This window comes from Janthinobacterium sp. OK676, from assembly GCF_900103595.1.
Lineage (GTDB): Bacteria > Pseudomonadota > Gammaproteobacteria > Burkholderiales > Burkholderiaceae_D > Janthinobacterium.
Genome location: NZ_FNHA01000001.1, coordinates 503,442 through 618,784, shown reverse-complemented (window position 1 = coordinate 618,784; position 115,343 = coordinate 503,442). Strand labels below are relative to the sequence as shown.

The window sequence follows — 115,343 nt, the reverse complement described above, 5'->3', positions numbered from 1 at the left end:
GCGGCGGCAGGTGTGCTTGCGGCGTAGTCGGCACGATCATAGTCCCCCGCGGCGCGCATCGAGCAGCTTGCGCACCGTCTGCATGGCCAGCAAGCCGCCGGCCAGCATTTGCGACAGCGGCGTGCGCCCGCCAAAGATCGGATTCTTGTTGGGCAAACCGACCCATTCGTCGGCCAGCTTGTCGCCATACAGGATGTGCAGGGCTTTATAAATGCCCAGCAAATAGGAAATACGCGTGATGCGGTCCACTTCCAGCACGCGGTCCGGGTGCTTCTTCCACTCGTAATAAGCGCTGCTGGACAGGCCGCCCAGCAATTCGCGCGCATCGTCGTCGCGCAGTTTCCAGGCGGCGGCCAGCTTGAAAAACCCCTTCAGGGCCGCCTGCGACAATCGTTCGCGCTCGGCTTTGGCATTCAGGTCGACGAGCACGGCCGGCTCGAAGCGGCTCTTGGGATAGGCGTAAGCGAGATTCATGATGATATGTCCTTCAATAAAACTCTGTTTAAGGACTATTTATACTCCTTTTCAGGACTTGTTGCAATGGACGCGCACATGAAAAAGGGGCGCACCAGGACATCGTCCCCGTGCGCCCCGTCGGCCGGCTGGCCGGGTCGGCTTATCGTGCCGTGACGGTGACCGGCAGGTTCAGTTGCGCCGTCAAGCCGTTATTGTCCAGTGCCACGACCTTCAGCGCATAGTTGCCAGCCACCGGCTGCGGCCAGGTGGCCGTGATGGTCATGCCGCTCATGGAGAACTGCATGCCCAGCGGCGCGCCGGTGATCGAGATCCACAAACTGTTCGCGCCGGCTGCCGTCAGCACGATGCTGCCGCTCAGGGTCTTGCCCGCCACACCCGTCATGGCCGCGGCAGTGATCGTGGGACCGGCGGCGGCGATCTTCACCGCGGCCACGGCCTGGCCCGTCAAGCCCGTCTTGCTATCTTTGGCGATGACGGTCACGTTGTAGCTGCCCAGCACGGGGCTGGCCCAGCTGACGACGCCGGCGGCATTGACGGCCATGCCCGACGGCGCGCCCGACAGGCTGTAGGCGACGGGATTGGGCGCCACCGTCGTGGCCGTGAACGACAGGGCCACGCCCGGCTTGCCGCTGACGCTGGCGACTGTCACCACGGGCGGCAGCGGGGCGGCGATGGCGACAGTGTAGAGACCCTTGCCGCTGAGGCCAGTCTTGCTGTCCGTGGCCGTCACGGTGACGGCATAGGTGCCGGCCACGGGCGCTGCCCAGCTCACGAGGCCGGCGCTGCTGATGGCCATGCCGGCCGGCGCGCCGGCGAGCGCGTAGCTGACCGGGTTGGCGGCCGTGACGCTGACATTGAACGCCAGGGCCGTGCCAACCTTGCCCGTGATGGCGCCGGCGGCGACGACGGGCGGCGCGACGGGGGCGATGACGATGCTGTACACGCCCTGGCCGCTGAGACCGCTGACGGTGTCCCTGGCCACCATGGTCACGGCATACGTGCCCGCGACGGGGGCGGTCCAGCTGACCACGCCCGTGGCGGCGATGCTCATGCCGGCCGGCGCGCCCAGCATGGTGTAGCCGAGAGGATTGGCTGCGCTGGCCGCCACGGTGAACGACAGCGGCTTGCCGGCCGTGCCGCTGATGCTGGCCGGCGCCACCACGGGAGCGGCCGGTGCGATCTGCGTGCCCGACAGGCTGGCCAGCAGGCTCTTCACGTTCGGCGTGCCCAGGCCGCCCAGCGGGTCATAGCCGATCCTGGCCGTGCACACGCTGCAAGTGCCGTTGCTGCCCCGCGTGACGTCGGCAAAGCTGCTGGCAAAGGTGCCGGGCACGGTGGCGATCTGGCCGTACAGCATGCTGTGCGGCAAGCCGAGCGCCGTCTTGGCCTGCAGCGCGCGGCTGGCGTTGGCGATGGCGACGAGGCCGGCCCATTGCGGCGTGGACAGGCTGGTGCCGCCGATGCTGAGCCAGCTGGCGGTGCTGCTGCCTTGCGCCATCACGGCCGTGTACTGGCCCGTGGCGGGGTCGGCATTGAAGGCCACGTCGGCCACGTTGCGCCGCAGCAGGTTGGTCAGGCCGGGCACGCTCACCGTCTGGTAGCTGGGCAATGCCGTGTAGGCGCTGATGCCGCCGCCCGTGCCGGACCAGGCCGCTTCGCTGCGCACGCCGCTGCCGCTGTAGCTGAGCGTGGTGCCGCCCACGGCCAGCACGTTGGGCGACACGGAGGGCCAGGAAACGCCGCTGCCCGAGTCGCCCGTGGCGGCCAGGTAACTCATGTTCTTGCCCGTGAAGGCGCTGTCGACGGAAGCCGTCCAGTTGCCTTCGGCGGCGCCAAAACTCATCGAGACGACGCCAGGGCCCATCAGGTTGGCCAGGCGCACGGCGCCCAGCAGGCTGTTGATGGAAGCGTCGGGCGCCTCGATCAGCACGATGCGCGCCAGCGGGGCCGTGGCATGCGCCCATTGCACGTCGAGCGCGATTTCCATGGCCCAGCCCGAGTTATAGGCAGGCGCGGTGGCCGTCATCGTGCTCGATGGCGTGTTGTACACGACGGAAAATTCGCAACCGCTGGCCGGTGCCGGCGGCAAGGGCAGGGCGGCATTCGTGGCGATGGCCTTGGTGGTGCAGCCGGGCAAGCCGAATTTCTGGTTGAAGATGGCCAGTTCGGCGGCCGCGTTCGGGTTGTGCATGGCGTCGACGATGTAGATCGTCTGTCCTGCACCCAGTTGTGCCGCCTGGGCCGCCGTCAGCGCCGTGCCCGCCGTCGGCAGGGCCGGCAGGTCGTAGGCGGCGCGGATTTGCGCGGGAGAGTAGGTGGCGACCACGCTGCTGCCGGCCATGGGCGCGGCGCTGTCGCTCGCGCCGCCATCGAGCAGCGGCGAGAGGTCTTGTGCCGCCTGTTCCGCCGCGGCGATTCTCTGCGCCGTCAGGCGCCGCGTGGCCATGTTCGCCATGGCACGGGGCACGCGCTGCATGTGCGGGCGCCAATGGGCCGAGCCGCTGCTGTTGGCGTTGTCGCGCCCGTCAGGCGCATCGAGCAGGGTGGGGGCCGCATGGAACATCGGTTGCGCCACCAGCGCCCCAACGGCGACGGGGATGACGGGCACCTCGACACTGAACTGTGTCGCGGCCGTGGCGATGGCGGCGGGCGGCGCCGAAGTTTCCTGGCCGGGACCGCAAGCGGCCAGCAGGAGGGCGGCGGAGGCGCCCAGCAGCAGGCGCCCATGACGGGGATGCGGGGGAATGAATTTTTTCATGGCGAAACTCTCCGAGTTGGGCGAGGGCCACATCTCGACAATGCATCCAGGCTCGGTCCCGCGCGCCGGCGGTCCCGGTCCTGCACATTGGCAGCCCCGCTACCGTGGCGCTTGCGCGCGGTAGGCCGGTGGCTTTGCGTCCCCGCCTTTCGACGGGTTTGCCCTCAAAACTGATCATGCATCATCGGAACTTCCTGATGCGTTATCAATTCTAGTGAATTTGCCAAATAAGTGTTAACTATTTTAAATTAATATTTTTATTTTTGCAATAAAATGTGGTGAGTTCGCCTATTGCTGAATGGAATCTTGTCAGCTTCATTAAGTCTTAAAAGCAAGGTTATCAGGGGTGTATCGATGCATGACAGTGTTTTTTCACAGCCACGGTGCTTGTTTTTTTGAGATATAATGAATTTGACGAATTTATTGAATATGCGCTGTTGCCAGCTTCAATCCTCGAACACCATGCCCTGATACGGCGCTGCGCGGCAGGCTGCCAGCCGCTGCGCCAGGCTGCCCGCATGGGCTTCCAGCTGGTGGCCGTCCGGATCGAGAAAATACAGGGAATCGCCGGCGCTGCGGTTTTGCTGCCATTCGGGCACGCCGGCGGCGCGCAGGCGGGCGGCAAAGGCGGGGAAGTCTTGCTGGGAAATGGAAAACGCGTAATGCGTGTACGCGGGGCTGGCCAGCGCAGCCGTTCCTTGCCCGTCCAGCGACAGGCATAGCCACAGCTCCCCTGCAGACAGATACGCGCCCCTGTCCCAGCGCGCATGCAGGCGTAGACCCAGCGTGTCGCGGTAAAAGACGATGCTGCGCGCGAGGTCGCGCACGGACAGGGTGAGGTGGTTCAGGCCGGTCAGCATGGGCTGGAAGGTGTCAGGAAGGTGAGCGATGGGTTTGGGCAGCTACCATCAGACAGGTTCGGCGTGCTCCACCATCAACTGCACTTTCGTCGTGCCATTGTATTCATTCGCATCGAGCCGGAAGGCCACGCGCGTGCGTTCGCCCAAGGCGTCCGTGTGGCCGAACCAGATGGCGTCGAAGCGCACGCCGTTCTTTTCCAGCAGCAGTTTCAAGTGGCGCTCTTTCAAGATGCGCTGGCTGACGACGCGGAATTCGTCGCAGAAGACGGGCGGGGCGAAGCCCTGGCCCCACACCTGGCCATCCATCAGCTCGATGAAAGCCGTCGTGTAATACGCGTCTTCCAGCGGGCCGTCCGTTTCCACGACCCGTTCCAGCTGTTGCTGGCTGAGCCAGGCCTGGCCCACGGCTTCGAAGGCCTTCGAGAACGCGTCGAAAGCGTCGGCGCGGATGGTCAAGCCCGCCGCCATGGCGTGGCCGCCGAACTTGTCGATCAGGCTAGGCGCCCGTTTCGACACGAGGTCGAGCGCGTCGCGCATGTGGAAGCCGGGAATCGAGCGGCCCGAACCCTTGATCCAGCCGTCCGCGCCGGGCGCGAACGTGATGGTCGGGCGGTAGAATTTTTCTTTCAGGCGCGAGGCCACGATGCCGATCACGCCCTGGTGCCACGATGCATCAAACACGCTGATGGTGCTGCTGTTGGCCGGCTCGAACGTGTCCAGGTGCAGCAGGGCCGTATCCTGCATTTCCGCCTCGATTTCGCGGCGCTTCAAATTGATGTCGTTCAGTTGCTGCGCCAGCGCCCAGGCGCGGCCTTCGTCGTCCGTGACCAGGCATTCGATGCCCAGGGACATGTCTTGCAGGCGCCCGGCCGCATTCAGGCGCGGACCCAGCGCGAAGCCCAGGTCGAACGGCGTGGCGCTGCGCGCTTCGCGGCCCGCCACGCGGAACAGGGCGGCCACGCCCGCGTGCATATTGCCCTTGCGCATGCGTTTGAGACCTTGCGCGACGAGGATGCGGTTGTTCGTATCGAGACGCACGACGTCGGCCACCGTGCCCAGGGCCACCAGGTCGAGCAGATTGTCGAGCTTGGGTTGCGTTTGCGCATCGAACGCGCCGCGCCGGCGCAGTTCCGCGCGCAGGGCCAGCAGCACGTAGAACACGACGCCCACGCCCGCCAGATGCTTCGACGGAAAACCGCAGGCGGGCTGGTTCGGGTTGACGATGACGGCCGCGTCGGGCAGGGTGTCGGCCGGCAAATGGTGGTCGGTGACGACCACCTGGATGCCGCGCCGGTTCGCTTCGGCCACGCCGTCGATGCTGGCGATGCCATTGTCGACGGTGATGATGATGTCGGGCGATTTTTCGCGGGCAGTGAGCTCGACGATTTCCGGCGTCAGGCCATAGCCGTATTCAAAACGGTTGGGCACGATGAAATCGACGTCGGCGCCCATGGCGCGCAAGCCGCGTATGGCCACGGCGCAGGCGGTGGCGCCGTCGCAATCGTAGTCGGCCACGATGACCATGCGTTTCTTGGCGGCAATCGCGTCGGCCAGGAAGACGCCGGCCGCACCGATGTGCAGCAATCCCGATGGCGGTATCAAGTCTTTCGGCTCGATCGAAAGTTCTTTCGCGTCGGACAGGCCGCGCGACGCGTACAAGCGGGCCAGCACGGGGTGGATGCCGCCCTGGCGCAGCAATTCGGATTCGCGGTAGGGGCAGGGACGGGTGGCGATGCGGGTACGGGTCATGATGCTTTCAACTTGTTCAGGGTAATCGCGCGCCAGAATTTGCGCTGCGCGTGCTTGCTGGTGGTGCAATCGAGCCAGGCGTCGCGGTGGCTCAGCACCAGGCGCAACTGGCCCAGGCGGCCATCCTTGAGGGCCGCCAGCAGGGGCGCGAACCAGTCCGCTTCCAGCGCTTGCAACTGTTGCAGCCACATGCCCCATTCCTGCGCCTGCGCCGCTTCGGTCAAGCCGTCCAGCACGACGATCGCGTCCTGCGTGCTGGCCAGCACACTGTTTGGATTGGCATCGCGCTGCGCCGGTTCCGCCAGCGCGGCAAGCCAGCCGGGCGCATTCGCCACATGCAGGCTGGCCGCGCAGCGCACAGCTTCCGCCTTGGCCAGGCTCCCGCCCCAGATCCAGAAGGTGTTGATGGCTTTCAAGCCCCGTTCTTCGCGCGCCATATTGACGGGATGCTCGTGCCACAGCATCTGCACTTCGTTCTGCAGGCGTCGCGCGGCGCGCGCGTGCTCGCCTTCCGGCATCCACACGGACAGGTCTTGCGTGGTGGCGCCATCGGGCGTGGCGCACTGCAAGTCGGACCAGGCATCGGCGCGCATGAACCAGGTGCCCGCGTCGCCATACGACAGGGGCTGGCCGATCTCGTCGAAATACGGACGCGCCGTCTCGAACAGGGTGCGGCCATCCGCTTCGCTCAGCTGGAGCTGGCGCAGCTCTTCCATGCTGATGTGCGTGCGGGCAACGGCCAAATGGGCCGGATGCAGCAGGAAATAGCGTGCGCCCGGTTCCGGCGCGAGACCGTAGCCGCGCATGGCCTGGGCGGCGAAGGCCGCTCGCGCCGCCTCGCCGTTGGGCGCGGGCGACAGGCCCAAGGCGTGCGCCAGCCACGCTTCATGCGGCAGCAGGCGGTTGGCATTGTCAAAAGTTTCCAAATTGCAAGTGGAGCTGCGCGACAGCAGCGCCGCCAGGGCGGGCGCCTGCAAGACCTTGAGCAGGTCGGCAGCCAGTTCGGCATTGGGCAAGGCGAAGGGCAGGACGAGGGTAAGTTGATTCATCCCGAGATTGTAGGCGATTGTGGTGCGGGCCGAAAAGGCGTATCGCTTTTCAGGCCTGCGATGGCGACAGATGCGCGCCGGACATGCGCAAAGAATTATAAAAATTTTATCGATATTAATGGAAAATAATTTGCTTTTGAAAAGATAGTGGATATAATTGCGACAACTTAAATATCAGAAATACAATCACCCCCCCTGCTGCGTGGTTGCGTCGTCTGGCTCCTGTGTCCCTCGAAACCGTATACAAGATCTGCCGGCTTCATTTTTTAAACAAGTCCCTTCTTGGAAGCCCACCCATGTATACATTCGCCGCTTTGCGCGGCCAGGCTGATCGCGCCCTGGCCCACCGTATTTCCGCTCCTGCAGCCGCCGTGGCATGCCGTCAGGAGGTCGCATGACTACCTATAACCTGTCGACCACGGTCCACGTCTGCGAAGACATCAACAAGGATTTCGATATCCGCGACCTGCTGATACAGGCCGGCTACTCGGTGCAAGGCGAACTCAATATCAAGAATTTCACGGTTTTGTTGCCGGACGATACCGAATCGACCGTCAACACGCCCCTGTTCGGCATGCTCGACGCGGACACCGTGTACGTGCGTCCCGGCGACTGGGCCGCCAACTACAATGGCAGCTTCTCGACCATCGAGGTGACGATCGACAAGGGCAATGGCGACATCGTCCAGCTGAGCTTGCAAGTCATCATCGACCCCGTCAATGACGCGCCCGATGCTGCCGACAAGACCTTCACTCTGGTTGACGGTGCCAGCGTCGTGCTGAGCGAAAGCGATTTCGGTTTCCACGACGATGTCGAGCACGACGGCTTCAAGTCCATCGTCATCACCAATACCACCACGGCGGGCCAGGTCTTGTTGAACGGCGTGGCCGTCGCGGTGGGGACGGAAGTCTCCATCGACGACATCCGCGCGGGCCATCTGGTCTTCGTGCCGAGCCAAACCGTCGCCGGCGACTTCGACCTCGGTTTCAAGGTGCGCGATGACGGCGGCACGGCCGGCTGCAATGCGCAAGACCTGAGCCTGGCGCCCCATTACCTGACCTTCAAGGTGCCGATGGCCCACCTCGGCGATTTCGTGTGGGAAGACAAGAACGCCAACGGCGTGCAGGACGCGGGCGAGGCAGGCATCGCCAATGTCGTCGTGCAATTGAAGGATACGGCTGGCAACGTGGTCGCTTCCACCACGACGGACGCCAGCGGCGGCTACCACTTCGACGTCAATCCGGGCACCTATTCGGTGACCGTGGTGGCGCCCGCCGGCTACGTGCCGACGGCAGCGAACCAGGGCGGCGACACGGCCAAGGACAGCAATATCGATGCGGCCGGCAAGATGGCGCCCGTCACCCTGGCGCCGGGCGAAACCAACCTGACCCTCGATGCGGGCCTGTACCGCACGGCCGAGCTGGGCGACCGGGTCTGGTTCGATACGAACAAGAACGGCGTGCAGGACGCCGGTGAAGCGGGCGCCGCAGGCGTGAAAGTGACCTTGCTCGATGCATCGGGCAACGCCGTCGGCAGCCCGCTCATCACGGATGCGAACGGCAACTACCTGTTCACGAACCTGAAACCGGGCGCCTACAGCGTACAGTTCGATAAAACCACCTTGCCAGCCGGCTACGCCTTCACGGGCCAGGACCAGGGCGGCGACGATCAGCGTGACTCGGACGCGAATGCCGACGGCCGCACGGCCCAAGTGCTGCTGGCCTCGGGCGACAGCAATCACAGCGTGGACGCCGGCATCGTCGCCTTGCCAGCCACCCTGGGCGATCGGGTCTGGCACGACAGCAACGCGAACGGCATCCAGGATGCGGGCGAGTCCGGCATAGTCGGCGTCACCGTGCAGTTGAAAAACGCGGCTGGCAGCGTCATCGGTTCGACCGTGACGGACGCCACCGGCTATTACAACTTCAATGTCGATCCTGGCACGTACTCGATCGCCGTCGTCGCGCCGGCCGGCTATCTGGCGACGGTCAAGGATGCGGGCGGCAACGATGCACTCGACAGCGACATCAATACGCTGGGCAACAGCGGCCAGGTGACGGTGGCTGCCGGCCAGAACTACAAGGACCTTGACGCGGGCCTGTACAAGACGGCGTCCATCGGCGACCGCGTGTGGTTCGACGCGAACGGCAACGGCACGCAGGATGCGGGCGAGGCGGGCGTTTGTGGCGTGAAAGTCAGCCTGTATAACGCGCAAGGCGCCGTCGTGGCCAGCGCCACCACGGATGCCAGCGGTAACTATTTGTTCAGCAACTTGGTCCCCGGCAATTATTACCTGGGCTTCGTGCCGCCGGCCGGCTACGGCTTCACCAAGGCCGATATCGGCGGTTACGCCACCGATTCGGACGTCAATCCGGCCACCGGCTTGACCACCACGTGGGCTACCCTGAAGTCGGGCGACGTGCAGCTGGACTGGGATGCGGGCCTGGTGAAACTGAACACGGCATCCATCGGCGACCGCGTATGGGAAGACAAGAACTACAACGGCGTGCAGGAGGCGGGCGAACTGGGCGTGGCGGGCGTGAAAGTCAACCTGCTCAATGCGTACAACCAGGTCATCGCCACGACGACGACGAATGCCAGCGGCAATTACCTGTTCAGCGAACTGGCGGCCGGCGGCTACAAGGTCGAAGTCATCCGTCCATCGGGCTTTTATTACACGAAGGCCAATGTGGGCGTTGACACGGCCGATTCCGACGTCGATGTCAGCACGGGGCGCTCGGGCCTGATCAACCTGGCCGCCGGCCAGAACGACATGAGCTGGGATGCGGGCATCTACCGCAAGGCCAGCCTGGGCGACAAGGTGTGGCGCGACGCCGACCATGACGGCGTGCAGGACTACAACGAGGCAGGCATCGCCAACATCAAGGTGCAGCTGTACTCGGGCAGCGGCGCGCTGCTGGCCACCACCTACACGAATGCCTACGGCAACTACCTGTTCAGCAACCTCGATCCGGGCAGCTATTCGCTCAAATTCGACAAGTCGGGCGTGTATCACGCGGGCTACGCCATGGATACGTGGAAGTGGGGCGCGAAGAACGTGGGCATGAACGACAACATCGATTCGGACGTCAACAGCAATGGCACGACGTCCAACGTGGTCTACACGGACATCCTGAAACTGGCGTCGGGCCAGAACGACATGAGCTGGGATGCGGCCATCACGCCCATCGTCATCGACCTCAACGGCGACGGCGTGCACACGATCGCCCGTGCCGATTTCCACGGCAGCTTCGACTTGCTGGGTACGGGCAGCGCCATCCAGACGGGCTGGGTCTCGGCCCAGGATGGCTTGCTGGCCATCGACAGCAATGGCAATGGCAAGATCGATAATATCTCGGAACTGTTCGGCGGCAACGAGAAGGGCACGGGCTTTGCCAAGCTGTCGAGCCATGACTCGAACCACGACGGCGCGGTCGATGCGCACGATGACAAGTTCGCCGAACTGCGCATCTGGCGCGATGCCAACAGCAACGGCGTGACGGACGATGGCGAGCTGATGTCCATGCACGACGCCGGCGTGGCCAGCTTGACGGTCAGCTACACGGAATTGCCGTTCCTCGACGCCAACAGCAATTTGCACCTTGAACGCAGCAGCGCCAACCTGGCCGACGGCAAGTCGGTCGACATGACGGACGTGTATTTCAACGTCGACGCCAAGGATGCGGCGGCCGCCGGCGTGGCCTTGCCGAGCATGGCCGACCTGCTGCGCGACGACAGCACGCTCGACGTGGTGCTGGGCCAGGACGGCACGGTGACCACGGTGGCCGCCGCTCCGGCAGCGGAGGCCCAGGCCCAGTGCGAGATGGCCGACCTCTTGCGCCGCGCCATGGCCCACGCGCATGTCCAGCCCCAGGAAATGGCTGCCTGATGTCCTTTGCCGGCCCGTAATCCTGCCCGGCAATACCGCACCGGCGCGCCCGTCACGGGGCGCCGGCGTTTTTCCACGCTTTTCTCCACACTTGATAACAGAAATAGGAAAACCACGATGAAACAATCCATGCACCTGTTCGTCCGCGGCGCCATCGCCGCCGCCACCTTCGCCCTGGCCAGCGGCAGCGCCCTGGCCGCCTCCAACCTGCAAGTCGTCGATTCGCACAGCGTCAGCCTGTTTACGGCGGCCGGTGGCGCCTTCGGCTCGGGCAACGCCATCTCGCCGACCTTGTGGGAAGTCAAATACGACAGCAACACCTTCCTCGCATTCTGCCTCGATCCCCATGTCGCATTGAGCAACAGCTCGAACAGCTACAGCAGCGGCGCCTTTGCCGCCAGCGACTCCGTCAAGCGCCTGTATGAAGGTTATTACGCCTCGTCCATCGCGAATGTGTCGACCAGCGCCAACAGCGCCGCCGCCTTCCAGCTGGCCCTGTGGGAATTGAATAACGACAACACGAACTTGCTGACGGGCGACCTGCGCTTCAAAAACCTGAGCAATGCCGTCGTCAGCCAGGCCAACACCATGCTGGGCGTGGCCACGGGCAACGGCGCCATCAAGAACCTGTACAGCTACACCAGCTTGAGCAGCGTCAACCCGGCTTCGCAAACCCTGCTTTCCGTGTCGCCGGTGCCGGAAGCGCAAACCTGGGCCATGCTGGTCGCGGGCCTGGGCCTGCTGGGCTTCATGGCGCGCCGCCGCAAGGGCGCTTCCGCGCTGAGTTAATTATTACTCATTAATCATTACTCATCGCTCATCGCGCAAGCGATGGCATTCCCGCTGCGGCGCGCCCGACCGGCGCGCCGCAGTGTTTTATTGTGAATCCATCATGACCCCACCCCCCGACACTTCCACCGCTTCCGCCGGCATGTCCACCGATGCGCTCGCCGAGGCCATCGTCTTCCTCGCGCGCTTTTTCGGCGTGGCCGTGCAGGCCGAGCGCCTGCGCGCCAGCGTGGCGGCCCAGGCCAGCCCGGCCGCCACCGATTTCCTCGACCAGGCGCTGGCGCAAGCCACCCTGGCCGGCACGGCGCTGCCCCCAGAAAAGCCGCGCCGTCCGACGGAAATGCCGGCCTTGCTGCTCAACGGGGAAGGGCAGGCGCTGGTGATACTGTCTATTGCCGGTGGTAAATATGAATGCCACGTGCCCGGCATCGAAGGCAGCGCCTGGCTGGACGCGGCCGCGCTGGCGCAGGAAGTGCCCGGCGGACGCTGGGTGGCCGTGCGGCCCCTGCTGTTTTTCGACCAGCGCAGCTTGCTCTACAGCATGCCGGTGGCGGGGCGCTGGTTCTGGGATGTCTTCAACCGCAACCGCTGGGTCTTCCGCTGGGCCCTGCTGGGCACCCTGGTGCTCAATATCATCGGCGCGCTGCTGCCGTTCTATGCGATGGCCGTGTATGACCGCGTGATCCCGAACAATGCCACGTCCAGCCTGTGGGTGCTGACGATCGCCGTCGTGGTGCTGACGGGCTTTGAGCTGGCCCTGCGCCTGCTGCGCGGCGAACTGGTGGAAACGGCGTCGCGCCGCATGGACGTGGCGCTGTCGTCGAACATCTTTGCCCAGTGCCTGCGCCTGCGCGCGGCCAGCCGGCCCGCTTCCGGCGGCACCCTGGCCAATACCGTGCGCGATTTCGAATCCGTGCGCGAATTCTTTGCTTCGACCACCCTGACGACCCTGGGCGACTTGCCGTTCTTGCTGCTGTTCCTGCTGGTGATCGCCCTGGTGGGCGGCTGGCTCGTGCTCGTGCCCTTGGCCGTCATCCCGATTTTGCTGCTGGTCGCCTTTGCCTCGCGCGCGGCGCTGGCGCGCCACGTGGCCGCCTCGATGCAGGAAAGCGCGCAGCGCACGGCGCACCTGTTTGAAACCATGAATGGTCTCGACACGATCAAGGCGCTGGGCGCCGAAGCGTGGAGCCGGCGCAAATGGGAAAGCCTGACGGTGGCCATCGCCGCCAACAGCGTCGAGACGCGTGAAATCGTCAGCCGTGTCAATTACATCAACACGGCCGTGCTGGCACTGTCCGGCGTGGCCGTGGTGGCCACGGGCGCCTTGCTGATGGGCGAGCACCTGCTGACCCTGGGCCAGATCATCGCCGTGAGCATGCTGACGGGTCGCGCCTTGGCGCCCGTGAGCCAGATCGCGGGCTTGATCATGCGCTGGGAGCAAACCAAATTGTCCTACCACGCCCTGAATAAAATCATGGAAGCGCCGACCGATGACGACGCGGCCAGCCTGCAGGCGCCGCCCCTGTCCGGGCGCATCGAATTTCGCGACGTGGGCTTTGCCTATCCGAATTCGCCGCCGCTGCTCGATAAACTCAATTTGCAGATCCGTCCCGGCGAACGGGTCGGCGTGATCGGCAAGCTCGGTTCCGGCAAGAGCACCTTGCTGCGCTTGCTGCTGAATCAGTACGGCCCGCAAAGCGGCAGCGTGCTGTTCGACGACCTGGCCAGCACCCAGCTCGAACCCTTGAGCCTGCGCCGCCAGATCGGCTACGTGCCGCAGGACGTGACACTGTTCCACGGTACCCTGCGCGAGAACATCGAACTGGGACGCAGCCAGGCCGGCGACGCCAGCCTGCTCGATGCCATCCGCCTGGCCTGCCTCGACGACATCATCACCCAGCTGCCCAACGGCGTGGCGACGGAAGTGGGCGAGCGGGGCGAACGCCTGTCCGGCGGCCAGCGGCAAGCCGTGGCCATGGCCCGCGCCCTGCTCGCGAAACCGCCCATGCTGCTGCTCGATGAGCCGAGCAGCATGTTCGACCCGGCCACCGAGCAGCGCTTGATCGGCCGGCTGCGCACCTTGAAAGACACGACCATCGTGCTGGTCACCCACCGCATGGCCATGCTGGCGCTGGTGGACCGCCTGATCGTCTTCGACAAGGGGCGCATCGTGGCCGACGGCCCGCGCGATGAGGTCATGCGCGTGTTGAACAGCCAGGCGGCCAGGCCTGCGGCGGAACAGGGAGTGGCGGCATGAGCGCCCTGAACGCCCGCCCGCTGCCGGCGGCCCACCCGGACCCGGAACGCGAACCGCAGACCATCGTCATCCGCATGCTGGCGCTGATCGCCGTATTGCTGGTACTGGTGCTGGCCTGGGCCACCTTTGCACAGCTCGACGTGTCCGTGCATGGCCGTGGCGCCATCACGCCGCCGTCGCACCTGCAGGAAGTGCAAAGCCTGGAAGGGGGCATCGTGCGCGACATGCTCGTGAAACCGGGCCAGCGCGTGCGCCGCGGCGACTTGCTGCTGCGCCTGGACACGGCCCAGTACGACGCCAACCTGGGCGCCAGCGTGCAAAACCGCCTGGCCGCGCTGGCGGGCAGGGCGCGTCTCGACGCGCTGCTGTCCGGCGGCACTCCCCGGTTTGCGCTGGAATGGCAGCAGGAGGCGCCCGAGCTGATCGCCAAGGAAACGCAGTTGTGGCGCGACGGCCAGCGCGAGTTCGCGTCGGCCACGGCGGCCGCGCGCGAAGGCGTGAGGCGCCGGCGCGGCGAGCTGGCCGAGGCGCACAGCCGCATCGCCCAGCTGGACACGGGCTTGAGAATCGCGCTGGAAAGCCTGTCGATCGAAGAGCGCCTGTTCAAGGAGGGCGCCGGTTCGCGCGGCGACTACCTGAATGCCCAGCAGCGCGTGCAGCAGCAGCGCACGGAACTCGACGGCCTGCGCGCCTCCGTGCCGCGCCTGGCGGCCACCCTGGCCGAGGCGCAGGCGCAGGCTGGCGAAGTGGAAGCGCGCATGCGCGGCCAGTGGGGCGCCCAGCGCAGCGAATATGAAACCAAGGCCGGCGCCCTGGCCAGTACCGTCAAGGGCCAGCAGGATCAGGTGAGCCGGCGCGACGTGACGGCGCCCGTCGACGGCGTCGTCAACCGCGTGCTGGTGGCGACGGTAGGCGGCGTGGCGCAGCCGGGCAAGCCTATCCTGGAAATCGTGCCCGCCGATTCGGAAATGCTGATTTCCGTGCGCGTCAAGCCGTCGGACATCGGTTTCATCCACGTGGGGCAGCGCGCCTCGGCCAATGTGCTGGCGTATGACGCCACCACGTATGGACGCGTGCAGGCGCAGGTGGTGCGCGTGGGCGCCGATGCGATTCCCGATGAACGCAACGAGCCGTATTTCGAGGTGCAGCTGAGTACCGACCGCAGCCAGCTGACGGCGCACGGCAAGGTGCTGCCGATTACGCCCGGCATGCCCGTCGACGTGGGCATCCTGACGGGGCGCCGCTCGGTGCTGCAATATGTGTTCAAGCCCGTGCTGCGCGGCTTGCAGTCTTCCCTGCAGGAGCGGTGATGCGTACTTTTTTACTTTGCATGGCCTTCGCCTGCGCCAACGCGGAGGCACAAACGGTACAGTCCACGCCACCGGCCGCTTTCCAAGCGCAGTCCGCGCGCGGCTTGCCGGCCTTGCTGGCGCGTGCCGTGCCGCGCGATCCGCAGGTGGTCGCGGCGCAGGCGGCGCTGGCCACCACCGAAGCGCGCTACAGGCAGGCCCGTTCTCGCCTGTTCCCGACGGCGGCGCTGCAGGCGACGCGGGGACGCAGCAAGGACCTCGATGGCGCGCTGGACGTGGAACGCCGCACGCACCAGGTGGAGGCGAGCGTGCGCTGGAATGTGTACAACGGCGGCGCCGACCGCGCCGAACTCGATGCGGCCGAGCGCGACATGGCGGGCGCCGCCTTCGACGTGGAGCGCGCGCGCGCGGACAGCGCGGAAAAGCTGGCCGAAGCGTATTTCGACATGCAGCGCCTGGAACGCAGCCTGCTGCAGTCGCAGGAACGGCTGCGCGACGTGACGCACCTGGTGCGGCAGGTGACGCGCCAGGCGGAACTGGGCAAGGCCTCGGAAGTGGACCGCGAACTGGCGCAAAGTTCGCAGCTGGACGCGGAACTGGTGCACGATGGCTTGCTGACGGACCAGCAGGCGGCGCGCATCAAGCTCGAAGCGCTGGCCTTCGAACCGGTGGCGCAGTTTGCCGATTTCGCGTTTGCGCCGCTGCCGGCGCAAGCCCTGGAAAACGCCGATACGCAGCACGCGCAGTTGCGCGCCGCGCGCGAGCGGGCGGCGGCGGCCCAGCTGCGCGTGCGCGGCGTGGCGGCCACCCTGGCCCCCAAAATCGACCTGAATGTCAGCCATCTGCTCAATAACAAGACCACGCCGCCGCCGTCGACCATCCAGCAGCGGGGCTGGTCGGTGGGTGTGAGTTGGGAATTCCCGCTGGGCGGCGGTAGCCTGGCGCAGCGCGACGAGAGCATCAGCCGCGCCGAGACGGCCGAGGCGGACGTGGCGCGCGCCGAGCAGGGCACGCTCGCCGACCTGGCCAGCATGCTGCCGCGCATCGCCAATGCGCAGCGTACCCTGGCCCTGCTCGACGAGCAGGAAAAGAAGATGGCCTTCGTCGTGCGCGGCGGGACCATCCAGTACGAGGCAGGCCGGCGCAACCTGCAGCAGGTCATCCAGACGCGCGACAGCTATTTCACGATACAGCAGCGGCGCGGCGACCAGCTGCACCGTCTGACCCTGGCGCAGATGCGCCAATATGCGCTGGCGGGGCGGCTGCTGGCCGTGTTCGGCCTGGCGCAGGAGGGAAAATAGGGCCGGCGTGCGCGGTTTCACACATGGATCACGCAGACTTGATGCATGAAATGCCCATTGTGTGGCACACTGCGCGCTCGCATATCATCGTTGTCGCGGGAGCGCATGAGCATCATCAAACAATTTCCCTTCGAGTGGCAGGTCGGCGTGCGCTATACGCGCGCCGGGAAACGCAGTGGCCGCAACAGCTTCATTTCCTTCATCTCCCTCATTTCCGTGGCCGGCATCGGCCTGGGCGTGGCCGCCCTGATCGTCGTCCTGTCCGTCATGAACGGCTTCCAGAAGGAAGTCACGGACCGGCTCATGTCGGTGCTGGCACACGTCGAGGTGTTCGACACCAGCGGCTCCATGCCGAACTGGCAGGCGCAGGAGCGTGCCGCCTACGCCAACCCGCAAGTCAAGGCCGTGTCGCCGTTCGTGGAAACCCAGGGCATGCTGCTCAATGACGAGACCATGCGCCCGTCCGTCGTGCGCGGCGTGCTGTCGCAGCAGGAAGCCACCGTGTCCAGCGTGGCGAGCCAGATGAAACAGGGCAGTTTCAGCGCGCTGACGCCCGGCTCGTACAACATCGTGCTGGGCATCGACCTGGCCAAGGCGCTCGACGTGAAAGTGGGGCAGAACGTCACCCTGATGCTGGAACGCGAGCCGAAGGCGGGCGACGCGGCCAATGCCATCGTCATGCCGCGCATGCGCGCGCTCAAGGTCGCCGGCATCTTCGAGGCGGGCCACAATGAACTCGATGGCAGCCTGGCGTTTGTGAACATGCAGGACGCGCAGCAGCTGCTGCAGCTCGACGGCCCGTCCGGCCTGCGTCTGCGCCTGCACGACATGAACAAGGCGCCGCAGGTGGCGCGCGAACTGAAGGCGTCGATGCCGGGCCAGCTGTGGATGCGCGACTGGTCGCGCGCCAGCGCCAGCTGGTATGCGCTGGTGCAAAGCCAGAAGAACATGATGTTCATCATCCTCAGCATGATCATCGCCGTGGCCGCGTTCAACCTCGTCTCGACCCTGGTGATGTCCGTCACCGACAAGCAGGCCGACATCGCGATTTTGCGCACCCTGGGCGCCTCGCCGTTCTCCATCATGAAGATTTTCATGATCCAGGGTGCGCTGGTGGGCTTGCTGGGGAGCGCCCTGGGCGTGATCGGCGGCGTCGTGCTGGCGCTGAACGTGGGCGTCATCGTGCCTTTCATCGAAGGCATCTTCGGCCTGCACTTCATCTCGAAGGAAATCTACCAGATCAGCGCCGTGCCGTCGGACGTGCATTGGCTGGACGTGGCGCAGATCGGCCTGATCGCCTTCGGCCTGGCGCTGGTGGCAACCATCTACCCGAGCTGGCGCGCCGCGCGTGTGAAGCCGGCCGAGGCGCTGCGCTACGAATAGCTGGCTTGTAAAACCGGGGTCAGACCCGCCGGGTCTGACCCCAGCCCTTCGCTTTAAGGGCTAACGCGATGATATGTTGCTTACAAAAGAATTAATGAATCAATGAGCATGTTAAAAAATCTTCCCTTCGAATGGCTGGTCGGCCTGCGCTACACGCGGGCCGGCAAGCGCAGTGGCCGCAACAGTTTTATCTCCTTTATCTCGCTCATTTCCATGGCCGGCATCGGCCTGGGCGTGGCGGCGCTGATCGTCGTGCTGTCCGTGATGAACGGCTTCCAGAAGGAAGTGACGGACCGCATGCTGTCCGTGCTGGCCCACGTGGAAGTGTTCGACAACAGCGGCAGCATGCCGGACTGGCGCGCCGAAGCGGCGCAAGCGTTCAAGAATCCGGCCGTGAAGGGCGCGGCGCCGTTCGTCGAAACGCAGGGCATGCTGCTGCGCGACGATGCGCTGCGACCCGCCATCGTGCGCGGCGTGCTGCCCGAGGAAGAGCCGAACGTCTCCGACGTGGCCGGCCAGACGCGCATGGGCAGCTTCAAGGCGCTGCAGCCGGGCACCTTCAATATCGTGCTGGGCATCGAGCTGGCGCGCGCCTTGCGCGTCAACTTGGGCGAAAAAGTCACCCTGATGCTGGCGCAGGGCCAGGTCACGCCGGCCGGCGTGCTGCCGCGCATGCGCAGCTTTACCGTCAGCGGCATCTTCCAGGCGGGCCACAATGAATTCGACGCGGGCCTGGCCTTCATCAATATCGAGGACGGCCAGCGTTTGCTGCGCCTCGACGGTCCATCGGGCCTGCGTTTGCGCCTGGCCGACATGAACCAGGCGCCGCAAGTGGCGGCGGAGCTGAAAAAAACCATGCCGGGCGACCTGTGGCTGCGCGACTGGTCCAAGCTGAACGCCAACTGGTTCGCCGCCGTGCAGACGGAAAAGCGCATGATGTTCATCATCCTGACCCTGATCATCGCGGTGGCCGCCTTCAACCTCGTCTCGACCCTGGTGATGACGGTGACGGACAAGCAGGCCGATATCGCGATTTTGCGCACCCTGGGCGCTTCGCCCCGTTCCATCATGAAGATCTTCATGATCCAGGGCGCGCTGGTGGGCATCCTGGGCACGATCCTGGGCGTCGGCGGCGGTGTGCTGGTGGCCATGAACATCGACGTCATCGTGCCCTTCATCGAGCATTTGCTGGGCGTGCAGTTCCTTTCCAAGGACATCTATTTCATCAGCACCGTGCCGTCCGACCTGCGCTGGCCCGACGTCACCAAGATCGGCGTGCTGGCCGTGATCCTCGCCTTTTTGGCGACCCTGTACCCGAGCTGGTGGGCTGCCCGCGTGAAACCTGCGGAAGCCCTGCGCTATGAATAAACCACTGACGACTACCATGACCGATCTGAACAAACCTGCCTCCAACGGCGCTTCCGCCGATTCCGCCGTCCTTTCCTGCCGCGGCCTGGGCAAGACTTTTACGCAGGGCAGCTACAAGGTGCAGGTGCTGGCCGGCATCGACATTGACGTGCACCGCGGCGAGCGCGTTGCCATCGTCGGCGCCTCCGGTTCCGGCAAATCGACCCTGCTGCACCTGCTGGGCGGCCTCGATACACCTACCAACGGCAAGGTCACCCTGCTGGGCAAGGACTTCGCCAATCTGAGCGAAAAGGCGCGCGGCGACTTGCGCAACGCCTCGCTGGGCTTCGTCTACCAGTTCCACCACCTGCTGCCCGAGTTTTCCGCGCTCGACAACGTCGCCATGCCCTTGATGATACGGCGCATGAAGCGCGCGCCCGCCACCGAACTGGCGCAGCAGATTCTCACGCGCGTGAACCTGGCCAAGCGCGTGTCGCACACGCCTGGCGAATTGTCGGGCGGCGAGCGCCAGCGCGTGGCCCTCGCCCGCGCGCTTGTCACGCAGCCGGCCTGCGTGCTGGCCGATGAACCGACGGGCAATCTCGATCACGCCACGGCCGAACAGATTTTCGACCTGATGCTGGAACTGTCGCGCACCCTGGGCACGGCCTTCGTCATCGTCACGCACGACATCGAACTGGCCAAGCGCTGCGACCGCGTGCTGCGCCTGACGGACGAAGGGCTGCAACCGTACCAATACTAAGGAACCGCCATGCTGTGGATCGACACGCACTGCCACCTCGACGCGCATGAATTCGGCGATGAATCGCTGCAGGTGGTGGCGCGCGCGCGGCAGCAGGGCGTGGGCATGATCGTCATTCCCGCCGTCGAACGGGCCAATTTCGCCATCGTGCGCGACTTGGCGGCAGCGGCGCCCAACGCCTGCTATGCGCTGGGCATCCACCCGATCTACGTGCCGCATGCCACGGACGACGATTTGATCGCCCTGCGCGAGGCCGTGGCGCTGGCCATGAATGACCCGCGTTTTGTCGCCATCGGCGAAATCGGCCTCGATTTCTTCATTCCCATGCTGTGCGAGCCGGCCATGCGCGCCAAGCAGGAGCATTTTTTGCGCGAGCAGCTGAAAATCGCCCGCGACTTCGACCTGCCCGTGCTGACCCACGTGCGCCGCTCGCAGGACATCGTCCTCAAGCACGCGCGCCAGATCCGCCCGAACGGCGGCATCGCCCATGCGTTCAACGGCAGCTTCCAGCAGGCGCAGGGCTATATCGACCTGGGGTTCAAGCTCGGGTTCGGCGGCGCCATGACGTTTACGCGCGCCCTGCAGATACGCCGCATGGCCACGGAGTTGCCTTTGGCCGCCATCGTGCTGGAGACGGACGCACCCGATATTTCCCCTGCCTGGGTCCACCCTGGCCGCAACAGCCCCGAAGAATTGCCGCGCATCGGCGCCGTGCTGGCCGAGCTGCGCGGCCTGGCACTGGCCGACGTGGCCGTTGCCACCAGCGCCAACGCGCGCGCCGTACTGCCCCGACTACCCTTGATGGAATGAGACCGCAATGAACAACAAGATCATCCTGGCCGCCTGCCTGTCCGCTGCGTTCGCTCCCGCCATGGCGGCGCAAAGCGCCCAGTGCGACGGCATGCCGCGCCTCGACGTCACCACGCCGGCCGGCTTTTGCGTGGCCGTGCTGGCCGACGGCCTGAAATTCCCCCGTGGCGTGCTGCCGTTGACGAATGGCGACATCCTCGTCACGGACATGACGGGATGGGCGCCGAAGCAGGGCAAATTATGGCTGTTGCAGCCGAAGGCGGCCGGCGCCGGCTACGAGCGCAAGCTGCTGCTCGACAAGCTCGATCGTCCGAACGGCATCGTGCAGGGACCGGACGGCATGGTCTACGTGGGCGAAGTAGGGCGCATCTTCCGCTTCGACTTGCGCGACACGAAGCGCACCCTCACCGACGTGATCGGCGGCACGGCCAAGACGCCGCGCCTGCCGGGCCTCGGCTTGCACCTGCTGACGAATATGCGCTTCAGTCCCAAGGGCGACCTGTACGTGAACGTGGGCTCGAGCACCGACCATTGCGAGAACGATGGCAAGGCGCCCGATCCTGCCAAGGCCTGCCCTTCGGCGGAAGGTCCGGAAGCGCTGGGCGCCATCCGCGAATACACGATGGCCTGGCCGGCCGGCACGGTGACGAGCTGGCGCACGCATGCGCGCGGCTTGCGCAATTCGATGGCGCTGGCCTTCCATCCGACCACGGGTGAGCTGTGGCAGGCGGAGAACGCGCGCGACGCCATCCAGGCCGCCATGCCGCAACTGAAAAGCGATGAAAACCTGCCGCACGAGGAATTGAACCTGATCAAGGCCGACCGGCACTACGGCTGGCCGTACTGCTACGACGATAACGTCGCCAGTCCCGAATATCCGAAGACGGCTTGCGCCGCCCAATACGCGGCGCCCCAGCGCCTGCTGCCCGGCCATGCCGCGCCGCTGGGCATGACGTTTTACACGGCCAGCCGCTTCCCGGAACTGTACAAGAATAGCCTGATCATCGGCTACCACGGCTACCGCAGCAACGGCCACCGCCTGGTGGCCCTGCTGCCCGACAAGGCCGGTGCGCCGCTGGGCAAGTCCGTCGAGTTGATCGGCAATTGGGAGCGCAAGGGCAAACAGGGCAGGGGCGCGCCCGTGGACGTGAAGCTGGGCCAGGATGGCGATATCTATATGGCCGACGACCATAATGGTCTGGTGCTCAAGTTGCATTATGCGGCGCCGGGCAAACCGTAACCAGCGCTAATCCGATACATCGGCAACAATGTCGTCGGATTACGCGCATCCTTCGGACGCGCTAATCCGACCTACCCGACTGACGACCATAATGGACTGGTGCTCAAGTTGCATTACGCGGTGGCCAAACCATAATTTTCACCGGTTTCGCACGTGTAGGTCGGATTAGCGGGGCAACGCCGCGCGTAATCCGACGACATTGTGGGCGTTGCGGATGTTGTCGGGTTACGCTTGACCTCGCTCAGTGCGCGGCTGTCGCATCGTTCTACAATCGGCCTGATGTTCCCTGTCCACCAGGGGCAACGGGAGGCTGACGTGAAACCTGCATTCATCAATCTGCGTGACAATTACGCGAGCGTGGCGGCCGTCGGCCAGGCGGCCCTGTTTCGTGAAATCGGCTGGGAAGACTTGATCGGCAAGGACAGCTTTGCCAACACCTGCGCCATCCGCGTCAGCCTGGCGCTGATCAAGGCCGGCGTCCAGGTCAAGGGCCGCATGGCCATCCGCAAGGGACCGTTCAAGGGGGCGCTGATCGAACCGGGACAGGCCAAGTTGTCGCACATGCTGGCCAGCCCGTCGATGTTCGGCGCGCCCGAAAAATTCGCCGCCGATGCGGCCATCGAAGGCATAGGCCAGCGCCAGGGCCTCGTCGCCTTCTTCCGCATTCCCGGCTACCTGGGCGGGGCGGGCGGACATATCGACATCCTGCTGCCCTCCATCGGCGTGAAGGTGTGCGGCAGCGAATGCTACTGGGATTGCGGCGAGGTCTGGTTCTGGCCACTCGGTTGATGCTTGCTTTTACGCTTGCTTGAATTTCTTCGAGCGTCCCCGCGACGCCGCATTGTGCGCGCGCAGGATGGAATCGACCCGCTCCGACGCATCGCGCGACAGGTTTTGCGCCACGGCGATATCGGGGAAGAATTCGGGCAGGCGGTAGCTGAGCCACGCATACGCCGAGTAGTAGCGGCAAGTGTCTTCCACCTGCTGCAAATTCTGCGTGCCGCCGCCGTACGCATGCTGGCGCAAGGTGCTCGTTTTTCCCTGCGACAGATTCTTCGCCCAGTGTTCCCACGCCGTTTGCAAGGACGGCACCTTGCTCGATATCGGCACCAGCGACAGGGTGAACTTGTCGGCCACGGACAGGGGCAGGGTGTCGAGCCAGGCGGCGCGTTCCTTCTGGTCTTCCGTGATGCGGGGGAAGAAGAAGCCGTCCGGCACGTCGATATTGTGGATGAAGCGGCGCAGCAGCTTGGACAGCGACAGTTCGCCCGTCACCGACGAAATACGGTGCAGATGTTCGAGCGAGGGCGCCACGGCAAAGCCGCTCGTGTTCAGCGGGTGCAGCTTTTCCTTGAGAAGGGCGCGCATCACTTCATGCGTTTCGTTGTCGTAGCCGGCCACGAGGCCTTCTTCATGCACGCCGTAGCGGCCCGCGCGCCCGGCGATCTGGCGCGCCAGCGCGGCCGAAATCTCTTCCTCTTCGCGGCCATTGTATTTGACGCAGGTGGTCATGACGATGCGCGCGATCGGCATGTTCAGGCCCATCGCCAGCGCATCCGTGCCGACGACGATATCGGCCGTGCCGTCGCGGAAGCGCTGCGCCTGCGCGCGCCGTACTTCGGGCGACAGGTTGCCGTAGACGGTGGCCACCGACAGCCCCGTTTCCGTGATCATGTCGCGCCACATCAGCACTTCGCGGCGCGAAAAGGCGATGACGGCGTCGCCGCGGCGCAGGTTACGCACCTTGCGCACGGCGCTCGGCTCCATCGACAGGGGCGCCATGCGTTTCAGTATATGCACTTCCAGCGGGCATTCCAGACGTTCGGCCAGCGCCTCGATGGCGCGCCGCGCTTCGGGCGCTCCCACCAGATACACGGTGTGGGCAGGCGCGCCGCAGACTGCCGCCGTCCACGCGGCGCCCCGGTCCGGGTCGGCCAGCATCTGGATTTCATCGATGACGGCCACTTCCACGACGGTTTTCGTGTCCAGCATTTCCACCGTGCTGGCCACGTGCGTGGCGCCGTCGACGACCCGACGTTCCTCGCCCGTGACCAGGCTCACGGCCAGCGGTTTGCCGTGCGGCGCGGCCTCCTGCAGGCGCTCGTAGTTTTCCAGAGCCAGCAGGCGCAAGGGCGCGAGATAAATGCCGCTCTTTGCCTTGACCAGCGCTTCCATGGCGCGGTGCGTCTTGCCGGAGTTCGTCGGGCCCAGCAAGGCAATGAAGCGGCGCGGTAGGCGGCGCGCCATCTCGAACGAGGCCGGATATTCGGCCAGGTTGATGCTCTGGCGCGTGCGCGCCGCGTGCTGTTCTTCCTGCTGGCGCTCGATGGCGTGATGGAAGCGCTGGCGGATGCGGTCGAACACCATGCCGGCCGGCTCCGACGTCTGCATGTCGGCCAGGGTGTGCAGGAAGACCATCGGGTCCGTGTCCACGTCCTCGCTCAGGCCCGCGATGTCGGCGACGAAATCGACCACGTGCTGGCGCAGCTCCTCGAAGACGGCCGCGCTGGCCCGTTCCCGCACGAGGGCCAGCTTGGCCTCGCGGTCCATCTTGCGCCACTTGGCCGGCCGCGCCAGGACGCCTTGGCTTGGCACGAGCGCATACGGCACCACCAGGCGGCCCGCCTTGACGACGCCGGAAAAGCGCACGAAGACGCGACCTTCCATCTTGACGAGGCGGATATGCTCGGCCAGCTCCCCCAGTTCCGCGACGAGGGTAGCGTCGTTATTGTCTTCGCTGCTGTCGGAAATATCGGTGGAAGTATCGGGAGGAAGTGCGGAGGAAGTCATGTCGTGCCTGGGTGTTGAAGTAAGCGAGGCCGATTATACCGTCGATGGCGGTGGGCGGTGGGCTGTGGTGGCCAGGCCTGGCGCTTGCATGTTCAGGCGGCACGCGCGTGCACCAGGCGCAAGCCCCAGCCCGTGGCTATCTTGCCGTCGCTGCCTTGCAGATATGCCACGGCATCCAGGAGCGCGCTGCGCAGGCGCTGTCTGGCGCCGTCGTCCAGGCGGTCGATATCGTAGGTGTCCAGCAGGGCGGTCCACAGTTCGCCCGGCGTGGGCGACCAGGGCACGTCGATGTGGTCGAATTCAACATCTGCGAAACTGTCATCGAGCAGCTCGCGCCAGCCCGCTTCGGACCCCGTGCGGCGGTCGCCGAAGCGCAGCGGCGGCAGTTCGGTGCTGGCGATGGGCTTGAACACGCGCGTGAAAACATCGTTCACTTCGCCCAGCAGGAAAGTGCGGCCGACGATGGCCGCGAACTGGCCGCCGGGGCGCAGCACGCGGCGCATTTCGCGCACGACTTGCTCGATGTCGTCCATCAGCATCAGCGCCATGTGCGAGACGAGATAATCGACGCTGGCCGATGGCAGGTCGAGCGCCTGGCCGCGGCCTTGCAGCAGATGCACGGATGGGGGCAGGGCGGCGCGCGCGGCAGCCAGTTCAGCCTGGCTCATGTCGATGCCGAGCAGTTGCAGCCGGGGTTGCCGCCTGGCTGCCAGCAAACCCAGCAGATGACCGTCGCCGCAGGCCAGGTCGAGTACGGTCAAGGGCGTGTCCACGACCGGTAGCAGGCTGGTCAACACTTCGTAGGACGAGGCGTAGGTAGCTGATGCCGCATGTGCAGGCAGGTGCGCAAACGCGGCGGGCGTCACACCGACCTGGCGTTGATGGAAGTCCTGCAGATACATCTCGGCGGTTGAAATCGCGTTCATGTAGGGTTCGATATGGGAAGGGCGGACGCCCCAGGGCGTGGACAGGCATGCTAGCATGGAAACGTTGAGAAATAGACTGCGGTGCTTCAGCCTGGCTGGCGTCGCTTGTGATAGGGAGACTGGGAAAGTAATAATGTTGAGTCGCCAAGGTTTTTTTGCTATCGATGCGGCAACTGCCGAGAAGGTCATTCTCGATGCGCAAGCGCAGGGCATGCGTGTTTTTCATCTTCCCAGGAAAATGTCGTCCAGGGATGCTTTCTTTGATGGCGTACGCGATACGCTTCCTCTCGATCCGCCATTACAAAGTAATGCAAGCTGGGATGCGCTTGACGATTCCGTATGGTCGGGTCTGGATGGATTGAACGAGAATGGCATCGTGATTGTTTGGCGCGATTCCAGCGACATGGAGGCACAAGCCCCGGAGGATTTTTCCACCGCCTTTTCTATCCTGAATGAATTGCCTGGCATGCTAGCCGATGTTGTATCCACGGTGAATCATCCAAAGAAATTGGTGGTGCTTCAGGTGATGTGATCGGCATATGACGCTGACTTGCCGTGCATGCGCGATGCCGCTTGTTCAGACGCCAGCAGGGTTAAAGAAAAATACAACTGGAAGTCAGCAAGGGCAATGATCGGGTTGCAATTCCTTGGGATTGACGGTTCTTTATGTTGATGGCGCATGTGAGCCGTTGAATACGGAATCTGCACTTCTTCAATATTTTCATTGATTAACAAGAAAAAAGGTTTGACGATGGCGCTATGGTGAACCTTGCGTGCTGGCTTATGTCTTTCTACCAGCCGCCGGTCGATTTGCCGCGCAGATAGCGTGCCATGGCAGCGATGGTAGAAGCGTGATATTGACTAAGCTATTCCGCTTTTCCCTGCGCCGTATCAAACCTGTCGCCCGCATGTTCGCGCGCATTCATGTAGCGCCGTTTATATTGGTGAGCTTGAGTCGCGCCGCTTCGGCCTGTCATGCGCACCTTCCTACTCGGCTTTTCCGCTGGCGCTTTCTGGCTGCAGATGCAGGCGGCACTGCCGGCGCATGCCGGTGCGGCGCTGCTACTGGCCAGCCTTTTGCTTATGATGCTCGGTTATGTTACGCGCGGCTGGCATGTAGGCTTGCGCATGGCGATGCGATGCCTGTTCGGGCTGGTGTTTGGCTACCTTTGGGCCGCGTTCCTGGCGCACTCGGCCCTCTCATCCGAGCTGGCATTGAAAGACGAAGGCCAGGACATCACCGTGACGGGAGCCATTGCCAGCCTGCCCTACCGCTTCGAGCAGGGCGTGCGCTTCAACTTTGCCGTGGAAAAGGCGGTTGGGGCGAAGGTGCCGTCTTTGATCGCCCTGTCCTGGTACGCGGGTTTTCGCGATGCAGTGACGAACGCGGTGGGCAACGTGCAGCCGGGCGAGCGCTGGCGGCTGACGGTGCGGCTGCAGCGTCCGCACGGCAATGCGAATCCCATGGGTTTCGATTACGAGGCGTGGCTGCTGGAGCAGGGCGTGCGCGCCACCGGCTATGTGCGGCCGCAGCCACGCGCCGATACGCCCAACATGCGCCTGGCCGCCTTCGTGCCCGGCTTCGGCAACGTGGTGGAGGCCAGCCGCGCGGCCTTGCGTGCGCGCATCTTGCGCAGCCTGGAAGGCAAGCAGTACGCGGGCGTGATCGTGGCGCTGGTGGTGGGCGACCAGCGCGCCATTCCCCAGTCGGACTGGCAAGTGTTCAACCGCACGGGCGTCAGTCACCTGATTTCGATTTCCGGCTTGCACATTACCATGATCGCGGGACTCTTTGCGCTTGGGGGCGGAGCATTGTGGCGGCGTTCATTCTTTACCGACTGGCAACTGCCCTTGCGACTGCCGGCGCAAAAGGTGGCGGCGCTGGCGGGCGCGTTGGCGGCCTTTCTTTACGTGTTGCTGGCCGGTTTCGGCGTGCCCGCGCAACGCACCCTGTATATGTTGCTGGTGGTGGCGCTGGCCTTGTGGCTGGGGCGCATCACCAGCATCGTGCATGTCCTGTGCCTGGCCCTGGGCGTCGTCGTGCTGCTCGACCCGTGGGCCGTGCTGTGGCCCGGTTTCTGGCTGTCGTTCGGCGCCGTCGCCACCATCCTGTATGCGACGGCGGGCCGCACTGCGACACCGTTGCCGGAGGGCGCCAGCCGCTGGCGGCGGTTGCGCGCGGCCGTGGCACTGGGCGCGCGCACGCAATACGTGGTGACGGTAGGGCTGGTGCCGTTGACGATGCTGCTGTTCTCGCAAGTCTCCTTGGTCAGTCCCGTGGCCAACGCGCTGGCCATTCCCGTCATCAGCCTGGTCGTCACGCCCTTGTCCTTGGCGGGCAGCATGCTGCCTGCGCCTTTGTCCGATGGACTGTTGCTGTTGGCGCACGCCATCGTGCAGATGCTGGCGCAGGTACTCGACTGGCTGGGCGCGCGCCGCTTTGCCGTGTGGACGGCGCCCGCGCCACCAATGTGGAGTTTTTGCTGGGCATTGTTCGGCACGGCATGGCTGCTGGCGCCACGCGGATGGCCGCACCGCTGGGCAGGCATGCTGGGCTGGCTGCCGCTGCTGACGGCCTTGCCATCCAGCCCGCCAGCGGGCCAGCTGTGGGTGACGGCCTTCGACGTGGGACAAGGCATGGCCGTGCTGGTGGAAACCCACGATCACCGCCTGCTGTACGACACGGGACCCGCCTACAGCCTCGATTCCGATGGCGCCAGCCGGGTCATCGTGCCGTATTTGCGCGCACGCGGCATCGCCAAACTCGACGGCGTGATCATTTCCCACAGCGACCTCGATCACGCGGGCGGCGCCGTGTCCCTGCTGGAAAACGTGCAAGTGGGCTGGCTGGCGTCGTCGCTGTTCGATGGCCACCCGGCCGTCGAGTTCCAGCGGGAATCGCACCGGCCTTATCTGCACTGCATGGCCGGCCAGAGCTGGACCTGGGAAGGCGTGCACTTCGCCATGCTGCATCCACTGCCGGCCAGCCATACGGACATCAGCTTGACGCCGAACGCCCGCAGCTGCACCGTGAAAATCACGGCGGGCAGGCATGCGATCTTGCTGGCCGGCGACATCGAAGCGGCGCAGGAGGCGCAGTTGCTGGCGCGTTCGACGGACGGCGACCTGGCGGCCGACGTGTTGCTGGCGCCCCACCACGGCAGCGGCACCTCGTCGACACCGGCGTTTTTGAATGCCGTCCATCCGGGCCTGGCGATTTTCCAGGTCGGGCACAGGAATCGTTACAAACACCCGAAGCCGCAGGTGTATGCGCGCTATGGCGACATGGGGATTGCCCGGCTGCGCACGGATGTGACGGGGGCGGTGGTGCTGGAGTTTGGGGACAATATTGATGTGACGCAGTATCGCGCCATGCATCCGCGGTATTGGCATGGGCGCTAGCGCATTCATGTTACGCTTGAACATCCATCGTCACAGGAGTCCGGCGTGCACTCTTCCAGCACACCCTATTTTATCAACACGGCTCAAGCCGCCGACCTCGATTCCATCACGGCCTTGCTGCAGGCCAATTCCCCCACGCGGGGCGGCAGCCTGACGGGCGAGTTTTCGCACGATAAGGTGGCGGCCATGGCCGATGGCGCCTCGCCTGTCATCGTGGCGCGGCGTCTGGAAGACGGGCCCGTCGTTGGCGTGCTGTTCAGTGCTGCCAAGGCCGCCGCGCAGGCGCCCGTGGTCCTGGCCATGCTGGCCGCGTATGCGGGAAGTGACAGCGCCTATGTGTACGGCCCTGTTTGCATTGCGGACTCGGAACGGGGGCAGGGCTTGCTGGCGCTGCTGTACGCTGCCATGCGCGAGCGGCATGGCGGTGCGGAGGCGGTGCTCTTCATCCGGCGCGACAATCTCGGCTCGCTGCGCGCGCATGAGCGGCTGGGCATGCGCGAAGTGGCTGCTTTTGTCTTCGAGGGCGCGCAGTTTGCCGTCTATAGCGACGCCATCATCGTCAAATAGAGACTAAATTGCCCGTTCATCGGGTATCTCCAATCCCCGCTGCCGTACATACTCGAGAAACAGCCGCGCCCCCTTGGCCATGCGCGACGTGCCGTAGACGGCATGGATGCTGGGGTCCAGCTCCTTCGACGACGTCAGTCGGTATGCCGTGCAGACGCGGCGCAGGGTGCCGGCGGCCACGGCGGGTTCGGCCAGCCAGCTGGCCAGGCGCACGATGCCGGCGCCTTCCAGGGCCGCCTGAAAAGTGGCGATGCCGGAAGTAAAACGGAAGCGGGGCTGCACCTGGTAGCGCACGTTGCGTTCGCCGGAGACGAAATGCCAGTCGCGCAGGATGCGCGGGGCCGAGTGCATGATGACGTCGTGGCCGGCCAGCTCTTCGGGCTCTTCGGGCGCGCCCATGCGGGCGATATAGTCGGGCGAGGCGTACATGTAGCGGCGGTAATTCCACAGGGGATAGCCGATCAGCTCGCTCGACTGGGGAAACGCGCCGCGGATGGCGAAGTCGAGCTTTTCCTGGATCGGGTCGATCGATTTGTCCGAGAAATGGATGTCCACCGACACGTTCGGATAGTCGCGCGAAAATTGCGCCACCACTTTCGGCAGAAAACCCAGCGACAGGATTTCCGGCGCCGACAGGCGTACCCAGCCTTGTGGCGAGTTGCTCAGTTCAGCCAGCTGGTCTTCCGCCTCGGCCTGCGTTTCCAGCAAGTGCTTGGCCGACGCGTAATACGTTTCTCCGGCCGTCGTCAGGGTGAACTGCTTTTGCGTGCGCAGGATCAGTTCGGCGCCGATGGCTTCCTCGAGGAACTGGATGGCGCGCGTGACGGCCGATGGCGAGCGTCCCAGCATGCGCGCCGCGTGGATGAAGCTGCGCTTTTCCACCACGGTGCAGAAGGCGCGGATCTCCCACATCAGTTTCATCGACATCGTGACTCCCGGCAAAAGAAGCCAGTAGACCGCATGGGGCGCATTCCGTCAAGCGTTACGCCTGATTGCGTTTTCCGCAATTTGAAGTTGCATCCGGAAAAATCCACGGCGCCTATACTGCCGCTGTCGATCATTCCTTGTTGCCTATCATGCTGACCATCTCGCTGCTGTGTTTATTTGCCTTCTTTGCCGGCCTCATCGATGCCGCCGTGGGCGGGGGCGGGCTGATACAGCTGCCGGCCCTGTTCAACCTGATGCCGAACATGGCCTCGACCTCCTTGCTGGGCACGAATAAATTCGCCTCGGCCTGCGGCACCACGTTTGCCGCCCGCTCGTTCGTCGGCAAGGTACACATTCCGTGGCTGCTGGTGCTGCCGGCCGTGGCCAGCGCCTTCGTCATGTCCTTCATCGGCGCGGCCGCCGTGTCCTACGTGCCGCAACAGGTGGTGCGCCCCATGGTGCTGGTGCTGATCATCATCATGGCCATCTACACCTTCATCAAGAAGGATTTCGGCGCGACGCGCGAGGCGCGCCCCATCGGTCCGCGCGAACGCATCCTCGCCATCGTCATCGGTGGCGCCATCGGTTTTTATGACGGCCTGTTCGGGCCGGGCACGGGCAGTTTTTTGATTTTCCTGTTCATCCGCGTCTTCGGCTTCGATTTCATCCTTGCGTCGGCCTGCTCGAAACTGGTGAATATCGCCACCAACGTGGCCGCGCTGGCCTTCTTCATTCCCGCCGGCCACGTGGTCTATGCCGTGGCCGCACCGATGGCCGTATGCAACATCCTGGGCGCGCTGACGGGCACCTGGATCGCCGTGCGCCGCGGCGCCGCCTTCGTGCGCATTCTCTTCCTCGTGTTGCTGGCGCTGCTGATCGTGAAGTTGTCCTACGACATATTCTTCAAGTAAGTTTTTTGGACGATAACAAGCCATGAAAACCATCCAGGGCGTGCTGTGGGACAACGATGGCGTGCTGGTCGATACCGAACAGCTGTTTTACGAAAGCAACCGCGACTTGCTCTTGCCCTATGGCATAGACCTGACGCCGAAGCAATTCTTTGACTGGTTCCTGGACAATAACTACGGCGCCTGGCACTTGCTGCTGGGACAGGGCCACGAGATCGAGCTGGTCGAGCGCCTGCGGGCCGAGCGCACCGTGCTGTTTTCCCGACGCCTGCGCCAGGCGCGTGGGCTGGTCATGCCTGGCGTCAAGAACGTACTGGCGTCGCTGCGCCCGCACGTGGCGATGGGCGTGGTCACGAGCGCCTACGAAGAGCACTTCCGGATCAGCCATGCGGCCACGGGCTTGTTGAACCACTTCGACTTCGTGCTGACACGTGAAATGTATGACGAAAGCAAGCCGGCGCCCGACGGCTACCAGCTGGGCTTGCAGCGCCTGGGCCTGGCCGCCAACGACTGCGTGGCCGTGGAAGACTCGCCGCGCGGCTTGCGCGCCGCCAATGCGGCCGGGCTCGAGTGCATTGTCGTGCGCAATCATATGAACCGCCACCATGCATTTGACGACGCCTTTTGCGTGGTGGAATCCATGGCCGAGCTGGGCGAAGTATTGGCTTCCTTCGTGCCCGCCATGGCGCCGCCGCGCCCGCTGGCACCTGAGAAATTAGAGGCCTTCCTCTGATACGTCTTGCCGGCATGCCATTACAATTGCCTATCGCATTCACCGGCCCTGTCCCACGATGACTCTCCCGCAACTGCACTTTGCCCACGCCAACAGTTATCCTGCCGGCACCTACCGCAAGCTGTTCGGCTTGCTGGGCCGGCACTACGCCGTGCAGGCGCTCGACATGCATGCGCACGACCCCGCGTATCCCGTCAGCACGGGCTGGGCCGAGCTGGTGCGCGAGTATATCGACGACCTCGAGCGCCGCTACAGCGGCCCCGTCATCCTCGTCGGTCATTCGCTCGGCGGCATGCTCAGCGTGATGGTGGCCAAACAGCGGCCCGACCTCGTGCGCTGCGTGGTCTTGCTCGATTCGCCCGTGGTGGCCGGCTGGCGCGCCTTGCTGGTGCGGCTGGCGCGCAATACGGCGCTGGGCGAGCGCTTTTCTCCCTCGCGTTTTTCCGCCCGGCGGCGCAAGCTGTGGCCGGACGCGCAAGCCGCGTACGAACACTTCGCCGCCAAGGACATGTTCGCCATCTGGGCGCCGCAAGTGTTGCGCGACTACATAGACAGCGGCCTGGCGCCCCATCCGGAAGGAGTGCAGCTGCGCTTTACGCGCGAAGTGGAGACGGATGTCTACCGCAGCCTGCCGCACCATATCGGCGGCCTCGTCAAGGATGGTTTTCCCGTTCCCATCGGCTTTATCGGCGGCACCGAATCGGTGGAATGCCGGCAGGCGGGCTTGACGGCCACACGCAAACTGGTCGGCAAGTTTTTCCGCCAGGTGCCGGGTGGCCATCTGTTTCCCATGGAAAGCCCCGAGCTGACGGCGCAAGTGGTGCGCGAGATGATCACGGCATTGCTGGCGAAACAATAAAATATCGCCAAGGATTTTCAGGCGATGGGGGCCAACGGCGGGGGATTTTCGCGTAAAATCCTGCCATCCGGGCCGCGCCTGCACCAGGCGTGTCGCCCCAGCCATTCCGATATTCTAGAAAGATACCCCTGCGATGACGATTAAAAGCGATAAATGGATACGCCGCATGGCGGAAACGACGGGCATGATCGAGCCGTTTGAACCGGGCCAGGTCAAGGAACGCGACGGCAACCGCATCGTGTCTTACGGCACGTCCAGCTATGGCTATGACATCCGCTGCGCCGACGAGTTCAAGCTGTTCACCAACATCAACACCACCATCGTCGACCCCAAGGATTTTGACGCGAACAATTTCGTCGACGTGTCGGGCAAGGGCTATTGCATCATCCCGCCGAACTCGTTCGCGCTGGCCCGTACCGTCGAGTATTTCCGCATTCCCCGCAACGTGTTGACGATTTGCCTGGGCAAGAGCACCTATGCCCGTTGCGGCATCATCGTCAACGTCACCCCGTTCGAACCGGAATGGGAAGGTTATGTGACCCTGGAGTTTTCCAACACGACACCGTTGCCGGCGAAAATTTACGCCAACGAAGGCGTGGCGCAAGTGCTGTTCTTCGAGTCCGATGAGGTGTGCGAAACGTCGTACAAGGACCGCGGCGGCAAGTACCAGGGCCAGGTTGGTGTGACGTTGCCGAAGACCTGATTGCGGTGCAGGGCGGGCTGACCGCCTTCTTTACCTGTCTTTACCTGCCTTTACCTGCCTTTACACCCGTCGCACTACATGCGCTTCCATGCCTGCCGTTAACCTTGGTATTGAAACACTGAGGAGGCATCATGGTAGCGGCAATCGGTTCAGGTGGTTCAGGCGGCGCAGTCGGCGCGGCTGGTAGCGCCAGTGCGGGCAGCGGTGCGCAGATCGCGGCGCTGCAAAAGCAGATCACGGCGGCGCAAAAGCAGTTGACGCAAGCGCAGAAGGGCGAGCAGACGGAGGCGTCGCAAAAGCTGCAGCAGCAGCTGGCGCAGCAAATCCAGGCCTTGCAGGCGCAGATCGCCCAGTTGCAGGCGGCAGCCGCGCAGAAGGCGGCGCAGCAAGACGCTCAAACGTCCAGCAGCGCCGAGACGGCGGCCAGTCCCGCCAGGTCAAGCTCGCCGACCCTGGGCAGCATCATCGATACGCAGGCCTGACAGCGCCTTCGTCCGCCACAACGCCAGGCTCGCCCACAGGTCAGCCTGGCGTTTTAACAGGTAACAACATCTCCACGCACAAGCCGCCGCCGCTGCGCAAGCTGGCCCCGATGCGGCCGCCATGGGCGCCGATGACGTGCCGGGCGATGGCCAGGCCCAGGCCGTGGCCATCCGTGCTGTGCTGGGTATTGCTGGCGCGGAAGAACGGTTCAAAGATGCGGGCCAGGTCGGCGCTGGCCACACCGGGTCCCCGGTCCAGTACGGCGATGCGCAGCCATTCCTGCTTGCCATCGGGCGGACGCGACAGATTCACTTCGACCGTGCCGCCGTCCGGGCTGTGCTTGAGGGCATTGCGCACGACGTTTTCCACGGCGCGCGCCAGCAGCTCCGGCTGGCCCGTGACGCTGGCGTCGGCCATGGCCGCGTCGCCCGCCACGGCGATGGCCACGCGGCGCGCGTTCGCTTCGTAGCGCGCGTCTTCCACGATATCGTGCAGCAAGTCGGCAATGTTGACGTCTTCACTGAGCAAAGAGCCGGCACCCGCCTGCCCGGCCCCCGCTTCCAGCCGCGACAGGGTCAGCAGTTCACCGATCAGTTTATCCATGCGTTCGCTTTCGCGTTCGATGCGCTGCATCGAGGCGGCTATCTTTTCCGGCTGCTGGTGCGCCAGGCCGATGGCGGCCTGCAGGCGGGCCAGCGGCGAGCGCAGTTCGTGCGAGACGTCATGCAGCAAGCGCGTCTGGCTATCCATGAGGCTGCGCAAGCGGCCCGTCATGCGGTCGAAATCGCGGCCCAGGTCCGTCAATTCGTCGCCGCGCTTGCCGCTGGCATGAAAGCGCGGCGCCAGGTCGCCATGCGAGGCGGCCTCGAACGCTTGCCGCAAGTCGCGGATGGGGCGCGCAAAATACCAGGCCAGCAGGAAAGAGAACAGCAGGCTGGCGGCGATGGCGGCGGTAAGGGGAATGAAGGTGCGGTAGGGCGTGTCCAGGCGCGGGGGCGGGCCCCGGCCGAATTCGCCGCGTGGCGCCGGGGCGCCCGCTTCGTGGGGGCGTGGGCCGGAGCCCATGGCGCGCGGGCCGCTCATGGTGACGGCGTTGAGCGTGTCGCGCGCGGCGCCCGCCTCGGCATTGCGGAAGCGTTCGGACGAGGGCAGGAACAGCAGGTAGCGCTTGCCGTCGCTGCCGTCCACTTCGCGCACGACGGGATGAGGCTGAGTTTGTCGCAGCATGGCGCGCGCCTTGGCCAGCATGGCGGGATGCACGGCGCGGCCCATCAGTTCTTGTCCTTTGGCATCGACGGCAAACACGCGCATGCGCTCGAGCTTGCCCAGGAATTGCCGCAAGGCCCGACTGCCGCCCGCTTCCAGGGTGGCGCTGGAAGCCTCGATGATCATCTGCGCTGGCGGACTGGTGTCGATGTCGAGGGCCCGTTCCTGCTGGGCCGCCCGGTTCTTCAGCCAGAAGGTGCCGCCGATGCCGATGGTGGCCGTCACTTGCGCCAACATGATGCACAGAAAAAACTTCCAGAACAGACGGCCCACGCTTACTCCTTGATCAGCTGGTAGCCGAGGCGGTACACGGTTTGCAGGCAGGAGCGGCCGTCGGCCAGGCTGCCGAGCTTGCGGCGCAGGCTGCTCAAGTGCACGTCGATATTGCGGTCGAAACGGGCCATGGGCCGTCCCAGGCCCAGTTCCGACAATTGATTCTTGCTCACGGGCTTGCCCGCCTGGCGCACCAGCACTTCCAGCAGGTTGAATTCCGTGCTCGTCAGTTCCAGGTGCGCGCCGGCCCAGGAAACGCGGCGCTGTTCGGGCCACATCGTCAGTTGTCCCACGGTCAGCGGCGCCAGGCCCGACGCATCGTGCGGCGCCGCTTGCGCGCGGCGCAGGATGGCGCGGATGCGTGCCGTCAGTTCGCGCGGCGTGCACGGTTTCGTCACGTAATCGTCGGCGCCCAGTTCCAGGCCCACGATGCGGTCCGTATCGTCGCCGCGCGCCGTCAGCATCAAGATGGGCAGGTTGCTGCCGGCGCGGATGCGGCGCAAGGTTTCCAGGCCATTCATGCGCGGCATCATGACATCGAGGACGGCGATCGCGTACAGGCCCGTCAGCGCTTCGGCCGCGCCGCTTTCGCCGTCGTGCACGGCGCGGACATCAAAACCTTCCTGCGTCAAGTATTCCTGGAACATGCCGACCAGTTCCACGTCGTCATCGATTAACAAAACCTTGCTCATGCCTGTGCTTTTTTCGGGTGAATATCGTCCGATGATAGCAGCCAACAGAGGTTGCTCACGGCGGTTTTACCCGCTTTTACACACGTCCGCTTACATTTTCTGCCCTTCCTTTACACGCTTTTACGCGCCCCTGACGTTGCTTTACACGCCAGACGCCGACAATCAGGGCTGATCGCCACGAAAGGAAAACCGATGAAATACCTGAGCATCACTGTCTCCCTGTTGCTGTTGTCCGCCTGCAGCATGCCCTTGCTGGCATTGGCCCAGCAAGGGCCGCCGCCCGGCTTGCCGCCGTTTCTGCACGGCATCGAGTTGAACGACACGCAGCAAGACAAGGTTTTCGCCGCCACCTACGCCCAGGCGCCCGAGCTGCGGGAACAGGAAAAGATCGCCTTCAAGGCCCACGAGCAGTTGCGCGCGCTGGCCGCCTCCAGCGCCTATGACGATGCGAAAGCCAGTGCGCTGGCGAACACGGCCGCGCAAGCCATGGCGAAGATCAGCTTGCTGCATGCGCGCCTCGAGCAGCAATTGCTGGCCGTGCTGACGCCGGAACAGCGCCAGCAGGCGCAGCAGCGCGATGACGCCCGCCAGAGCCCGCGCCACCTGCAGCGCGCCGAATAGACGGCAGGCGCGAGCACAGGGAGAGCCAGCATGCGCATCCACGCGCTCTCGCGACGGGCCACGCAGGTGTTGTACCTGTGCGCCAGCCTGAACCCCGCCCTGGCGGGCTTGCCCCACTTGATGGAGTATGTATGGAATTACATGATCACGCTCTGGCATCCGACCTCGAAATGATGCGGCGGCAGGCGGCCGAGCGGCGGCAAGTGCTGCGCTGGCTGCTGGCCGGCGCCGCCACCTTGCCTTTGATCGGCTGCGGCGGCGGTTCGGACGCCGGCGCCACGGCGGCCAGCAGCGGCGCCGTCACGCTACCGGCCACGGGCGCCTGCATGGTGATACCCGAGGAAACGGGCGGGCCGTATCCGGCCGATGGCACGAACACGAACGGCGGCAGCATCGTCAACGTGCTGAAGCAGTCGGGCGTCGTGCGCGGCGATATCCGCGCCAGTTTCAATGGCGCCACCGGTGTGGCGGCGGGCGTGCCACTCACCATCCAATTGCAGTTGCTCAACGCCAGCGGCGGCTGCGCCAGCCTGGCCGGCTACGCCGTGTATCTGTGGCATTGCGACCGCGATGGCTTGTATTCACTGTATTCGGGCGGCCTGACGGCGCAAAATTACTTGCGCGGCGTGCAGGAAACGGACGCCGCCGGCAAGCTCGCCTTCACGACCATCTTTCCCGGCTGCTACGCGGGACGCATGCCGCACGGGCACTTCGAGGTCTATCCCAGCCTGGCCAAGGCGGCCTCTGCCACAAACCGCATCAAGACGTCGCAGTTCACGTTTCCGCTGGCGACGCTGAACGAGGCCTACACGGCCAGCGGCTACACGGCCAGCGTGCGCAACCTGGCGCAGATCAGCCATGCCACCGACAATGTCTTCAGCGATGGTACCGGCCTGCAGATGGCCACGGTGACGGGCAATGCCACGGACGGCTACGTCGCCTCCCTGGTCGTCGCCGTGAACGGCTAACTTGTCGTCATGAAACCAAGATCGCGCCGGCTGAAGTTGCCGATGTTCGGGAACACCTCGGCCAGCTGGCTGTCGGCCACGCCGAACCACTTGGCCAGGGTGGCGCCGTACTGGTCGACGGACGTGGTCGGCAGCAGGGCGCCGGACCCGACGTCCAGCGCATGGCCGACGCCCGTGACGGGGAAGGCGCCGTAGATGTCGCGCCCTTTCACGGCGCCGCCCACGACAAAGTGGTGGGCGCCCCAGCCATGATCCGTGCCGTCGCCGTTGCTGCTGAAGGTACGGCCGAAGTCAGACGCTGTAAATGTCGTCACCTGGGAGCGCAGGTCGGCGCCCTGCAGGGCCGCCAGGGTCGTGTCGAAGTAGGCGAGCGCATGGGCCAGGCGGGCCATCAGGTCGGCATGCAGCACTTTTTGCCGGTCGTGCGTGTCGAAGCTGCCCAGGGTGACATAAAACACTTGCCGTTTCGCGCCCAGGGCGCCGCGCCCGGCGATGATGCGGGCCACCGTCTGCAATTGCACGGCCAGCGGATTGACGCCGGACACGCCCGTGTTCGGATTGACGTAGGGCGGGGGATTGGGCACGCCGCCCGCACCTGCCGGCAGCATGGCGCCACTGAGGATGCTCTGGCTGGAAATGGCGCGCTGCACGATGGCCACGTGTTCCTGTTCGATCAAGTCGCTGCCCGCATCGTTGATGATGGCTTGCAGCGCGCCCGCGCCGGCCGTGCCGCCATACAGGCTGCCACTCAGGCCACGGATGGGCACGGCGCCTGCCTGGCCCACCTGGAACTGGCGCACCTGGCGCCCGCTGAGGAAGACGGTGTTGCCGGCCGCCGAGATGGCCGTGAACATGGCATTCGTATTGAGCGAGCCGGCCACGTCGGCCACGCGCCCGCCCCAGCCCACGCTGGCGCCTTCCGGCGAACCTGATTGCCACGTCGATTGCTGGTCGTTGTGCGAAAACAGCTTCGCCGGCAAGGCGACGCTGCCCGCCTTGTATTGCGCCAGGGTGGCGGGCTGGATCAGGGTGCCCACATTGGCCACGATGGCGGCGCGGCCATTGTCGAACAGGTCTTTCAGGGGCGCCAGCTGGGGATGCAGGGCGAAGGCCCGATCCGCTTGCGCGGTGGCGGGCACGACGGGCAAGACGCCGCCTGCCTCGCCCACGCCGGGCAGATGGATGGAATCGGCGCCGCCCGTGTTGCGCAGGCGCGTGTATTCATTCCATGACGTGGGATCGGTGGCCAGCACCGTGTTGAAGGCGTCGTTGCCGCCTGCCATGAACAGGCAGACCATGGCCTTGTAGTCGCCGGCCGATTGCGCGGCGGCATTGCCCATGGCGGCCAGATTCATGGCGAAGGGGGCGGCCGTGGTGCCGGCCAGGCTCAGCATGGAACCGAGGAAGCGGCGGCGGGAAAATGGGATGTTTTGCATGGAGGCGCTCTTACTTTTGTACCAGGTAGGCCGGCGAGGCCATGGTCAGGAAAATGGCCAGCTTGACGCGGTTGGCCTGGGCCGTGGCGACTTGCGCGGCATTGCTGGCCGTGGCCGCAGGGATGCTGATGCCGTTGACGGCGGTCAGGATTTGTCCGCGCAGCCTGGCGGGCATGCTGCCGTGCATCATGAGCAGGTTGATGCGGTCGAGCAGGGCGGCCGTGTCCGTGGCCAGCGCCAGTTCACGCGTGTAGTCGGGCTTGACTTCACGGCTTTCGCCCACGCCGCTATTGATGGCTTCCTGCATGAAGTTCAGATAGCCCGTCACCGATGGCTCAGCCGTGATCTGCAGTTCCGGCGCCACCAGGCCTGCGCCGGCCAGGGCGGAATTGGGCGGTACATAAGCGGGCCGGAAAAAACTGAATACGGAGGATGGGTTCAACGGGCTTTGTCCCAGGCCGTTTAACGGATCGTCGAGGTAGTAAATGCTGTAGGGGCCGCTGGCGGGCTTGACATCGAAGGCACGCATCCAGCTTGCCAGGCGCAGCAGGGGTTCACGCAATTTGCCTGTGCGCAAGGTCGTGCCGGCGGGCGCCAGCGCTTCCGGATCGAGCAGTACGGCGCGGATGACAGCCTGCATGTCGCCGCGCACGCCGCTGCCATTGTTGGCAAACGCGGCGGACACGCGGCCCACGTAAGCGGCGCTGGGATTGCTGCTGACCAGGCGCTGGATCAATTGCCGGGCAAAGAACGGTCCCGCATTGGGATGGTTGAACAGGGTATCGAGCGCCAGTTTCAGGTCGGCCTGGCCGCTGCTGGCGCCGGAAATGCTCTGGCCCAGGAAGCGCTTGTCGCCGCTGGAATGGTAGGCCGCGTAGTTCTGCATCGGCTTCCAGTCGCGGTCGGGATCGGCCGTGCCGCCATAGAAGCGCGTGGCGCTCTGGTCCGGACCGGCCCAGCTCCAGCCCGTAAAGACGCGAGCCAGGCCCGCCACGTCGTCGTGCGTGTAGGTGTCGATGGGCTTGCCACCGGACAGTTTCAGGCTGCCATCCGCATTCAGCTGGTACAAGCCGATGGTAAACAGTTGCATCACTTCGCGGGCGAAGTTTTCATCGGGCGTGCGCGTGGCCGATTCCTTCTGGTTGCGCAGGTGGGACAGGTACAGCCCCATCATCGGATGCAGGGCCACGCCTTCCAGCAGGTCGCGGAAGTTGCCAAAAGCATGCTGGCCCAGCATGTCGTAGTAGCTGGCCACGCCACGTACCTGCGGCCGCACGGATTCATTTTGCATGGAAATAACGAAAATTTCGGACAGGGCAAAAGCCATGCGCTGGCGCAATTGATCCTCGCCGCGTATGCCCTGCTGCCAGAACGTTTCATACACCCTCGTAAACCCCACTTTTTGTCCGCCGGCGGCCTGCGCCGCCAGCATGGCGTCGATATATTTCCGATGCAAGGTTTGCGGTTTGGAAAACTGCGCGCGGAACCAGACATCGCTGTCGCTGGCGGCCAGCGCATCGATGGCCGCCATATCGGGGCCGAACGTGGCGCGGCCCAGGAAGCGCGACGCTTCCTGGCGCGTGAAGGTCGTGGCAGCCTGGCTGGCCGGGGGCGTGGTCAGGGGCGGCGGCGCAATGGTGTCGCCTGGCGTGCCGGTACCGGGGGCTGCCGGATCGCTGGGGACGGCGGTCGCTGGCGGCACGACCGAGACGTTCGGGGTCTGGGCGGAGCCGGTGTTGCTGTCGCCGCCACCGCCACAGGCGGAAAGCAGGCTGAACAATGTGATGGCCAGCAAGCGGCGCAAAGTAGGGTCAGTCATTTAGTTTCTCTCAGGCAATCAAATTCTAGCCCGTTTATTGTAGGCCCTAGCTACCAAAAACCTGTTTTCAATTAACTATTTACGTGTTGGCCACGTTTTTATTTGCCTGTCGTTGGCATGGCGTTGGGAGCGATTTGGGTGCTGTAGCCCGAACTTTATTCTTTGAAAATGAAAAATATTTATTTGCCGATCGCGGGCACTGTGGCAGATAGACGACGTAATCATTCCTGCCAATTAAGCTTGTTCGAAAGCTCATGGACAGAGCGAAAACTGCTTCGCCGGAAACCATGGTTTTTACGCCATCGGCGAAACGCCGTTCGCCGCTACCCGCTTCCTGCCCCTGGCCCTGTGCTGGCACGGCCCTTGCGACAACAGGGCATGGGCCGCGTGCCTTCCCTTGTCGTCTTGCCGGAGCCTGCCATGACCAGCCGTCTGCTCGCCTATCGTCCCGAAATGGAATTGCCGGAAGTGCCGGGCGTGCTGCCTTTGCAGCAGGAAGATGCGCTGGCGCTGGCGGCGCAGTTGCTGGAATTGCAGACGCCGGCCCAGTTCGACGCTTTCCTGGCACGCCAGCTGGACGCCACGGCGGCGGGTCGGCAAGTGCGCGGCACGCCGCTGGAAGGGCCGCTGCGCCAGTTGCTGGGCAAGGTGTTGGCGCCGCTGCTGCCCCTGCACGGCGGTTCGCCGCAGGCGCTCAAGCGACGCGCCGCCCGCATCTTCGGCATGGAACTGGAAGGACTGAGCCCGGAAGACAAGGAATTCGAACTGGCGCGCCAGGTCGTGCATCTGATCGATGCCGTCAATACGGCGCTGGCGCAGGACGGCGGCGCGGGCGCCCGCGCACCGAGGGCGCGGGTGGAAACGGCCCTGTTGCAAGTGGCACGCAGCGTGGCGCCAGGCTTGCTCAGGCAGGCGGCGCAAACGTCGGGGCGAGACGGTGGCCGCTGGCGCCGCGAAGGCGGGCACATCGTCGTGCTCGATTGTTAGCCGGACGGCCAGTCTGTCCGGCAAGGTAGTCCCAACCGAGGTGATAACTTTGAGGAGCTGATCATGCATGACTTGGATCGTACGACCCTGGAATACGGGCAGGAGATGTCCGGCTTTGAAGCGGAGCAGTTCGAGTTTGGCCAGGGCGAGTGGAGCGGCGAGGGTGGCGCGAACGCCATGTTTTCCGAGGCCGAGGAGATGGAACTGGCGAATGAACTGCTGTCGGTCAGCAATGAAGCGGAACTGGAACAGTTTCTCGGCAATTTCCTGCGCAAGGCCGCCTCGGTGGCGGGCGGCATCATCAAGTCGCCCGTGGGACAAGCGATCGGCGGCGTGCTCAAGGGCGTAGCGAAAAAGGCCATTCCCCTGGCCGGCGGCGCCATCGGCGGCTATTTCGGCGGCCCGCTGGGCGCCAAGATCGGCAGCGGCCTGGCTTCGGCCGCCGGCAATGCGCTGGGACTGGAAGCGGAATCATCGTCGAATGAAGACCGCGAATTCGAGGGTGCCAAGCAGTTCGTGCGCCTGGCCGCCGACACCGTCAACCGCGCCGCCCAGGCGCGTGGTGCGGGCGACCCGCGCGCCATCGCCCAGGCGGCCGCCAGCGCGGCGGCGCGCCAGTTCGCGCCCGGCCTGCTGGGACGCGCCGGCAGCCAGGTCGCCACGCAGGGCGGCAGCGGTGCCGGTGTGGGCGGCGGCATGACGCAGGGGGGCGGACGCGGCCAGGGCCAGGGCCAGGGCGCCATGCGCCAGTCCAGCGGGCGCTGGGCGCGCCAGGGTCACAAAATCGTCCTGTACGGCGTCTGACATCATGGCCATCGGCGCTTACGCTGCCTGGATGCTGGCGCAGGAGGCGCGCTCGCTGCTGACGCGGCTGGCGCGGCTGGAACCATTCGCGCTGATCGAGCCGACGGTACTGGCGGCGGCCCTGATGCCCAGCGCCCAGTCGGCCATCGAAAGCCAGCTCGTGCAGGGGCGGCGCGCCTTGCGGCGCATGGTGACCCAGTTCCAGTCGTGGTTGCGGCGCGAGTACGCCGACGGCGCCAGCATGGCCACGGCCGCCGAAGCCCAGCGCCGCTTTACGTTTTTGCGCCTGAAATTCAATGCCGCGCTGACCCAGTTCGACCTGTTCAACGAAGTCATCACGCAACGCAGCGAGCACAAGACGGGCGTGTGGCTGGCCGGCCTCGACATCGTCGCCGCCGACGCGCTTGCGCTGCCCGGCGATGTGTTCCAGGCGCCGCCCGTGATCTGCTACCTGGACCGGGGACCGGGGGCGGCCATCCGCCGCGCGCGCACGCGCCTGCCCGGTGGCGGCGACAATCCCGTCGCCATCATCCGCCTGCCGCGCGAACGCATGATAGGCAGCAGCATCGCCTCGTCGCTCGTGCACGAGGTAGGCCACCAGGGCGCGGCGCTGCTCGACCTGGTGGCGTCCCTGCGGCCCGTGCTGCAAGCCATGCAGCACGGCGGCAGCGGCCATGTCCACGTGTGGCAGCTGTGGGAGCGGTGGATTTCCGAGATCGTGGCCGATTTCTGGTCGCTGGCGCGGGTCGGCGTGGCGGCCACCTTGGGCCTGATCGGCGTCGTCAGCCTGCCGCGCGTGTTCGTCTTCCGTCTCAATGTCGACGATCCCCACCCGGTGCCCTGGCTGCGGGTACGCCTGAGCTGCGCCATGGGGCGGGCCCTGTATCCGCATCCGCAATGGAGCCGGCTGGAACAGCTGTGGCTATCCTACTACCCGCTGGCCGGGCTGCCTGCGGGGCAGCAGCGGCTGCTGGAGCAGTTGCAGGCCAGCATGGCGGCCCTGGTCGGCCTGCTGGCGCAGCACCGGCCGCCTGCCTTGCGCGGCGGCTCGCTGGTCGAAGCCATGGCCGTGCAGACACGCCAGCCGGCCATGCTGGCGCAGCTGTTTCGCAGCTGGACCCTGGCGCCGGCGCAGATGTACCAGGCCGCGCCGACCCTGGTATTTGCCGTGCTGGGCCAGGCGCGCGCCAGCGGCACCTTGAGCCCGGAAGATGAAAGCGAGCTGCTGGGACGTTTGCTGACCCACTGGGCCCTGCGCAGCACCCTGGACACGTCGGAGCTGTGTGCTGATGTCGTGCGGCATGGCCGCCAGTCCGGCAGGCCGTTTGATTATCCATTGAGGAGAATGACATGAGCAGCAAGATGAGCAGCAAAATGGGTGGAAAGATGGGCAGCAGGAGCGGGGGGGCGGGCCAGGCGGGCACGAAACACCATGGCGGCAGCATCGCAGTCACCGTGCACGAGCAGGACAGCGGGGCCATGGTCGTCAATGCCGCCATCAGCCTGTACCGGGGCATGGATGCCGATTGCCATCTGTTCAATGCCGCCACCTGGGTGCCCGATCCCGCCATGCTGGTGGGTGTGCGCTGGACGGATGGGCATGGCGGCACCGTGTTTGCCGACCTGGCGGCGGGCAGCTACGTGGGGGTGTATGGCAATTTCCCCGTCACGGCGCCCCAGTGCGTGACGGTGCAGGCCGGCTGCAGCGCCGTGCTGTGCTTCCAGCCACAGATCAACCCGCAAGTGACGCTGGCGTTCGAAACGGCCGATTGCCAACCCAGCGACTGCCATTTCGGCAGGGTGGGCGACCGCGCCGTGGCCACCGTCTCGTTTGACGGCGATCAAAGCGCCGATGGGCGCGACCAGGTGCAGGTGCTGGCCGCCGCGCCATGGGTGCCCGTGCGCGGCGCGGCAAACGCGTTTGCCACACAAGTGCGGCGCGCCGGCGTGCACCGTTTCCTGGGGCAGATGATGCTGTCGCAGCGCTCCGAACTGCGCAGCGCCTTGCCCGTGCCGGAAGGGCTGAGTCCGAACGCCATGCTGGCGCTGGATGCGGAATACGAGACGGAAGAGCGCCAGCCGCAGCCCATCTCGGGCAATGTCGGCGTCTCGCTGACGCGCACGGAAACGGAGCCGACGGAAGACTTGCCGCTGTGGACCTTGATACGCAACAGCACCGAGGCGATGTCGTTTACGAATTACCTGCATTTCATGGACAGCCTGTTTTGCGGCGACCTGGCCAGCGTGCGCGGCTTCGAGCAGGAACGCTTCGTGAAAAAGACGGAGATGTTCCAGCAGCTCAAGCAGCGCCGCGCGCTGCCGTTTTCCGATGCCGATTCCTACCGCGTGCTGAAAGTGGCGACGGAAGCGTTCGTGATGGTCAACTGCGGCGTGTTGAACCAGCCGCTGGCCTTCAATCCGGCCGAGGACAATGCCTACCTGGACCGGCGCGACATCCCCCAGGGGCGCGACCTGGAAACCGTGCTGCGCAATGACTACCTGGAAAACATCGACGGCTTCCAGACCTTGCCGTATTTGGCCGTGATCCGCCGCAAGCTGCCCGACATTCCCATCAGCATCCCGCGCGGCCAGGAAGGCGAAGTGGACCTGTGCTTTGGCATCATCCAGGAAAAGCTGGCCAATCCCTGCCTGCTGGAACTGATCTGGTCGTACTGGCACGAAGAGGGCATGCTCGTGCAAACCATGAACGCCATCGCGCAACGCTTCCAGAACCTGCGCGCGCCGGGCCACCATCTCGATCCCTTGTCGAACACGGAAATCGACATGCTGCGTCCGCTGAATAATTTACTCTGGGGATACACGCAGGATGAACAGCATCGGCTGACCGTGATGCGCCGGAACTATGAGTATGACCATCACTACGGTGTGCGCCTGGACGGCAAGGCAGTGCAGCACTTCCGGCCAGCCGATAGCCGCTCCAAATTCCTGGAGGCCTTCCACCACTTGCTGCGCCTGCTGACTTCGTTCTACAAGCAGGATGACGATACCACCGTGAAGGCCGACGCCTTCCCCGTGCTCAATGCCTTGAAAGAAATCCACCTGATCCTGTCGCAGGGCGCCCACAACCAGTTCGGCGACTTGCCGTCGACGGCGCGCATCGAAATGCTGATGCAGCAATGGATGCTGGCGCGCCCCGAATTCCGTGAATTCTTGCCCACGCGCGTGATGGTGGCGTATCCGGAACCGTGGATGGACAGGGTCGACGCCATGAAGAAATTGCAGGGCTGGACGGATACGAGCGTGATGCACTTCCGTAACCTGGCCATCTTTGGCGAGCAATTGCTGCTCTCCGTGCGCTACGGCAACTGGAGCGACATTTACGAGCCGACCCAGGCCTTCAACTGGGCGCGCTTCTGGCGCCCGCAAGTGCAGGGCTATATCCACGGCTACCGCGCCGCCACCGGGGTGGACCTGTCCGTCGACAGCAGCGACCCGGTGGTCGAAGCGACGATGCCCTCGGTATTGCTGCGCCAGCGCCTGAGCCAGCAGCTGCGCAGCGTCTAGGGCGGGAGCGGGGCGCGCGCATGCTCGACTTTACCAGTGCCCTGTACCTGGGCATGCGCCATCCGACGGCCTCGCTGGCGCCGTGGAGCAGCCTGACCCTGGGCCAGCCGGCCGCGCTGCGCGAGCCGCCCGGCGCGCAAGCGCTGGCCGCGGAGCTGGCTGCCCTGCAAGGCTGCGAGGCGGCCTGCGTGCTGCCGTCGACCTTGCATTTGTTCTGGGACCTGTTCGGCATGCTCGCTGCCGAGCCGCTGGTGATCCTCGTCGATGGCGGCAGCTACGCCATCGCGCGTTGGGGCGCCGAACGGGCGCAGGCGCTGGGCTTGCCGCTGCGCTTGTTTCCCAGCGGCGAGATGGCGGCGCTGCGGCAGTTGGTGGCGGCCTGGGGCAGGCAAGGGCGGCGTCCGTTGATACTGGCCGATGGCTATGTGCCGGGCAGCGAACAGGTCTTGCCGCTGGCCGGCTATGCGGCCCTGGCGCAGCAGGGCGGCGGCTATCTGCTGCTCGACGACACGCAGGTACTGGGCGTGACGGGTACGCAGGGCGGCGGCTCGGCGCGGCTGCATGGCTTGCACGGGGAAGCGCTGATCATCGGCGCCTCGCTGGCCAAGGGCTTCGGCGTGCCGCTGGCCGTGCTGGCCGGCAGCCGCACCCTGTTGCGGCGCTTCGCGGCGCACAGCCAGACGCGCGTGCATGCCAGTCCGCCTTCGGCCGCCGTGCTGGCGGCGGCGCGGCGGGCGCTGGCGCTCAATGCGCGCCATGGCGATACCCTGCGCGCCAGGCTGGCGGACAGGGTGGCGCAATGGCGGACGGGGATGGCGGCGGCCGGCATCGCTTGCCGGGGCGGCGGCTTCCCCGTGCAACGTTTGCCCGGGCGCGCCCATTTGCAGCCAGCCTTGCGCGCGGCGGGCGTGCTGGCGCTGGCGCAAGCGGGCGAAGGTCCCGGCGCGCTGACTTTTCTGCTGCGGGCGGACCAGATGTCCGGGCAACTGGAGCGCGCGATGGACTTGCTTGAACATCATACGAGGAGGCGATATGAACGACACGTTTGAAATGCTGCCCTTTGCGGGGCAGGCGGGGGCGGCGGGCGAATACGAGTGGGAACAGGAGCAGGAGAAAGAATGGGGACAGGAGGGCGAACTCGAATTTGAGTCCGAGTCGGAGTGGGAAGGCGAGCGCTCGCGCCCCGGCAGCGGGCGTTACGGCGGCGTCGTGCGCGCGCGGCCACCGCTGCGCGGCCCGCGCCGCCCGATGCCGCCCCGCTACCAGGCGAATCCGGCACGCCGTCCCCCGCGTCCCGTGCCGCCGCTCCTGCCTTATCTGCCGCCGCGCTATCGGGGCTGGGGCGGCTATGCGCCCGTCTACCCGGCCATCTATCGGCCCGTCTATGCCGTGCCGGAACCGGCCTTCGACGACCAGCAGGGCCTGGACCAGGGCTTGGACCAGGGGGCAGATCCGGGGCAGGACGATGACCGGCAACAGGGCGAAGTCCCGCCGACCCTGGCCGGCACCCTGGGGCGGGTGCCGGAAGCGGCCGCCTTGCGCTACCAGGCGCTGGGGACGCTCGCCACGGCCTTGCGCGATCCGCATGGCCGGGGACCGGGCCTGTACGTGATCGAATTCGATGCGGGCGGACGCCGCCGCGCCTACAGCGGCCAGACGGACGATCTGCACCGGCGCCTGTTGCAGCACCGGCTGTGCGGCCAGATGATGGGCGTCGACCTGAGCACGCACCAGGTGTACGTGGCGCCCCTGTCCTCGGAGGCGCAGCGGCGCCGCATCGAGCGGCGTATCCACGACGACATGTTCACCAAGCAGCGCGGCGTACTGACCAACCAGCGGCGTGAGCTGGAACTGGCCGTGCTCGGCGAAATGTGGACCTAGGCTACCGTGAAGGAGACCATCATGCACCAACTCGACTGCGCATGCGCGCAATGCCGGCAGCGGGCCGGCGCCGCGTTTGAAGTGCTGGAATTCGGCCAGGACTGGCCCGGCAAGGAGCGTGTGCCGGCCGTCTTCAGCGAAGAGGAAGAGCTGCAGCTGGCCATGGAATTGCTGGAAGTGTCCAGTGAAGAGGAACTGGAACAATTTCTCGGCAATGTCTTCAAGAGCGTGTGGAAGGGTGTCAGGAAAGTGGGCTCGGGCATCGCCAAGGTGGCCAAGCCCCTGGGCGGCGCCTTGAAGGCCGTGGCCAGGACGGCCTTGCCCTTTGTCGGCGGCGCCCTCGGTTCGATGATCCCGATACCGGGCGTGGGCACGGCGCTCGGCTCGGCCCTGGGGCGCGCGGCCAGCAATGCGCTGGAACTGGAGATGGAGAGCGAGGCGGAGAGCGGGGGGGCGGCCGACCGCGAACTGGAACTGGCGCGCCGTTTCGTGCGCATCGCGGGGCAGGCGGCGCGCCTGGCCGGTGACAGCGATGGCAGCACGCGCGCAGTGGAAAGCGCGCTGACGCGGGCCCTGCACCAGCAATTGCCGCATTTTCGCTCGCCGGCGCCGCAGCAGGAAGAGGAAAGCGGGCGTTGGCGCCGGCGCGGCAACCGCATCGTCGTCATGGGCGACTGGCAATAGTGCGGCCACATGATCATCGATTGCCACTGTCATGCGGGTCCCGGCGACGGCTAGACGCGCGCATCAGCGGCGCAGTGTGCGATGCGGCGCGCTTCTTCGGCATGCCCGTGCCGTACGACCCGGCTGGGGAGGTGGCCGCGGCCGAATTGCTGGCGCTGATCGACCACCTTGTGCGCCACCCGAATATCCATACGGACCGCTTGGGCGTGCGCCGCTACGACTTGCTTCAGCAGGCCGCGCGTCGCGCGGGGCCGCACAAGGTCCTGTTCGGCTCGGACGGTCCGTGGCTGCATCCGGGACTGGAATTGCACAAGATCGAGTTGCTGGGATTGCCGCCGCTTGATGCGGCGTTGATCACGGGCGGCAATTTTTTGCGGTGGCGGGGCTGGCGTGATGCAGATCAAAAGACCGCCGGCGGTGTCGCGGCAGTAGCGGCTTGCTCCGCGCAGGCGGCCGCCTTGCGGCGTATCTGCAGGGCGCGGTCGCTCACGCCCAGGCGGGCGGCGGCGCGCTGGTTGTTGCCGTGTTCCTCGGCCAGCGCGAGGCGGATGGCCGTGTCGGTGGCGCAGCGCGTGATGTGCGACAGCTTGCAGCCCTGGGCCAGAGCCCGCCGCACGGCCGCTTCGAAGTGCTGGTCGGGCCAGAGCGGCGCCAGCAGCCGTTCGTCGGGCGGCAGGGCGCCGATGGTGATGGGGCCGGGGCCGCAATGGCGGTGCCAGATGCGCGTGACCGTCTGGCGCAGTTCGCGCACATTGCCCGGATAGTCGCGCAGCAGCAGGTATTCGCGCACGGCCGCGTCCATTGGAGGGGGAGGGCGCTGCGCCAGCTCGGCAAGGAAATGCCGGGCCAGCGGCAGGATGTCGTCCTGGCGCTCGCGCAGGGGCGGTGTCTGGCAACGCCAGCCGGCGATGCGGTAATACAGGTCGGCGCGGAAGGCGCCGCGCGCCACTTCGTGCTCCAGTTCGCGGTTGGTGGCGCAGACGAGGCGAAACTGGGTCGGTTGCCAGGTATTGCCGCCCACGCGCTTGTATTTGCGCTCCTGGATGGCGCGCAGCAGCTGCGCCTGCAGCGGCAGCGGCAGTTCACCCACTTCATCGAGGAAGAGCACGCCGCCGTCGGCCAGGGCGAACGCGCCGTCGCGCGCCGCCGCCGCGCCCGTAAACGCGCCCCGTTCATGGCCGAACAGTTCGCTGCCCGCCAGTTCCGGCGACAGGGTGGCGCAGTCGAGGATGGTGAAGTCGCCTCTGCAGTTGCCGAGGCGGTGGACCAGTTGCGCCAGCAAATCCTTGCCCGTGCCCGTCTCGCCCGTGATCAGTATCGACGCCTGGCTGAAGGCGGCCATTTCCACCACTTGGTGCAGCAAGGCGGTCCAGGCCGCGCTGTCGCCCACCAGTTGCTGGCGCACGGCGCCGGACGCCAGCAGCTGCGCCACGGCTTGCCAGCGCTGCAGGCGCGCCAGCACCTGGCCCGCATCGATGCTGCCCGCCGGCCACGGCAGCACATCGAGCGCTCCGGCCGCCAGCAGGGCGCGCTGTTGCGCGCAGCTGGGAGGCAGGCCGCAGGCGGCAATGGCCAGCACGCGGGCATGGTGGCATAGCGCCGGCAGCGCTTGCAGCAGCGCGGCATCGGCCTCGCCAAACAGCACGATGCCTGCTGCGTCCACCTCGCCATCGTGCCGCCTGGCTATAGTTACCTGAGCCTGCTTCAAGGCCGTCATCAGCAAGGCGCCACTGCCAGCCGCCGCCTGCTGCATGATTTCCAGCCACACCTTGAGCGTCATATGCCAGCCATCACGAGGGCACGAGTGGCCCATCTTAGGAGTCCGATACCCCGGCCGTTTGATCTGGCGCAAGCGTGCGCGGTAGTGCATAAAATGAAAAACGCCGCCTGATTTGTATCAGGCGGCGCTATTTAATGAAGTTCAACGAACGTCAACGTCTTTAGACGTTCTCATCCAATTTCACGCAATCAACAAAGTATCCGCGCTTGCCATCGACTTCGCGTTTCACGAGACCATGCACATCCGTCTCGAAGCCCGGGAAGCGCTCGTTGAAGTCGCGCGCGAAGCGCAGGTAGTCGACGATGGTCTTGTTGAAGCGTTCGCCCGGGATCAGCAGTGGAATGCCCGGTGGATACGGCGTCAGCAGGATGGACGTGATGCGGCCTTCCAGTTCGTCGATGGCCACGCGCTCGATTTCGCGGTGCGCCATTTTGGCGAAGGCGTCCGACGGCTTCATGGCCGGGATCATGTCCGACAGATACATTTCCGTCGTCAGACGCGCCACGTCGTAGGCCTTGTAGAAATCGTGGATTTGCTGGCACAGGTCGCGCAAGCCCATTTTTTCGTAGCGTGGATTGGCCGCCGCGAATTCCGGCAGGATGCGCCACATCGGCTGGTTCTTGTCGTAGTCGTCCTTGAACTGCTGCAGCGCGGTCAGCAGGGTGTTCCAGCGGCCCTTGGTGATGCCGATGGTAAACATGATGAAGAAGGAGTACAGGCCGCATTTTTCAATGATGACGCCGTGCTCGGCCAGGTATTTGGTGACGATGGACGCGGGGATGCCCGTGTCGCCGAACTGGCCGTCCAGCGACAGGCCCGGGTTGACGATGGTCGCCTTGATCGGGTCGAGCATGTTGAAGCCGGGAGCCAGGTCGCCGAAGCCGTGCCAGTCGTCCTCGGCGCGTATCATCCAGTCTTCCTGCTGGCCCATGCCTTCGTCGTTGAAGCTGGACGGACCCCACACCTGGAACCACCAGTCCTGGCCCCATTCCTGGTCGATCTTCTTCATGGCGCGGCGGAAATCGAGCGCTTCCATGATCGATTCTTCCACCAGGGCCGTGCCGCCCGGCGCTTCCATCATGGCCGCGGCCACGTCGCACGAGGCGATGATGGAATACTGCGGCGACGTCGAGGTGTGCATCAGGTAAGCCTCGTTGAAGGCGTCCTGGTCCAGCTTGACCGTGTCCGATTCGCGCACGAGGATTTGCGAAGCCTGCGACAGGCCGGCCAGCAATTTGTGCGTGGACTGGGTCGAGAAGATCATCGATTCCTTGGCGCGCGGACGGTCCTTGCCGATGGCGTGCATATTCTTGTAGAAATCGTGGAAGGTGGCGTGCGGCAGCCATGCTTCATCGAAGTGCAGGGTGTCGATCTTGCCGTCCAGCATTTCACGCAGGGTTTCCACGTTGTAGATCACGCCATCGTAGGTCGATTGCGTGATGGTCAGAATGCGCGGCTTCTTGTTTTTCGCTTCGCGCGCGAACGGATTGGCCTCGATCTTGCGGGCTATGCTTTCCGGCGTGAACTCATGCAGCGGGATAGGGCCGATGATGCCCAGGTGATTGCGCGTCGGCATCAGGAACACGGGAATGGCGCCGCACATGATGATCGAATGCAAGATCGACTTGTGGCAATTGCGGTCGACGACGACGATGTCGCCTGGCGCCACGGTCGAGTGCCACACCATCTTGTTCGAGGTCGACGTGCCGTTGGTGACGAAATAGCAATGGTCGGCATTGAAGATGCGCGCCGCATTGCGCTCGGACGCGGCGACAGGACCCGTATGGTCGAGCAGCTGGCCCAGTTCTTCGACGGCGTTGCAGACGTCGGCGCGCAGCATGTTTTCACCGAAGAACTGGTGGAACATCTGGCCGATCGGGGATTTGAGGAACGCCACGCCGCCCGAGTGGCCGGGGCAGTGCCACGAGTAGGAACCGTCGTTGGCGTAGTGCACCAGCGCGCGGAAGAATGGCGGCGACAGGCCGTCCAGGTAGGATTTCGCTTCGCGGATGATGTGGCGCGCGACGAATTCCGGCGTATCTTCGAACATGTGGATGAAACCATGCAGTTCGCGCAGGATATCGTTGGGGATATGACGCGAGGTGCGCGTTTCGCCGTACAGATAAATGGGGATGTCGGCGTTCTTGTAGCGGATTTCCTCGACGAAGGCGCGCAGCGATTTCAAGGCGTGGTCGGTTTCCTCGATGGAACCGCCGCCGAATTCTTCATCGTCGATCGACAGCACGAAGGCCGACGCGCGCGATTGTTGCTGGGCAAATTGCGACAAATCGCCGTAGCTGGTCACGCCCAGCACTTCCATGCCTTCTTTTTCCATTGCGGCGGCAAGGGCGCGAATGCCCAGGCCGGACGTATTTTCAGAACGGAAATCCTCGTCAATGATGACGATAGGGAAACGAAATTTCATGCATGTCTCCAAAAAAGCAAGCCGCCCCTGACAAATGTGAAGGGGCGGACTAGGGCGCGACAGCCAAGCGGTAATACAAGCCGGCAGCCGCAGAAAAAAAATAAGAACGGGATTCTCGCAGAAATGCGGCGTCTGCGGGAAAAAAATATCACCCCAAGGCATCACAAGCTTGCGCTAGCGTGACGCATGGGTGTGACAGGGGTATTACAGCAACATTCTGCTCATCACTCTCAACCTTATCAGGCTTTGCGTTCCAGCGTGACAAAGGCGTACGGCAGGCCGGATTTCTCCGAAACATGGGCTACGCGCGCGGTTTCTTGCCACACGGCATGGTCAACGGCGGGGAAGAATGCGTCGCAGTCGAAGGTCTGGCCGATTTCCGTGATGATCAAACGCTGTGTCAGGGGCAATGCCTGCTGGTAGATTTCCGCGCCGCCGATGACGTAGCCCTGGTCGCCGTCGAGCAGGGCGATGGCCGCTTCCACCGACGACACGGCTTCCACGCCCTCATGGCGCCAGTCCGGGTTGCGCGTGACGACGATGTTGCGGCGGTTCGGCAGCGGACGACCGATGGAATCGAAGGTCTTGCGGCCCATGATGATGGGGTGGCCCGTCGTCAAACGCTTGAAGTGGGCCAGGTCTTCCGGCAGTTTCCACGGCAGGGTGTTGTCGATGCCGATGCCGCCTTGCTGGTCGGTGGCGACGATGATGGTCAAATGGCTCATGGGTTCGGTGAAAGTGGTGGGGGCATGGCCCGATGCCCGTCATTATCGTTGAAATTGCCGAATGCTTCCAAATGCGCGCGTAGCGCGCCGGCCAGCGGTCCCGGCGCTTCCAAGGGGATCATGTGGCCGGTGTTGCCTTTTAGTAAGTGCAAGGTGGCTTGCGGCAGACGCTCCGCCATGGCGCGCAGGTCGTCGGGATTGACGAGCTTGTCGTCTTCCGCGCCCACGATCAGCACGGGAACATCGAGTTCCGGCAAGCGCGCCATCAGGTCGGGGCGGTCTATGGTGGTGATGAATTGCGCCAGCAGCACGTCCTTGCCCAGGTCCAGCCCCATCTGCCGGATCAGATCCGTGATCGACGCATCGTCCAGGTGCGACGGGTGCAGCAGTTCACGCAGGCGCTGGCGCGTGATGCCCGCATAGGTATTGCGTTCGAGCATGGCGACGATGCGTTGGCGCGCGCTTATTTCCGCCGGCAGCAAACCTTGGGCCGAATTGGCGATCAAAGTGAGGGACTGGATGCGCTGTGGGTGCGCCAGCGCGTGTTCGAGCGCCAGATAGGCGCCCAGCGAAAAGCCCACCAGATGGGCCTGTTGGGCGCTGTGGCTGGCGATCAGTGCCTGCATCTGCGGGCGCGAGCGCGCCTGATGCAGGGGCACGTGCCGCAGATCAAAGGCGCCGCCCAGGGCAGGGGCCAGGCGCGACCACAGGCGCTCGTCGCACAGGGTGCCAGGAATGCAGTCGAGGCGTATTTTGGTATTGTTCAAGTACAAGCCTGGGTACACGATGGTGAAAATTTTTATCGAGCGGTATTATCCGTCATTTTGCGCATCGGGGCAGCGGCATGGTATTTTGGTATGGCATTATTTTCAATAGTGCGCGGCTGGCAAGCAGGAACTTTATGGTAGGCTCATGGCTCATCGCGCCGGGGTACCGGCGACCTGAGCTGTAACACCGAATGCAACCCCCACATTAAAGAGGAAAACCATGGCGATCAGTTTGCAAAAAGGCGGCAATGTCAACCTGAGCAAGGAAGCTCCTGGCTTGAAGAAAATCGTGATTGGCCTGGGCTGGGACCCGCGCGCCACCGATGGCGCCGCTTTCGACCTGGACGGCAGCGCCTTCCTGCTGAAAACGGATGGCAAGGCCCGTTCCGATGCCGATTTCATTTTTTACAATAATCTGAAGTCCGCCGACGGCTCCATCGTCCACGCGGGCGACAACACGACGGGCGGCGGCGATGGCGATGACGAGAAAATCGCCGTCGACCTGGCCAACGTGCCGGCCGACATCGACAAGATCGCCGTGGCCGTCACCATCCACGACGCGGAAAACCGCAAGCAGAATTTCGGCATGGTGGGCAAGGCCTACATCCGCTGCCTGAACGGCGACAACGGCGCGGAAATCGCCCGTTACGATCTGTCGGAAGACGGCTCGACGGAAGCGGCCATGATCTTCGGCGAAATCTACCGCGCCGGCAGCGAATGGAAATTCAAGGCCATCGGCCAGGGTTTCAAGGGCGGCCTGGGTCCTCTGGCCCGCTCGTTCGGTATTAATGCTTAACAACCAGTTGTTTGCGTAAATGTACCGGGTGGCACCGCCGCCCGGTTCTGTCTCTCCCATCTTTCTCCCTGACTCCATGGAAAACCTGATCAAGGGGCAGCGCCTGGCGCTGTCCGGCCTCGTCACGGGCAATATCGTGCAACTGGGCCTGGCCAGCGCCGGCGTGGCGCTGGATTTTGCCTGTTTCGGCCTCGACGTCAGCGGCAAATTGTCCGACGACCGCTACATGACCTTCTTCAACCAGCCGCGCACGCCATGCGGCGGCGTGGAAACTTCGGCGCCGTCCGGCGACGCGGCCGGTTTCAGCTACCAGCTTGACCGTTTGCCTGCCTCGATTGAGCGCCTGGTCGTCACGGCCGCCATCGATGGCGACGCCACGATGGCGCAGCTGGGCAGCGGCCATCTGCGGCTGCTCGACGGCGGGAGAGAATTGGCCCGCTACACGTATGCGGGCGCCGATTTTGCGCAGGAAAGAGCCGTCATGCTGGGCGAGTTCTACCGCAAGGACGGCGGCTGGCGCTTCATGGCCGTGGGCCAGGGTTTCAATGGCGGCCTCGACGCCCTGGTTGCCCATTTCGGCGGTGTAGTGGCGCAGGCGGCAGCGGAAGCGGCGCCGCCACCCAAGATTTCCCTGTCCAAAATCTCGCTCACCAAGGCGGGCCAGACGCACAAGGTGTCGCTGGAAAAGGGCGCGGGGGCGCCGAAAAAACTCACCGTCAAGGCCAGCTGGGTCGATAACGGCGATGGCGACGACGACAACGACGACCTCGATTTAAGAGTCGGCATCCTCTTGCCGAACGGCCAGATGCGCTTCATCCAGGCACCGGACACGGCAGGCAGCTTCGACGCCATGCCCTATGTGCGCCACCTGGGCGACGTGGCGGGCGTGGCGGGCAAGGAGCCGGCCACGGAAACGGTGGAAGTCAATCCCGCGCTGGCGCAGCATTACGGCGGCACGGTGGGCCTCGTCTTCAGCGTGTATTCGGCGGTGGCCAATGGCGCCGTCTCGGTCGCGTCCATGCGGCCGAAGATGGTCATGCAATATGGCGAGCAGATCGTCGAGTGCGCATTCGACTTCCGCCTGTCCAAGGCAGCCGACGACGACACCGTCTATACCTATGTGATCGGCATGGCGCGCGTCACGCCCGACAGCATCATCCTCGAACCGTCCGGCAAGACGTCGGAGCCGGGCAGCGAGGCGACACCGTGGCTGAGCTGGCAGGGCGACAGCCTGCAGCTGGCCTTCAACGGTCCCGTCGTCTTCAAGGGCGAGGACAAGGAAGACGAGGATGACTGCAATGCGGACAATCCGCGCCGCTACATCGCCTAGGAGACACTGATGGAAACCTTGTCCAAGGGACAGCGCTTGCCGCTGGCCAATCTCGTTCCCGACGGCGTGCTGCAGGTCGGCGTGGCCGCGCAGGGGCTGGCGCTCGACGTGGCCTGTTTCGGCCTCGATGCGGCCGGCAAATTGTCCGACGAACGCTACATGACTTTTTTCAACCAGCCGCGCACGCCGTGCGGCGGCGTGGAAGCGCGTGCCGGCAGCGGGGGCGATGTGGCCGAGTTTGCCTTGCAACTGGCGCGCTTGCCGGCCGGCATAGACCGCCTCGTCGTGACGGCGTCCATCGATGGCGGTGGCGTGATGTCGCAGCTGCAGTCTGGCCACGTGCGCCTGCAGGCGGGCGGACGCGAACTGGCCCGCTTTGCCTTTGCAGGCAGTGATTTCGCACAGGAAAAAGCCGTCATGCTGGCAGAGATCTACCGCAAGGATGGCGGCTGGCGCTGCATGGCCGTGGGACAAGGTTTCAATGGCGGACTCGATGCGCTGGTGCGCCATTTCGGCGGCGAAGTCGAGCAGAGCGCCCCGACGGCGGCTTCGGCCGTCATGCAGGCGAAGATCAACCTGGAAAAGCGCGTGGAACGCGAAGCGCCGCAACTGGTCAGCCTCGTCAAGCAGGCGGGCGTGTCCCTGCAAAAAGTGGGGCTGCTTGATCACCGCGCCAAGGTGTGTCTGTGCCTCGATATTTCCGGCTCCATGGGGCGGCTGTATAAAGAGGGGCTGGTGCAGCGCTTTGCCGAGCGCATCCTGGCCCTGGGCTGCAAGTTCGATGACGATGGCGAGATCGACGTTTTCCTGTTCGGCAAGAACGTCCACCATCCGGCGCCCATGGCCTTGAGCAACTGCAATACCTACGTGGGCCAGGCCATACAGCGCCATCCGCTCGAAGGCGATACGCGTTATGGCGCCGCCATGCAGGCAATCCGCGCGTTTTATTTTCCCGACAAGGCCGGCGGCGAGCGCACGCGGCCCGTCGCGGCCGAGCTGCCCGTCTACGTGATGTTCGTCACCGATGGCGGCACGAGCGACCAGGCAACGACGGAGAAGCAGCTGCGCTGGGCCAGCAATGAAGCCATCTTCTGGCAATTCATGGGCATCGGCAAGGGACGCAAATCGAAAAGCAAGTTCCTCGCCGCCTTTGCCGATTCCGACTTCCCGTTTCTGGAAAAGCTCGACGAATTGCAGGGACGCCTGGTCGACAACGCCAATTACTTTTCCGTCAGCTCGCCCGACGAGCACAGCGACGCGGAGCTGTATGACTTGTTGATGACGGAATATCCGGGTTGGCTGAAGCTGGCGCGCGGCAAGGGCTTGCTGCGGTAACGGTCATCGGATGAGGCTGTAATGCCACAAGCGCAAGAGATTTGTAAATTGAAGTAAATAACAATGGTTCGCATTTGCTTTGCGTAATGGAGTCGTGGCATGCTGGAACTGTGCCCACACATGTGCCCTCACGCCGCGGCGTAGCGCCTCATCCGTAGCGTCTCCATTATTTTTTTAAGCAAATGCACAAACTCTTTTTTCATTGCCTGGCGGGTAGCAGCCTGCTCGTCTCCGGCACCGCTGTCCAGGCGCAAACTGTCCCTGGCGATACCGTCGTCAAACCCGCGCCAGCATCGGCCAAGGCGCCGGCCGCCGACGCGCCGCCTTCCGTCAGCGTGACGGCCGAGCGTCCCACGGGCCGTATCGACCGGCAAGTCTACGACGTCAAGTCCGACGTGGGCAGCAGCAACGGCACGGCGGCCGATGCGCTCAACAATGTGCCGTCCGTGGCCGTCGATCCCGATGGTTCCGTGTCCCTGCGCGGCAGCAGCAATGTGCAGATATTGATCGATGGCAAGCCGTCGGCCATGCTGCAGGGCGATGCGCGCGGCGCCACCCTGAACGCCATGGCGGCCGACGACATCGAATCCGTGGAAGTGATCAACAATCCCGGCGCCCAGTTCGGCAATGAAGCCGGTGGCGGCCCTATCCTGAACCTGGTCATGCGCCGCAACCGCAAGCCGGGCGGCTTTGCCACCGTCAACGCAAATGCGGGCATCGCGGGGCGCTACAACAGTTCCGTGTCCGGCAGCTACAACGAAGGTCCGTGGGGCTACCAGGGCGGCATCAATGTACGCCACGACGGCCGCAATTCCGTGGGCGAGGTCAGCCGCGAGCGCCTGGAACGCGGCACGGGAGCATTCGCCCCCAGCAGCCAGCAATCCACCAACAACGGCTTGAACGACTCGCTGGGCTTGCACGGCACCGTCAATTACAACCTGAACGCCACTGACACCCTGGCCGCCAGCGTGTCGTATAACGGCCGCAGCAACGACCAGCGTTCGCTTGACCGCTACATCAATGGCGACAGCACGGGCAGCACCATCGGCGACTATGTGCGCAGCACCGTGCGCAATGGCGACAGCCGCAACACCAGCTGGGGCGCGCGCTACGACCACAAGGGCGAATTGCCGGGCGAAACCCTCAAGATCGACTTGCGCGTGTCCTCGTCGACCAACGAGAGCGACAGCGATTACGCCAATACCTACGCGGTGGCGCCCGTCAACGTCTTCGACAGCCGCGCGCGCCAGCACAGCGAGACGGGCAACCGCATCGTCGACTTCAGCGGCGACTACGAGCGCCCGCTGGCGGGCGGCACGGCCAAGCTCGGCTACAAGGTGGCCGACAACAAGAGCAGTTTCGACACCTTATATACGGACATCAATCCGGCCAGCCTGGCGGAAATCGTCAATCCCATGCGCAGCAACCGCTTCGAACTCGACGAGCGCACCATCGCGCTGTACGGCTCCTACCAGATGCGTCTGACAGAGCGCTGGGGCGCGCTGGCCGGCTTGCGCGCCGAATACACGGACTTGAACGTGCGCCAGATCACCAGCAATGTCGAGGCCGGCAACAACTACGTCAACTACATTCCCAGCCTGTTCGCCACTTATAAAGTTAGCGACGAGAGCAATGTGCGCTTCAGCTATGCGCACCGCATCCGCCGCCCGAATGCGGGCGACCTGAACCCTTACGTGATCTATCGCGACGAATTCAATGTGTCGGCCGGCAACCCGAAGCTGAAACCCACGCAGACGGATTCCTTCGAGATCGGTTATGAAACGAAGATCGCGGGCCTGGAAAGCAGCTTGCGCGCCTACCACCGGCGCGACACGGACGCCATCGTCGATTACCGCTACTTTATCAGCGACAATGTGCTCCTGACCACGCGCCAGAACGGCGAAGGCAGCCATTCGAGCGGCCTGGAGTTCAGCGTCAGCGGCAAGCTCACGCCATCCTTGACATTGAACACGAGCGGCAACCTGGCGCGCAGCCAGCAGACGAGTTCCGACGACCTGGGCAAGCTCAGCACGCGCACGGCGAATGCCCTGAGCGGACGCGCGCGCCTCAATTACCAGTTCGATGCGGCCAACCAGTTGCAGCTGGCCCTGCAAATGCAGGGCAAGATGCTGTCGGGACAGGGCTACCGCTCGCCCAACAATACCTTGAATGTGAGCTGGCGCCATACGGTGACACCGCAGCTGAGCCTGGTCATGAATGTGACGGATGTATTCAGCAGCAACAAGATGGAAACCGTCATCAACAGCGCATCCCTGCGCGAGACGAGCACGCGGCGCTTCGACGGACGCATGATTTATGTGGGGCTGTCGTACCGCCTGGGCGGCGCCACGTCGGCGGCGAAAGAGGGCGAACGCGAACCGCGCTTCGGTCCGCCGGGCGGACGCGGACCAGGTGGCCCTGGCGGACCCGGCCCGGGGGGGCCGGGAGGCGACCCGGGCTAGGCCGCTGCCGCGATCTCGTTCAGGAAATCGACAAAGCTGTCCGCATGGCGCTCGAAGTGCCATGCGCCCATGCCATGCTCGGCCGTATAGACGGGCGCGTCGCCATCGCTGATGGCAGCCAGGTCCAGGCAATACGGATCGGCGCCCGCGTCAGCGATCACCAGGTAGTGTTCCGGCCACTCGGCGATGGCTTCCTGCGTGACGGGGTTCCACGCGTAGCCGTGCTGCGCCTTGAGCAGTTCGGCAGCACCGTACACATTCAAACCCTGGAAATAGTCCGCATGCGCGATGTGCACGCGGATGGGCGAGTAGCAAACCAGAAAACGCTGATAGTTCCGCGGCAAGGCCCAGCGCGCATCGATCTGCCCCAGGTCGGCCGGGTCGGCGATGGCCAGCCAGTTCGACGGCCGCGCCAGGTCCTGCTGGCGCCGGCGTTGTGCCGCCAGTTTCTTCTCCAGCCGCGCGGCCGCTTTTTCCAGCGCGGATTGCGGCGCCGCCAGCGAAGGATGCGTGGCAGGTGCCGCGAAGCCGTGGCCATCGGGGTAGCCGTCCGCCTGCCAGGCCAGCACTTCGGCCAGGCGCAGCTGCTCCGCCTTCCAGTGGCCGGGATCGAGCATCAAGCCCCGGTCGAACGGCTGGCCGCTAACGATGGCCAGGCCCTTGATGGCCTTGGCGCGCGCGCTGAGCTTGGCATCTTCCCTGGCGGCGAGCGCCACCAGCGAGCCATAGGCGGCCTTGCCCATGCTCTTGAACATGCCATCGACGGCCCAGTAGCTGAGCTCGGGCACGTCCAGGCAGGCGGTAAAGAAGTCGCCGCACTCGCCGGGCTCGGCCAGCGCGATGATGTCCGTCATCAGAAAGGTGCGCCAATGCAGCAGCTGGCCTTCTTTGGCATACGCGATGAAAATGTCGCGCACGGCGCAGCGCTCGTCAGCCCCGTGCTTTTTCAGCAGCCGGTCTTTCAGGCGGGCGAATTTGTTGCCATCGGTTTCGTCAAACAGCTTGCGGTGCAGCGCTGCCAGTGGTGCGACGGCCATCAGACGGCCATCGCCGCCTTGATCGGCGCATGGTGTTCATAGCCTTCCAGCGAGAAATCCGACGGCTCGATCTTTTCCAGCCATTCCGGCTCGTACTTGCCCGTCTTGGCGTAATCGGGCACGCGGTCGGAAATGACGAAGCGCGGCGCCGGGAACGGCGTGCGCTTCAGTTGCTCTTCCACCATGTCGAGGTGGTTTTCATAGATGTGCGCGTCGCCGATGAAATAGGTGAACCAGCGCGGCGTGTAGCCCGTCAGGCGTGCCACCAGGTGCAGCAGGGCCGCGCCTTCGGCGATGTTGAATGGCGTGCCCAGGCCGATATCGTTGCTGCGTACATATAAGCACAGCGAGATTTCGCGCGTGCTGGCATTCGGGATGAACTGGTACAGCAAGTGGCAGGCGGGCAGGGCGACGGCGTCCAGCACGGCCGGGTTCCAGCCGTGGAACAGGATGCGGCGGCTGCCGGGATTGGTCATGATGGTGTCCAGGCATTCACGCAGCTGGTCGACGGCCTTGTACAGCAGTACTTTTTGCACGCCGTCTTCGACGATCGGGGCAACCAAGGTAAAACCGTTCGCTTGCGCGTCGGCGATCTGCGCGGGCTGGGCGGCGTCCAGCAGTTTATAGGCGGGCCATTGGCGCCATTGCACGCCGTACACGGGGCCGAGGTCATCCTCGCCTTCGCGGTAGGGGTTGGCCAGCCATTGCGCGTTTTCATTGGCGTTCTGGTCCCATACCTTACAGCCCAGCGCGCGGAATTCGGCCGCGTTGCGCGAGGCGCGCAGGAAGGCGCACAGTTCGCCGATCACGGATTTGAAAGCCAGTTTCTTGGTCGTCACGGCAGGGAAGTTGCCGTTGGCCAAGTCAAAACGCATCATGGCGCCCGGCACGCTCAGGGTGCGGATGCCCGTGCGATTGTCTTGCCAGCTGCCCGTTTCGAGCACGGTCTTGATCAAATCTTGATATTGCTGCATGTATTTCTCCAACGGTAAGGATGGTGATTGTAACGCAGGCGCGACAGGCGGGCTGTGGGCCACGCACATAATTACGCTGTCGCCTCACCTGCAAACATGACTCTGTGGTAATTTGTGTGTCCTTAAAGAAATACACAGAAACGGCAGATGCTGGACGATGTTCTTGCGACAATTTATAAATAATAATAACGGCGCCGTGGTGGAGATGAGCAGGGCCGATTTTCTCAAGGCCAACTTGCGCCTGATCCTCGCCTGGCCCTTGCTGGGACTGGTGCTGTGCGCCGTGCTGTGGACGGCCACCTTGCTGCAACTGGAAGCGGAAAAGAAGGTGGCGCAGCAGCAGGCGCTCGACAGCGTGTCTTCGCTGTCGAAGGCGTATGGCCAGTATCTGCTGCGCACGCTCGAGCAGATGGACCAGCTGACCTTGCAGCTCAAGTATGAGTGGGAAAATTCGCGCGGCCAGCTGCGTCTCGATCAATTGAAGATGCAGGGCATGTATGCCTTGCCGCAATTTGCCATCGTCGCCATCCTCGACCGCAAGGGCCATCCCGTCACGGCCACGGCGCCGCTGCAGCGTCTGCGGGTCAACGAACGCAGCGATTTCCTGCTGCGCCACTGGCGCAGCAATTCCAGCGCCCTGCGCATCGCGCTGGGGAGGGCCAATGCGGCCAACGCGGACGATGCGGCCACGGCGCCCGGTACCGACGAAAGCCTCGTGCATTTCACGCGCCGGCTGGAAGACGAGGACGGCAATTTCGATGGCGTGCTGCTCATCTCCATCCACTCCAGCTATTTTTCCGAATTCTACGACAGCGTCAACTTCGGCAAGCTTGGCATGTCCGCCATGGTGGGCGAGGAGGGCGAGCTGTTCAGCATGCGCCTCGGTTCGCGCGTCCTGCCCGTCCATGGCGGCCGGGGCACGCCCTTCCTCGACACGAGCTTCCTGGAAACGGAGAGCGGCGCCCTGCATTCGGGCGGCCGGGTTGCTTTTTCCGACAAGCAAAGCCGCTACGTGGGCTGGCAGGCGCTGAAAGCCTATCCGTTTACGGCCGTGGTGGGCCTGTCGGATGGCGAAATGCTGCATCCCTACGAGGAAACGCGCACCATCTATATCGGCATCGCCCTGGCCGTCACCATGCTGTTGCTGGCCTTTGCCGCCATCGCCACCATGCTGTCGCTGCGCCTGGCGTGGCGCCACCACCAGTCCGAAGGCGTGCGCAACGCCTACCGCATGGCCACCGAAGGCACGAACGACGGCTTTTATATCATTGCCGCCCTGCGCGGTCTGGACGGCAGCATCCTCGATTTCGAGATGGTCGATTGCAACGAGCCGGGCGCCGGCTACTTTGGCGTGCGGCGCGAACAATTGCTGGGCATGCGGCTGCAGTCGCGTGCCCATGAGCCGTATTTCCGCGACCTGATCCATAATTACCGGGCCGCCATGGTTTCCGGTTTTTCCGAGGAAGAGATCGAACTGCCGGAAGGCAACCCCTTCAAGCTGCGCTGGATACGCCGGCGCGTTGTGCGCAGCGGCGACCGCCTGGCCGTCACCCTGCAAGACATCAGCACGGCCAAGGAGCACGAGCGCGACTTGCGCCGCCTGGCCAATGAAGATGGCTTGACGGGCTTGCCCAACCGCTACTGGCTGCAGCAATTCCTGCCAGGCGCCCTGGGGCGCGCCGCCATCGCGCGCCACATGCTGGCGCTGCTGTTCATCGACCTCGACGGCTTCAAGGATATCAACGACACGCAGGGCCACGCCGAGGGCGACAAGGTGCTGCGCGCCGCCTCCCTGCGTCTGAAGGCGGTGCTGCGGCCGGGCGACCACGTGGTGCGCCTGGGCGGTGACGAATTCGTCGTCGTGCTCGACCCCGTGGAGGACGACAGCCGCGCCGAGCAGGTGGCGCAGCGCATCGCCATCGCCTTCGACGAACCGTTTTACCTGGGCAGCGAGCGGCACAAGATGGGCGCCTCGATCGGCATCAGCCTGTATCCGCGCGATGGCGCCGAAACGGAAGTGCTGCTGAAGAATGCCGACATCGCCATGTATGCCGTCAAGGTGGCGGGCAAGGGCCACCACCGTTTCTTCCAGCCCGAATTGTTCGAAACCATCCGCAACCGCCGCGAACTCGAGCAAAGCCTGGTGGCGGCGTTGGAGCAGGACCAGTTCCTCGTCGTCTACCAGCCACGGGTGGACGCCATGAGCGGGCAGCTGTGCAGCATGGAGGCGCTCGTGCGCTGGCACCATCCGCAGCATGGCATGGTGCCGCCCCTGGAATTCATCCCCGTGGCCGAGAGCAGCGGCCTGATTTCGCAGCTGGGCGAAGTCGTCATCGAAAAGGTGTGCCTGCAGATGGCGCGCTGGCAGGCGAGCGGACTGGAACTGGTGCCCGTATCGATCAACGTGTCGGCGCGCCAGTTCGGCCGTGGCGACGTGCACCAGGTGCTGGCATCCGCGCTGGCGCGCCACCGTATCGATGCGCGCCTGATCGAGGTGGAAATCACGGAATCGGCCATGATGGATGAACAGAACCGCGCCGTGGAGCAGCTGTCGGCCATCCGCGCGCTGGGCGTGCGCCTGCTGGTCGACGATTTCGGCACCGGTTATTCTTCGCTGTCGCAGCTGCAGAAGTTCGCCATGGATGGCTTGAAGATCGACCGCGCCTTCACCATGGAGCTGGGCCGCTCGGAGCAGGGCGAAGTGTTCGTGCGCGCCATCCTGTCGATGGCCCATGCGCTGGGCATGAGCGTGGTGGCCGAAGGCGTGGAGACGCGCGAGCAGCTCGACATCCTGCGCGCGCTGCAATGCAATGAAGTGCAGGGCTATTTCATCTCGCGTCCCGTGCCTGCCGAACAGATGCTGGCGCTGATGCATCAGCGCTTTCTGATACCGCTTCCAGCCCCTGCGCTGGCCCTGTAGAACGCCGTATTCAGCGAGAAAAACAACGCTGTTTCATAAAAAGAGCGAACGTTCGCTTTTTTCTAAAAAATATTATATGCTTCGCTCATGCCGTCAGTGAATTGGAGTTCACGGCGGCAAGAAAAGCGCAAGACGGGGCAGCTTGAGACGCCCGCGACAGTATGCCGAAGACCTTCATATAATAAAGAGAGACTAAATTGAAACATAAATATCTGCCCCTCCTGATCGTTGCCGCGTTCGCCGGCATCTCTTCCACCGCACAAGCGTCGGGCTACCGTTTCGGCTCGCAAAGCGTTTCCGCCCAGGGCACGGCCGATGCCAGCGGTGCCGAAGCGGGCGACGCATCGACCATTTTCTACAACCCGGCCGGCATGTCGCGCCTGGAAGGCACGCAGTTCGTCGGCGGCGGCACCCTCGTTGTTCCCCACTCGACCTACGCGGATTCGGGCTCGAAGCCTTTCTTCCCGGGCAATCGCACGCCTTACGCGGCAACCAAGGATTACGCGCCGGACGCCGTGTTCGCGCCTGCGCTGTACGCCAGCAAGAAAATCAATGATCAATGGACCGTGGGCGCTGGCCTGTTCGTGCCGTATGGCGCCAAGCTCGACTACGGCAATGACTGGTTTGGCCGCTACGCGATCACCAACATCAAGCTCGAAGCCATCGCCCTGAATCCTTCCGTATCGTTCAAGCTGGACCAGCACCACTCGTTCGGTTTCGGCGTGACGGCCGAATACATGAAGGCGGAACTGGGCCAGGGCGTGGACGTGCCGGGTTCGGTCGCCTACCTGGGCAAGTTCGCGCCTGGCGCATCGCAGGCCTTCCTGGCCAATATCGCCAAGACCCAGGGCCTGGCCGCGGCGCAAGCTGCCGGCGCCGCGCTGCAGGGCCCGATCAAGGATGGTCACGCCTCGATGGATGGCCACGACTGGGGCTTCGGCTTCAACCTGGGCTATCTGTACCAGCTGAACGAAGGCACGCGTTTCGGTATCGCTTACCGTTCGTCGATTTCGCACAAGCTCAAGGGCAGCACCATCTGGGACTTCTCGCAAGTGACGAGCAATCCCGCCGTGAACGCCTTCATCGCCAAGGCGTCGAACAAGGTCAATTCGGAAGCGCTGGTGGAATTGCGCACGCCGGAAACCCTGTCGGTCAACGCCTTCCATCAGATGGATGATAAATGGGCCTTGATGGGCGACGTCACCTGGACCCGCACTTCGCGCCTGCAGAACCTGGACATCCAGTTCCCGCCGACGGCCGAAGGCGCCGAACGCATCCGCCAGCATTGGAAAGACACCTACCGCGTCTCGCTGGGTACCAACTACAAGTACAGCGAAAGCCTGATGCTGCGCGCCGGTATCGCCCACGACCAGGCGCCAGTACGCAGCGCCGAACTGCGCCACCCGGCGCTGCCGGACAGCGACCGCATGCAGTACTCGATCGGCGCGAACTGGAAGCTGAACGCCAATTCCTCGATCGACCTGGCCTACAGCTATATAGACTTCAAGGATGCTGAAGTCAACTACAAGAATGACTGCTCGCCAGTGATGGCTGGCTGCACCGGCAACGGTGAAACCACCAAGGGCCTGTTCAAGACCCGCATGCAGTTGATCGGTCTCGCTTACAACTACAAGTTCTAAGCAGGTAGTGGCGGCCGACCCGGCCGCCATGAAATGAAAAAAGCGCCTTCGGGCGCTTTTTTTGGTCACGACTGTGGTGTTGTCGGCTTACGCGCTGCGCGCTAAGCCGACCTACCCCGACCTACGTCGACCTACGTTGTTCAGGCTTTGATGCGCATGGCCTGGTCCAGCAGGGTCAAGGCCAGCCGCACGGTGTCGTCGGGCAGGTCCAGCAAGTTATCTCCCACATACCATTCCACCACGCTGTGCCCGGGCAGGGCGGCGTGGCTGGCGCGGCCGAACAGCCAGATGCCGTGATCTTGCGCCACCTGGTTGCGGATGGCGATGGCCCGTTCGCGCGAGACGGGCAAGTGCAGGTGCAGCATGTTGGCTTGCGGGGCGGCGGGATTGACGGCAATCGCCGGGAAGTCGCGCAGCAGCGCGTACAGCCACTGCGTGCGCGCGAAATAGCGCGGCATGGCGGCCACGCGCGCGTCGAACTGCATGGCGGCGGCCACCACGTAGGGCGTGCGGTGCACGATGTTGCCGCCCTGGCGGCGGAACCATTCGCGCGCCCGTTCGACAAAGGGACGGCTGCCGGCCAGCATGGCGCCACCGAGGCCGCCGATGCCCTTGTACAGCGACACGTAGACGGAGTCAAAGCCGCCGCAGATGGCGGGCAGGGACTGGTCGAAACCGGCTTGCGCTTCCCACAGGCGCGCGCCATCCATGTGCAGATGGATATTGTGTTCGCGGCAGTGCCGCTTGATGCCGTTCAATTCATCCCATGACGGGCACTGGCCGCCGATCTCGCGCATCGGCAGTTCAACCTGCGCGGCGCCCAGCGCATCGGGCACCGCGCGCAAGTCGTCCACCGTCCACGGACGGTGCGGGTCGCCCAGTATCAAGCCCTTGAAGTGGTCGAGCAATTCATGGTTGCCCCGCTCGTGGCGCAGGATGTGCGAAGTCGGGTGCAGGGCCACCAGGCGCGAACCGCGGTCCTGGCAGGCCAGGCGCAGGGCCGTCACTTGCGTCATCGTGCCCGTGATGCAGAATACGGCCGCCTCGAAACCGAGCAGGCTGGCGATCTTGTTCTCGAACTGTTCGATCAGCGCGCCTTCGCCGTAGGTATCGTGCGCAACAGCGTTGGCGTCGCACCAGGCGGCCATGGCGGCGAAGGTGGCCGCTGGCGTCGGCTGGCGGTGGCCGGGCAGGACGGTGTGGCAGCGCTGGCGCAGTTCAAGCTCGTTCACGGTGTTTTCCTTACAAGGTGGCCGTCGCCAGTTTCGCGCCAAAGCCGATGAACATGGCGCCCACGCCGCCGCCCATGCCGGCCGACAGGCGGCGACGGCGGCGGAAGGTGTCGGCCAGGCGGGCGCCGACAAAGATAATGGCCGTCAGGTAGGTAAAACTGATCACCTGGCAAATCAGGCCCAGGCCGACGAAGGACAGCACGGGGTTGCTGAAGGCAGGATCGACGAACTGGATGAAAAACGAGATGAAGAACAAAATGGCTTTCGGGTTCATCAGGCTGATGATCAACGCCTTGCGGAAGGGATTGCTTTCTTTCACGGGCGCTGGCGCCACAGGCGCTTCACCGTCGGCCGGCGCGGGCGCGCGCAGCTTGCGCCAGCAGCCTATCAGCATTTGCAGGCCGATCCAGCCCAGATAGGCCGCACCGATGTATTTCACGACATAGAACAGGGCCGGGCTGGCTTTCAGCAGTGAGGCCACGCCGCAGGCCGATAGCACCATCAGTATCAGGTCACCGGCGAAGATGCCGAAGGCGCCCTGGTAGGCGGGCCGCACGCCCCGCTGGGCGGCCACCGACAGCACGTACATGGAGTTGGGGCCGGGCAGGATGACGATGAAGATGGTCCCCAGTAAAAAGGTCCAGAAATCGGTGATGCCCAGGTTGGCGTGGAATAAGGCGTTCATGGCGAGTCGTGTTTAGTTGAGTTGTACGTGATGAAATTGCAGGGCAGCCAGATTCGCATAGATGCCCCCCAGGGCGACGAGCGAGGCGTGCGTGCCCGTCTCGACGATCTTGCCGTCTTCCATGACGATGATGCGGTCGGCCCGCTGCACGGTGGCCAGGCGGTGCGCGATGATGACGGTGGTGCGTCCCACCATGGCCGCTTCCAGCGCCTTTTGCACGAGGCGTTCCGATTCGGCGTCCAGCGCGCTCGTTGCTTCATCGAGCAGCAGCAGCGGCGGGTTTTTCAGCAGGGCGCGGGCGATGGCAATGCGCTGGCGCTGGCCACCGGACAGGCGCACGCCCCGTTCGCCGAGGAACGATTTGTAGCCGTTCGGCAGGCGCTCGATGAATTCGTGGGCGGCCGCCATCTTCGCGGCGGCAATCACCTCTTCATCGCTGGCGCCGGCGCGGCCGTAGCGGATGTTCTCCATGGCGTCGGCCGAGAAGATCACGGTATCTTGCGGCACGATGCCGATGGCGTCGCGCAGGGTGTGCAGGTCCAGCTGCTTGATGTCCACGCCGTCGAGGCGGATGCTGCCGCTTTGCGGATCATAGAAGCGCAGGAACAGCTGGAACAGCGTGGTCTTGCCGGCGCCGGAAGGGCCGACGACGGCCACCGTTTCGCCGGCGCGGATGTCGAGGCTGACGTGGTTGAGCGCGTGTGTATCAGGCCGCGACGGGTACGAGAACATGACGTCGTCGAGCGACAGCGCGGCGCCGGTGGCGGCGCGCGCGGGCAGCGGCAGCGGCGTGACCGGCGATTCGATTTCCGATTTGACGGCCATCAGTTCCAGCAGGCGCTCGGTGGCGCCGGCCGCGCGCTGCGCTTCGCCCATGACTTCGGACAGGGCGCCGATGGCGCCGGCCACGATGGACGCGTACAGGATGAACTGGCCCAGGTCTCCGCCCGTCATCGAGCCTTCCAGCACGGCGCGCGCGCCCAGCCACAGCACGAACACGATGGTGCCGAAGACGAGCAGGATGGCGATCATGGTGAGCAGGGCGCGGGCGCGGATGCGGCGCATCGCCGTCATGAAGGCGCCTTCGACGGAGTCGCCAAAGCGTGTCGATTCGATCTTCTCGTGCGTAAACGCCTGCACGGTGGGCATGGCGTTGAGGATTTCGCCGGCCATGGCCGACGCGTCGGCGATGCGGTCCTGCGAATCGCGCGACAGCTTGCGCACGCGGCGGCCAAACACGATGATGGGCACGACGACGAGAATCAACAGGCCGATGATGATGCCCGCCAGCTTGGCGCTGGTGACGAACAGCATCACCAGGCCGCCCAGGAACAGCAGCACATTGCGCAGCGCCATCGAGATGCTGGTGCCGACGACGGCCTGTATCAGGGTGGTGTCGGTGGTGATGCGCGACAGGACTTCGCCCGTCTGCGTCGTTTCAAAGAAGGCGGGGCTTTGCGTGACGACGTGGCGGTACACGGCGCTGCGGATGTCGGCCGTGACCCGTTCGCCCAGCCACGACACAGTATAGAAGCGCGCCGCCGTGGCCAGCGCCAGGATGGACGCCACGCCGAACAGGGCGAGGAAGACCAGGTCGACGTGCTGGATGCTTTTCGAGCCGGCCGCGCCGCCGAAACCGAGGTCGATCATCTGCTTGAAGGCGGCGGGAATGGCCAGGGTCGAGGCGGCGGCCACCACCAGCGCGATACCGGCCAGGAAGAACTGTTTGCGGTACGGCGTCAAGAAGGGCATCAAGCCCTTGAAGGCGGCCAGGCTGCCTTTTTTCAGTTCGCGGCTGGTGCCGGTGTCGGGAGTTGCTGCGGTGCTTGCGGTACTCGTACTGCCTGTTTCTGTGCTGGTTGTCATTGTTTTTCGCTTAGTTTTTACTGTATTTGGTCGTGCTTACAACTTCATCGGCTGGACGTAGCCCGTCATTTCCAGGTAGGCGCGGCCCACCGGCTGGCCGTCGCGCTCCACAGTCACGGCGCCTTCCCAGTACACGGCCCCCGTCGAGCGGCGCGAATCGAGTTCCTGGTCCGGCTGCAGCGGCTTGATGTGCCAGCGCGTCGCGCCCGTGCGGATATCGGTGGCGACCGGGTATTCGGCCTGCGTGCGGGGCGAGCGCCACAGCTGCGTGGGCGTGAAGTCGACGTCGCCGGGCGCGAACTGCGTCGTCTTGCCGGACGCATCGCGCCACGTCGCGTGCGCCCATAGTTTAGCACCTGTCTTGCTGCGGATCTGGAAGGCCATCAGCGCGCCGCCGTCATCGAGGTTGGCGCCTATCCAGTTCCAGCCGCTGGCATCCGCATCGAGCACCTGGCTCGACCACTCGTGATCGAGCCAGGTGGTGCCCGTCACGGCTTCCGGCTTGCCGCCCGCGCGCGCGATCGTGCCCGTCGTGCGCAGCTGCGGCTCGCTATAGTAGTAACTCGATTGCGCGGGCCGCGCGCCCTTGCGCGAGTAGCCGTTCTCGCCCTGCAGCAGCACGGGCTGGGTCGGAGCGAGGGTCAGCTGCAAGTTGAAGTCGCGCGCGGCCAGGCTGACCTGATAAGTGCCGTCGGTCTGGCGCCGCATGCGCCAGTCGTCGAGCTTCACGTCCGTGTCGCCCACCTTGGCGTAGGCCAGGCCGAAGCCTTCGCGCGCGCTTTTCTCGTCGTGCAGCAGCTTGCCCACTTTCGGGTCGGACAGGGCAGCGTGGCCGATGATCAGCTGCTTGGGCGCAAACGCGCTGGGGTTATCCGCATCGGTGGCCGTCGCGCTGCGAAAGAAGGTCACCTGGTAGCCCAGTTGTTCGCCGCCGGCGGTTTTTACCCAGCCCGTGGCGTACCACCATTCCGTTTTATACGCGGGATGGGCGCCGAAGTCCTGCGGCATGCGCAGGGTCTGGCCGGCTGGCAGCGGCGTGACGGGGGCGAAGGCGGGCGGCGCGGCCAGGCCAGGCAAGGCCAGCGCAAGCAACAAGATGGCGATATGGCGCATTACCAGTCCTCCCTGACGGCGCGGATGGGGCCAGCGGACAGGGCCTGGCGGCCCGCGATCAGCGCCGTGGCGGCGGCTGCCGTCAGCAGGGCGGCGGCCACGGTGCCGATCAGCGGCCAAGGCAGGTGCAGCTGCATGGTCCAGTGGAATGATTGCGGATTGACGATGAAGACGAGCACAAAGCTGATCAACAGGCCCAGGACAAAACCGGTGGCGATGCCCAGCGCCGTCAGCGCGCCCCCTTCGAGCGCCAGGATGGATAAAATCTGCCCGCGCGTCACGCCCACGTGGCGCAGCATGCCGAATTCGCGTGCGCGCGCCAGGGTCTGCGCGGAGAACGTGGCGGCCACGCCGAACAGGCCGATGACGATGGCGATGGCTTCCAGCAGATAGGTGACGGCGAAGCTGCGGTCGAATATTTGCAGGCTCAGGGCGCGGATGGCCGACGGGTTCGACACTTCCAGGCTGGCGCCAAACGGCAGGGCTTTCAGGCGCTGCTGCAGCTCGTCGCCCGTGGCGTCCTTGGCCAGCCACAGGGCCGCGTCGCTCACGTCCATGTCGCCCGTCAGCGTGCGGTAGTCGTCGAGCGGCATCTGGATGGCGCCGGACGAACGCGCGTAGTCGCGCCAGATGCCGGCAACATAGAACTGGTGCAAGCCGCCAGCCAGCGGCAGGTCGATGCGCTGGCCAGGCTTGACGTTGTACAGGTCGGCCGCCGCTTCGGACAGCCACACGGGCCGGCTGCCAGTTGGCACGGGCAGGGTGTCGCCCACCAGCACCATGCTCTTGCCCGGGTCCTGCAAATTGACGGGGCGCGCCAGCAAGGCCACGTTGGGGCGGTCGGGCGCCAGAGACAGCGAACGCACGCGCTGGAAATCCACCCTGGCCACGCCGGGCAGGGCGGTGATGCTCGCCTGCTCGCGCGGGTTCAAGCCTGCCGTGCCGCCGCTGGCGGCCGTGCGCGCATACAGGTCGGCCGGCAGGATCTGCAGCAGCCAGTCGTCGACGGAGACGCGGAAACTCGACACCATGATGGCCATCGCCACCATCAGGCTGAAACTTGACAGTACGCCGCCGAGCGCGATGCTGGCCTGGCCCGAGGCGTTCGCCAGGCGGGCCAGGGTCAGGCTGCGCACGGGTGCGTGCAAGCTCGTTTCCGTGCGCAGCCAGGCGGCTTGCAGTGCGCGGAAGACGACGGACGCCAGCTGCGGCATCAGGGCAATGGCGCCGATCAGCAGCAGGGCGATGGACAGATAGCCGAACAGGGGCAGCTCGAACACGGGCGGCAGGAAAGTCAAGGCGCCGGCCAGCAGCAGGCACGCCAGCGCGGGCCAGGTCTTGGCCAGGCGCGTCGTCACGACTTCCTCGCTGCCCGATTTCAGGGCGATGGCGGGCGCGGCGCGGGCCGCTTCCAGCGCGGGCGCCGCGCAGCCCAGCAGGGCGACGCCGAGGCCCAGCGCGAAATACACGAAGGCGGCGACGGGCGTGAATTGCACTTGCGGCTGCACGCCCGCGAAATAGCCGGCGCCCAGGTCGCCGCCAAAAAAGCGCAGGGCCACGGCCGCCATGGCGTAGCCGCCCGCGATGCCCAGCGCGGCGCCGACGATGCCGAGGCTGGCGCCCTCCAGCAGTATCTGGCGCAGCAACTGGCCCCGTTCCATGCCCAGCACGCGCAGCAGCGCGAACTGGCCGCGGCGGCGGATGACGGACAGGGCCTGCGTGGAAAAGACCAAAAAGGCGCCCGTAAACAGGGCGACGAGGGCCAGCACCGTCAGGTTGACGCGGTAGGCGCGGCTCAGGTTATTGTTGCGGCTATTCTGGTTTTCGTCGTTGGGCTGGCCAACCTGGAAACGCCCCGGGTATTGTGCTTCCAGCGCGCGCTTCAAGTCGGCCTGGAAGGCGTCGCGGTTGACGCCCTGGCGCAGTTTCAAGTCGATGCGCGACAGCTTGCCCAGTTTGTTGAAGCGCCATTGCGCCGCGCCGATATCCATCACGGCGATGCGCTGGCCGGCGCGCGCGCGCTGCAGCGAACCGGCCACGCGCAGGGATACCGTGCCGGTGCCCGATTGCAGCGCGACCTGACCGCCCTCGGCCACGGCCAGCCAGCGCAGGGCGGCCGGCGATAAAAAGAGGGCGTCGTCGGCCAGGGTGTCGAAAGGCTGGCCGTCGGCGGGGGAGCCGATCAGGTCGGGCGAAATGAAGCCGGCGCGGAAGACGTCGAGCGCCAGGATGTGCAGCGGGCCGCCATCCTTTTTGCCGGCCACGCCCGCTTGCAGTTCCAGCACGGGCGAGGCCACGGCCACGCCGTCGCGCTGCGCCAGCCATGGATAGATGGCTTCGTCAAACAGCGCTTCGCGCCCGGCCACCTGCACGTCGGCCTGGCCGGACAGGCTTTTGACGGCCGTGGAAAATTCATTGAAGGCGGCCGCGTTGATCAAATGGATGGCAAAGCCCAGCGACACGCCGATGGCGATGGCGAGGATGGCGACGAAGGCGCGCACGGGGTGAAAGCGCCATTCGCCCAGCAGCAGCCAGCGCGACAGCAGGCGCGTACCCGCCGGATTTGCCGCCGGCGCACTCAATTGCCGCATTCGACGGCCAGGCGTTCGCCGGCACGCCGTGCTTTCAGTTGCGCCGCATTGCGGTTCCTGTCGCCCGCGCCGATGGCGTCCTGCGCCGCCCATTTCTGGTCGAGGCGCAGCTGGGCGCAGTGCTTGTCATGCAGTTCCTTCTGTTTGACGGCCCGCTCGCGCGCCTGGTCAGCCAGATTTTCCTGCTTCTTGCGCGCCGCTTCCAGCTGGCTGGCCACGCGCTCCTGGCGCGTGGCTGCGCCCTTGTCGACGGCAGGCGGTGGCGAAGGCACTTCCAGTATCTGCAGCTGGCCGCCCGTGCAGGGCATGGCGCTGTAGCTGGTCTGGCCATCCTGCACGCATTTGTAGACGTCCTGCGCACTGGCGGAACCGGCCAGCAAGGCCATCAGCAGGAGGGACGAGGGCTTCACAATATCTTCCCCGGATTCATGATGTTCTGCGGATCCAGCGCCTGCTTCACGGCGCGCATCAGCTGCAGTTCCAGCGGCGACTTGTAGCGTGCCAGGTCGTCCTTCTTCAGCGCGCCGATGCCGTGTTCGGCCGATATCGAGCCGCCGAAGCCGTGGACCTGGTCGTGCACGATGCGGTTGATCGCATCCTGGTTGGCGAGGAAGTCGCGGTCCGTCATGCCGCCCGGGGGCGCCACGTTATAGTGCAGGTTGCCGTCGCCCAGGTGGCCGAAGCACACGAGCTGGCAGCCGGGGAAGGCCGTTGCCAGGGCCGCGTCCGTGACGGCGATGAAATCGGCGATGCGGGAAATGGGCAGCGAGATATCGTGCTTGATGTTCTTGCCCGCCTGCGCCTGCGCCAGGGGGATGTGTTCGCGCAGCTGCCATAATCCCTCGGACTGCGCCACGGAACTGGCGACGACGGCGTCCTCGATCAATTCGTCTTCCAGGGCCGCGCCTATGCTCGCTTCCAGCAATTCGACGGCGTGCGCCTCGGACTGGCTGCTCGATAATTCCAGCAGCACGTACTGTCCATGCGCATCGGCGAAAGGCCGCGGCAGTTGCGGGAACTGCTCCGCCACCAGCTGCAGACAGTATTGCGACATCAGTTCAAAACCCGTCAGGCTGGCGCCGCAATGGTCCTGCATCAGGCTTAATAAACGCAGGGCATGGGCGGGCGAGGGCATGGCGGCCAGTGCCGTGATGCACGCTTTCGGCTGCGGATACAACTTCATGACGGCGCCCGTGATCACGCCCAGGGTGCCCTCGGCGCCGATGTACAGGTCGCGTAAATCGTAGCCCGTATTGTCCTTGCGCAGGCCGCGCAAACCGCTCCAGATTTCGCCCTGCGGCGTGACCACTTCCAGGCCCAGGCACAGCTCGCGCGTATTCCCGTAGCGCAGGACGGCCGTGCCACCCGCGTTCGTCGCCAGATTCCCGCCGATGGTGCAACTGCCTTCGGCCGCCAGCGACAGGGGGAACAGGCAACCGGCGGCGCTGGCCGCTTCCTGGATGGTTTGCAGGATGCAGCCCGCATCGACCGTGATGGTGCGGTTGACGGGATCGAGCGCGCGTATGCCGTTCAGGCGCGCCAGCGACAGCACGACGGCCGTGCCGGCCGCGTCGGGGATGCTGCCCAGCACCAGGCCCGTGTTGCCGCCTTGCGGCACGACGGGGACTTGCCACTGCGTGCAGGCGCGCAGCACGCCTGCCACCTGCTCCACCGTGGCGGGGCGCAGTACGGCCAGGGCCTTGCCCGTGAACCGGTCGCGCCAGTCGGTAAGGAAGGGCGCCGTGTCGGCGTCGTTGGTGAGTACATAAGTGTCGCCCAGCAGGTCGCGGCAGGCGGCGAGGAAATCGGTTCGGTCAGTCACAGGCATGTCGCTCATTTCTTGATGCTCACTTTATTCACTTTTTCCAGCAGCTCTTTGGCCATGCGCTTGGCGGCCTTTTTATACGGGCGCAGATACAGCACGGCGCACACAAAATAGACGCAGACGATGGCCGCCTCGCCCCAGGCCATCAGGGCCGAGGTGGCGTTCCTGTCGCTGTAGCCGCGCACCACGCCTTCCGTGAAGTACAGCAGGATGACCATCGACGACCATTGCAGGGTGTAGACGTCGCGCTTGATGACGCCGTACAGGGGAATGAGCAGGGGCGCAGCCTTCAGGACGACCCAGGAGCCGCCCGGCTGCAGCGGCGCGACAACGGTTTCCCACAGCACGCACCAGACGATCAGGGTGACGAGGCTGGCGATGGCGCCCCAGTGAAAATACTTGTGCAGTGCGCCGTGCATCATGCGCCTGCCAGTTTCGCGGCGTTTTCCGCCAGGCGCCGGCCCAGGGCGATGGCCAGGCGCTTTTCATCGTCGCTGAGCGCCTTGTCGCCGGCTATGCCCGACCAGTGCGTGGCGCCATATGGCGAGCCGCCCGTGGACGTCGTCATCAGTTCGGGATGCGTGTAGGGCAGGCCCATGACCAGCATGCCGTGGTGGAAGAGGGGAATCATCATCGACAGCAGGGTCGATTCCTGGCCGCCGTGCAGGCTGCCCGTGGACGTGAACACGCAGGCGGGTTTGCCGGACAGGCTGCCGGCCAGCCAGTCGCTGGCCGTACCGTCCCAGAAGTACTTCATGGCGGCGGCCATGTTGCCGAAGCGCGTGGGCGAGCCCAGGGCCAGGCCAGCGCATTCCTGCAAGTCGTCCAGTTCCACGTAGGGTGCGCCATCGGGCGGCACTTCGGGCGCCGTCGCTTCGGCCACCGTGGAGACGGCGGGCACGGTGCGCAGGCGGGCATCGCAACCGGGCACGCTTTCCACTCCCTGGGCTATCAGCTCGGCCAACTGGCGCGTGGCGCCATGGCGTGAATAAAACAATACGAGAATAATCAGATTGGTTGGCTTCATCATTGGTATTATAGGGCGCTTTACAGCCTGATACGACTGCTGTCATGGCGCCGTTCTGATTTTGCACATGTTTTCAAAATATATATTCCCCATCTTTCAATACCTGTGGCGCACCCTGCACGTCGGTGCCGACATCGTGCGCGGCCTGACGTGGTCCGAAACGCGCGACCTGCTGCAGTTCGCGCGCCGCCGCGTGCGCGAGGAAAGCCTGCCGCAAGTGGCGGGCAGCCTGACGTTCGCCACCGTGTTCGCGCTGGTGCCGCTGCTGACCCTGGCCCTGGCCATCTTCACCACTTTCCCGCTATTCAATACCTTCCGCCACGCGCTGGAAGATTATTTCGTGCAAAGCGTCATGCCCAAGGGGATCTCGAACACCATCCTCGGTTACCTGACGACGTTCGCGTCGAAGGCCACGCGCCTGTCGGCCATCGGCGCAGGCGCCCTGATCGTCACGTCGGTGGGCATGATGGGCTTGATCGAGCGCGTCTTCAACCGCATCTGGAGAGTGCGCCAGGAGCGCCGCTGGACCAAGCGCCTGCTGGTGTACTGGGCCATCGTCACTCTGGGACCGCTGCTGGTGGGCGTGTCGCTGACGGTGACGTCGCGCCTCTTCATGGCCACCAGCGGCGTCGTGGGCGCCGTGCCTTTCATCGGCGCCGTGTTTTATACCCTGGTGTCGATCGGCCTGACCATGCTGGCGTTTACCTTGCTGTACATCGCCGTGCCGAACCGCGACGTGGACTGGCGCGACGCGGCCTGGGGCGGCTTGCTGGCGGCATTGGCGTTCGAGGTGGCCAAGCGGGGCTTCGGTGAATTCATCCAGGAATTTCCCACGTATTCGCGCATCTACGGCGCGCTGGCCGCCTTGCCGCTGTTCCTTGTGTGGATATACCTGAGCTGGATGATCACCCTGGTGGGCGCCTTGCTGGTGGCCGCCTTGCCCGTCGTGAAATATGAACGCTGGTGGTACGAAGCGGCGCCGGGCAGCGAATTCGTCGACGCCGTCGCCATCCTGAAAGTGCTGCACCAGGCTTGCCACTGCGCCGATTCCGCCTTGGTCGGCGCGGCCGAGATCCGCCGCAGCACGCGCCTGGGTTTCGAGGAGATGGAAACCCTGCTCGACAAGATGGTGCAGCAGGGCTGGGTGGGAAGAGTGAACGTGGACGGCGCCGTGCGGGTGCAGTGGGGCAAGCGCGTGGCCGACAGTTCCGACCACTGGGTCTTGCTGGGCAACGTCAACCGCATCAGCCTGGCCGACGTCTACCGCCTGTTCGTTTTCGGCGGCATGCGCGTGAACTCCGGCTATCCGGCCGGTTCCACGAATGAACGCGACATCAAGGCGGCCGAAGAAGCGGCCGCGCTGGCGGCGCAGGTGGAAAACGCCGTGGAGCAGGGACTGGGCTTGAGCCTGGCGCAGCATTTTGGGGTAGTGCGCTGCGCGTGACGGGCTCCGGCAGCGCGCTCCTTGCCGGCCTATGCCCCGCACGATAGGGCGAGCATGTCATAAACTGGTCACCGAAGGCCGGTAAGCTTTCCTCTTCATTCATCTTGTTGAGGAAGCAAATATGCATTGTCATTTGAGCGGTTTGAATGTGTGCCGCGGCTTGGCCATCGTGGTGGTCAGCGGCGTGCTGGCTGCCTGCGGCGGCAGTTCCTCTGCCGCTCCTGAGGCTGCGCCCAAGGACGGGGAAGGCTTGCCGCACCAGCTTGCCGGCTGGGCAGCGTTGCCTGACACGGCGCGCTGGCCAGGGCCGGTTACGGGACAGTTCACAGCCGCAGTGCTGGGTGTCACCCCGCCGTTTGCCAGTGGCGTGCCGATTCCCGGCTTTTCCGCGCTGCTCAGGAATGACGACGGCAGCTGGACTGCCATGGCCGACAATGGCTATGGCGCCAAGGGCAATTCGGCCGATTTCGTGCTCGGCCTGTATAACGCCAGCATCAACTTCCGTACGGCCGCTGACGCCAGCAAGACGCCTGGCAGCATCAAGCTCAACAGCTTCCTGGCCTTCAACGACGCCAAGGGTTTCTTAAACGATGGCAAGGGCGTTGACCTGAAAATCACGGCCGATTACGTCAACTACCCCAGCAACACCACCGGAGGACTGGTCTTTGCCGACAGCGGTATCGCCGTGGATGCGCGCATTCGCGCTGGCCGCTTGCTGACCGGTTTTGATTTCGACATCGAGTCGCTCGCGCGCGCTGCCGACGGTACTTACTTCGTGGGCGAGGAATTCGGCCCCTATATCCTGCACTTCGACAAAAACGGCACGCTGATGGGCGATCCGGTTCCCCATCCTTTCCTGCGCAGCCCGGCCAATCCGGAAGTGCTGGGCAAGGGCGCCAGCATCACCTTGTCAGGCAGCCGCGGCTTCGAAAGCCTGGCCTACAACGCCGACCGCAGCCTGCTCTACGCGGTGCCGGAAGCGGCGCCAAGCGACCCGTCGCTGCGGCCCGTCGCAGCCGATGAGCGCTACCTGAACATTTTTGAGTTCGACCCCGCTGCCATGCGCTACACGGGCAAGAACCTCGTGTACCGCAAGGATGGCGCGGTCAAGGACAATGGCGTCGTGATCGGCGACATGACCAATGTCGGCGGCAGCAAGTTCGTGCTGATCGAACGCGATGGATTCTGGGGCGCCAAGGCCGTGATCAAGCGCCTGTACCTGGTGGACCTGAAAGAAAAAGACGCTGACGGTGCGCTCAAGAAAACGTTGTTGGTGGACTTGCTGAACATCTCCGACCCCAACGGCATAGGCGGGCAGGCGAGCAATATGCCCGTGGGTAAATTCAGCATGCCTTTCGACTCGGTGGAGAGCGTTGAAGTACTCGATGCCCAGACGCTTGTCGTGGCAATCGACACGAACTACCCGGGTGAAGACGGGCGCAAGCCGGGCAAGCCGGACGACACCGAAGTCATTACCCTGCGTTTTGACAAGGCGATGTTTGATCGTTCCGCCAAATAAAGACGACGTGCCGGCAATCCGCTCATAGCAGCACCGGCCGCAAGGCCGCCTGCAGCGCCACTACCTTGAACGCTTCCGCATCCTGCACCCGCACCACGCCCAGATAATACGTATCCTCGCCGTCCTGCAGGTTCACCAGGCGCAGCTGATGCGGCGCCAGGTGGGCGGCGATGGCGGCCAGGCCCTCGGCCATGGCGTCGCCGTCTTGCTGGTCCGCCCAGCGGAAGTCTTGCAGCGCGGGCAGGTCGATGTGCTGAGCTATGCGCGGCACTTCATCGACGGCCTTCCAGTCCAGGGTGGTGCCGTGGCCCAGCACATCGGCGGCCGTGGACCACAGCAGGAAAAAGCACGCCGCTTCAGGCGTGTCGCCTTCGTATTCCTCTTCCGGATCGTCCTCCGCCAGTGCTTCCAGGGTGATGTCCACGCAGCGCGCGGCCAGGTCCGCATCGCTCAGCACGAGCAGGGCGGCCATGCTGCGCAATTGCCCGCGGTCGGCCTTGGCCAGGATTTGCGCGGGCGTGAAGCTGCGGCGTTTGGCGGGCTTTTTCTTGCCCAGTCCCATGGCCTCGCTCAGTTGCGCCGTGATGGCCGCCTTGAAGTTGTCCACGGTGTCGAACTGCTCGAGCAGCTGGCCCGTGAAATCCATGCTCCAGGCCATGCCATCCTTGACGACATATAAAAAGTCGCTTTGCACGGTCACGCCGCGCAGATGGTGGGCCGGTGGATACTGCGGCGTGAACGCCTGTTTTCCGTCGAGGGTCAGCATGCAGGCGAGGCCTTGCGCATCGATGGCGAAGATCAGGTTCTTGCGCAATTTAGGTGGCGACGAGGTCGTGGCGCAATCGATGGCTTCGTACTGGCAAGGCGCCAGCAGCTCGCCCTGGTTATCGATCAGGCCAAACAGGAAGCGCCCCGCGATGCGCAGGCTGACGATGGCGATCTTTTTCCTGGTGCCGAAATCGTGCACGGAGTTGTAGACGAGCGGCACCACGACCTTGCCCGTCTTGTCGACCACGCCGTGCACATTGCGCTTGTCGTCATCGTCAATCTGGGCCGTCTGGCGCTCGATGTCGATCAAGCCATCTTCGCGTTCGCACATATTGTCCACCCTGTCGATGAGCAGCGCGCCATCGGGCAGGCGCAGCAGGCGGCTGGCGCCGTCCGGATCGATTCTCTGCAGCAGGTGGGGGCTGATCACGTACAGGGCGCCGGGGGCGGGCGGCAGCACCACCGTGCCATTCAAGTCCATGACGCCGTGCGCATCGGGCGCGTCCGCCGTGGCAAAGGTGATCCAGCCATCGTCCGCATAATAGACGCCCAGGTCCACATAGCGTTGCGACAGCGGCACGATCCAGCGGCCATACGGCGTGACGAGGCCAGTGACGTCCGGTTCGCCGGCGGCGCTCACTTCATAGCACAGCGCGTCCTCCTCCCAGCCGACCACTTCCAGGCCTTGCAGGAACGGCAGTTCGTCCGCGCCCAGTTCCTCGACATCGGCCAGCTGCGCGTCGGCCGTGGCCGACCAGTAGCCGGTGGCAGGCGACGCGGCGCCGATGGCCAGCAACGGCGCCAGCGCATCCCGCTCGTCGCGCAGCAGGGCAGAGTGCAAGGCTTGCGCCTCGGCGCGCAGGGCGTCGAGCCCTGCCACGTATGCCGGCGTGCCGATATCGTGGGGGATCAGCTGCACGCCATCGAGGATCAGCCACGGCTGGCCGCCGGCCAGCAGGGCGCTGATGGCGCCGCGCGCGACGATGGCGGCCGCGTCGCGCGGCTTGTCCATCAGCGATGACAGCGCTTGCCAGCTGGCCTGCGCCTGCGCCATCGGCGCGGCCAGCACGCAGGGGCAGTCCTCGCCATCGCCGTAGATGGGCCAGGCGACGGCTTGTGTGCCGGCGCCGACGAGCAGCTTGAACAGCATGGGGACGTCCAGCCGCCATTCGGCCAGGCCCGTGATCGTATCGGTGTCGAAGCCGGCCTGGCCGGGTAAAAAGGTGGTGCTGAACAGGGCTGCGGTATTGATCATGTCTCTTCGTTAAAAATGTTGGCTAGGTCAGGGCGACGGCGGCATGAGCCAGTGCGCCAGCGCGCCGCGCTCGAGACCCAGCTGCTTGGCCGCTGCGGCCGCTTCGAAGGCCCACAGACCGTAGTAGCCGCCCAGGCCCTGCGCGCGCAAATGGCCGTTGAACCAGTCTTCGTGGACAAGGGCGCCGTGCCAGCTGGCCAGGTAGTGGCGCAAGTGCTCGAGCTGCCGGGTGGGATCGTCCGCATCCAGGCACTCGAACAGGGCCGAGTAGGGTTCTGCGAAATACCATTCATCGACGGCTGGACGCTGCGGATCGACGGCGGACAGCAGCGCTTCGTACACGCCGTCTTCGCCATCGAAGGCCGTCTGCAGGGCGGCCAGGCGCATGGCCAGGTCGCGGCGGCCGAACAGCAGGGCCGCGCCCAGCAACTGCAGGGTGCGCGTGTAATCCGTCAATTGTTCGAAATCAAAGGCGGGCAAGGCCTCGTCGTCGTAGGCCGCGGCCAGGGCCGCGCGCGCCGTTTCGCAGGCGGCGACGGCCGCTTCCAGCGCCGTTTCCACGTCAGGCAAGGGCAAGCCCGCCGTGTAGCGCAGCGAGAAGACCTGGTAAGCCGTGCTGGCGGCCGCGCATGCCCAGTAGGCGCAATCGCCGCCGTCGATTTCCGCCTGCGCCTGCGCGCGCCGGTAGGCGGCCAGCAGGGCGTCGAGGTAAGCGAGGTTGCGGCCAAAGTCGAACGGGCCGGGCGGCGTCTGGCGCGGCGCATGTGGCCACGGTTCCTGCGCTGGCAGGCAGGCGTCGGCGCATTCGCGCTGGATGGCCCAGTCGGCGAAGACCTGCTGCAGATACTGCGCCGTCTCGTCGTCGTGCGCGATGGCGCCGGCGCCCACCAGGGTCGTGCCCAGCAAGGTGTAGCCGGGAAAGCGGCTGCTTTCGTAGGCGATGGTCGTCACGCTCTGGATGGCCTTGCCGTCGCTGAGGTCGCGCACGCGGAAGTACACGTCGTCCCAGCCGGCCAGCGGTGGCGCTGGCGGTTCATTCGACACGGTGGTCCAGCTGCCGTCGGCCTGTTCTTCATAGGCGTCGAGCAGTTCATCGATGCCACCGGGGCGGTCGATGCGGTTGTTGGCGTCGTATTGCAGTCCCAGTTCGGCCGCGAATGCCGCCGCGTGGCGGCCCGCGAAGACCAGGTATTGCGCGTTCAGGGTACCGACCAGCAGGTCCGTGTGCTGGCCCGCCACGACCAGCGCCTGCGGCAGCCGGTACCAGTGGTGGCCGGGGATGCCGGCCATTGGGCCGTTTTCGTCCGCCTGCGGGTTGGCGCAGCGCAGCTGTTCCAGCCAGTTGTAGCGCTCGTGCCGCGCCGCTTCCGTGCCGCTGCCGCGGCCAGTCAATTCATCGAACAGGGTATTCAACAACATGTGCATCTATCCTAAAAAAAGCGTTCATGCCGCTGCCGTTTGCGCAAACGCAAACAGTGCGTCGAGCACGGCGTCCGGCTGCTCGGCCATCAATTCGTGTCCGCTGTCGACCTGCACCACCGTGCCATGCGCGATGGACGCGGTCAGCAAGCGGGTCGACTTGGGTGGCGTCATCATGTCGCGCGCGCCGAAAATGAATAAAGTGGGGCAGTGTACCGAAGCGGCGGCGATTTCGCCGTTCGCGTAGGCATTGCAGGCAAAAAAATCCGTATGAAACACGTGATCGGGGTTGAGGGCGGCGATGCGCTGTTTCAGGCGCCGCGCGCCGCCCATGGCATAAAAGCCGGGGCCGGGGAACGACGGCTTTTGCGCGATTGACGAGTGCGACCAGATATTGACCATGTCGATGGCCGCCTGTTCATCGTTCAGCGACGTTTCCAGCAGGGCCGGCGAGACCTTCATCGGGTAGGTGGAGCCCAGCATGGCCAGGTGGCTGACCCGTTCCGGCGCCAGGAATGCCGCTTCCAGCGCGATCAGTGAGCCCATGCTGTGGCCGACCAGCATGGCCTTGGTCGCGCCGGCAGCGTCGAGCATGGCCAGTACCCAGCGCGCCAGTTCCTCGACCCTGGTCTTCGCGATACCGAGGCTGCGCCCGTGGCCCGGCAAGTCGACGGCCAGCACGTTCCAGCCGTGGTGGGCGAAATAGCGCGTTTGCAGGGCCCACACGGAATGGTCGTTTTGCGCGCCGTGGATGAAGACGGCCGTGGGCTGACCCGGGTTGAACGGTTTGCCGCCCGTGTAGCAGTAGGCCGTGGTGTTCTCGATATTGAATAACATTTCAGGCGCCTTTCTGCGACAGTTTCAGGCCACGGGCCAGGTCTTCGATCAAATCGTCCGCATCCTCCAGGCCCACCGATAAACGCATGGTGCCTTGCGTGATGCCCGCCTGCGCCAACTGGTCGTCGGGCACGCGGAAATGCGTGGTGGAAGCGGGGTGGATGACGAGCGATTTGGCGTCGCCCACGTTGGCCAGGTGCGAGAAGATCTTGAGGCTGTCGGCAAAGCGCTGGCCCGCCGCGCGGTCGCCGCGCAGGCGGAAGGTGAACACGCCGCCCGCGCCTTTCGGCAGCAGGGTTTTCGCCAGTTCGTAATCGGGGTGCGACGGCAGTTCGGGATAAGAGACGGATTCCACGGCCGGATTGGTCAGCAGGAAGTCGATGATTTTGCGCGTGTTGGCCACGTGGCGGTCCATGCGCAAGCCCAGGGTTTCGATGCCTTGCAGGATGGCGAAGGCATTGTGCGGACTCATGACGGCGCCGAAATCGCGCAAGCCTTCGCGCCGCGTGCGCAGGGCGAATGGCGCCACCGTCGATTCCTCGGCGAAGACCATGCCGTGGAAGCCGTCGTACGGCTCGCACAGTTCGGCAAAGCGGCCCGTCTTGTCGTACGCCGCTTGCCAATCAAAAGTGCCGCCATCGACGAGCAGGCCGCCGATGGCCGTGCCGTGCCCGCACAGGAACTTGGTGGCCGAGTGGAAGACCAGGTCGGCGCCATGCTCGAAGGGGCGCAGCAGATACGGCGTGGTGAACGTCGAATCGAGCATCAGCGGCAGCTGGTGTTCGTGCGCCAGCGTGGCAATGGTCGGGATGTCCAGCACGTCGAGGCCGGGATTGCCCAGGGTTTCCGCGAACAGCACTTTTGTATTTGGCCGGATGGCGGCGCGCCAGGCGTCCGGGTCGCGCGGGTCGACAAAGGTCGTCTCGATGCCGAAGCGTTTTAATGTATATGCCAGCAGGTTGTGCGAGCCGCCGTACAGGGCGCGCGAAGCCACGATGTGCGAACCGGCGCCGGCGATGGTGGACAAGCCCAGGTGCATTGCGGCCTGGCCGCTGGCCGTGGCGATGCCGGCCACGCCCCCTTCGAGGGCGGCGATGCGCTCTTCCAGCACGGCGTTGGTGGGATTCGAGATGCGCGAATACACGTGGCCGGCCCGCTCCATGTTGAACAGCGACGCCGCATGTTCCGAACTCTTGAAGGCAAACGAGGACGTGAAATGGATGGGCGTGGCGCGCGCGCCCGTGGCCGGGTCGGGCGCGGCGCCCGCATGCAGGGATAAAGTATCGAAACCGGGGTATTTCGGGCCGCTCATGGTGTCTCCGCCAAGTTTTATAGTGGCAAGATCGTAACCTGATTTACCGCTGAGCAAAAGGGCTACTGTGCAGGGCGCATGGCGCCGTGGCCTCAAGCAGCGCGTGTAAGCTGCAGTGTAAAAAAAGTGACCGGCAAGGCACGGCGGTGGTAGGATAACGGATCAGCGATATTCGGGCTGTCTGACCTGTGCGCGTGCGCCGCGCCGCAGGGAAGGCCGCTACATGCCGGCGAATTCCTGGGCTTCAGGCGAACTCTCATCGCAAGTCCACCAGGAAAGATTTTATGCCCGCAATATCGTTCGACGGCTCCCTTGCCGTTCCCGGACTCTCTATCGTCGACGGCCTCTGCCAGGCAGGCTGGCTCATGCAAGAGCATTTCATCTCCCCTGAACTGAGCCGCCAGCTGGCCGCCGAATGCGTGCAATCCATGCTCAGCGGCAAGATGAAGGGCGCCGGCGTGGGCAGCGGCCATGCGCCGCTGCTGCAGCCGGACATCCGCGGCGACCATATCGAATGGCTGGAAACGGGCCGCTCCGAGGCCTGCGACCGCTACCTGGAGCATATGGAAGCGTTGCGCCGCCTGCTGAACCGCGAACTGTTCCTGGGGCTGGAAGAGTACGAAAGCCATTTCGCGCTGTACGCGCCGGGCGCCTTTTACCGGGCCCATCTGGACCGCTTCCGCGACGACGACAAGCGCACCGTGTCCGTCGTGCTGTACCTGAACGACGACTGGCTGCCCGAGCACGGCGGCGCGCTGCGTCTGCACCCTCACGGTGCGCCCGTGGTGGACGTCCTGCCGCAGGCGGGCCGCATGGCCATGTTCATGTCGGGCGAGATGCTGCACGAAGTGCTGCCGACGGCGCGCGAACGCTTGTCCATCGCCGGTTGGTTCCGTCGCCGCGCGTGACGGAAGCGGTGCGCAATCTCCCCGATTTGATTGCGCGCAAGGCTGGATTTTTCCGCAGGCATAGGCTACAGTCGCAGTAAGGGCTAGAATAACTAAAATACCAATCACGCGGACAGGACGGCCAATATGAAAGTATCTGAAATTCTCCAAGTCAAGGGCAATATCCTCTACACGGTCACGCCTGACCAGCCCCTGCTTGACGCGGCCAATACCATGGCTGAAAAAGACATCGGTTCGCTGGTGGTCATGGAATTTGGCGACCTGGTCGGCATGCTGACTTTCCGCGAAGTGTTGAACGCGCTGCATGAAAACGCGGGCCAGATCGGCGGCGGCACCGTGCGCAAGCACATGGATGACCACCCGATCACCGTCACTCCCGATACGGAAGTGAACGAAGTGCGCCGCATCATGCTGGAAAAACACGCGCGCTACCTGCCCGTCATGAACGCCAAGACCTTATTGGGCGTCATTTCCTTCTACGACGTGGCGCGCGCCGTGCTCGAGGCGCAAAGCTTCGAGAACCAGATGCTCAAGGCGTACATCCGCGACTGGCCGGCCGAAACGGCCGACTAAGTGGTCGCCATGCAGTAACAACAACGCCGGCATTGCCGGCGTTTTGCATGGTCAAGCCAAGATGACGGCTATGCCGCTCCCTGCAGCGCCTCGTTGTTCAGCCAGCTGCCCAGCGCGCTGGCCGTCATGGGGCGGGCGAACAGAAAGCCTTGCGCCATCGGGCAGCCCAGCGCCTGCAGGATTTGCGCTTGCCGCTCGTCTTCCACGCCTTCCGCGATCACGGCCAGGCCCAGGTTGCGGCCCAGCTGGATGACCATTTCGGCGATGCTGCTGCCGCGCGCCGAGCCCGTGATCTCGGTGACGAAGGCGCGGTCGATCTTCAGGCGGTCGACCTGCAGGCGCTGCAGATAGGACAGCGAGGAAAAGCCCGTGCCAAAGTCGTCGATGGCGATGCTCACGCCCGTTTGCTTGATCTGCCACAGCATCTTGATCAGCAGGTCCGGCTCTTCCATGGCCATCGATTCCGTGATTTCCAGTTCGATGAATTCGGGCGGCGCCTGCGTCTCTTCCAGTGCCGCGCGCAGCATGTCCAAAAACAGCGGGTGGCGGAACTGCACTTGCGACACGTTGACGGACATGACGAAGTTGCGGTGGCCCTGTTCGCGCAGCAGCACCAGTTCGCGGCACGCCGTGCGCAGCACCCATTCGCCCAGGTCGATGATGATGCCCGAGTACTCGGCAATCGGGATGAAGCGGTCGGGCGAGATGAACTTGCCGTCGGGCGTCTGCCAGCGCAGCAGCGCTTCGGCGCCCACGGGGCGGCGCGTGGTCAGGTCGATCTGCGGCTGGTAGACGACAAACAGCTGGTCCTGGCTGAAGGCCGTGCGCAGCGCGTGCATCATGCGCACCCGTTCGCGGATTTCGATGCCCATGCTGCGCGAAAAATAGAAGTGGCCGGCGCGCTGCTGGCTTTTCGCCCGCTTCAGGGCGATGTCGGCGTCCTTCAGCGCATCGGCGCCCGTGCCCGCATGCTCGCCCAGGCGCACGAGGCCCAGGGTGGCCGACAGCTGCACGTCCTGGCCATCGATGCTGAACGGCGCCTGGAACAGGGCCAGTATCTTGGCCGGGTTGACTTGCGACGAGTCGCCCAGCACGCAAAAGATGTCGCCGCCCAGGCGCGCCACCGTCAGCTGGGAGCCCAGCTGCGTTTGCAGGCGGCCCGCCACGGCGATCAGCAGGGTGTCGCCGAACTGGTGGCCCAGCGCGTCGTTGGTCTCGGCAAAGTGGTCGAGGTCGACCAGCGACAAGGTGGCGTCGTCGCGCGCGGGGCCGGACAAGGTGGCGTCGAGGATTTCCACCAGGCGCGTGCGGTTGGGCAGCTTCGACAACTGGTCGTAGAAGGCGGCATTGTGCAGGTGCGACACCAGCTCGACGTTGTCCAGGCCCACGGCGACGTTGCTGCAGAAGACTTCCAGCAGGCTTTCGTCGATGGCGGAAAGGGGGCGCGGCAGCACCAGGTAGGCGGCCGCGTCGCGGCTGGCCTTGCCCGCGAAGTACAGGGTGGCATAGTCGTGCGCGTACACGTTGCGCCGCTGTGCCAGGGTGTGCTCGATGGCGGCCATGACGCGGGGGTTTTGCAGGCCGCACAGGGCGCTGTGCGGCAAGCTCGAAAAGCTGCCCGTGCAGGCCGAGACGAGCAGCTCCTTGCTGCCATTGTCCTGCAAGTCCTGCACGCACAGCACGCCGTCGGCGCGGATGCCCAGCAGGTCGGCGATCTGCGCCAGCACGCCGGCCGAGAAATTCTGCACGCCGTGCAGCGCCATCAGCTGCGTGCTGGCGTGGACGATCTGGTCCAGGCCGCGCCGGCTGCTGCTGATCGAGCGTATCTGTTCGTACGAGCGGATGGCCGCCGTGACCGTCGTAAACAGCTTGATGCGCGTCAGTTCGGACTTGGTTTTATAGTCGTTGATGTCGTAGTCGCGGATGGCGTCGATTTCCGGCGCATAGCCGGGCTGGCCCGTGCGCAGGATGATGCGCACGTCCGTCATCTTGAGGGTTTCGCGGATGTAGCGCACCAGGTGCAGGCCCGCGTCATCCTGTTCCATTACCACGTCGAGCAGGATGACGGCGATGTCGTCTTCGTGCTTGAGCAGTTCTCGCGCCTGGCCGGCCGAATACGCATGCACGAATTCCAGCGGGCGGTGCTGCATTTCCAGGTTGCCCAGGGCGAAAGTGGTGGTGGAGTGGACGTCTTCATCGTCGTCGATGATCATCACCCGCCAGACGCTGCGCGGTGCGGCCGTCAGCGGCGCAGCCGGTTGCTCATCGAGGAATACCAGGTCGTCGTGATCGTCCTTGTTGGCGTCAAGGGGGATGATCGGTGCGGGCATGTATAGCTTCTCCAGGATGACTCGATATTTTTTACGAGCGCGTCGCAAAAGCCCATGGCGTTGTTGCGTTGCCTCGCCGTACTTGCGTACTGTCTTCGGCAACGACGCCTAGCCCTGGGCATTTGTGACGTGCTCTCGGCGCAGCCCTCAACCAGTATTTTGTGGCGCGCTTTGATCCAAGTATATAGCTATTTAATAAGCAAAATGTTTTTTTAAATCTATTCTGTGGAGCAATATTTCTTGTTTTGCATTATTGCAACTCATATTTGGTGTTTTTGTGTGAAAAAATACACGGGATTTAAAAATGGCGATTTGGGTGGGGCAATATCGGGCCTGGGCGCGGCATTAGCGGCATGGCATGCCCCGCAGGCTGGTAGAATTGAGTTTTCCAGTCCTCACACTTCCTACTTATGTCCGGCAATTCTTTTGGCAAGCTGTTTACTGTTACCACTTTCGGCGAATCGCATGGTCCGGCCATCGGCTGCGTGATCGATGGCTGTCCGCCTGGGTTGATCCTGTCGGAAGCCGATATCCAGCCCGAACTGGACCGCCGCAAGCCGGGCACGTCGCGCCACGTGACGCAGCGCCAGGAATCCGATACGGTGGAAATCCTCTCCGGCGTGTACCAGGGCGTGACGACGGGTACGCCCATCGCGCTGCTGATCCGCAATGAAGACCAGCGCAGCAAGGATTACGGCAATATCGCGGAAAGCTTCCGTCCCGGCCACGCCGACTACACCTACTGGCACAAATACGGCGTGCGCGACCCGCGCGGCGGCGGGCGCTCGTCGGCGCGCCTGACGGCGCCCGTCGTGGGCGCGGCGGCGATCGCCAAGAAATGGCTGCTGCAGCAGTACGGCACCACGTTCAAGGGCTGCATGAGCCAGCTGGGCGACATTCCCGTGCCGTTCCAGTCCTGGGAACACGTGCATGCGAACCCGTTCTTTGCGGCCAGCGATGACGCGGACCTGATCGCGCGCATGGAAGATGCCATGGACCAGTTGCGCCGCGACGGCGATTCCATCGGCGCGCGCATCGACGTGATCGCGCAAAACGTGCCCGTCGGCCTGGGCCAGCCCATCTACGACAAGCTTGACGCCGACATCGCCTATGCGATGATGGGCATCAATGCGGTGAAAGGCGTGGAAATCGGCGCCGGTTTCGATTCGGTGGCGCAAAAAGGCTCCGAGCACGGCGACGAACTGACGCCGGAAGGCTTTATCGGCAATAACGCCGGCGGCGTACTGGGCGGCGTTTCGACGGGGCAGGATATCAGCGTGTCGATCGCCATCAAGCCGACCTCGTCGATCCGCACGCCGCGCCGCTCGATCGATAAAGAAGGCAATCCCGTGATGGTGGAAACGTTCGGCCGCCACGACCCCTGCGTGGGCATCCGCGCGACGCCGATCGCCGAAGCCATGCTGGCGCTGGTGCTGATCGACCACGCCCTGATGCACCGCGCGCAATGCGGCGATGTGTCGGTGAGTACGCCGAAGTTGAAGTAAATTGAAATGTTGTCGGATGACGGGCCTGCGGCCCTGATCCGACCCACGGCCCATGTCATGCGTTGCGGTGATGTCGGGTTACGCCATTCTGGCTAACCCGACCTACGCGTCTGATCAAGGCTCATGTCATGCGTTGCGTGTAGGTCGGATTAGCGGGCATCGCCCCGCGTAATCCGACAACATCGTTGGCGCTTCCTGTTACGCCACCTTGTTCGCCACCAGCTCCAGCTGGTGCCGCATCTCCACCGACTGCACCAGCAAAGCCCGGATATCGTTGATCAGGTTGAACTCCGTCTGATTCAATTGGATCGGCGGGAAGCTGTCGTCCCAGTCGCCATATAAAAATCCCGTGGGGTGGCCATTGGCCGACAGGGGCAGCACGACGAAGCTGCGCGCTTCCGACAAGGTCGCTTTCCACCATTGCGGCAGCTTGGCGGCAAATTTCGGGTCGCGCGCATTGTCGATGAAGATCACGCGGTCGCTATTGAGGGCCGCGTGGAAGACGTTCGGTTCATACGCGTCGCCAAACACCATCAAATCCTGCAGGTCGGCCATGCCTTCGCCCATGCTGATGCGCGCCGAATACAGATGATCCCTGTGGTTGCGCACGAAGGCCACCGAGCGCGAAAAATCAAAGCCCTGGTGCAGCGTTTCGAGCGCCATCGAGACCATCTGGCCCGGACTGGCGCTGCCGATGGCGCCGCGCAGGTCGGCCAGGCCGCCGATCAATACGCGGTTGCCTTCGGCGCGCATGCGCGTCGACGCCAGCTGGCGCGCGCGCCGCTCGGCCGGTTTCGACAGGGGCGCGATCGACAGGTCGGCCGCCGCCATCGCCTTGGCCTTGTCCACGGCCACCACGAGGTCGGTCGCCGCGACGCCCAGGGTGCCCGCATAATCGTCGATCAGCGCGTGCACCTGCGCCGCGCCGGCCGCATCGTCGTGCCACAGCGAGTCGGCGCAGCGCGCCGCCATCGTCGACAGGCCCGCCATCCAGTCGGCGCCGCTGACGGGCGCGTTGTCTGGCGACGGTTCCATCGGACGCATGCCGTTGATCAGGTGCTGCGGCAGGCCCCAGTGGGCCGCCGTGGCATAGCCCACTTCCGGCAGCGACAGGCCGAGGATTTCGCGCGCGGCGGCCGCCTCGTTGCCGGGACCCGCATGCGCCTGCATGCGCGCCCAGAAATCCGTCATGTAGAACGTCACCATCATGCGGCCCAGGGTGTGCAGCATCGAGCAGACGACGGCCTGCTCCGCCTGCAGGCTGCCGGCGCTGGTGGCCACCTGCTGCGCCACCATCCCGGCCAGCACGGCCTTTTCCATTTCCACGTGGGCGCTGACGGAGTCGGGCGACGCCTGCGACAGCTCTTCGATCAGTTTCAGCCCCAGCGCCAGATGGCCGATGGCGTCGATGCCCAGCACCAGCACGGCCTTCGATACCGTGTTGACGCGCTGGCCGAAGGCCGAATACATGCCGCTGTTGGCCAGCCGCAGCACCTTGTGCGTGAGGACAGGGTCGGACAGCACCGTTTGCGTGATGTCGAATTCGTGGTCGTCCTCGCCGCGCATGGCACCGAGGATGGCGCTGATGGCTTTCGCGAAGCCTGGCATGTCGCCCTGCTGGCGCGTGCGCGCCCACAACAGGTCGAGGGTGTTTTTGCCGAGCTGTGTCGGTACCGTGAAATGACCTGGATTCATTGCACCCCTCCGCGCGGTTCATTGGCAGACGGCACAGGCACCAGCGCCGCATAGGTTTTGTCGCTCAAGGCCGATAGCGCGGCGTGGGCCGGCATCGGTTTGCCCGTCAGGTAGCCTTGCACGTACTGGCAGCCGCGCGATTCGATGAAGTGCATCTGCTCCTCGGTCTCCACGCCCTCGGCCACCACGGACAGGTTCAAATGCTTGGCCAGGTCGAGAATGGTGTTGCAGATGGCCGCATCCTTGCTCGATGCGGGCAAGTCCTTGATGAAGGTGCGGTCGATCTTCAGCACGGAAATGGGGAAGCGCTTCAGATACGCGAGCGAGGAGTAGCCGGTGCCGAAATCGTCGATGGCGATGCGCGCGCGGCGCTCCGTCATCTTGACGAGGATGGTTTCCGCATGCACGGGGTCGATCATCAAGGTGCCTTCCGTGATTTCCAGCACCAAGTGTTCGCCGGAGAGCCCCGAAAACGCGATGGCGTCATCGAGCACGTCGAGGAATTTGTCGTTGCGGAACTGGCGCGGGCTGATGTTGACGGAAATGTACAGCGGCCGCTTGGCCACTTCCTGGAACTGCTTGAGCTGCACGCAGGCCGCCTTCAGCGCCCAGGCGCCCAGCAGGTTGATCAGGCCATTGGCTTCGGCAATCGGGATGAAGCGCACGGGCGGCACCAGGCCCAGGGTCGGGTGCTTCCAGCGCATCAGGGTTTCGAAGCCTTGGATTTGCCGCGTGTGCGCATCGACGATGGGCTGGTAAAAGAGCAGGAATTCGCCTTCGCGCACGGCCTGGAACATGGCCGCTTCCAGCGAGATGTCGTGTTCCGACGGGCCGTTCAAGCGCGGGCTGTAGACCAGGCAGCGGGCCTTGCCCGTTTCCTTGGCGCGCGACATGGCCGCATCGGCCAGCGCCACCAGGCGCACTTCATCTTCCGCATGCAGCGGATAGATCGACACGCCCACTGACGCCCCCACGTAGATTGTGTGGCCATCGACTTCGAACGGCGCCTGCAGGGTGGCCAGCAGGCGGCCCGTCACCAGCTTGATCTGCGCGTCCGTGGCGCTGCCGGGCAGCACGGCGACGAATTCATCGCCGCCCACGCGCGCCAGGGTGTCGCTGTCGCGCAGGGTCTTGCGCAGGCGCGCCGCGGCCAGGCGCAGCACGGCGTCGCCGACGGGGTGGCCCAGGCCATCGTTGACCTTCTTGAAACCATCGAGACCGATGGTGGCGACGGAAAAGCCCTGGCCCGAACGGGCGGCCTGGGCGATCACCATGCGGATGCGGTCCGACAGCAGCAAGCGGTTCGGCAAGCCCGTGAGCGCATCGTGCGTGGCCATGTGGCGCAGCCGTTCTTCCGTGTTGTGCTGGGCCGACGTATCGCGCCCGACCACCAGCAGTTCGGCCACGCCGGCCGCGTTCATATAGGAAGACAGGCGCAGTTCGAACCAGATTTCCTGGTCGGGCGCTTGCAGGCGCACTTCCAGGCGGCCCGGCTCTTCCAGCGCGTCTTCCAGCGCCGCCTGCAGTGCCGCGCGCGACGCTTCGGCGGCCAGCGGCAGCAGCAAGTGGCCGGTCAGGCCCGATGGCGCGGCAAACAGGGTGGCAGCGCGCTTGCTGGCGAACAGGATCAAGCCGTCCGTATCGAGCCGGAACACGACGTCGCCTGCCTCTTCCATGAGGTTGTCCAACTCGTGGCGGGCCTCGCGGTGGGCGGCGGATGGGGTACTGGAAAACATCGTGCTGGCTTTTACCTTTTTATTATCAGTGCCGGCGCTCGCTGCAGGGCAGGGCGCCGACGGAAAGAGTGCGTCGTGCGTGACGCGCGCCATAGTGGCCGAAAGGGCGGCTATCGGAACGCGATCCACACGAAATGTATCATTGAAAAGCACCCGATTACATGAAATAGAGCAACATTGCTTCAGGTTTTGTAAATATTCCTGCCTTCCATGAAAAAAAACATGTTGTGCGACACACACAGACATTTTCATTCCACATAGAAACATTTATCTGCGCTTGCTTCCACTGGCGCGCTTGCCCCGCCATGCGCTTTGCGCTAGTCTGGCTGGCAGACGTTGTTGACGGTGCGTCCACGGCAGACAGGGCGCCATGATAACAAATCGCGGGAGACCCCCATGAATGCTTTTGACACGCATGAAGTTTTCAACCAGGCCACGCCGTTCGAGAACGTCAATCTGTTCGCCTGCGATCCGGCGCTGATCGAAGCGCTGCTGCGCGAGGGTGGCGGCGCGGCGCTGCAGGAGCTCGACGCGCTGGGCGAGAAGCTGGGCCGCGCCGAAACCTACGCGCTGGCGCGCCTGGCCAATATCCACACGCCCGAGCTGCAGCAGTTCGACCGGGCCGGGCGCCGCATCGACGAAGTGCTGTTCCATCCGGCCTGGCATGAGCTGATGGCCATCCTCGTGGGCGCCGGTGCGCACGCTTCGCCGTGGGCCGCGCCCGGTCCCGGCGCCCAGGTGGCGCGCGCGGCCGCCTATCTATTAGTGGGGCAGGTGGAAAACGGCACGCAGTGTCCCGTGACGATGACGTATGCCTCGGTGCCGGCCTTGCGCCAGGCGCACGATCTGCCGCAGATCGCGCAGCGCTGGCTGCCGAAAATCCTGTCGCGCGACTACGACCCCCGTTCCCTGCCCGTGGAGCAGAAACGGGGCGCCCTGGTCGGCATGGGCATGACGGAAAAGCAGGGCGGCTCGGACGTGCGCAGCAACACCACGCGCGCCGTGCCCGTGCCGCCGGACGAGGCCCAAGCCCTGTTCGGCGACGAGGCTGGCGGCGCCTGGCGCATCGTCGGCCACAAATGGTTTTTTTCGGCGCCCCAGTGCGACGCCCATCTGATCCTGGCCCAGGCGGATGAAGGGGGATTGTCGTGCTTCTTTTTGCCCCGCTACCTGCCCGACGGCAGCCGCAACGCCATCCGCGTGCAGCGCCTGAAGGATAAATTGGGCAACCGCTCGAATGCCTCGTCGGAAGTGGAATTCACCCATGCCTACGGCTGGCTCTTGGGGCAGCCGGGGCGGGGCATACCCACGATACTGGAAATGGCCAGCCACACGCGCCTCGATTGCGTGCTGGGCAGCACCGGCATCATGCGCGCCGCCTTGAGCCAGGCGCTGCACCATGCGCGCCAGCGGGCCGTGTTCGGCAAGCCGCTGGCCGAGCAGCCGCTGATGCAAAACGTGCTGGCCGACCTGGCGCTCGAATCGGAAGCGGCCACGGCCTTCGCGCTGCGCCTGGCCCGCTGCTTCGATGAAAAGGACGACCCGCGGCAAGCGATGCTGGCGCGCGTGCTCACGCCGGCCGGCAAATACTGGATCTGCAAGCGTGGTCCCGGCTTCGGCTTTGAGGCGATGGAGGTGCTGGGTGGCACCGGCTATGTGGAAGAGGCGCCGCTGGCGCGTTTGTACCGCGAACTGCCCGTCAACTCGATCTGGGAAGGCTCGGGCAACGTCATGTGCCTCGACGTCTTGCGCGCCTTCGGCAAGTCGCCGGCCGCGCGCGATGCCCTCGCGGCCGAGCTGGCGCTGGCTGGCGATGATGCTGCTGTCTTTGCCGATTATCGCGCGCGGCTGCTGGCCGACCTGGACGGGCTGCAAACGGATGAGTTTGGTGCCCGGCAATTATCTGAACGCATCGTGTTGGCCGTGCAGGCGGCCTTGCTGCTGCGCCATGCGCCACCGTTTGTCGCGCAAGCGTTCCTGGAGTCGCGGCTGGTGCAGGCGCCGGGTGGCGCATATGGCCGCTTGCCCGCCGGCACCGATTGCGTGGCCATCCTCGCGCGCGCCCTGCGCGAGTATTGACGTCAATAATGCCGATTATTTCGAAAATTCCGGCCACAGGCGGGCTGCGGGCTGGGATAATGCTGTAATCCATGATTTTATCGACACACTGCGCGTTCGCGGCCACGCTTGCCGCCGCGCCAGAGAGCAGAGAAAGAAAAACAAATGAAACAAGATCCACGCTTCCCGAATTTGTTCATTACCGATCACCCTTTGATCCAGCACAAACTGAGCCACATGCGCGAGCACGACACGTCGACGCGCACCTTCCGTGAGTTGCTCAAGGAAATCACTTTGCTGATGGGCTATGAAATCACGCGCGACCTGCCGCTGACGACGCGCGAAATCAAGACCCCGCTGGTCACCATCGACGCGCCCGTTATTGCAGGCAAGAAACTGGCTATCGTGCCCATCCTGCGCGCCGGCATCGGCATGAGCGACGGTTTGCTGAACCTGGTGCCATCGGCCCGCGTGGGCCACATCGGCGTGTACCGCGACCCGGCCACCCACATGCCCGTGGAATATCTGGTGCGCCTGCCGGACCTGAACGAGCGCACCTTTATCCTGTGCGACCCGATGGTGGCGACCGGCAATTCGGCCGTGTACGCCGTCGACGTGCTGAAAAAACGCGGCGTGACGGATGAGCAGATCATCTTCCTGGCCCTGGTGGCCGCACCGGAAGGCGTGACCGTGTTCCAGAACGCGCACCCGAACGTCAAGATGTTCTGCGCCGCGCTCGATTCGCACCTGGATGACCACGCCTACATCGTGCCGGGCCTGGGTGACGCCGGCGACCGTATTTTCGGCACCAAGTAAGCTGCGTCAGGTGAGTATCGCGATGGCAACCTTGATCGACCCGGATTTTCGCGCCCGTTTGCGCGCCCTGAATGAAAAATATGCGGCCGGTGTGCCGGCCCTGATGCAGGCGATCGCGCAGGCGCAAGAACGCTGCGACAGCGAAGGACCGCGCCTGGAGCCATTGACGGCATTGCACCGTGCCTTGCACGCGGTGGCCGGCTCGGCCGCCACCTTCGGCTTTGCCGCGCTGGGGCAGGAATGCCGGCGCATCGAGCAGCTGGTGCGCGTGCAGCTCAACGAGCCCGGACAGGTGCTGGCCGAGTGGCCGGCCCTGAGCGGGCAGGTGGGGGCGCTGTTGCGCTGGGCGGAGCACGATCCGGCCGCCACCCATTTCTGCGCCTGAGCGACTATTTTGCGTTCTTGTGGTTGCAATGATTCATTTGATGCAACGCAAAGCACCCGCGTCGAAGATTAGGATATAGTGTCTCCATGTCGCTGGTACAGGGCGCCGCAAGACGGGGATTTGGCTATTAAAGTAGTGTTCGTAAGTTTATTTTGCGAAAGAATGGTTTTTCTCAGTTTTGTTGGTATAATTGGGCATCGTTGGATTCGAGGTAGTAGTGCAGTTTGTCTGTCATTTCTTTCTTGCTTCAAACGATATAACGGGCGCAAGCCCAACTTAACTGAAATAGGAAATTGTAATGGCAACTGGCATCGTAAAATGGTTCAATGATTCGAAGGGTTTCGGCTTTATTACCCCTGACGAAGGCGGCGAAGATCTGTTCGCTCACTTCTCGGCTATCCAGTCGAACGGCTTCAAGTCCCTGCAAGAGAACCAACGCGTTTCTTTTGAAGTGACCGCTGGCCCTAAAGGCAAGCAAGCTTCGAACATTCAGCCAATCTAATACGCTGGATCAAACGAAATAAAGAAATCCTCGGTCTCCGGGGATTTTTTTTCGCCTGAATTTCTGTGAAGCATCGGTTTTGCGGGTGTTTTATGGGCTATGCGGCTCTTTTTGGCATGCTTTGCATCATCAGGTAGGTCGGCTTAGCGCTTGCGCGTAAGCCGACAAGAGTGGCGTTGGCAAGATGTATGGGCTGGTGTCGGCTTACGCTGCGCTAAGCCGACCTACGCCGACCTGCATCAGCCTGCATCAAACTGCGCTCTCCGGTCCGGCCGGCAGTGACTAGATTGCACGTTCGCGCCAGTAGTCGGGTTGCGAATACGAATGCCTTAAAAAATCCACAAACGCCCGTATGCGCAGGGGCAAGTGCCGGCGCTGGGCGAATACGGCATAAATGTCGTTGCCCGGAGCGGCGAACTGGTCCAGCACCGTCACCAGCTGTCCCGAGGCGATTTCGGCGCCCACTTCCCACATCGAGCGCCACGCCAGGCCCTTGCCGGCCAAGGCCCAATCGTGCAGCACTTCGCCGTCGTTGCACACCATATTGCCTGCCACCTTCAAAATGATGTTTTTGCCGTTTTCGCGGAAGGTCCAGCCCCGCTGGCTGCCTTCGCTGCTGATCGCCAGGCAATTGTGCTTGGCCAGGTCGGCCGGGATGCGTGGCGTGCCCGCCCGTTTCAGGTAGGCGGGCGAGCCGACGAGCACGCGCTGGTTGTCGGCCAGCTTGGTACTCACGAGCGAGGAGTCGGACAGGCTGGCGATGCGGATGGCGACGTCGATGCCTTCGCCGATCAAGTCGACGAGGCGGTCGTTCAGGTTCAGCGACACCGTCACGTCGCGGTGCTCGGCGACAAAAGAGGGGATCAAGGGCGCCACATGCTGGCGTCCGAAGCCGGCTGGCGCGGAAATGAGCAGATGGCCGCTGGCTTTCACGCTGCGTACTGCCACGGCCGCTTCCGCTTCCTCCAGTTCGCCCAGGATGCGCTGGCAATCTTCGAGGAAGGCGGCGCCTTCATTCGTCAAGGCCAGTTTGCGCGTCGTGCGCTGCAGCAATTTGACGCCCAGGCGCTGCTCCAGCGCATCGAGGCGCCGGCCTATCATGGCTGGTGCGATCCCTTCCGCGCGCGCGGCGGCCGACAGGCTGCCCTTGGCGACCACTTCCACGAACGTCGATATCTGTCTGAACTGCCCCATGCCGTGCTCCCGCGATGCCATCACTTGTGATAAAAACGCATAGATGAAGTGATTTTTAATCTCGTTTCCATGCCTTATAGTGCAATACTATAGAACAAACGCGCCGTCCTGCAGAGTGTTTTTGCGCCTCTGTCCAGCTTGTCCGCGCAGTCGTTCAGCTTATACTTGGATCATCAGATTACCTTTGCTTATATTTATTAAAAACGGAGAACTTCATGACGCAGAACACGATCGCACTTCCAGAAGGCATGCAAATCACGGGTGACATCCAGCCCGGCTACGAACAGATTTTGACGCCGGCCGCGCTGGCGCTGGTGGCCAAGCTGACGCGTGAATTCGAGCCGCGCCGCCAGCAATTGCTGGCCGTGCGCGTGGAGCGGGCCAAGCGCCTCGACGCGGGCGAGCGTCCTGATTTCCTGCCAGAAACCGCACACATCCGCGACGGCGACTGGAAGATCGCGCCGATCCCGAAGGCGCTGGAATGCCGCCGCGTGGAAATCACGGGCCCCGTCGAGCGCAAGATGGTCATCAATGCCTTCAATTCCGGCGCGGACAGCTACATGACGGACTTCGAGGATTCGAACACGCCGAACTGGGATAACCAGATCACGGGCCAGATCAATATGTTCGACGCCGTGCGCAAGACGATTTCGCTCGAGCAAAATGGCAAGTCGTACAAGCTGAACGACAAGATCGCGACCCTTGTCGTGCGTCCACGCGGCTGGCACCTCGATGAAAAGCACGTGCTGGTCGATGGCAAGCGCATTTCCGGCGGCATTTTCGATTTCGCCCTGTTCATGTTCCATAACGCCAAGGAGCAACTGGCGCGCGGCGCCGGCCCGTATTTCTACCTGCCGAAGATGGAATCGCACTTGGAAGCGCGATTGTGGAACGACATCTTCGTCATGACGCAAAACGAGCTGGGCTTGCCACAAGGCACGATCAAGGCGACCGTGCTGATCGAAACCATTCTGGCGGCGTTTGAAATGGATGAAATCCTGTACGAGCTGAAAGAGCACAGTTCGGGCCTGAACGCGGGCCGCTGGGATTACATCTTCTCGTGCATCAAGAAATTCAAGCTGGACAAGGATTTCTGCCTGGCCGACCGCGCCAAGGTCACGATGACGGCGCCCTTCATGCGCGCCTACGCCTTGCTGCTGCTGAAAACCTGCCACAAACGGGGTGCGCCAGCCATCGGCGGCATGGCGGCTTTGATCCCGATCAAGAACGATCCGGAAAAGAACGACATCGCCATGGGCGGCGTGCGCAACGACAAGGCGCGCGACGCCACCGATGGCTACGACGGCGGCTGGGTGGCGCATCCGGGCCTGGTCGAGCTGGCCATGGGCGAGTTCACGAAAGTACTCGGTGACAAGCCGAACCAGATCGACAAGCAGCGTCCCGACATCGACGTGAAAGCGTCGGACTTGCTGAATTTCCAGCCGGAAGCGCCGATCACGGAAGCGGGCTTGCGCTACAACATCAACGTGGGCATCCACTACCTGGGCAGCTGGCTGGCCGGCAACGGTTGCGTGCCTATCCACAACCTGATGGAAGACGCGGCCACGGCCGAGATCAGCCGCTCGCAAGTGTGGCAGTGGATTCGTTCGAGCAAGGGCGTGCTGGAAGATGGCCGCAAGGTCACGGCCGAGATGGTGCGCGCCATGATTCCGGAAGAGCTGGCTAAGGTGCAGCGCGATGCGCCGGGCGGCAACGGTCCGACCTATGTGCGCGCCGGCCAGATTTTCGAGGAAATGTCGACGTCGGAATCGTTTGCCGAATTCCTGACCTTGCCGCTGTACGAAGAAATCTGATCCTGATCAACTAGCAGCGTAAAAAAATCCCGGCGATGCAAACACGCATCGGCCGGGATTTTTTTATTGGGGAAGGATCTGCTTAAAAACTATTCTTCCACATCCGTAGCGCGGCGAATGCTTCCACAGGCGAAGCATCGGTGGTCAGCTTGCCTTCCACCTTCAGGCTCGTCAAAATCGCCGGTTCGCGGTAGCGCAGGAAGGGATTCGTGGCCTTCTCAAGGGCGATGGTCGACGGCACGGTGGCTAAACCTTGCTGGCGCTTTTCCGTGTCGACGGCGATGCGTTCCTGCAGGGCCACATTGCCCGGTTCGACGGCGTTGGCAAAGCGCAAATTGGACAAGGTGTACTCATGCGCGCAAAATACCTCGGTATCGTCGGGCAGGGCGGCCAGCTTGCCCAGCGAATCTGCCATCTGGCCCGGCGTGCCTTCGAACAGGCGGCCGCAGCCGCCCGCAAACAGGGTGTCGCCGGAAAACAGCCATGGCGCTTCGCCTTGCTCGGTACGTTGTCGTACGTAGGCGATATGGCCTTTGGTATGGCCGGGCACGTCGATGACGGTCATCTGCAAGCCCAGTTCGGGCACATAGGCGACATCGCCTTCGGCAAGCGGTTCCGTGATGGCTGTGATAGCCTCATTGCGCGGGCCGAAGACGGGGACGGCGAAATGCTGCAACAATTCAGGCACGCCACCCGTGTGGTCGGCGTGGTGATGCGTGAGTAAAATGGCAGACAAGGTCAGCTGATGCGCCTTGAGCGCATCGAGGATGGCCATCGCGTCGCCGGGGTCGACCACGGCGGCATGGCGGCCATCATGGATCAGCCACAGGTAATTGTCGGCAAAGGCGGGCACGGCAAGTACCGATAAAGCGTGTTCAGGGGAGTGTGTCATGAGCAAAAGAGAAAACTGAATGGACAGTGCGGCATCCGAAAAATCCATTATAGCGCTTGACGGCTGGCTGCAGACGCCGGCCGGTCTGTACGTGCGCGCCTGGGAACAGCAATGCCTCGACAGCCTGACCGTCGACATCTTCGGTTACAACGCCGTGCAGATCGGTTTGCCCCAGATCGACGCGCTGGTCGCCAACCGCATGCCGAACAAATGGCTGCTCGATGCGCGCCTGCCTTCCCGTTCGCCGCAGGAGCGCCGTCCGACCCTCGTGTCGGCCTTCGACGAGCTGCCGTTCGATTCGCAAAGCCTGGACCTGGTGGTCTTGCCGCACGTACTTGAATTTGCCGCCGAGCCGCACCAGGTCTTGCGCGAAGTCGAGCGCGTGCTGATCCCGGAAGGGAGGGTGATCGTCTGCGGCTTCAATCCGGCCAGCCTGTGGGGCATGCGCCAGGGGGTAGGGCGGGTCACGGGCCGCCACTACCTGCCGCAGGCGGGCGAGCTGATCTCTATGCCACGCATGAAAGACTGGTTAAAATTGCTCAACATGGGCGTTAGCCAAAGCTACTTCGGCTGCTACGCACCTGCCTGCAGGACGGAAAAATGGCTGCGCCGCAACGCTTTTATGGACAAGGCGGGCGCGCGCTGGTGGCCATATCTGGGCGCAGTGTATATAGTGCAGGCGATCAAGCGCGTCAAAGGGATGCGTTTGATCGGTCCGGCGTGGACCAAGAAACCGGCGACGGCGCCCGCAGGCGCACCGGTCACGAATAAAAGGCGGGAACAGCAAGATGGATAAGGTTGAGATTTACGCCGATGGCGCATGCAAGGGCAATCCCGGCACAGGCGGCTGGGGCGCGCTGATGGTGGCCGATGGCGCCAAGAAAGAAATTTACGGCGGGGAACTGAATACGACAAATAACCGCATGGAATTGAAGGCCGTGATCGAAGCCTTGACGGCGCTCAAACGTCCGTGCCAGGTGGTGCTGTATACCGATAGCCAGTACGTCCAGAAGGGCATCAGCGAATGGATACACGGCTGGAAAGCGCGCGGCTGGAAAACCGCAGCCAAGGCGCCCGTAAAAAACGTCGATCTGTGGCAGGCGCTCGACATCGCCCAGGCCGTGCACGAAGTGGAATGGCGCTGGGTGCGCGGCCACAATGGCCATCCGGGCAATGAGCGGGCCGATCAGCTGGCCAACCTGGGCGTGGAAACCGTGCGCGCCTGAGAACGCCCAAGCAAACCTGCTGCGCGTCGCGCTTTGTGGCCTGTGATGCTCACCGTACCTGCGTACGGTTGCGCTTCTCGGCCGCAAATCACTGCCGCTCGCTCCGGTTTTCTTGGGCGTTCGAGCATGCCGTGGTGTAGTTACTGGGTGCAGGTTTGCTATACTGTGCCCTTCGCTTTTTGCTTTTAAGACTGAATTCACCATGCGTCAAATTGTTCTCGATACTGAAACCACCGGCCTGAACCCGCGCACGGGCGACCGCATCCTGGAGATCGGGGCGGTCGAGCTGAACAACCGCATGTTGACGGGGAATAATTTTCACCATTACATCAATCCCGAGCGCGATTCGGAAGAGGGCGCATTGGCCGTCCACGGATTGACGACGGAATTCCTCAGCGACAAGCCGAAATTCGCGGAAATCGCCGACGAGTTCCGTGCCTACATCGCCGGCGCCGAACTGATCATCCACAACGCCCCGTTCGACATCGGCTTCCTGAACGCGGAATTCAAGCGCCTGAACCTGCCGCCCGTGCACGAGCAAGTGGTTGGCGTGATCGACACCCTGGTGCAGGCGAAGGAAATGCACCCCGGCAAGCGCAATTCGCTCGACGCCTTGTGCGACCGCTACGGCGTCTCGAACGCCCACCGCAAGCTGCACGGCGCGCTGCTCGACTCGGAATTGCTGGCCGACGTCTACCTGGCCATGACGCGCGGGCAAAACAGCCTGAGCATGGAAGAAGAAGTGGAAGTGGCCGCCGACGGCGCCGTCCTGGAAATCGTGCCCTTGGCCGAAGTCATCTTCCAGAGCGCCACACCCGAGGAACTCGCCGCCCACGCAGCCACCATCGCCGGTCTCGACAAGGCCGCCAAAGGCCAGTGCATCTGGACCGCCGTCACGTCGCCGCCAGCGGCCGCCTGAGAAAAAAGCGGGGGCCTGGCAAATTTCCTCTTGCCAGCCCTTGCAGATGCCGCAACACCTATGCGATAATTCGCCTCGCTTCGGGAGGTTAGCTCAGGGGTAGAGCACTGCATTCACACTGCAGGGGTCGCAAGTTCGAAACTTGCACTTCCCACCAAAAATTTAGTTTGTATTCAATGACTTGGGATTTCCCATCTTGTCTGAATACGAACTTGGGGCAAACTTGGGGCAATGGGTTTTTCGTCCCATTCTCCAGCCCCAAACGATACGGCCGCTTCCTGCGGCCGTTTTCACGTCAACGGAGTCCACAAACTTAGCTTGCGGGCGGTTCCTCTCGACGGAATTGTTAAGCTAAACCAGCGCCAGACCTATTTGTTGCCAGCGGGGGCATTGCTGCGCCCTCCGCCGGATGGCTTGCCCGTTCCACTTGGCCACCCTCCGCCATTTCCTTGCCCACGGCTACCGCCAGCTGCGCCGCCACCTTTACTGCCACTGCCTTGGGAGCCACCACTACGGCCCCCGTTGTTGCCGCTACCTTTGCTCATTTTTATCTCCTTTCCGGATCACTGTAAGTTGCATCACTCTCCGGTAAAGTGATGCATTTCGAAAGCTTGGCCTAGGTGGGACACCCCATGAAAATCGGTGCGATCCAGTAGCACTAGATTTTTGCCAGGGCGTCGATTTCCCTGATAATCAACCGAGACTTCAGAGGTAGCATTGTGTGGGTCATCAGAGTCTTCGGGTCACGCTCCCACTGCGGGGTATAGCCTACCAATTTTGCGTAGTGCGCGGCGTTGCTGCCCAAGCCTTCGTAGAACCGCTCGAACAATTCCTCTTCCTTCCGCTCCGAAAGTACCCGATATTGCGATTTGCAGAATGCACACACCTGTATGTAGAAGGGTATAAATAATGGCCCCGCCGCGTACTTTGCCTGATCTAGTGCAGTATTGAAATGCGCGAGCGCAAGCCCGGCATCACCGAGAAACAAGGCATCTCGGGCTCGTGCCCATTCTTTGAGCCAGTTGGGGCCATTCGCTAACGTTGCGTGCGATGTCCCTTCGACGAACCTCCTATGTTCTTTTTCGTAAATTAGCTCCAGGCTGCTCGGAATGTCCATTGCAAGGCTCAATGAACCAGGTAGGGTCCTGATTCCGGCGAGCAGAGCTTGATAGCGGTTGGGCGCTTGCTGGGCGAAGACTTCGTGGCCAATGGGATAGTCGTTGAATAGCTGATCAAGCAAGTCGCTGCTAGGTATTGCGTGACTCTGATCAACCTGGCCGTGCGTCAGATGGCCTCTTGCGGGAGGCTCGAATGGCCCGTAATCCGCCACATGGACATTGAGGTTGTGAGCGATCATGGCCGCAAACGCATGAGTCGCGAATGCCTTTTCATGAATCGCCTTCGGCAGGTAGTAAGTCAGCGGTTGGAGGGTGGGGTAAAAAGTTTCCCACTTCATCCGGCTATACTTGCGTAGCCGCTCGATTACCTGTTTGGACCGAGTATTGACCCCCTGGGAGGTGAAGTCACGGGTCCATGCTTGTTCGTTGAGCGGTCCCTCTCGCTGAAATTCGTGGTACTGGTGAAGTTTATGCAGCGATGTACCGGTGATCTTGCAAGCAGCATCAGCGAATCCCTTCAAGGGCCACGGTTCATTCAGCGCCGCATCTGGCCAAGTATCGTCTGGTAACAACTCGCGGGTTAGAGTCCCCGTCAGCAAGCGAAGATCTTGACTGAGAAAACACTGATAACTGTACTTTTGACTCTGCGCATCGCAGGCGTACTCTCTGACAAACTCCCGGTAGTGGGCAAGCGCCGACATGTAAAAGCTGACCGCAAGTTCGGCTACACTCCAGCGGGCGTAACGCTCATTGAGCAACACTATGATGTATTGGCGTAATTCTATATACTCTTCGAGGGATTCAAAGTCGGTTTTGGATAGATGATTGACATAGCTTTGGATCGTTCTACTTTTTTTAACGCTCTGACTATCCTTTGGCGCGAACTGGGTAGTAACTGCGACCAAGTCGTCGAGGGATCCATACACGCCGTCCTCTTTTTTAATTGCATCGAAAGCTTGTCGCAACGCTGTACGCCGCTCTTGCTCGGTGGCCGTGACGTGGAAGGTGACGTCTTCGTTGTCGCTGTTCCATAGTCCCAGGCTATCGCATATGACCTTGTGCAGGTATCCTAGCGTCGGCAGTTGATTAGTAGCTGGTATCATGTTTTTCCTTGAAAAGAAGTCGTCTCTATTCTACGGAGTTGACTACTTATTGCTAGGTATCAAAATCGCGATCGCGGTGAACACCTTGAACTTCTAGCTCCACTGCCACTCGTCTATCCGCCTTAATTGCATCAAGAATGTATATGGAAATGGGGGAAGCGAGCGCCCTGGCCAGCCTTGGCGGCCTGGTCTTCGAGCAGTCGCCCGTGCTCGAGATCGTGCATGGCGGCACGCCGAGGCTGCGCCTGGAGCGGGGCAGCATCGTCGCCGACCAGGTTTTGCTGGCGGGCGACGTCAGCCACCGTCTGGAACGGCGCAAGCTGAGCGGCATGATCTTCCCGGCCGCGGGCGGCATCGTCGCCACGGAGCCGCTGGGGGCGCTGGCGCGGCAGCTGAATCCGCAAGACCTGGCCGTGTACGACAGCCGCTACGTCCTCGATTATTACCGCAGCACGGCCGATGGGCGACTGCTGTTCGGCGGCGGCGCCAATTATTCTGGTAAGGCATCGCGCGATATTGCGGCCGAGCTCAGGCCCTGTATCGAGCGTACCTTTCCACAATTGCGTGGCGTGGCAATCGACTTTCAATGGAGCTGCGACATGGGCATCGTGTTCAACCGCGTGCCCCAATTGGGCAAGCTGGCGCCGAACGTCTGGTATGCGCAGGGCTATTCCGGCCACGGACTGGCCACTTCGCATATCGTGGGCGAGGTGATGGCCGGCGCCATCGGCGGCACGATGGACAAGTTCGACGTCTTCCAGCGCCTCAGCCATGTGCGGGCGCCGGTCGGCGATTGGCTGGGGCGCCAGGTCCTGGCGCTGGGGATGTGGTATTTTCTGATGCTGGAGCGGCTGCGCTGAGCCAGGGGCCTCTTTAATTGGAGCAAGGTGTGGCGTCTTGCTTATTGCGCAGACAGCGTCTGCGCAATAAGCGGTCATCCCGGTCCGCTTCATGTCTGTGACACATTGCTCTTCAGCATACAAACAGTTCACCGCACGCAACGACGCACGGTTATTGAAAACATGGTCAACGAAACCCGCACTATCCAGTCCGTAGGGAGAACGATGGCTCTGCTGGAAACCATTTCCGCCGCAAACGGCGAATTAAGACTGACTGAACTCAGCGCAAAAATGGGCTTGGAGCGTCTAACAAAACCAATCCCAGCGAAACAAACGGCACTGATGCTGGTCAAACTCACCTGACATCATTTTCAGGAGCCGATCCCGTGATCAAAGCACTTCTTCCGGATGACCTGTGGGCGATGATCCAGCCTTTGCTGCCAGTACATCAGCCATCCCCCAAGGGGGCCTCCTCGCATTGACGACCGCGCCGCCTTGACTGGTGTTCTGTTCGTCCTCAAGACCGGCTTGCCCTGGGAATATCTGTCCCGTGAACTGGGCTGTGGCAGCGGCATGAGTTGCTGGCGGCGCCTGCACGCATGGCAACAGGCATGTCTGGCAACGCATCCACGAAGCCATGCCGCACCACTTGCGGGAGTACGATCAGATTCAATGGGAACGCGCCAGTATCGACTCGGCCAGCGTGCCATCCCCCCTCGGCGGACAGCATGCCGGCCCCAATCCTACCGACCGCGGCAAGCTCGGTTGCAAGCACCATCTGCTCGTCGATCAACGTCGATTGCCTCTGGTGGCGAGCATATCGGGGGCTCAGGTACATGATTCCCGGATGCCGATCCCGCTGCTCGAAGCTGCCCCATCCGTATCCGGGCTGGCGGGCCGGCCACGCAAACGTCCGGCCAAACTGCACGCCGACTAGGCCTATGCTTCACGTGCCCATCGGGCCTGGCTACGTGGCAGAGGCATTGCACCGCGCATTGCCCGCTACGGCATCGAATCGCGCGAGCGCCTGGGCAAATGGCGCTGGGTCGCAGAACGCACCCCGGGTTGGCTCCACCGTTTATCCGCTATGAACGTCGTGCCGATATCCACAGGCGTTTCTCTCGCTTGCCTGCGCACTCATCTGCTGGCGATACATTCAGAGGTTTTGTTAGACGCTCTTGATCGATATCAAGCCGACTGAAGATTTGCGGGAAAGTGGGGAAGGGACTGGCAGGCGTGCGCGAATAAAAAGACAATAACGCTAAATTGATTGGAAACCGGAGGGCGCCATGTCCGACATCATCGAACTGTTGCAATGGCCCGCCATGGCCGCCTCGCTGCTGGCGGCCTGGCTCGTGGGTTCGCGCGCGGCCGCGCGGCGCCTGGCCGGTTTCTGGGTTTTCCTGTTCAGCAATGTCCTGTGGGTCTGCTGGGGCTGGCAGGACGAGGCCTGGGCCCTGATCGCGCTGAACGCCTGCCTGGCCCTGACGAACGTGCGCGGCATCGTCAAAAACGAGTGAGTCGTACAGGATTTGTTCGAATATATGTATATTTAGTCATTTGTTTCCATGGGCGCATACATGACTTGTCAACCCGTTTGCGCTCATTTGCCTGCGTAAAACCGTGATATTCCCCCGTCTGCTTCAGATATTTGCTGTCTTATATAAGATTCGTCGCCATCGGATACACAAACAGCGGCAGGACAGTCTAAAATACGTGGTGGGCAAGCACGGCGTCACCGCCGGCACACTAGCCGTCCAAAGCAAGGCTAACCGTCCTGTGTTTGGAATGAAGAAAGTTAACCACCAGGCATCACCGCATACAAGGGAATGAACATGGCAACACAAAAATCCAAAATCATCTACACGCTGACTGACGAGGCGCCGCTGCTCGCGACGTATTCCCTGCTGCCAATCATCAAAAAATTCACCGCGCCGGCCGGCGTGGACGTGGTGTCCAGCGATATTTCGGTGGCGGCACGTGTACTGGCCGAATTTCCAGAATTCCTGACGGACGCGCAAAAAGTCCCGAATACCCTGGCTGAACTGGGCAAATTGACCCAGAATCCAGACACCAACATCATCAAGCTGCCGAACATCAGCGCCTCGCAAGGCCAGCTGATCGCTTGCGTGCGCGAATTGCAAGGCCGCGGCTATAAGCTGCCGGACTACCCGGAAGATGCGAAGACGGACGAAGAAAAAGCCTTGAAGGCCCGTTACGGCAAATGCATCGGCAGCTCCGTCAACCCGGTCCTGCGTGAAGGCAATTCCGACCGCCGCGCACCGAAGGCCGTCAAAGAGTATGCGCGCAAGCACCCGCACTCGATGGGCGAATGGAGCCAATCGTCGCAAACCCACGTGTCGCACATGCACCATGGCGACTTCTACCATGGCGAAAAATCGCTGACCCTGGAAAAGGCCCGCGACGTCAAGATGGAACTGGTCACGGCCTCGGGCAAGACCATCGTGCTGAAACCGAAGGTTTCCCTGCAAGCGGGCGAAATCATCGACAGCATGTTCATGAGCAAGAAAGCGCTGCTGGAGTTCTACGAGAAGGAAATCGACGACGCGTTCAAGACGGGCGTGATGTTCTCGCTGCACGTCAAGGCGACCATGATGAAGGTGTCGCACCCGATCGTCTTCGGCCACTGCGTGCGCATCTTCTACAAGGACGCGTTCGCCAAGCACGCCGAGCTGTTCGACAAGCTGGGCGTGAATGTCAACAATGGCATGAGCAACCTGTACGACAAGATCGACACCCTGCCGGCGTCGCAAAAGGATGAAATCCTCAAGGACCTGCACGCCTGCCACGCCCACCGTCCGGAACTGGCCATGGTCGATTCGGCCAAGGGCATCACCAACTTCCATTCGCCGAACGACATCATCGTCGACGCGTCGATGCCAGCCATGATCCGTATCGGCGGCAAGATGTGGGGCGCCGATGGCCGTCCGAAAGACGTCAAGGCAGTCATGCCGGAATCGACTTTCGCGCGCATCTACCAGGAAATGATTGGCTTTTGCAAATGGCATGGCAACTTCGATCCGAAGACCATGGGCACCGTGCCGAACGTGGGCCTGATGGCGCAGCAAGCGGAAGAATACGGTTCGCACGACAAGACGTTTGAAGTGCCTGAAGGCGGCACCGCCAACATCACGGACCTGGAAACGGGCGAAGTGCTGCTGACGCAAACGGTGGAAGAGGGCGATATCTGGCGCATGTGCCAGGTCAAGGACGCGCCGATCCGCGACTGGGTCAAGCTGGCCGTCACGCGCGCGCGCAACTCGGGCATGCCTGCCGTGTTCTGGCTCGATTCCTACCGTCCGCACGAGAACGAAGTCATCAAGAAGGTACAGGTTTACCTGAAGGATCACGACACCAAGGGCCTGGACATCCAGATCATGTCGCAAACGCGCGCCATGCGCTACACGCTGGAACGCGCCTTCCGCGGCCTGGACACCATCTCGGTGACCGGCAACATCCTGCGCGACTACCTGACCGATCTGTTCCCGATCCTGGAACTGGGCACGTCCGCCAAGATGCTGTCGATCGTGCCTTTGATGGCCGGTGGCGGCATGTACGAAACGGGCGCCGGCGGTTCGGCACCGAAACACGTCAAGCAGCTGGTGGAAGAAAACCATCTGCGCTGGGATTCGCTGGGCGAGTTCCTGGCCCTGGCCGTGTCGCTGGAAGACATGGGCATCAAGACGGGCAATGCGAAGGCCAAGATCCTTGCAAAAACCCTCGATGAAGCTACCGGCAAGCTGCTGGACAACAACAAGTCGCCATCGCCACGTACCGGCGAGCTGGACAACCGCGGCAGCCATTTCTACCTGGCCATGTACTGGGCGCAAGCCCTGGCGGCGCAGAAGGACGATGCGGAACTGGCGGCGCACTTTGCGCCAGTGGCCAAAGCCCTGGCCGACAACGAAGAAAAGATCGTTGCCGAGCTGAAAGCAGTACAAGGCAAGGAAACGGATATCGGCGGCTACTACCTGCCAGATCCGGCGAAGACGGAAGCGGTCATGCGTCCTAGCGCCAGCCTGAATGCGGTGCTCGACACCATCTGATGCAGTCCTGACAGGCAGTAAGTTTTTTACTGCTGCCTGATAAAAAAACGCCGCCGGAAGCGATTCCGGCGGCGTTTTTCATTGTCCCTCGGTGTTATTTGTAGTGCTTGTAGACTTCGGTGCTGCCATTGCTCCTGACCAGCAAGACGTCATACGCATCCTTGCGCGGTCCTTCCATGCCTGGCGAACCCATCGGCATTGCCGGCACGGCCAGGCCTTTGGCCTTGGGCTTGTTGCGCAGCAGCTGCTTGATCTCGCTGGCCGGCACATGGCCTTCGATGGCGTAGCCGTTGACGAGGCCCGTGTGGCAGGAGCCGAGCGCGTCGGGAATGCCGGCCAGCTTGCGGTATTGCGCCGGCATCTCGACATTTTTCGCGCGCACCGTAAAGCCGTTCGCTTCCAGGTGCTTGATCCATGCGGAACAGCAGCCGCACGAGGCGCTCTTGTAGACTTCAATGACGGGCAGGGCCGCCATGGCGAACGTGGGCAAGCCCAGCATGGCGGCGAAAGCGCCGCGCACTAATAAATGTTTGATCATGTGCTGCTTTCAGACGAAGTGGGTCTATCGTGGCCAACTTGGTGGCCTGCTTGGAATCTGTTGTGAATTTAAGCGGAAAGCGGTCTCGGAGGCCGGCGCAAGCCGTCGGGAATGAATCCCGTCAGCAAGGCGGCATTGCCTGTGGTGGCGTGTTCCGCGCCGTTGAGCACGACGGCAGGCACGGTGAAACAGGGCGGCATCAGCGCGCCCAGGCAAAAGGCGCTACAGGCGCCGCACGCGGGGTGTTTGGCGGAGGCCTTGCCGTTTTCCGGCGTGTCGGCGCTGTCCGGCTGCGCAGCGTGATGCTGGCAGGCGGCCGTCATGGCGGCGGCAGGCGACGCGGCGTCCAGCCGCATGGCGTCCGCAGCGGCCGCTTGCAGCGGCACCGCCGTGATCAACAGCAGGATCAGCCATGTTTTGAAGAGTCTCAGCATCGCCGGAAAGTATAGCATATGAGCAACTGCCTCCCGCCGCCAGACCGCTCAGCGCGAGGCTGCGGCCAGCACTTTCGACGCGTACATGGCCCGGTCCGCATGGCGCAGCAGCAGTTGCATGGTGTCGCCATCGTCCGGATAGTGGGCCACGCCGATGCTGACGGTGATCTGCAATTGCTGCCCATTGCCCAGTTGCAGCGGCGCGGCCAGTGCCGCATGGATTTTTTGCTCGATCAGGCTGACGTCGGCCGGCGTGACGTTGCTTTCCAGAAGCACGACAAATTCATCGCCGCCCATCCTGGCCAGGGTATCGGTTTCGCGCATGCAATCGCGCAGGCGGCTCGCCACCGTTTGCAGCAGCAGGTCGCCACAGGCATGGCCGTGGTCGTCGTTGACCCGCTTGAAGTTGTTCAGGTCCAGGAACAGCAGCGAAAGCCGGCCTTCCTGGCGGTGCGCGCGGGCGAATGCCGTGTGCAGGCGGTCGTGGAACAGGCGGCGGTTCGGCAGGCGGGTCAGCTCGTCGTGCATGGCCATGAACTGCATTTGCGTCTGCAACTGCCGGCGCTCGATGGCGGTGGCAAGTTGCTTGGCCACAAACTGCAGCAGATCCTGGTCTTGCGCCGTGCCGATGACGGCATCCTGGCTGCCTTGCAGGGCCAGCACGCCGATGCTGCCCATGGAGCAATACAGTGGCACGGCAAGCCAGCACGACGACAGGGCGCCGGCTGCAATTTGCAGCGCCGCCGGCAGGCCGGCCAGTTGTCCCGCCTGCAGCAGCAGGGGACGGCCGCTGCGCAGCACTTCATCGCACAGCAGGCTGGCCAGGGATGACGTCGGCTGGGGCGCGCTGTCGTCGGCATGGCAGGTCATCGGAGGGTGGACGCCGTCTTCGTCATGCAGCAGCAAGGTCAGGCTGCGCGCCGGCAAGTGTTCGCCGATGATGTGCTGGATGCGGTGCAGCAAGGCGGGCAAGTCTTGCGTTGCCTGCATGGCTTCGGAAATGGCGTACAGCGCGGCCTGCTTTGCCTGCGCCTGTTTCAGCAGGGTGATGTCGCGGGCCACGGCCACGCGCAGCTGGTCGGCGGCCGACCAGCGGGCCGACCACATGATGTGCGCCAGGCTGCCATCCTTGCGCAGGTAGCGGTTTTCAAAGTGCGTCTGCGCATGGCCGTCCATGATGGCGCGCGCGGCGGCCAGGGTGCGGGCGCGGTCGGCGGGAGCGACCAGGTCGATCATGAGCTTGCCGATCATTTCCCGCTGCGTGTAGCCGAAGATGCGTTCGCAGGCGGCGCTGACGAACACGAAGCGCCCGTCCACGTCGACCATGCACACGGCGTCGAGCAACAAGTCGGTAAAGCTGGCCAGCGGCGCGCGCAGAATCTTGTGTTCCATACGGTACATTCTGAGACATTCCCGGCAGTGAATCAACTTGTTGCGGGGAGGCTGGGTCATCCGTATGAAAATGTTTCATTTCCCCGACACTCATGCTTTGCCGTTTCTTGCCGTTAATGCAGTATTGCCATGCAGTACTTGCCACCACGCCAGATAACGTGACGCAAGGCTTGCCTGGCGCCCGGGAATTGTGAAAAAACCAACCGTATCGATATTTTATTATGCCCCCATCCTTCAACTGCAAGGTTACCGCGCCATGACCTCCATTTCTCCATTGTCAAGCTGGAATAGCGCCCCGTCAGGGGCTTCCTCCGCCGCGTCCAGCCGCACGGAGGCGCCGTCGCCGTCGTCCGCCTCCACGCCATCTGCCATTGTTGCCCTCAGTCCCGAGAGCGTGAACGGCAGCAACCCGGCAGCGTTCACGAAGCCGCCGATGGTGTGGGAAAGCGCGACGCGCAACAAGGTGAGCGAGGCGATGACGAAGAGTTTCTCGTCATATGCGTTTGGCGGCCGCTTCAGCGGCCTGGGCGCGGCCATGCTGGGACAGGCCAAGCTGGGCAACTATAATTTCTCGCAGGCGATGCGCCAGCCGCCGCCGAGCACCACGCCGAATGTCTATGCGGCGTCCGGCATCGCGCCGGGCAGCCTGCACGGCAATGGCGAAGACAGGGTGGCTCTCAGCATCACGACCAAAAGCGGCGTGGAAGTCAAGCTGTCGCTCGACAGCCAGGGCGATGGCCTGGCCGTGAACATGACGACGAGCGGCGACCTCAGCGACGCTGAAGCGAGCGCCCTGGGCGACCTGGCGAAGGGTTTCCAGGCGGCCATCGACGGCATGGGGCAGAGCACGCCGAAAATCAAGCTGGAAGGCTTGATGCAGTTCGACCAGCAGGTGCTGTCGTCGGTGAAGCTGCATGCGGAAGTCAAGGTACGCGGCGAACCGGAAAGCGTGCAAACCCTGGATTTCCAGGCCGATGGC

General features: G+C 63.9%; 96 protein-coding genes, 1 tRNA gene, 1 pseudogene and 1 riboswitch (2 of these 99 cut by a window edge). Of the genes and pseudogenes, 55 read left to right on the top strand and 43 right to left on the bottom strand.

Annotated elements, in window-relative coordinates; genetic code table 11:
* The 6 genes from BLU39_RS02855 to BLU39_RS02830 form a co-directional block, all read right to left on the bottom strand.
* On the bottom strand, positions 1-40 hold the 5' end (the start) of the coding sequence (locus BLU39_RS02855) for an RES family NAD+ phosphorylase (protein WP_092709386.1). It extends 674 nt beyond the left edge of the window; 40 of the gene's 714 nt are visible here — the first part of the coding sequence; its start codon is at positions 38-40; its stop codon lies beyond the left edge, outside the window.
* On the bottom strand, positions 37-474 hold the full coding sequence (locus BLU39_RS02850) for an antitoxin Xre/MbcA/ParS toxin-binding domain-containing protein (RefSeq protein ID WP_092709383.1): 438 nt from the start codon (positions 472-474) through the stop codon (positions 37-39). Before BLU39_RS02850 ends, BLU39_RS02855 begins: the two co-directional genes overlap by 4 nt.
* Before the next feature lie 142 nt (positions 475-616).
* On the bottom strand, positions 617-3,235 hold the full coding sequence (locus tag BLU39_RS02845) for a S53 family peptidase (RefSeq protein WP_092709906.1): 2,619 nt from the start codon (positions 3,233-3,235) through the stop codon (positions 617-619).
* An 86-nt stretch (positions 3,236-3,321) separates the two neighbouring features.
* Positions 3,322-3,408: riboswitch (cyclic di-GMP riboswitch) on the bottom strand.
* A 273-nt stretch (positions 3,409-3,681) separates the two neighbouring features.
* Positions 3,682-4,095 (bottom strand): fosfomycin resistance glutathione transferase, encoded by a 414-nt coding sequence (fos, locus tag BLU39_RS02840; RefSeq protein ID WP_092709380.1) that lies wholly within the window; start codon positions 4,093-4,095, stop codon positions 3,682-3,684.
* Between the two features lie 48 nt (positions 4,096-4,143).
* Positions 4,144-5,844 carry a single-stranded-DNA-specific exonuclease RecJ gene (gene recJ, locus BLU39_RS02835; RefSeq protein WP_092709377.1) on the bottom strand — a complete coding sequence of 567 codons (1,701 nt, stop codon included), beginning with the start codon at positions 5,842-5,844 and terminating at the stop codon, positions 4,144-4,146.
* On the bottom strand, positions 5,841-6,893 hold the full coding sequence (locus BLU39_RS02830; protein ID WP_092709374.1) for a hypothetical protein: 1,053 nt from the start codon (positions 6,891-6,893) through the stop codon (positions 5,841-5,843). Before BLU39_RS02830 ends, recJ begins: the two co-directional genes overlap by 4 nt.
* A gap of 394 nt (positions 6,894-7,287) precedes the next feature.
* Between BLU39_RS02830 and BLU39_RS02825 the strand changes: the two genes are divergently transcribed.
* The 11 genes from BLU39_RS02825 (at position 7,288) to BLU39_RS02775 (ending at position 22,771) form a co-directional block, all read left to right on the top strand.
* Positions 7,288-10,782: an SdrD B-like domain-containing protein gene (locus BLU39_RS02825; protein WP_175539187.1), complete on the top strand. Its 3,495-nt coding sequence runs from the start codon at positions 7,288-7,290 to the stop codon at positions 10,780-10,782.
* Between the two features lie 117 nt (positions 10,783-10,899).
* The gene (locus BLU39_RS02820; protein ID WP_092709368.1) at positions 10,900-11,571 is read left to right on the top strand and encodes a PEP-CTERM sorting domain-containing protein; all 672 of its coding nucleotides are present in this window, start codon (positions 10,900-10,902) and stop codon (positions 11,569-11,571) included.
* 103 nt (positions 11,572-11,674) lie between these two features.
* Positions 11,675-13,828, top strand: a complete 2,154-nt coding sequence (locus tag BLU39_RS02815) for a type I secretion system permease/ATPase (RefSeq protein ID WP_092709365.1) — start codon at positions 11,675-11,677, stop codon at positions 13,826-13,828.
* Positions 13,825-15,138 carry an HlyD family type I secretion periplasmic adaptor subunit gene (locus tag BLU39_RS02810; RefSeq protein WP_092709362.1) on the top strand — a complete coding sequence of 438 codons (1,314 nt, stop codon included), beginning with the start codon at positions 13,825-13,827 and terminating at the stop codon, positions 15,136-15,138. The genes BLU39_RS02815 and BLU39_RS02810 overlap by 4 nt, the downstream gene beginning before the upstream one ends.
* Positions 15,138-16,439, top strand: coding sequence for a TolC family protein (locus BLU39_RS02805; protein ID WP_254788865.1), 1,302 nt, complete (start codon positions 15,138-15,140; stop codon positions 16,437-16,439). Before BLU39_RS02810 ends, BLU39_RS02805 begins: the two co-directional genes overlap by 1 nt.
* 105 nt (positions 16,440-16,544) lie before the next feature.
* Entirely contained in the window at positions 16,545-17,822 is a 1,278-nt protein-coding gene (locus tag BLU39_RS02800; RefSeq protein ID WP_092709359.1) for a lipoprotein-releasing ABC transporter permease subunit, read from the top strand.
* A gap of 102 nt (positions 17,823-17,924) precedes the next feature.
* On the top strand, positions 17,925-19,190 hold the full coding sequence (locus BLU39_RS02795) for a lipoprotein-releasing ABC transporter permease subunit (protein WP_046682975.1): 1,266 nt from the start codon (positions 17,925-17,927) through the stop codon (positions 19,188-19,190).
* A gap of 16 nt (positions 19,191-19,206) precedes the next feature.
* Positions 19,207-19,932, top strand: coding sequence for a lipoprotein-releasing ABC transporter ATP-binding protein LolD (gene lolD, locus BLU39_RS02790; protein ID WP_092709356.1), 726 nt, complete (start codon positions 19,207-19,209; stop codon positions 19,930-19,932).
* A gap of 12 nt (positions 19,933-19,944) precedes the next feature.
* A complete protein-coding gene (locus BLU39_RS02785) occupies positions 19,945-20,742 on the top strand; it encodes a TatD family hydrolase (RefSeq protein WP_092709903.1) in 798 nt (265 codons plus the stop codon).
* 7 nt (positions 20,743-20,749) lie between these two features.
* On the top strand, positions 20,750-21,982 hold the full coding sequence (locus tag BLU39_RS02780) for a PQQ-dependent sugar dehydrogenase (protein WP_092709353.1): 1,233 nt from the start codon (positions 20,750-20,752) through the stop codon (positions 21,980-21,982).
* A gap of 315 nt (positions 21,983-22,297) precedes the next feature.
* Positions 22,298-22,771 (top strand): T6SS effector amidase Tae4 family protein, encoded by a 474-nt coding sequence (locus BLU39_RS02775; protein WP_157808762.1) that lies wholly within the window; start codon positions 22,298-22,300, stop codon positions 22,769-22,771.
* 9 nt (positions 22,772-22,780) lie between these two features.
* Here BLU39_RS02775 and BLU39_RS02770 read toward each other — a convergent pair whose 3' ends face one another.
* On the bottom strand, positions 22,781-24,772 hold the full coding sequence (locus tag BLU39_RS02770) for a helicase-related protein (protein ID WP_092709347.1): 1,992 nt from the start codon (positions 24,770-24,772) through the stop codon (positions 22,781-22,783).
* A gap of 92 nt (positions 24,773-24,864) precedes the next feature.
* A complete protein-coding gene (locus tag BLU39_RS02765) occupies positions 24,865-25,698 on the bottom strand; it encodes a class I SAM-dependent methyltransferase (protein ID WP_092709900.1) in 834 nt (277 codons plus the stop codon).
* A 133-nt stretch (positions 25,699-25,831) separates the two neighbouring features.
* Here BLU39_RS02765 and BLU39_RS02760 point away from each other — a divergent pair, with 133 nt between their 5' ends.
* Entirely contained in the window at positions 25,832-26,230 is a 399-nt protein-coding gene (locus BLU39_RS02760; RefSeq protein WP_157808761.1) for a barstar family protein, read from the top strand.
* On the opposite strand, the gene BLU39_RS28080 is transcribed toward BLU39_RS02760, so the two are convergent.
* On the bottom strand, positions 26,218-26,433 hold the full coding sequence (locus tag BLU39_RS28080) for a hypothetical protein (protein ID WP_139178133.1): 216 nt from the start codon (positions 26,431-26,433) through the stop codon (positions 26,218-26,220). The genes BLU39_RS02760 and BLU39_RS28080 overlap by 13 nt on opposite strands.
* Before the next feature lie 240 nt (positions 26,434-26,673).
* Between BLU39_RS28080 and BLU39_RS02755 the strand changes: the two genes are divergently transcribed.
* Positions 26,674-29,100, top strand: a complete 2,427-nt coding sequence (locus BLU39_RS02755) for a DNA internalization-related competence protein ComEC/Rec2 (RefSeq protein WP_092709341.1) — start codon at positions 26,674-26,676, stop codon at positions 29,098-29,100.
* A gap of 45 nt (positions 29,101-29,145) precedes the next feature.
* On the top strand, positions 29,146-29,667 hold the full coding sequence (locus tag BLU39_RS02750; protein ID WP_092709338.1) for a GNAT family N-acetyltransferase: 522 nt from the start codon (positions 29,146-29,148) through the stop codon (positions 29,665-29,667).
* Positions 29,668-29,670: 3 nt separating this feature from the next.
* Here the strand turns inward: BLU39_RS02750 and BLU39_RS02745 are convergent, their stop codons facing one another.
* Positions 29,671-30,594 (bottom strand): LysR family transcriptional regulator, encoded by a 924-nt coding sequence (locus tag BLU39_RS02745; RefSeq protein ID WP_092709334.1) that lies wholly within the window; start codon positions 30,592-30,594, stop codon positions 29,671-29,673.
* Between the two features lie 149 nt (positions 30,595-30,743).
* Between BLU39_RS02745 and BLU39_RS02740 the strand changes: the two genes are divergently transcribed.
* The 5 genes from BLU39_RS02740 (at position 30,744) to BLU39_RS02720 (ending at position 34,279) form a co-directional block, all read left to right on the top strand.
* A complete protein-coding gene (locus BLU39_RS02740) occupies positions 30,744-31,505 on the top strand; it encodes a sulfite exporter TauE/SafE family protein (RefSeq protein ID WP_092709330.1) in 762 nt (253 codons plus the stop codon).
* Between the two features lie 22 nt (positions 31,506-31,527).
* Entirely contained in the window at positions 31,528-32,235 is a 708-nt protein-coding gene (locus BLU39_RS02735; RefSeq protein ID WP_092709326.1) for an HAD family hydrolase, read from the top strand.
* 58 nt (positions 32,236-32,293) lie between these two features.
* Positions 32,294-33,094 (top strand): alpha/beta fold hydrolase, encoded by an 801-nt coding sequence (locus tag BLU39_RS02730; RefSeq protein WP_092709323.1) that lies wholly within the window; start codon positions 32,294-32,296, stop codon positions 33,092-33,094.
* 133 nt (positions 33,095-33,227) lie between these two features.
* Positions 33,228-33,797 (top strand): dCTP deaminase, encoded by a 570-nt coding sequence (dcd, locus tag BLU39_RS02725; RefSeq protein ID WP_034755486.1) that lies wholly within the window; start codon positions 33,228-33,230, stop codon positions 33,795-33,797.
* A 131-nt stretch (positions 33,798-33,928) separates the two neighbouring features.
* Positions 33,929-34,279, top strand: a complete 351-nt coding sequence (locus tag BLU39_RS02720; protein WP_092709320.1) for a FlxA-like family protein — start codon at positions 33,929-33,931, stop codon at positions 34,277-34,279.
* A 40-nt stretch (positions 34,280-34,319) separates the two neighbouring features.
* On the opposite strand, the gene BLU39_RS02715 is transcribed toward BLU39_RS02720, so the two are convergent.
* Together BLU39_RS02715 and BLU39_RS02710 are read right to left on the bottom strand one after the other, a co-directional pair.
* Complete coding sequence (locus BLU39_RS02715) at positions 34,320-35,819, bottom strand: sensor histidine kinase (RefSeq protein ID WP_092709317.1); 1,500 nt, start codon at positions 35,817-35,819, stop codon at positions 34,320-34,322.
* Positions 35,820-35,821: 2 nt separating this feature from the next.
* Positions 35,822-36,511 (bottom strand): response regulator transcription factor, encoded by a 690-nt coding sequence (locus tag BLU39_RS02710; protein ID WP_092709314.1) that lies wholly within the window; start codon positions 36,509-36,511, stop codon positions 35,822-35,824.
* Between the two features lie 192 nt (positions 36,512-36,703).
* Between BLU39_RS02710 and BLU39_RS02705 the strand changes: the two genes are divergently transcribed.
* Genes BLU39_RS02705 through BLU39_RS02700 form a run of 3 tightly spaced genes read left to right on the top strand, consistent with a single transcriptional unit; the run spans position 36,704 to position 38,100 of the window.
* Entirely contained in the window at positions 36,704-37,132 is a 429-nt protein-coding gene (locus tag BLU39_RS02705; protein ID WP_092709311.1) for a Spy/CpxP family protein refolding chaperone, read from the top strand.
* A gap of 30 nt (positions 37,133-37,162) precedes the next feature.
* Entirely contained in the window at positions 37,163-37,306 is a 144-nt protein-coding gene (locus BLU39_RS28495) for a hypothetical protein (protein ID WP_175539186.1), read from the top strand.
* Complete coding sequence (locus tag BLU39_RS02700; RefSeq protein ID WP_092709308.1) at positions 37,264-38,100, top strand: dioxygenase family protein; 837 nt, start codon at positions 37,264-37,266, stop codon at positions 38,098-38,100. Before BLU39_RS28495 ends, BLU39_RS02700 begins: the two co-directional genes overlap by 43 nt.
* Here BLU39_RS02700 and BLU39_RS02695 read toward each other — a convergent pair.
* Together BLU39_RS02695 and BLU39_RS02690 are read right to left on the bottom strand one after the other, a co-directional pair.
* The gene (locus BLU39_RS02695) at positions 38,097-39,536 is read right to left on the bottom strand and encodes a DUF1501 domain-containing protein (RefSeq protein WP_092709304.1); all 1,440 of its coding nucleotides are present in this window, start codon (positions 39,534-39,536) and stop codon (positions 38,097-38,099) included. The genes BLU39_RS02700 and BLU39_RS02695 overlap by 4 nt on opposite strands.
* 10 nt (positions 39,537-39,546) lie before the next feature.
* Positions 39,547-41,355: a DUF1800 domain-containing protein gene (locus BLU39_RS02690; protein ID WP_092709301.1), complete on the bottom strand. Its 1,809-nt coding sequence runs from the start codon at positions 41,353-41,355 to the stop codon at positions 39,547-39,549.
* Positions 41,356-41,775: 420 nt separating this feature from the next.
* Between BLU39_RS02690 and BLU39_RS02685 the strand changes: the two genes are divergently transcribed.
* The 7 genes from BLU39_RS02685 to BLU39_RS02655 all read left to right on the top strand — a co-directional run bounded on the left by BLU39_RS02685 (position 41,776) and on the right by BLU39_RS02655 (position 49,236).
* On the top strand, positions 41,776-42,342 hold the full coding sequence (locus BLU39_RS02685) for a hypothetical protein (protein ID WP_139178131.1): 567 nt from the start codon (positions 41,776-41,778) through the stop codon (positions 42,340-42,342).
* A gap of 63 nt (positions 42,343-42,405) precedes the next feature.
* A complete protein-coding gene (locus BLU39_RS02680) occupies positions 42,406-43,146 on the top strand; it encodes a hypothetical protein (RefSeq protein ID WP_092709295.1) in 741 nt (246 codons plus the stop codon).
* Positions 43,147-43,150: 4 nt separating this feature from the next.
* Positions 43,151-44,500, top strand: coding sequence for a hypothetical protein (locus BLU39_RS02675; protein ID WP_092709292.1), 1,350 nt, complete (start codon positions 43,151-43,153; stop codon positions 44,498-44,500).
* On the top strand, positions 44,497-46,671 hold the full coding sequence (locus tag BLU39_RS02670; protein WP_092709289.1) for a hypothetical protein: 2,175 nt from the start codon (positions 44,497-44,499) through the stop codon (positions 46,669-46,671). Before BLU39_RS02675 ends, BLU39_RS02670 begins: the two co-directional genes overlap by 4 nt.
* A 20-nt stretch (positions 46,672-46,691) precedes the next feature.
* Positions 46,692-47,720, top strand: a complete 1,029-nt coding sequence (locus BLU39_RS02665) for an aminotransferase class I/II-fold pyridoxal phosphate-dependent enzyme (RefSeq protein ID WP_092709285.1) — start codon at positions 46,692-46,694, stop codon at positions 47,718-47,720.
* Entirely contained in the window at positions 47,704-48,552 is an 849-nt protein-coding gene (locus BLU39_RS02660) for a GIY-YIG nuclease family protein (protein WP_092709282.1), read from the top strand. Before BLU39_RS02665 ends, BLU39_RS02660 begins: the two co-directional genes overlap by 17 nt.
* Before the next feature lie 21 nt (positions 48,553-48,573).
* A complete protein-coding gene (locus BLU39_RS02655; RefSeq protein ID WP_092709279.1) occupies positions 48,574-49,236 on the top strand; it encodes a hypothetical protein in 663 nt (220 codons plus the stop codon).
* A 50-nt stretch (positions 49,237-49,286) separates the two neighbouring features.
* Here the strand turns inward: BLU39_RS02655 and BLU39_RS02650 are convergent, their stop codons facing one another.
* From BLU39_RS02650 to BLU39_RS02630, 5 genes are all read right to left on the bottom strand, one after another.
* Positions 49,287-49,640, bottom strand: coding sequence for a hypothetical protein (locus BLU39_RS02650; protein ID WP_092709276.1), 354 nt, complete (start codon positions 49,638-49,640; stop codon positions 49,287-49,289).
* The gene (locus BLU39_RS02645; protein ID WP_254788864.1) at positions 49,637-51,016 is read right to left on the bottom strand and encodes a sigma-54-dependent transcriptional regulator; all 1,380 of its coding nucleotides are present in this window, start codon (positions 51,014-51,016) and stop codon (positions 49,637-49,639) included. The genes BLU39_RS02650 and BLU39_RS02645 overlap by 4 nt, the downstream gene beginning before the upstream one ends.
* A 160-nt stretch (positions 51,017-51,176) precedes the next feature.
* Entirely contained in the window at positions 51,177-53,441 is a 2,265-nt protein-coding gene (locus BLU39_RS02640; RefSeq protein ID WP_034755510.1) for an arginine/lysine/ornithine decarboxylase, read from the bottom strand.
* A 239-nt stretch (positions 53,442-53,680) separates the two neighbouring features.
* Positions 53,681-54,166 (bottom strand): dihydrofolate reductase, encoded by a 486-nt coding sequence (locus tag BLU39_RS02635; RefSeq protein ID WP_092709273.1) that lies wholly within the window; start codon positions 54,164-54,166, stop codon positions 53,681-53,683.
* The gene (locus BLU39_RS02630; RefSeq protein ID WP_092709893.1) at positions 54,163-54,933 is read right to left on the bottom strand and encodes an alpha/beta fold hydrolase; all 771 of its coding nucleotides are present in this window, start codon (positions 54,931-54,933) and stop codon (positions 54,163-54,165) included. Before BLU39_RS02630 ends, BLU39_RS02635 begins: the two co-directional genes overlap by 4 nt.
* A gap of 220 nt (positions 54,934-55,153) precedes the next feature.
* Between BLU39_RS02630 and BLU39_RS02625 the strand changes: the two genes are divergently transcribed.
* The 4 genes from BLU39_RS02625 to BLU39_RS02610 all read left to right on the top strand — a co-directional run bounded on the left by BLU39_RS02625 (position 55,154) and on the right by BLU39_RS02610 (position 60,856).
* On the top strand, positions 55,154-55,729 hold the full coding sequence (locus BLU39_RS02625; protein ID WP_076571516.1) for a TerD family protein: 576 nt from the start codon (positions 55,154-55,156) through the stop codon (positions 55,727-55,729).
* A gap of 76 nt (positions 55,730-55,805) precedes the next feature.
* Positions 55,806-57,059 (top strand): TerD family protein, encoded by a 1,254-nt coding sequence (locus BLU39_RS02620; protein WP_092709270.1) that lies wholly within the window; start codon positions 55,806-55,808, stop codon positions 57,057-57,059.
* Between the two features lie 9 nt (positions 57,060-57,068).
* Complete coding sequence (locus BLU39_RS02615) at positions 57,069-58,394, top strand: VWA domain-containing protein (protein WP_092709267.1); 1,326 nt, start codon at positions 57,069-57,071, stop codon at positions 58,392-58,394.
* Positions 58,395-58,576: 182 nt separating this feature from the next.
* The gene (locus BLU39_RS02610) at positions 58,577-60,856 is read left to right on the top strand and encodes an outer membrane beta-barrel family protein (protein ID WP_092709263.1); all 2,280 of its coding nucleotides are present in this window, start codon (positions 58,577-58,579) and stop codon (positions 60,854-60,856) included.
* Here BLU39_RS02610 and BLU39_RS02605 read toward each other — a convergent pair.
* Together BLU39_RS02605 and BLU39_RS02600 are read right to left on the bottom strand one after the other, a co-directional pair.
* Positions 60,853-61,893, bottom strand: a complete 1,041-nt coding sequence (locus tag BLU39_RS02605) for an SMI1/KNR4 family protein (RefSeq protein WP_092709261.1) — start codon at positions 61,891-61,893, stop codon at positions 60,853-60,855. The genes BLU39_RS02610 and BLU39_RS02605 overlap by 4 nt on opposite strands.
* Complete coding sequence (locus BLU39_RS02600) at positions 61,893-62,867, bottom strand: thymidylate synthase (protein ID WP_034755526.1); 975 nt, start codon at positions 62,865-62,867, stop codon at positions 61,893-61,895. Before BLU39_RS02600 ends, BLU39_RS02605 begins: the two co-directional genes overlap by 1 nt.
* A 157-nt stretch (positions 62,868-63,024) precedes the next feature.
* Here BLU39_RS02600 and BLU39_RS02595 point away from each other — a divergent pair, with 157 nt between their 5' ends.
* Complete coding sequence (locus BLU39_RS02595) at positions 63,025-65,787, top strand: bifunctional diguanylate cyclase/phosphodiesterase (RefSeq protein ID WP_092709258.1); 2,763 nt, start codon at positions 63,025-63,027, stop codon at positions 65,785-65,787.
* A 197-nt stretch (positions 65,788-65,984) separates the two neighbouring features.
* Entirely contained in the window at positions 65,985-67,427 is a 1,443-nt protein-coding gene (locus BLU39_RS02590; protein ID WP_092709255.1) for an OmpP1/FadL family transporter, read from the top strand.
* Between the two features lie 140 nt (positions 67,428-67,567).
* Here BLU39_RS02590 and BLU39_RS02585 read toward each other — a convergent pair whose 3' ends face one another.
* From BLU39_RS02585 to wrbA, 9 genes are read right to left on the bottom strand one after another with little or no spacing between them, the layout of a single operon-like run.
* A complete protein-coding gene (locus tag BLU39_RS02585) occupies positions 67,568-68,659 on the bottom strand; it encodes a threonine aldolase family protein (RefSeq protein WP_092709252.1) in 1,092 nt (363 codons plus the stop codon).
* 10 nt (positions 68,660-68,669) lie between these two features.
* The gene (leuE, locus tag BLU39_RS02580) at positions 68,670-69,344 is read right to left on the bottom strand and encodes a leucine efflux protein LeuE (RefSeq protein ID WP_092709249.1); all 675 of its coding nucleotides are present in this window, start codon (positions 69,342-69,344) and stop codon (positions 68,670-68,672) included.
* 12 nt (positions 69,345-69,356) lie between these two features.
* Positions 69,357-71,210 carry an ABC transporter transmembrane domain-containing protein gene (locus BLU39_RS02575; protein ID WP_092709246.1) on the bottom strand — a complete coding sequence of 618 codons (1,854 nt, stop codon included), beginning with the start codon at positions 71,208-71,210 and terminating at the stop codon, positions 69,357-69,359.
* 36 nt (positions 71,211-71,246) lie between these two features.
* Complete coding sequence (locus BLU39_RS02570) at positions 71,247-72,323, bottom strand: lipocalin-like domain-containing protein (RefSeq protein WP_092709243.1); 1,077 nt, start codon at positions 72,321-72,323, stop codon at positions 71,247-71,249.
* Complete coding sequence (locus BLU39_RS02565; protein WP_092709240.1) at positions 72,323-74,914, bottom strand: FtsX-like permease family protein; 2,592 nt, start codon at positions 74,912-74,914, stop codon at positions 72,323-72,325. The genes BLU39_RS02570 and BLU39_RS02565 overlap by 1 nt, the downstream gene beginning before the upstream one ends.
* Complete coding sequence (locus BLU39_RS02560) at positions 74,902-75,324, bottom strand: DUF4124 domain-containing protein (RefSeq protein ID WP_092709237.1); 423 nt, start codon at positions 75,322-75,324, stop codon at positions 74,902-74,904. The genes BLU39_RS02565 and BLU39_RS02560 overlap by 13 nt, the downstream gene beginning before the upstream one ends.
* Positions 75,321-76,751, bottom strand: coding sequence for an FAD-binding oxidoreductase (locus tag BLU39_RS02555; RefSeq protein ID WP_092709234.1), 1,431 nt, complete (start codon positions 76,749-76,751; stop codon positions 75,321-75,323). Before BLU39_RS02555 ends, BLU39_RS02560 begins: the two co-directional genes overlap by 4 nt.
* On the bottom strand, positions 76,748-77,161 hold the full coding sequence (locus tag BLU39_RS02550; protein WP_092709230.1) for a DUF2069 domain-containing protein: 414 nt from the start codon (positions 77,159-77,161) through the stop codon (positions 76,748-76,750). Before BLU39_RS02550 ends, BLU39_RS02555 begins: the two co-directional genes overlap by 4 nt.
* Positions 77,158-77,766, bottom strand: a complete 609-nt coding sequence (wrbA, locus tag BLU39_RS02545; RefSeq protein ID WP_092709890.1) for an NAD(P)H:quinone oxidoreductase — start codon at positions 77,764-77,766, stop codon at positions 77,158-77,160. The genes BLU39_RS02550 and wrbA overlap by 4 nt, the downstream gene beginning before the upstream one ends.
* 67 nt (positions 77,767-77,833) lie before the next feature.
* Here wrbA and BLU39_RS02540 point away from each other — a divergent pair, with 67 nt between their 5' ends.
* Together BLU39_RS02540 and BLU39_RS02535 are read left to right on the top strand one after the other, a co-directional pair.
* Positions 77,834-79,210, top strand: coding sequence for a YihY family inner membrane protein (locus BLU39_RS02540; RefSeq protein ID WP_092709227.1), 1,377 nt, complete (start codon positions 77,834-77,836; stop codon positions 79,208-79,210).
* Positions 79,211-79,331: 121 nt separating this feature from the next.
* Positions 79,332-80,729 carry an esterase-like activity of phytase family protein gene (locus BLU39_RS02535; RefSeq protein WP_092709224.1) on the top strand — a complete coding sequence of 466 codons (1,398 nt, stop codon included), beginning with the start codon at positions 79,332-79,334 and terminating at the stop codon, positions 80,727-80,729.
* A 22-nt stretch (positions 80,730-80,751) separates the two neighbouring features.
* Here the strand turns inward: BLU39_RS02535 and BLU39_RS02530 are convergent, their stop codons facing one another.
* Genes BLU39_RS02530 through BLU39_RS02515 form a run of 4 tightly spaced genes read right to left on the bottom strand, consistent with a single transcriptional unit; the run spans position 80,752 to position 86,320 of the window.
* Positions 80,752-82,752 carry a WG repeat-containing protein gene (locus tag BLU39_RS02530; RefSeq protein WP_092709221.1) on the bottom strand — a complete coding sequence of 667 codons (2,001 nt, stop codon included), beginning with the start codon at positions 82,750-82,752 and terminating at the stop codon, positions 80,752-80,754.
* A gap of 27 nt (positions 82,753-82,779) precedes the next feature.
* Positions 82,780-84,171 carry a PoNe immunity protein domain-containing protein gene (locus BLU39_RS02525; protein ID WP_092709218.1) on the bottom strand — a complete coding sequence of 464 codons (1,392 nt, stop codon included), beginning with the start codon at positions 84,169-84,171 and terminating at the stop codon, positions 82,780-82,782.
* A gap of 24 nt (positions 84,172-84,195) precedes the next feature.
* Entirely contained in the window at positions 84,196-85,008 is an 813-nt protein-coding gene (locus BLU39_RS02520; RefSeq protein ID WP_092709215.1) for an alpha/beta fold hydrolase, read from the bottom strand.
* A 1-nt stretch (position 85,009) separates the two neighbouring features.
* On the bottom strand, positions 85,010-86,320 hold the full coding sequence (locus BLU39_RS02515; protein ID WP_092709212.1) for an O-acetylhomoserine aminocarboxypropyltransferase: 1,311 nt from the start codon (positions 86,318-86,320) through the stop codon (positions 85,010-85,012).
* A gap of 284 nt (positions 86,321-86,604) precedes the next feature.
* Between BLU39_RS02515 and BLU39_RS02510 the strand changes: the two genes are divergently transcribed.
* Both BLU39_RS02510 and BLU39_RS02505 read left to right on the top strand, forming a co-directional pair.
* The gene (locus BLU39_RS02510) at positions 86,605-87,228 is read left to right on the top strand and encodes a 2OG-Fe(II) oxygenase (protein ID WP_092709208.1); all 624 of its coding nucleotides are present in this window, start codon (positions 86,605-86,607) and stop codon (positions 87,226-87,228) included.
* Positions 87,229-87,354: 126 nt separating this feature from the next.
* Entirely contained in the window at positions 87,355-87,801 is a 447-nt protein-coding gene (locus tag BLU39_RS02505) for a CBS domain-containing protein (RefSeq protein WP_092709205.1), read from the top strand.
* Positions 87,802-87,869: 68 nt separating this feature from the next.
* On the opposite strand, the gene BLU39_RS02500 is transcribed toward BLU39_RS02505, so the two are convergent.
* Positions 87,870-90,131, bottom strand: a complete 2,262-nt coding sequence (locus BLU39_RS02500) for a putative bifunctional diguanylate cyclase/phosphodiesterase (protein WP_092709202.1) — start codon at positions 90,129-90,131, stop codon at positions 87,870-87,872.
* Positions 90,132-90,541: 410 nt separating this feature from the next.
* On the opposite strand from BLU39_RS02500, the gene aroC reads away from it, so the two are divergent.
* Positions 90,542-91,636, top strand: coding sequence for a chorismate synthase (gene aroC / locus BLU39_RS02495; RefSeq protein WP_092709199.1), 1,095 nt, complete (start codon positions 90,542-90,544; stop codon positions 91,634-91,636).
* A 198-nt stretch (positions 91,637-91,834) separates the two neighbouring features.
* Here the strand turns inward: aroC and BLU39_RS02490 are convergent, their stop codons facing one another.
* Both BLU39_RS02490 and BLU39_RS02485 read right to left on the bottom strand, forming a co-directional pair.
* Complete coding sequence (locus BLU39_RS02490) at positions 91,835-93,331, bottom strand: HDOD domain-containing protein (protein ID WP_092709196.1); 1,497 nt, start codon at positions 93,329-93,331, stop codon at positions 91,835-91,837.
* Positions 93,328-95,067 (bottom strand): putative bifunctional diguanylate cyclase/phosphodiesterase, encoded by a 1,740-nt coding sequence (locus tag BLU39_RS02485; protein WP_092709887.1) that lies wholly within the window; start codon positions 95,065-95,067, stop codon positions 93,328-93,330. The genes BLU39_RS02490 and BLU39_RS02485 overlap by 4 nt, the downstream gene beginning before the upstream one ends.
* 396 nt (positions 95,068-95,463) lie before the next feature.
* Between BLU39_RS02485 and BLU39_RS02480 the strand changes: the two genes are divergently transcribed.
* The 4 genes from BLU39_RS02480 to BLU39_RS02465 all read left to right on the top strand — a co-directional run bounded on the left by BLU39_RS02480 (position 95,464) and on the right by BLU39_RS02465 (position 98,828).
* Positions 95,464-97,146: an isovaleryl-CoA dehydrogenase gene (locus BLU39_RS02480; RefSeq protein ID WP_092709193.1), complete on the top strand. Its 1,683-nt coding sequence runs from the start codon at positions 95,464-95,466 to the stop codon at positions 97,144-97,146.
* Between the two features lie 144 nt (positions 97,147-97,290).
* Positions 97,291-97,941: a uracil phosphoribosyltransferase gene (gene upp / locus BLU39_RS02475; RefSeq protein ID WP_046682928.1), complete on the top strand. Its 651-nt coding sequence runs from the start codon at positions 97,291-97,293 to the stop codon at positions 97,939-97,941.
* Between the two features lie 22 nt (positions 97,942-97,963).
* Positions 97,964-98,326, top strand: a complete 363-nt coding sequence (locus BLU39_RS02470) for an Hpt domain-containing protein (protein WP_092709185.1) — start codon at positions 97,964-97,966, stop codon at positions 98,324-98,326.
* Between the two features lie 298 nt (positions 98,327-98,624).
* Positions 98,625-98,828 (top strand): cold-shock protein, encoded by a 204-nt coding sequence (locus BLU39_RS02465; protein WP_010398811.1) that lies wholly within the window; start codon positions 98,625-98,627, stop codon positions 98,826-98,828.
* A 282-nt stretch (positions 98,829-99,110) separates the two neighbouring features.
* On the opposite strand, the gene BLU39_RS02460 is transcribed toward BLU39_RS02465, so the two are convergent.
* Complete coding sequence (locus BLU39_RS02460) at positions 99,111-100,022, bottom strand: LysR family transcriptional regulator (protein ID WP_092709182.1); 912 nt, start codon at positions 100,020-100,022, stop codon at positions 99,111-99,113.
* Between the two features lie 215 nt (positions 100,023-100,237).
* On the opposite strand from BLU39_RS02460, the gene aceB reads away from it, so the two are divergent.
* Entirely contained in the window at positions 100,238-101,836 is a 1,599-nt protein-coding gene (aceB, locus tag BLU39_RS02455; RefSeq protein WP_092709179.1) for a malate synthase A, read from the top strand.
* Between the two features lie 82 nt (positions 101,837-101,918).
* Here the strand turns inward: aceB and gloB are convergent, their stop codons facing one another.
* Positions 101,919-102,728, bottom strand: a complete 810-nt coding sequence (gene gloB / locus BLU39_RS02450; protein ID WP_092709176.1) for a hydroxyacylglutathione hydrolase — start codon at positions 102,726-102,728, stop codon at positions 101,919-101,921.
* Between the two features lie 19 nt (positions 102,729-102,747).
* Between gloB and BLU39_RS02445 the strand changes: the two genes are divergently transcribed.
* From BLU39_RS02445 to BLU39_RS02430, 4 genes are all read left to right on the top strand, one after another.
* Positions 102,748-103,524: a class I SAM-dependent methyltransferase gene (locus tag BLU39_RS02445; protein WP_092709173.1), complete on the top strand. Its 777-nt coding sequence runs from the start codon at positions 102,748-102,750 to the stop codon at positions 103,522-103,524.
* Positions 103,517-103,954, top strand: a complete 438-nt coding sequence (rnhA, locus tag BLU39_RS02440) for a ribonuclease HI (protein WP_034755581.1) — start codon at positions 103,517-103,519, stop codon at positions 103,952-103,954. Before BLU39_RS02445 ends, rnhA begins: the two co-directional genes overlap by 8 nt.
* A gap of 202 nt (positions 103,955-104,156) precedes the next feature.
* Entirely contained in the window at positions 104,157-104,873 is a 717-nt protein-coding gene (gene dnaQ / locus BLU39_RS02435; RefSeq protein ID WP_092709170.1) for a DNA polymerase III subunit epsilon, read from the top strand.
* Positions 104,874-104,955: 82 nt separating this feature from the next.
* A tRNA-Val gene (locus BLU39_RS02430) sits at positions 104,956-105,030 on the top strand.
* Between the two features lie 501 nt (positions 105,031-105,531).
* Here the strand turns inward: BLU39_RS02430 and BLU39_RS02425 are convergent.
* Positions 105,532-107,094: a hypothetical protein gene (locus BLU39_RS02425; protein WP_092709167.1), complete on the bottom strand. Its 1,563-nt coding sequence runs from the start codon at positions 107,092-107,094 to the stop codon at positions 105,532-105,534.
* A 137-nt stretch (positions 107,095-107,231) separates the two neighbouring features.
* On the opposite strand from BLU39_RS02425, the gene BLU39_RS02420 reads away from it, so the two are divergent.
* The 5 genes and pseudogenes from BLU39_RS02420 (at position 107,232) to BLU39_RS02400 (ending at position 112,000) form a co-directional block, all read left to right on the top strand.
* The gene (locus tag BLU39_RS02420; protein ID WP_092709164.1) at positions 107,232-107,954 is read left to right on the top strand and encodes an NAD(P)/FAD-dependent oxidoreductase; all 723 of its coding nucleotides are present in this window, start codon (positions 107,232-107,234) and stop codon (positions 107,952-107,954) included.
* A gap of 162 nt (positions 107,955-108,116) precedes the next feature.
* Positions 108,117-108,296, top strand: coding sequence for a helix-turn-helix domain-containing protein (locus BLU39_RS02415; protein ID WP_092709161.1), 180 nt, complete (start codon positions 108,117-108,119; stop codon positions 108,294-108,296).
* 23 nt (positions 108,297-108,319) lie between these two features.
* A pseudogene (locus BLU39_RS02410) lies at positions 108,320-109,105 on the top strand (IS5 family transposase).
* 117 nt (positions 109,106-109,222) lie between these two features.
* Positions 109,223-109,453, top strand: a complete 231-nt coding sequence (locus BLU39_RS02405) for a hypothetical protein (protein WP_092709158.1) — start codon at positions 109,223-109,225, stop codon at positions 109,451-109,453.
* Positions 109,454-109,768: 315 nt separating this feature from the next.
* The gene (locus tag BLU39_RS02400) at positions 109,769-112,000 is read left to right on the top strand and encodes an NADP-dependent isocitrate dehydrogenase (RefSeq protein ID WP_092709884.1); all 2,232 of its coding nucleotides are present in this window, start codon (positions 109,769-109,771) and stop codon (positions 111,998-112,000) included.
* Between the two features lie 94 nt (positions 112,001-112,094).
* Here the strand turns inward: BLU39_RS02400 and BLU39_RS02395 are convergent, their stop codons facing one another.
* The 3 genes from BLU39_RS02395 to BLU39_RS02385 form a co-directional block, all read right to left on the bottom strand.
* Entirely contained in the window at positions 112,095-112,538 is a 444-nt protein-coding gene (locus tag BLU39_RS02395; RefSeq protein WP_092709155.1) for a DUF411 domain-containing protein, read from the bottom strand.
* 68 nt (positions 112,539-112,606) lie between these two features.
* Positions 112,607-112,972, bottom strand: coding sequence for a hypothetical protein (locus tag BLU39_RS02390; RefSeq protein ID WP_139178129.1), 366 nt, complete (start codon positions 112,970-112,972; stop codon positions 112,607-112,609).
* Positions 112,973-113,020: 48 nt separating this feature from the next.
* Positions 113,021-114,364 (bottom strand): sensor domain-containing protein, encoded by a 1,344-nt coding sequence (locus tag BLU39_RS02385; RefSeq protein WP_092709149.1) that lies wholly within the window; start codon positions 114,362-114,364, stop codon positions 113,021-113,023.
* 256 nt (positions 114,365-114,620) lie between these two features.
* Here BLU39_RS02385 and BLU39_RS02380 point away from each other — a divergent pair, with 256 nt between their 5' ends.
* Positions 114,621-115,343: the 5' portion of a hypothetical protein gene (locus tag BLU39_RS02380; RefSeq protein WP_139178127.1), read on the top strand. The gene runs 900 nt beyond the window's last position; only the first 723 of its 1,623 coding nucleotides appear in the window; it begins with the start codon at positions 114,621-114,623; its stop codon lies beyond the right edge, outside the window.

Coding starts and splice junctions, on each gene's coding strand:
- BLU39_RS02850 (WP_092709383.1), bottom strand. CDS start 474: ATGAATCTCGCTTACGCCTATCCCAAGAGCCGCTTCGAGCCGGCCGTG.
- BLU39_RS02845 (WP_092709906.1), bottom strand. CDS start 3,235: ATGAAAAAATTCATTCCCCCGCATCCCCGTCATGGGCGCCTGCTGCTG.
- fos (WP_092709380.1), bottom strand. CDS start 4,095: ATGCTGACCGGCCTGAACCACCTCACCCTGTCCGTGCGCGACCTCGCG.
- recJ (WP_092709377.1), bottom strand. CDS start 5,844: ATGACCCGTACCCGCATCGCCACCCGTCCCTGCCCCTACCGCGAATCC.
- BLU39_RS02830 (WP_092709374.1), bottom strand. CDS start 6,893: ATGAATCAACTTACCCTCGTCCTGCCCTTCGCCTTGCCCAATGCCGAA.
- BLU39_RS02825 (WP_175539187.1), top strand. CDS start 7,288: ATGACTACCTATAACCTGTCGACCACGGTCCACGTCTGCGAAGACATC.
- BLU39_RS02820 (WP_092709368.1), top strand. CDS start 10,900: ATGAAACAATCCATGCACCTGTTCGTCCGCGGCGCCATCGCCGCCGCC.
- BLU39_RS02815 (WP_092709365.1), top strand. CDS start 11,675: ATGACCCCACCCCCCGACACTTCCACCGCTTCCGCCGGCATGTCCACC.
- BLU39_RS02810 (WP_092709362.1), top strand. CDS start 13,825: ATGAGCGCCCTGAACGCCCGCCCGCTGCCGGCGGCCCACCCGGACCCG.
- BLU39_RS02805 (WP_254788865.1), top strand. CDS start 15,138: ATGCGTACTTTTTTACTTTGCATGGCCTTCGCCTGCGCCAACGCGGAG.
- BLU39_RS02800 (WP_092709359.1), top strand. CDS start 16,545: ATGAGCATCATCAAACAATTTCCCTTCGAGTGGCAGGTCGGCGTGCGC.
- BLU39_RS02795 (WP_046682975.1), top strand. CDS start 17,925: ATGAGCATGTTAAAAAATCTTCCCTTCGAATGGCTGGTCGGCCTGCGC.
- lolD (WP_092709356.1), top strand. CDS start 19,207: ATGACCGATCTGAACAAACCTGCCTCCAACGGCGCTTCCGCCGATTCC.
- BLU39_RS02780 (WP_092709353.1), top strand. CDS start 20,750: ATGAACAACAAGATCATCCTGGCCGCCTGCCTGTCCGCTGCGTTCGCT.
- BLU39_RS02770 (WP_092709347.1), bottom strand. CDS start 24,772: ATGACTTCCTCCGCACTTCCTCCCGATACTTCCACCGATATTTCCGAC.
- BLU39_RS02765 (WP_092709900.1), bottom strand. CDS start 25,698: ATGAACGCGATTTCAACCGCCGAGATGTATCTGCAGGACTTCCATCAA.
- BLU39_RS02760 (WP_157808761.1), top strand. CDS start 25,832: ATGTTGAGTCGCCAAGGTTTTTTTGCTATCGATGCGGCAACTGCCGAG.
- BLU39_RS02755 (WP_092709341.1), top strand. CDS start 26,674: ATGCGCACCTTCCTACTCGGCTTTTCCGCTGGCGCTTTCTGGCTGCAG.
- BLU39_RS02745 (WP_092709334.1), bottom strand. CDS start 30,594: ATGTCGATGAAACTGATGTGGGAGATCCGCGCCTTCTGCACCGTGGTG.
- BLU39_RS02740 (WP_092709330.1), top strand. CDS start 30,744: ATGCTGACCATCTCGCTGCTGTGTTTATTTGCCTTCTTTGCCGGCCTC.
- BLU39_RS02735 (WP_092709326.1), top strand. CDS start 31,528: ATGAAAACCATCCAGGGCGTGCTGTGGGACAACGATGGCGTGCTGGTC.
- BLU39_RS02730 (WP_092709323.1), top strand. CDS start 32,294: ATGACTCTCCCGCAACTGCACTTTGCCCACGCCAACAGTTATCCTGCC.
- dcd (WP_034755486.1), top strand. CDS start 33,228: ATGACGATTAAAAGCGATAAATGGATACGCCGCATGGCGGAAACGACG.
- BLU39_RS02720 (WP_092709320.1), top strand. CDS start 33,929: ATGGTAGCGGCAATCGGTTCAGGTGGTTCAGGCGGCGCAGTCGGCGCG.
- BLU39_RS02710 (WP_092709314.1), bottom strand. CDS start 36,511: ATGAGCAAGGTTTTGTTAATCGATGACGACGTGGAACTGGTCGGCATG.
- BLU39_RS02705 (WP_092709311.1), top strand. CDS start 36,704: ATGAAATACCTGAGCATCACTGTCTCCCTGTTGCTGTTGTCCGCCTGC.
- BLU39_RS28495 (WP_175539186.1), top strand. CDS start 37,163: ATGCGCATCCACGCGCTCTCGCGACGGGCCACGCAGGTGTTGTACCTG.
- BLU39_RS02700 (WP_092709308.1), top strand. CDS start 37,264: ATGGAATTACATGATCACGCTCTGGCATCCGACCTCGAAATGATGCGG.
- BLU39_RS02695 (WP_092709304.1), bottom strand. CDS start 39,536: ATGCAAAACATCCCATTTTCCCGCCGCCGCTTCCTCGGTTCCATGCTG.
- BLU39_RS02690 (WP_092709301.1), bottom strand. CDS start 41,355: ATGACTGACCCTACTTTGCGCCGCTTGCTGGCCATCACATTGTTCAGC.
- BLU39_RS02685 (WP_139178131.1), top strand. CDS start 41,776: ATGACCAGCCGTCTGCTCGCCTATCGTCCCGAAATGGAATTGCCGGAA.
- BLU39_RS02680 (WP_092709295.1), top strand. CDS start 42,406: ATGCATGACTTGGATCGTACGACCCTGGAATACGGGCAGGAGATGTCC.
- BLU39_RS02675 (WP_092709292.1), top strand. CDS start 43,151: ATGGCCATCGGCGCTTACGCTGCCTGGATGCTGGCGCAGGAGGCGCGC.
- BLU39_RS02670 (WP_092709289.1), top strand. CDS start 44,497: ATGAGCAGCAAGATGAGCAGCAAAATGGGTGGAAAGATGGGCAGCAGG.
- BLU39_RS02665 (WP_092709285.1), top strand. CDS start 46,692: ATGCTCGACTTTACCAGTGCCCTGTACCTGGGCATGCGCCATCCGACG.
- BLU39_RS02660 (WP_092709282.1), top strand. CDS start 47,704: ATGAACGACACGTTTGAAATGCTGCCCTTTGCGGGGCAGGCGGGGGCG.
- BLU39_RS02655 (WP_092709279.1), top strand. CDS start 48,574: ATGCACCAACTCGACTGCGCATGCGCGCAATGCCGGCAGCGGGCCGGC.
- BLU39_RS02645 (WP_254788864.1), bottom strand. CDS start 51,016: ATGACGCTCAAGGTGTGGCTGGAAATCATGCAGCAGGCGGCGGCTGGC.
- BLU39_RS02640 (WP_034755510.1), bottom strand. CDS start 53,441: ATGAAATTTCGTTTCCCTATCGTCATCATTGACGAGGATTTCCGTTCT.
- BLU39_RS02635 (WP_092709273.1), bottom strand. CDS start 54,166: ATGAGCCATTTGACCATCATCGTCGCCACCGACCAGCAAGGCGGCATC.
- BLU39_RS02625 (WP_076571516.1), top strand. CDS start 55,154: ATGGCGATCAGTTTGCAAAAAGGCGGCAATGTCAACCTGAGCAAGGAA.
- BLU39_RS02620 (WP_092709270.1), top strand. CDS start 55,806: ATGGAAAACCTGATCAAGGGGCAGCGCCTGGCGCTGTCCGGCCTCGTC.
- BLU39_RS02615 (WP_092709267.1), top strand. CDS start 57,069: ATGGAAACCTTGTCCAAGGGACAGCGCTTGCCGCTGGCCAATCTCGTT.
- BLU39_RS02610 (WP_092709263.1), top strand. CDS start 58,577: ATGCACAAACTCTTTTTTCATTGCCTGGCGGGTAGCAGCCTGCTCGTC.
- BLU39_RS02605 (WP_092709261.1), bottom strand. CDS start 61,893: ATGGCCGTCGCACCACTGGCAGCGCTGCACCGCAAGCTGTTTGACGAA.
- BLU39_RS02600 (WP_034755526.1), bottom strand. CDS start 62,867: ATGCAGCAATATCAAGATTTGATCAAGACCGTGCTCGAAACGGGCAGC.
- BLU39_RS02595 (WP_092709258.1), top strand. CDS start 63,025: ATGTTCTTGCGACAATTTATAAATAATAATAACGGCGCCGTGGTGGAG.
- leuE (WP_092709249.1), bottom strand. CDS start 69,344: ATGAACGCCTTATTCCACGCCAACCTGGGCATCACCGATTTCTGGACC.
- BLU39_RS02575 (WP_092709246.1), bottom strand. CDS start 71,210: ATGACAACCAGCACAGAAACAGGCAGTACGAGTACCGCAAGCACCGCA.
- BLU39_RS02570 (WP_092709243.1), bottom strand. CDS start 72,323: ATGCGCCATATCGCCATCTTGTTGCTTGCGCTGGCCTTGCCTGGCCTG.
- BLU39_RS02565 (WP_092709240.1), bottom strand. CDS start 74,914: ATGCGGCAATTGAGTGCGCCGGCGGCAAATCCGGCGGGTACGCGCCTG.
- BLU39_RS02555 (WP_092709234.1), bottom strand. CDS start 76,751: ATGAGCGACATGCCTGTGACTGACCGAACCGATTTCCTCGCCGCCTGC.
- BLU39_RS02550 (WP_092709230.1), bottom strand. CDS start 77,161: ATGATGCACGGCGCACTGCACAAGTATTTTCACTGGGGCGCCATCGCC.
- wrbA (WP_092709890.1), bottom strand. CDS start 77,766: ATGAAGCCAACCAATCTGATTATTCTCGTATTGTTTTATTCACGCCAT.
- BLU39_RS02540 (WP_092709227.1), top strand. CDS start 77,834: ATGTTTTCAAAATATATATTCCCCATCTTTCAATACCTGTGGCGCACC.
- BLU39_RS02535 (WP_092709224.1), top strand. CDS start 79,332: ATGCATTGTCATTTGAGCGGTTTGAATGTGTGCCGCGGCTTGGCCATC.
- BLU39_RS02530 (WP_092709221.1), bottom strand. CDS start 82,752: ATGATCAATACCGCAGCCCTGTTCAGCACCACCTTTTTACCCGGCCAG.
- BLU39_RS02525 (WP_092709218.1), bottom strand. CDS start 84,171: ATGTTGTTGAATACCCTGTTCGATGAATTGACTGGCCGCGGCAGCGGC.
- BLU39_RS02520 (WP_092709215.1), bottom strand. CDS start 85,008: ATGTTATTCAATATCGAGAACACCACGGCCTACTGCTACACGGGCGGC.
- BLU39_RS02515 (WP_092709212.1), bottom strand. CDS start 86,320: ATGAGCGGCCCGAAATACCCCGGTTTCGATACTTTATCCCTGCATGCG.
- BLU39_RS02510 (WP_092709208.1), top strand. CDS start 86,605: ATGCCCGCAATATCGTTCGACGGCTCCCTTGCCGTTCCCGGACTCTCT.
- BLU39_RS02505 (WP_092709205.1), top strand. CDS start 87,355: ATGAAAGTATCTGAAATTCTCCAAGTCAAGGGCAATATCCTCTACACG.
- BLU39_RS02500 (WP_092709202.1), bottom strand. CDS start 90,131: ATGCCCGCACCGATCATCCCCCTTGACGCCAACAAGGACGATCACGAC.
- aroC (WP_092709199.1), top strand. CDS start 90,542: ATGTCCGGCAATTCTTTTGGCAAGCTGTTTACTGTTACCACTTTCGGC.
- BLU39_RS02490 (WP_092709196.1), bottom strand. CDS start 93,331: ATGAATCCAGGTCATTTCACGGTACCGACACAGCTCGGCAAAAACACC.
- BLU39_RS02485 (WP_092709887.1), bottom strand. CDS start 95,067: ATGTTTTCCAGTACCCCATCCGCCGCCCACCGCGAGGCCCGCCACGAG.
- BLU39_RS02480 (WP_092709193.1), top strand. CDS start 95,464: ATGAATGCTTTTGACACGCATGAAGTTTTCAACCAGGCCACGCCGTTC.
- upp (WP_046682928.1), top strand. CDS start 97,291: ATGAAACAAGATCCACGCTTCCCGAATTTGTTCATTACCGATCACCCT.
- BLU39_RS02470 (WP_092709185.1), top strand. CDS start 97,964: ATGGCAACCTTGATCGACCCGGATTTTCGCGCCCGTTTGCGCGCCCTG.
- BLU39_RS02465 (WP_010398811.1), top strand. CDS start 98,625: ATGGCAACTGGCATCGTAAAATGGTTCAATGATTCGAAGGGTTTCGGC.
- BLU39_RS02460 (WP_092709182.1), bottom strand. CDS start 100,022: ATGGGGCAGTTCAGACAGATATCGACGTTCGTGGAAGTGGTCGCCAAG.
- aceB (WP_092709179.1), top strand. CDS start 100,238: ATGACGCAGAACACGATCGCACTTCCAGAAGGCATGCAAATCACGGGT.
- gloB (WP_092709176.1), bottom strand. CDS start 102,728: ATGACACACTCCCCTGAACACGCTTTATCGGTACTTGCCGTGCCCGCC.
- BLU39_RS02445 (WP_092709173.1), top strand. CDS start 102,748: ATGGACAGTGCGGCATCCGAAAAATCCATTATAGCGCTTGACGGCTGG.
- rnhA (WP_034755581.1), top strand. CDS start 103,517: ATGGATAAGGTTGAGATTTACGCCGATGGCGCATGCAAGGGCAATCCC.
- dnaQ (WP_092709170.1), top strand. CDS start 104,157: ATGCGTCAAATTGTTCTCGATACTGAAACCACCGGCCTGAACCCGCGC.
- BLU39_RS02425 (WP_092709167.1), bottom strand. CDS start 107,094: ATGATACCAGCTACTAATCAACTGCCGACGCTAGGATACCTGCACAAG.
- BLU39_RS02420 (WP_092709164.1), top strand. CDS start 107,232: ATGTATATGGAAATGGGGGAAGCGAGCGCCCTGGCCAGCCTTGGCGGC.
- BLU39_RS02415 (WP_092709161.1), top strand. CDS start 108,117: ATGGTCAACGAAACCCGCACTATCCAGTCCGTAGGGAGAACGATGGCT.
- BLU39_RS02405 (WP_092709158.1), top strand. CDS start 109,223: ATGTCCGACATCATCGAACTGTTGCAATGGCCCGCCATGGCCGCCTCG.
- BLU39_RS02400 (WP_092709884.1), top strand. CDS start 109,769: ATGGCAACACAAAAATCCAAAATCATCTACACGCTGACTGACGAGGCG.
- BLU39_RS02395 (WP_092709155.1), bottom strand. CDS start 112,538: ATGATCAAACATTTATTAGTGCGCGGCGCTTTCGCCGCCATGCTGGGC.
- BLU39_RS02390 (WP_139178129.1), bottom strand. CDS start 112,972: ATGCTGAGACTCTTCAAAACATGGCTGATCCTGCTGTTGATCACGGCG.
- BLU39_RS02385 (WP_092709149.1), bottom strand. CDS start 114,364: ATGGAACACAAGATTCTGCGCGCGCCGCTGGCCAGCTTTACCGACTTG.